A 107,137-nucleotide genomic window follows, 5' to 3' on the forward strand; every position below is an offset into this window, starting at 1 on the left:
TCCAACAAGGTCAATCGGGTACGTTTGTGTATGTTCATCTACAGTATTCTCCTGAATACTGTAAACAACGCTAGAAATTCTTACAACTAATGGAATAACCCTGAATCAGGAACCTGTTTCTTGAATTTATTTCATTTCTCTTTACGAGCTCAGTTCTCAAGGCACTTTTTTTTAAAGGCTGGAGCTTGCTTGTGTTTTGCTCTAACTGTGTGCCTCTGGAGTGCGGCAGCGGAAGTAAGAGCTAATGAGCATTATGAAATTGTCACCAATCCGGGCGTGAACGAAAAAACCCTCTCGGTCAATTCGTTACGCTCAATTTTCAGTATGCGTTTAAAAACCTGGTCTGATGGAACCAAGATCAGGGTTTTTGTGCTATCCGATGAAGATCAACTGCATCAAATCGTTTCCAAGGAGAAATTAAACGTATTTCCTTATCAATTAAGATCCACCTGGGATCGATTAGTATTCTCGGGCACAGGCCAAGCGCCGATTAAAGTCAACTCAAGTGAAGAAATGCTTGCCAAGATTGCCACTACACCTGGCGCAATAGGTTATTTATGGAGAGCCAATATTAATGAAAATGTTAACGTGCTCGAGATTAAGTAGCTATTTCAGCAGCTCCGTCTGGTGGTTAGGCAAGGGCATTGCCGTGCTGTGGGTGACCGGCGCTGTTTCCGTTCAGGCGCAACAGCTTGATCAACCAAAAAACCAATCTGAATCCGCTAAAGCGCCGGTCAAATGGGTGCAGGCGAAAGATTTACCCGCCGAAGCGACAGAAGCGGGCAATACCAAAGAAAAACCCGGTGTGGTCAGCACTGTGCTCAAGTGGTGGAATTCAACCGACCGCCCCGGAGATTTGCAGATACATGGTTTTGTCAGCCAGGCTTACATAGCGACCTCGGATAATGATGTTTTTGGCAATAGTGATAAAGGCGGCAGCTTTGGTTTGACCGAAGCCGGACTCAACGCTTCCTTACGGCCATTGCCGAGATTGCAACTCTCGGCGCAAGTGTTGTCGCGCCGTGCCGGTGAAGGAAACTCCGGCATGCCGCGCCTTGATTATGCAATCTTCGATTACCGCTTGTATTCCCAGGAGGTAAACCAATTCGGTATCCGCGTGGGCCGGTTGAAGAATCCTTTCGGCTTCTATAATGAAACCCGGGATGTGGCGTTTACGCGCCCCAGTATTATGCTGCCGCAATCGATTTATTTCGACCGCACCCGTAATTTGGGACTTTCCAGCGATTCCGTGCAGCTCTATGGCGATACGGCAGTATCCGATTGGGGTACGTTTTCCACTCAGTTTGGCGTGACACTACCGGTTGTAAATAACAGGGATACTGAGAGTTCATTGCTTGGGCTAGTACGGCCAGGAGAATTGAATCGCGAAGTTTCCTATATTGGCCGCGGAATATTTGAAACCAATGACAAACGCCTGCGCTTGGGTATCAGCGGAATATGGCTGAATACATCATATGATCCAACAAAATTGCGTTCCCCGTTAGAGTTGGGTCCCGGCGCCTTAGAATTCACGCCGGTAATTTTTTCGGCTCAATATAACTCGGAACGTTGGACGCTGACTTCGGAATATGCCATACGGCCTTTTCACTATGATAGAAATTTTAAAAATACAAGGTTAGATGGTCAGCATTTCGTTGGCGAAAGCTATTACTTTCAAGGTGAATATCGCTTTACTCCGAAATGGGAAGGTTTTTTGCGGTATGATGCTCTCTTTATTGATCGATCAGATCGCGATGGAAGCGATTGGATTGCAAAAAATCCTGCTGGACGAAGTGGTTTGGGACATACTCGTTTTGCCAAGGATATTGCCGTGGGCATACGTTGGAATGTAACACCGGCGTTCATGTTGCGTGCCGAATATCATCATGTCAATGGAACAGGCTGGTTATCCGGATTGGATAATCCAATCGATCTAAGAACGGGGCGACCCATAGATACACATCAACATTGGGATCTTTTCGCGATTCAGGCTTCTTATCGTTTCTAAGCAGAAACTCTGATGGAAAATAGTTCCGGAATTAAATTGGAAAAAGCGCCTATTGCTTCAAACCCCAAGGGGCGCCGATTCCGTAGTTTGAGATGGAAAATCTCGCTGAGCAGCAGCATGATTCTGCTGGCGGTGGTGATGCTATTTTGTTTCGTCAGCTATCTGGGCTTAATGGCCAATTTCGACAATCAACGGGAAGTCGAATACCACCGCTATTCCAGGGAAGTCAATAGTTTAATCAAGAACACCTCGCAGAATTTATACCAGCTGGCTGAAATGATCCCGTTTCTGGACGGTATGAAAAAAGCTTTGCTGACCAACGATGGCGAAAGCATCAGCAAAGTTTTTGATCTGCACTGGGCGCTGTTGCAGTTCCATAATGGCGTTGAATTCGTTCACTTTTATAATCCGCAGAATCAATTAAACGCCAGCTGGGATAGCCTGGACACCCACATGGATGGCAATATTCTATTGTCGACCTGGGTCAGCCATGTCAATCAATCGGAAAGACCCATCAATCCGCTACTTTGCCGGGAAAGCTGCATCCAATACATTGTTGCGCCGTTGCTCGTGGAAGGTAAGAAGGTCGGTGTCGTGGTGATGGGAATATCGCTGGCAGATGTATTTCTGGCGTTTAAACGCATAGCGGGCGCCGATATCGGCCTGCTGATCAAGGAACAGAATAGCCTGCTGCAGCAGAATGATTTCGATTTTTTGCGTTGGGATATTCATATCTCGGCGCTGACCAACAAAGAAAAGAATCTTGAGGTTCTGAAAAAGATCGCCCGGATATACCCGGAAATGACGGCGTTACAGAATGGCGCTCAGATCCGCTGGAACGATCAGTATCTGCAAATAAAATTATTTCCGCTCGACTCGTATGAGCCCGATAAAGCGCATCTGATCGTAATGACCGATGTGACTGCCGCGGTGAAGAATATTCATGATTCCATCTGGAAGATTGCACTGATCGGTTTGCTGGGGCTGATTTTCGCGGAAATATTGCTGTTTCTGATTTTTACCCGGTTGCTGGCGAAGCTGAAAGATGTCGTGTTTGTCCTGCCGCTTCTGGCCAACGGGCAGTTTGAAAGATTCCGCTTATCGGTGGCCTCGACGGACCGGGCGCAGCGGTTCAGGGATGAAGTCGACACTCTTTCGGAAGCTGCCGTTTCTTTGTCGTTGCAACTGGAGAAACTGGAACAGGAAGTATCCACCCGGACAAAAATGCTTATCGAGCAGAAAAATGAACTCGGCAGAGAGAGGGATTTTGTCGAGAACTTGCTGGACACGGCACAAGCTATCGTGCTGACGCAGAATTCCGAAGGCCAGGTTATGTCGCTCAATGCGTATGGCGAAATGCTGATGCGTTATACCGAAAGTGAACTGCAGGGCAAATCTTTCCTGAACATTCTGATTCCGGAGTATGAGTCGCAAGATTTGCTGACGCGCTTTAAAGAAATTCACAGCGGGAAAAGAATGCAATTGCGGCACGAAGCGATAACCCATTGCAAGGATGGAACGACACGGCATGTGGCCTGGCTGCATTCGCATCTCGGCCGGCAATCCGAGAATGATCCGTCTATTTTGTCGGTCGGACTCGATGTCACCGAATATAAACGGGTTGAAGGCCACTTAGCTTGGCTGGCGGATCACGATCCGTTGACCAATTTGTTCAACCGGCGGCGTTTCAGCGAGGAATTGGAACAAGTACTGAGCCGGGCGGAGCGTTACCGCCACCCGGGCGCGTTGTTGTTTTTCGATCTGGATCGTTTCAAATATATCAACGATACCAGCGGTCATCAGGCGGGCGATACGCTGCTGAAAATGGTCGCCAGCATGCTGGCTCAGACCATCCGCACTGACGATATTACCGGCCGCTTGGGTGGCGATGAGTTTGCGATTATTTTGCCGGAAATCAATGCCAATGGTGCGATCGAAGTGGCGAAAAAGGTCTTGGAGCAACTGGGCCATGCGCAATTGACCATCAACAACCGCACGCACAAGATTTCAGCCAGTATCGGCATTGCGTTGTTTCCGGAGCATGGCGCCAATATTCATGACTTGCTCGCCGCTGCGGATCTGGCGATGTATCAGGCCAAAGCGATGGGGCGGAACGCCTGGTATCTGTTCTCCGATAAGGATCGCAGCCGCGAGCGCATTCATACGCTGGTGTACTGGAAAGAAAAAATCGAGTACTCGCATTTGCATGATAATTTCATGCTGTATTTGCAGCCGATCATGCAGGTGAAAACCAAAGAGATCTCGCACTATGAGGTGTTGCTGCGGATGCAGGATAAAGACGGTTCGGTGCTGTCGCCCGGCGAATTTATTCCGGCGGCGGAACATACCGGGTTAATTCACGCCATCGATCACATGGTGCTGCGCAAAGCCATCGCGCAAGTGGCCAAAATTTATCAAGCCGGATTCAAAGTCAGCTTCTCAATCAACCTGTCCGCGCATGCTTTCAATGATCCGGAATTATTACCCATCCTCAAGGAAGAATTGACTTCGCAGGACATGGATCCGGCCTGTGTCATGTTTGAAATCACCGAGACGGCTGCGCTGGAAGATTTGCCCGGCGCGCGCGGGTTGATGATAGAAATCAAGGAACTGGGTTGTGGTTTTGTGTTAGATGACTTCGGGGTAGGTTTTTCTTCCTTCTACTATTTACGCGAATTGCCGGTCGATGTCGTCAAGATTGACGGCTCGTTTATCCGCAATTTATCCGAGAGCAGCGACGATTTGATCCTGGTTAATGCACTGTGCAGTGTGGCCCGCGGTTTCGGTAAGAAAATCACGGCGGAATTTGTCGAAAGCGCCGAGATCCTGTCGCTCATCGAAAAAATGGATATTGATTACGCGCAAGGGTATTACATAGGAAAACCTGCGCCGGCCACGGAATTCTTTGCAGATCATCAAAGCGATTAGTTTTAATGCGGTTTGTTTCCTTGATACGACTGGCTGATGGTGCTGAGCTCCGTCAATCGCGCCGCAACCCGGTTATTGATACTGCCTTCCGGGTATGCGCCATGGGCATCCGCCGCTCCCGCCGGTAAACCGGTCAGCAGCGTAATCGCTTGATCGATATTTTCCACCGCATACACATGAAATTGGCCTGCGGCTGCGGCATCGACGACATTCCGGTGCAGCATCAGGTGCTGGACATTGGCCGCGGGAATCAATACGCCTTGTGTGCCGGTCAGTCCGCGCGCGTTGCAAATATCAAAAAAACCTTCGATTTTTTCATTCACCGCGCCAATGGCTTGAACTTGCCCCAGCTGATTGATTGAGCCGGTCACGGCCAGCGACTGGTTGATTGGCACATCGGCCAGATTGGAAAGCAGCGCGCATAATTCCGCCAGCGATGCGCTATCGCCATCGATCATGCCGTACGACTGTTCAAACACCAGGCTGGCGGACAGCGCCAACGGTTGATTCCTGGCGTAACGTGCGGCCAGAAACGAAGAAAGAATGAACACGCCTTTGGAGTGAGTGGCGCCGGAAAGCTTGACCTCACGTTCAATGTTGATCAAATCCCCTTTGCCCAAGCGGCTGGTGGCGGTAATCCGGGCGGGTTGCGCAAAGGCGAAGCCGCCGAGCTCGATAACCGCGAGACCGTTGACTTGCCCGGTTACCGCGCCTTGCGTGCCGATCATCAGGATATCGCGCTGAATCGCTTCGTATAGCCGGTCTCTGACACGATCCTGACGGCGGATCTGCGCGTGTCGACCGCCTGCTGCACATCGCTCGCCAGCACGGTGTCATGATTGGCTGCGCGCGCCCAATAGTCGGATTCGCGCAGTAAATCCGCGATGCTGCGCATGTGCATGGACAGCTTCTCCGCATCGCCCGCATGGCGCGCGCTGTATTCGATCACCCGGGCAACTGCGCAGCGGTCGTACGGCAGCAATCCTTCCTTGCGCGCCACAGTGGCGATCAATTGCGCGTACAGAAAATGGCTCTCGGCGGTCCGCCCGATGGTTTCCTCGAAATCCGCGGCGACTTTGAATAGCTCGCTGAACTCCGGGTCGTATTGTTGCAACAGGTAATAAAACAACCGTTCGCCGAACAAGATCACTTTGACATCCAGCGGAACCGGCTCCGGTTCGAGCGAGACAGTGCTGACCAGACTGTAAATCTGTCCGAGCGATTCGATATGAATCTTGTGGGCTTGCAGTGCGCGTTTCAAACCTTCCCAAGCAAACGGCTGCATCAGCACTTTGCGGATATCCAGCAGCAAGTAACCGCCGTTGGCCTGATGCAGCGCGCCGGGTTTGATCAGGGTGAAATGAGTGACCAGCGCGCCAAACTGGGAGATATGTTCCACCCGTCCTACCAGATTGCTGTAGGTTGGATTATCTTCATACACGATGGGTGCTCCCGGTTTCTGATGATTCGAACTCAGCACATTCACCTGATAGTTGTTGAATGTTTGGTGGGTGATGACGGTCATGCCGGAAATGTTGACGGATTCATCCGGTTTGCGGAAATCATCGACATGCAGCACCATGTCTTGCTGCACGGCATCGAAAAAATCCAGCACGGCGGGTAAACCGGCATAGATTTCGCGCAATTCGTTGAGCATATGCATAACGGCAGATAGCATGATGTCGTGATTCAACTGTTTGATACGTTCACTGCGTTCGCGGCGGCGTTGCGGCAAGCGGGCCAGAATTTTCTCCAGATGCGCTTGCAATCCGGCAACATCGGTTTCGATCTGATCTTTTCTTTCCTGAGGCAGCTTATCGTATTCGTCCGGCGGAATGGCCTCGCGATTGCGGCTCGGCGCCAGCGCAAATCCTTCCGGCGTGCGCAGCAGGATAATCTCTTTTTTCTCCGCTTCCGCTTCTAATTCCGCGATCTCGCGTTCCTGCCGTTCGCTGTATTCTTGCTGTATCGCGCTGATCCGGTTGCGGTACTCCTCACTTTCAAACTGCACGGGGATGGCGCTGCGCAAATAATCCACCAGCCGCGCCATGTGCGCACGCAATGCTTCCCCTTGGCCGTGTGGTAATTTAAGCGCTTTCGGTTTGTGCGGCTGGGTGAAGTTATTGAGATAGCACCAATCTGGCGGTTCCGCTTCCTTGCTGGCTTTGCTTTCAAGAAACTGCCGCACTAAGCTGTGTCGGCTCATCCCGGGCGAACCCAAGACAAAAAGATTGTAGCCTTCCCGGCGAATGTCCGCGCCGAAACGCACCGCATCCATGGCGCGCGCTTGACCGATGATATTCGTTAAGTCCGGTAAATCCGCCGTGGTCTGAAACGTGAATTGACCGGGATCGCAAGCATGGCATAACCATTGCAGTTGCAGAGGAGTAATAGCGGTCATTATTTTTCTTCAGCCGGTTAGTGAATAATGGGTTGCCTGATTGACGCTTTTATGAGTAAAGTAGCAGCAGGATCTTCCGTACGCTAACCGTATTGTAATGGATGAAAGCGTTTCGCCAATACGGATCGTTAATTATTCACTTTTTCATGAGATATCCAATTTGTCATTGTCTTGCGTGCACGGTGCGGACGCTGGAATTGAGCCGGAGAATGGACAAACTTCATCAGGTTACCCCGAATACTGAGCCAGTACTATTCCTGTTGTTTAATTTTTTGCTTGCAAAGAGAGGAGAGAAAGAATGATAACGCTAAGAAAAAGTATGGTATTTCAAGTTTTTCTAATTGTGCTGGCCATCGGTCATGTCCATCCCGTATGGGCGGATAAAGTATCCGGTGTTTTTACCGCGCAGCAGGCTTGTCCGGCGTATGTGTCAAAAAATAAAGCGACCAATCCGGATAATAAGCAAATTCTTGCGGGCAGCCAGTACGACATTATCGAAGTGATTAAATCTGGCCAGCCCAGCTGGTACCGGGTGGTTCTGCCCAATGCAGACCCCAAGGAACGCTGGGTAAGCGCTGAATGCGGTCAAGCTCAGATCACCGGCGGCGGAACGGGAGATGGCGGAAATTCCGGCGGTAGCTGCAACACAGCCGGTCAGGCGGATAGTTATGTGCTGGCGCTGTCGTGGCAGCCTGCTTTTTGTGAAACCAAGCCGGACAAAGCGGAATGTAAGATTACCGATCCCAAGGTGTACCAAGCCCGGCATTTTGCATTGCACGGCTTATGGCCGAACAAAAAAAGCTGTGGCATACAGTACGGCTTCTGCGGCGATGTCAAAGGACAGAAAAGCAATTTCTGCGATTACCCGGCAGTTCAACTGGATGCCGATTCCACCGCGTCATTAGCCGAAGTGATGCCCAGTGTGACATCAGGTTCCTGTCTTGAACGGCATGAATGGTTCAAGCATGGCACTTGCCAGGCGAGCTGGTCAATGGGAGGTTATTTTGATTTGGCGGCGGATTTGACGCGTCAATTCAACGATGCCGGGGCGGCTTATTTCATGAATCGCCGGATCGGCCAGCAGGTTCGTACGGAAGATTTTCTCGGCCGCGTGGTTGCGGTGCTTGGTCCCGCAGTTAAAGACCGCATCAAATTGACTTGCAATCAAGGCATGCTGGTCGAAGTACAACTGAATTTGTCGGCTGACCTGAAGCCGGGCGCCGATCTGGAAAAACTGCTGGAGAATGCGCCGTTGCAGGGTAAATCCAATTGCGGCGATACTTTCCTGGTTGATGCGATCGGGCAGTAATTAACGCATTTGAAAATTTTCGAACCCGTTGATTACGTTCCCGGGCCGGTAGCTGCCGCGAACGTAATCAACGATACTTCTTCGTGTTACGCTGAATTACAACGCCTGAAACACCACATCGCTGACTGAAAGCGCCGTCGGCTGCTGTAGCACCCCGACAAACGTGATGCTGGCAATGTCGCTGACAAAATGTACCACGATATCATCGCCCTGCGCATCGATGCTGGTGATATACGGTGATAGTTGCGCATAGTCTGCAACCCCCAGTCCGGTATCGAACGCCACTTTATCCACGCCCGGAACGAAATCCTGAAACGTATAGAAACCGACACTGGATAGTCCGAAGATATCGGAACCTTCACCACCGGCCATGCTGTCATTGCCTAATCGTCCGATCAGCGTGTCGTTGCCGTTATTCCCGATCAACGTATTATTGGCGCTATTTCCGACCAGCTTATCGTTACCGGAGCCGCCGATGGCATTTTCGATCACCGAATTTAATCCGAGTGACAAATTATCAACCGCAGCAATACCTGCCGGGATAAGGCCGACCGAGCTGAGCGTGCCAGGCGCGGCGGGATTGAGGTTGAGCGTGACCGTTGTCGTCAAACCGGATGCATCGAGCGTGTCGGTGCCGCCGTCATCGTAGATGGTTTGCACGATATGGCCGCTGTCCGTCGTGAACGTGTAGGTGTCATCGCCGGTATGGACCGGTTTGGCATTATAAAGATAGGCCAACGCCGCATAATCATACGGTGCGAGATTGATCCGCTCAAGACCTTGGCTTTGCTGCGTGTACGACATGATGCTGAACAGTTCGGAATCCTCCACGCCGGTCAAAAACGGTCCGTCATTGGGATTGGATGATCCCGGATCCGCCGCGTTGTAATCGCCGGGATGCTTCAATCCAAGCGTATGCCCGATCTCATGAATCAAGGTCGAATAAGCATTCGTGCCCTGTACCACATGGGTTGTTTGCGAAACTGAGGCTACATTGTTAATGTACAGATCGCCCGCTGTGTCGCCGGTAAATTTTTCCGGATAATAGGCATAACCGGCTGTCGCTGCCTGCGAATTATTGCCGAAACGAAGCTGGCCATACGATGACGCGGAATCAGACACCTCGGTGAATGTGATGTTGAATTGCGACGACAGCGAGGCCAGGATTTCCCGCACGGCGGTTTTCTGATCGCCGGTCATTACGCTGAAGCCGTTGCCATCCTGAGCCGGATTCGCATATACCGGTAACGCCGACATGAAGCTGTACGTCAACGCCACGGTTCCGCCCGGCCCAGCATCCCAGCGGATGTCACTGCCCGCCAGTACAGCATCAATACGATAATCGTCCGTAATACTCGGCATACTTTTCTCCTCGCAAAATGTACAGATAGGCAATTAATTCTTGGTTTGCGGATTATAAAGCGATGAAAAACAGAGCAATCGCATTAACATCATCACTTTCTTGTTCTAATTTGAGGTTTGAATACAGAATTCACTAGCTATGTATCTGATCAGTTTCTTAAACACGTACACTATTGATCAAAAAAGTTTTATACCCATGGACCTACTCCCATGTCGATTCCTCGATCAAACAATTTTTTATCTAGCTTCTCGATCCGTTTATTCATTGCACGCTTAAGTCTTGCACGATTAAGATTGAAATGACTTAATTTAAGTTTAAAAAAATCACTGGAATCATTTGCCGCTTTGATGTCTTGCTCCATCCATATCCAAGCACGAGGATCTGCCGATTTGAGGAAAAGTATCCAAGCAGCATAGGCCTCTTCAGGCTTGTTTGCCTTCAAATAAGTTTTCCACCAGTGATGTGCGCAAGCTTCAATCCAACGAAAACGAGCAGATTTCTTTTCTAAAGATTCATGACTGGTCTTAATTTCACCCTCGGGCCAAGCATCTGGAATAGGAAGAATGTTGTTTGCTGTGAATCCTGAGAGAACAACACCGCGTTTTCGTTTCCAAGCAAACGGAGATTTTTGGTCTGATTCAATCATCTCATTTAACCAGGCTGCTTTACCATTGTACGAAGCGGCAATCGCCAGATTTAGCAAATCTTGATCGGTATTACAGTAATCGAGTTCGAGCAACTCCGTACGCAATGCGATGACTTGGGGAGAGTCGGGGACACGAAAGATCATGTGTAAAGAATCCTCGATACCGGCTTTGCCAAGATAACGTGTGGATATCGTTGAGCGGAGAGAGCGCCACAAATTCACGCCTTGTGGGGGATCGTAAGAAAGAAGCGCCTCACACAGTGCAAGATAGGTGCCTTCTGCCAAGTGAACGCGGCGTCTGAAATCCGGCGTAAGTTCATGAGAGCCCTCAAGCCAACGATCAACCATATCTAGCGCATACTGTAAAACTGGTACGAAATCAACAGCATCTGGATTCGTAAGGTATAAATAAGCACCAGACGTTCTTGTTTCCCTTATTCGAGAAACAGCTGTTTTTTTGGCAAGCTGATATGCTCTTATCCATGCATCATCATCCATGGTTGCACTAAATGTAGTAGACGGATCATTGGTATCAATTGGACTTTGACGTGGTGTGACAGAAAATAAAAAGGGAGAAATCTTCGCGGCATTCCGATCGAACAATAGGGTTGATCCTGGATCAGGTTCGCCGAGTTTCTCCGCTAAAAGTATATGTCCTATGATTTCAGCCGCAAGCCGTGTTTCTTTGGCATCAGCACCACGTAAGCGTACGGCTTCCAATAATCGCCATGGCGCCAATCGTGGCGCTATTTGATCAAAAGGAAGTGCTCGTGTAGCTTCAATAAGGGCAACGGTGCCGTAGTGATTGATCCAGAAATGTTTGTCCGCACTCCAGTGCCAATTACCGGTTATTAGCATTTTCCCAAAACGAATTGCATTGGAAAGAACAAGGGTTTGGAAGGCTACATGACAAAGTTCATGATCGGTTTGGTGCGCAAAATCAATTAGCCATGACCAGGCGTTATCACTGAACTCGGTTGGATGAATCGATAATAGAAGGAGAAGATCGTTTTTCTGTTTAGATGATCCATTAGCATAGCCAGTAATCAATGTGTCGAAATCTTCTGAGCTGGGCGGTTGTAATACTTGACCGATGTCATCAATAATGAATTCTAAGTTCGCACTGATTAGCGCATCAAATTGAGCTTTTACATCAAGTTTCAGTATTTCCACCATTAAAAGCCGATTGACAACGCGATATTCTTGTTTTTCATCGGAATCGGTGCTACTTAATCGCGTAGTTTTCGCTGCGGAAGCTTCACTTTCGCCCGCTAGAAGCAGGTGATCAGTTATATCAATTGCACTCCAGTAAAGGGATTCTCTCGAGTGTAGATAGAAGCTCCGAATTTTTCGGCGTATCATGTCGGCCAGAAAGTAAGGTTCGCATCTAGCAAATGAGGGTTCTAATTGTTCGAAGAAGTGATCGGAAGGTCTCGTAGAGCTATACTTGCCGAGTTCATCGGGTTTAATATAATCTTTTGCGAATTTGCGAATTTGCGAATTTGCGAATTTCTGGGATAAAGGTATCTGGCGGTTGGAAGGACGGATCGAGCCAAAACTCTTTAGTTCTTTGCACACGCCAAAATAAAGAAGATTCAGTATCGTTGAGCGCAAGATCGGCATGCCGTCTTTCAAGCGCGAAAAAAAAGCTATGACCCGGGTTTGGTAGGTAATCTCTCTCATAGGTATCCCAGCGATCAATACGAGGATCGATTATTACGGCATTTGTTTCATCTAATTCCTGGCCAGTTAGCACAAGTAGAAGTGTGGCGATACGATCAGGGATGCCTGGATTTATACCCGGTTCTGGTTGCCGCTGCCGGACTCTTTCTGCGAGTTCGCGTAAAGCGAAAGATGTTTCATCCGGATCGACTTCATTCAATAAACAGAGCCATTCTAGAGCATCCCAGCCCTCGCAACGATTTCGAATTGCGAATGTAATCGCTGCTGCTTCAAAAATTGGCAGCGCACCAGCAAGTGGAAATCCTTCTATAATCGAAGGTGCAGTTAGCTGTAATGTGCCGTCGTATTGATCAACGAGTTCGAGTTGAAGACCCGCAACCGTAATTGCTTGCGATTGATCCATACCAATCCGGCGTATGAAACCTTCAGAACGGTTCTTTTCGTAACCTGCACCCTGATGGGGATAAATATCTCGTGAAATAACCTTGAACCACTGTGAAATCCTATCGAATATCATCGCAGCAGCATGATGATTTTCTCTTGGTATGACCTTCAATGCATTAACTGCCCAATGACGCGCAGATGCCTGCGCATCATTGTCAGAGTGCTCTATTGCAGCAAGTAACGCATCAATGAGATTGGGCGCAAGTGCAGCCAGCTCTAAGCGATGATCGTCGGTTATATTTTGAGTCTGCAACCAAGCAGTGACAAGCACTTCGGCTTGAATAAGAGGCTTAGAATCTTGCTCTATCAGAATAGAAACTGCTGCTCGCAGGATTCGCGCGCGTTCGTCCAATCCTGCAATGGGGTCAAGCCATTGCGTGAGCGCGGTATAACGTGACGTAAAACTTGCATCTGCAACAGAGTCAAGGTGGGTTAATAGTGCAACACCAAGGGCATGTTCGATAACAGTCGAAGTAAAATGTAAATTACCTGATGGGTCAGGTTCCGCAAACCGGCCATCGATGATGTCACTGAGGCGTGCATAATTCTCCGATTCATTCAAATAAGGGAGACTTACTGATTCACTGAGAGATTGGGCCGTGTACTTCTTGACACCATCGCGGTATTTCTGCGCGATTTCTTTTAACCAAGCTTGCCATTCTTCTTCGCTAAATGACTTTCCAGCGCGTACACCCAAGGTATCGCGGCCATACTCCCAAAGTAATCTGTGAACAGTAATTTGGCCTGCTTCGATCAATCTATCGCGGAATTGGACTACAAGTGCGAATAAGCGAGGCGTGCGGGCTAGCTCAATTAGATCTGGGTGCAAATCGGCTTGAGTTAAATCCTCGAATGCAAGCATCTGGTCAAGTTCACCCCCTGGTGTTGTATCGTAATTATCGACTTTAATAGATTCTGCAACAGAAATCAGACCGCGAAGACTTCCCAATTTGTTTTCAAAGTGATGTTTCCGTGTACTGATGATCACTCGTATTTTTGATGAAAAGAATTCACTTTGCAGAATCTTGAGTAGCTGTAGCCATTGAATAGAAGGCTCTTGATTCAAGCCGTCAAAGAAAATAGTGAAAACAGGGCCTTCATCCGCCGGTCGCATAAACAAGTAATCTAGCCGCCGCAACCAATGAGCAGTATCTCTAACACCGCTAAGCTCATACAGCCGATTAGCTAGGAACTGCTTTACTGTTGTTTCGGAAATGCTGGAAAGATTAGCAGCAGAGGAAGATGGGACAACCAGGATGATTGGTTGCTTGTCGACTGTCTCGATTAGCCAGTCAAGTGTTATCCAAGTCTTTCCGACGCCATCCCAGCCAATAACTGCCGCAGGAGAGTCTATCTTTGCCGGTGTAAGCCACCAATCATTGAGAGCTTGATGGATTGAATTGCGCCTAATTCGCTTTGTGTGAGCACCGCCGGCTGCATCTTGCCCAAGGTAGGCGTTTGATTCTTTAGGTGAGCTCCAGATTTTTCTCAGTTTGTCGTGCGAACTGTTTCGCAGTATGTTGAAACCTAAGTGCCAAGACTGCAGATTGCGTCGCAACATTTCAATCGTATCAGTTGAAACTGGTTGAAGTGCATATGCCAATTTTCCAGCCTGTTCTGAGAATTCAGCTTTTACCAAATCAGGTGCAAAAGCACATAGTGCTGCAAGGGGGGCTAGTTCGCGATCTTCCCAATCAATGATTTCTACCGGTACCCCTTCTCTCTCACCTTTTTGCGTAAGTTCTTGCCGGAGTTGCTCAGGAACATTGCGAGTTGCAATAAGAAACCATGCTTCTAATGCAGTGTCTCGAGCTAGCGCTTGGTCTATTTCACCCAATAATTCTCGGTCACTCAGGCGAGTGGTATCGCTGTATTTTTTGCATTCCAACCGGAAACGCCGCCCTTGGCGGCCTGCTGGTCCGGCATCTCCACCAAATTGGAAGCCAGATTTTGCGACCGTGATCGGTACACCGAGAAGCCGACCTATCAGAGCTGCTGCCAATTTCTCCAGTTTGGAGTGCTGCGGATCATTCTGCAGTTTGCTCTTTAAATCATTTTGATTTTTCTTATCTATTGCGCTTAATGTCATCAATTCTAGTCAATACACAGATGTATCCAGCTTGGGGTCTTATCGATCAGGAAATCACTAAGCACTTTTTCTTAATTCTCATGTGCTGTTACTCGGGATTAGATTACCAAGGCACAATCTGCCCATCGAATGCATAAAACTTCCCGGAATCTTGCAGTGTAAGGTTGCCGATCACGCGGCGCATGCCGGTGACGCTTTGTTCGGCGGTGATCAATGCGCCGGGGCCGCCCATGTCGGTTTTGACCCAGCCGGGGTGGAGCAAGATGGTGATGATTCTCTTGGGATTCAAGTCGATCGACAAGCTTTTCATGACGATGTTGACACCCGCTTTGCTGGAGCGGTAGATATAGCTCCCGCCGCCGCGGTTGTCGGCGATGCTGCCCATTTTGCTGGTGATGGTGACGATGGTTTTGAGTTCGCTGCGCGCGATCTGCCGGATAAAGGCTTCGGTTATTTTCAGCGGCGCCATGGTGTTGACTGCGAAGGCATGCTGCCAGGCGGTGTAGTCGGTTTCGCCCAAAGCATCGCCGCGCGCGGGGGGATAGACGCCGGCATTGTTGATGAGCAGGTCAACCGGTTGCTCGGATAATGTTTGCGCCAGTTGATCAATCTGCGCGTGGTCGGTGACATCCAGCGCATGCACGGTGGTTTGATCCGGATATTGCGCGGTGAGGCGATTGAGCGCTTCGGCGGCTGCCGGTTTGCGGCAGCAGGCAACGACCCGCCAGCCATCTGCGGCATATTGCCGCACAAACTCCAGTCCGATACCCCGGTTCGCACCGGTAATCAACATTGTTCTCATTTTTCTCTCGCGTATTTATTGAAGGAAGCCGATTGCTGAAATGTGCCGGTTGAATGTGGCAGAGTTAATGTTAATCATGACCTTATCGATTTCCGGGCAGTGTTAATCGGGTTCCAATCCATGATAGCACTTTCCCGTACGGTTGATTAAAAGTGATCAATAACATGAATAACACTGTGCTATATAGGTGATTATTAAGACTACATATTCACTTGACGAAGGTAATATGTCTGACTACTATAAAGAAAGCAGCACGGATTATTGCTGTTTTTTTGTCTTTCTTTAACTATTTTAAGGGCTTATTATGTTACAGTTTAAAAAGACGTTATTAGGTGGTATCGCACCATTACTGTTATCCATTGCACTGGCAAGTCCGGTAATTGCTGCCGATGGGCATCATGCACACGGAAAAGACCATAATTTTGGTGCTTTTAATAAAGATAATGTATTGTTGACGCCTAGAGGTTACCGTGAGTGGGTGTTTGTCGGCGCACCGGTTACACCGAACGAGCTGAACGATGGTAAAGCCGCATTCCCTGAATTTCATAACGTATACATCGATCCAACCAGCTGGAACCATTGGAAAAAAACCGGTGAATTCCGTGATGGAACGGTTATTGTTAAAGAATTGGTGAGTGTAGGATCTAAATCGGCGCCGAGCGGAAATGGTTACTTCGCAGGAGAATTCAATGGCATCGCTGCGATGGTGAAAGATTCCAAACGTTTCCCGAACAGACCGGGTAACTGGGCATTCTTCGGTTTCGAATCGTATGAAGCTAAAGAAGGTGCAATACAAGCTGATGAAGCTTGCGCAGCTTGCCATAAAGATAACGCCGCGCAAGACATGGTATTTACGCAATACTACCCCGTATTACGCGCTGCTAAGCCTAAAAAATAATTAGGCCGATGGCGAAACGATAGCCATCATTGGTTTTAATCGAGGCAATTTGATTCGTGATGAACATGGATCAAATTGCTTTTTTATTGGAGTACCGATAGCGGGTGTATTGTCAGAAGTTATTTTTCCATTCCCGCAGTACCGAGAAAACGCTGAGCGGATCGGGAAGCGGTATTGCAGCATGTTGCTGTGCGCTCTCAATGAGTGCTTGCTGATCGCAGCGCAGGAAAGGATTCACGGCTTTTTCAAGCAATAATGGGGTGGGAAGCGTCGGGATATTTTGCAGACGCAATTGCTGCGCGGAGATTTCCAGTTCGATGAGTTTCCGGTTTTCCGGATCGACCGCTCTGGCAAAGCGGATATTGCTCAGTGTATATTCATGGGTGCAATAAATATTGGTATCTTCGGGTAACCGGGCGAGCTTCTGCAAGGATTGATACATTTGCTGCGCGCTTCCCTCGAATATCCGCCCGCAGCCGCAAGAAAAGAGCGTGTCGCCACAAAATACCAGAGCAAATGGATCGGTTCCATAATAAGCAATGTGGCCGCGGGTATGCCCGGGAATATCTATGACGGTAAGACGCAGCGGCAGTTGCGGCACATCGATTTGATCGTTTTCCCGGACCGGATGGGTAACTTCCGCGATGGTTTCATTGCCCGGTCCGTATACTGGCACAGCGGATAATTGCCGCAGCCCGGCAATACCTCCGGTATGATCGCTATGATGATGGGTGATAAGGATCGCGCCTAATTGCAATTTTTCCGTTTGCAAATAATCTATAACGGGAGACGCTATACCCGGATCGATTACCACGGCATAATCCCGATTGTGAATGACCCAGATATAATTGTCTCTAAATGCGGGTACCGGATGAATGTTCAGCATAAAATTTCCCTGTCTTACGAATGGTGAAGCTGATGCTTTTGATCGGATGCGTTCAATCGTATAAATTTAAGCAGAATTATTGATCATGACTGCACAAAATGTTCAACAGTGGTTCGAAACCTCGCTGGGTCAATATCTGATTGAGCATGAGCAGTGCTACTTTGATCAGGTTGTGGCGAATATTTTTGGCTACAATGCCGTGCAAATCGGTTGGCCGCAATTTAATTTTCTGCGTTTGAATAGAATGCCTTTTCATTTTTCCGTGGGGCTCGAGACTGGAGCATCCTTACGCGCTGCGCCGGGTTTTCTGCCGATTCAGAGCAACAGCGTGGATCTTGTCATTCTGCCACATGCGCTTGAGTTTAACGCCAATCCGCATCAGATTTTACGCGAAGTGCATCGAGTTTTGATACCGGAAGGTCATGTCGTGATATCCGGTTTTAATCCGTTCAGTTTATGGGGGATGTGCCATTACTTGCGGTCGACCCGGCGGGAATTTCCCTGGAATGGTCAGTTTATCGCGTTATCACGGCTGAAAGATTGGTTGAAATTATTGGATTTTGAAATGGCTGGCGGCCGGTTATGCTGCTATACACCGCCTTTTAAGCAAGAAAAATGGCGCCAGCGGCTCAGTTTTATGGAAGCGGCAGGGGATCGCTGGTGGCCGATTTCCGGGGGCGCGTATTTTTTACACGCAATTAAGCACATGCACGGTATGCGGATTATCAAACCGGATTGGAAGAATTGTCTCGATGCCCGGAAAAAAATGGTGCCGGTCGCGCAAAGAGTCAACGAAGCTTCGCTTGAGGAGAAGTCAGCGGAAAAGCTGAATCAGACTGACGAGCCCCGCAGATAATGGGTACAGCGGATGCTAAAGTGGTTGAGATCTATACGGATGGTGCTTGCAAAGGAAACCCCGGCGTTGGGGGATGGGGCGCTTTGCTGCGCTATGCCGGTCATGAGCGTGAGATTTTCGGCGGAGAGCAATTAACCACCAACAATCGCATGGAATTACTCGCGGCCATACGCGCTTTGGAATCGCTCAAGCGTCCTTGCAAAGTGCATCTGCATACCGATTCGCAATACGTTCAGAAAGGCATCAGCGAATGGCTCGATGCTTGGAAAGCACGCAATTGGCGAACCGCGAACAAAAAGCCCGTAAAGAATGAAGATTTATGGAGACTGCTGGACGAGTTGGCGCAACAGCATGAGATTGAATGGTGTTGGGTGCGGGGGCATTCGGGACATACGGATAATGAGCGCGCTGATCAATTGGCGAATCGTGGTGTGGAAATGATAACTTCCGGAGAAGTGCAATAAATTCAAGGATATGATATGCGCCAAATTGTACTCGATACTGAAACGACCGGACTGGAGCATAAGCTCGGTCATCGTCTTGTTGAAATAGCGGCGGTGGAGTTATGGAACCGGCAACTCACGGGTAACCACTTTCACTATTATCTAAATCCGGATCGTGAAAGTGATGAGGGAGCGTTGCAAGTGCATGGATTAACAACGGAGTTCCTTCAGGATAAGCCGAGATTCCATGATATTTCCAAGGAGTTCCTGAATTTTATCAACGACGCCGAACTGATTATCCATAACGCACCGTTCGATGTCGGATTTCTCAATCATGAATTGAGTTTGATCAATTTAAAAACACTGGACAAGTATTGTGCTGCGATAACGGATACTTTGAAGCTCGCGAAGGAGTTCCATCCGGGTAAACGTAATAACCTCGATGCGCTATGCGAGCGCTATAGCATTGATAATTCAAAGCGCACGCTGCACGGGGCATTATTGGATGCGGAACTATTGGCCGAAGTTTATCTGGCCATGACGCGCGGCCAGGAAAGTTTACTGATCGATTTGGAATATACCGAGACCGTTCAGCTCGCTGTTGAGAATCTGGATAGTTTGAATTTGAAAATTATCGAAGCAACGGCTGATGAATTGGCACAACATGCGATGGTGCTGGAAAAAATCGCACACGAGAGCAACAATAAATGCCTGTGGAGAAAGCTCGAGAGTGTGAGTGCCAGTGGTACGGAATCAAGCGGAACAAGGCACTGAATTTGATAGTTACCTGCGGGTTTTTGTCAAAACGTGCTATCGGAAAACAGTAGAGTTTTGCCGGTGATGCCGGGCAAAACTCTAGTGAAATGGGTGGCGTTAAAGAGGGTGAGAATTGCAGTGAATGATGAGGCGAGCCGCAACTAGAATCCAAGACTGGCGAGTAAATCATCAACCTGATCTTGATTGCACACCACATCATTGCGTTTTTCCGGATTTGTGACGGGACCGTTCAGGAGCCCTTCATCAGCAACAATATTTTTCTTGGCTGGAACGTTTGCAAGTAGCAGATCGATCAGATCCTTCTCCAAACTTTGCACCATGTTCGTGACTTTCTTGATCACTTGACCGGTAAGATCCTGGAAATCTTGCGCCATCATGATTTCCATCAGTTGCGTATTGGTGGCGCTGGTTTGTTCCGGAATTTTATCAAGGTATTGCAGCGTATCAATGAGCAACAGTTTAAATTTTTCCGTATCTGGGTTGGTTTGGTGAGTTTCGAACGCTTGTTTCCATTGTTCAGATAAATGCATAGCATCGGCGGAAATCTTCTCTTGAATGGGCATGGCAATTTCAGTTGCATTCAGTGTCCGTTCCGCCGCTTGCTCGGTTTTGGTCGCTATGTAGGATAATTTGTCTTGTGCTTCTGGCACTTCGGATGCAATGGCTTGAAGGCGTTTGTCGTATCCCAGCTCACGCAAACTATCATGTAAATTTCTGGTTAATTGTCCAATCTGATCAATAACTTTCTTATTAGTAGTCACTGATTCACTGGCTTCCGTATGTTGAGCCGCTTCAACCGGTGGCGTATCAGCTAATTTGATGGATTTCTTGGGTTTGGCGCTGATTGTTTCTTGAGAAGCATCTTCCGTTTTAGCTTTCATAAGACTTTTTGTATTCATTTTGAACTCATCGGTTTGTTATGAAAAGAAATTCTATGCTTTTACAGCTATTTTTGCTTCCATGTTCTGGAATATCTTATTCAGTTTTTCTTCCAGTACGGCAGCAGTGAAAGGTTTCACAATATAACCGCTCGCTCCCGCTTGGGCTGCAGCAACAATATTTTCTTTTTTGGCTTCAGCAGTGACCATGAGTACAGGGATATTTTTTAGTGCTTCATTGGCGCGTACATTCTGAAGCATGGTTAACCCATCCATATTGGGCATGTTCCAATCGGATACAATAAAGTCAAAATTGCCATCTTGTAGCTTGCGTAAAGCTACCGCGCCATCTTCAGCCTCATCGACATTGACAAATCCTAGTTCTTTTAAAAGATTGCGAACGATTCTACGCATGGTAGAAAAATCATCCACTACTAAGAATTTTAAATTTTTGTCAGGCATTCTTTTCTCCGTAAATAACAGTATTATTTTATGTACTACCAGAATTGCTTTGATTTTTAACCAGCTATCAGCTCTTGCTGCATGATTTTCACTTCGCCGTTGTTTTTACGACAGTCAAGCATGAAAGTTTAGAATAAATCTGAAAAATTCCTATGAGTGATGCGGAATGTAACGCTAAGCTTGTTTTGAGGCTGCTGAGACGTGCAGGGTTGATTGTATTACGGGAGATTGATGAGGATATTGAGTGAGAAGAAGTAAGTTGCGCTTGGGTGAGCGGATCGGACGTAATCTAGCGGCAGTAATCGTTTTCTTTGAACCATTTGACCGCATCCCTGAGTGCTTCAACAGCGGGACGGTGTTGATAGCCCAATTCCCGCTTAGCTTTCGCGCTGGAGAAAAACATCAATTTCTTGGCCATGTGAATGCTGTCGAGTGTTGCGCGCGGTTCCGAGCGTGTGAAGAGCGCTATTTTTTCCATACACCACGCCATGGGGAGCATGACATTGATGGGAATGTTGACGCGCTTTCTGCGTGTTCCGTTAATTTCGTCTATGAGTTGCAGAATTTGCAGCAGCAACATGTTGTCACCGCCCAGAATATAGCGTTCCCCCGGTTTGCCATGCTGAAATGCCAGTAAATGGCCCTGCGCGATGTCGTCGACATGCGCAACATTCAGACCGGTGTTGACGTATGCCGGCATGCGTCCCATCAAGGTATCCAGCACGATGCGTCCGGTCGGAGTGGGGCGCACGTCTCTGGGGCCGATCGGCGTGGAAGGATTGACGATGATTAATGGTAAACGGTATTCATCAACGAGTTGTTGTACCAATTTTTCAGCTTGGTATTTGGAACGCTTATAGTGACCTTTGATACCCGCAAAATCCGCGGGCGTTTCCTCAGTGGCGGGTGAACCATCCGCGTTTAACCCGAGTGTTGCCACGCTGCTGGTATAAACCATGCGCTGAATGCCTCCCTCATGGGCAGCTAAAATCAGCGCACGCGTACCGGTCACATTAATTTCATGCATGGTCTTGGGATCCGGAACCCACAGCCGGTAGTCGGCGGCGACATGAAACAGATTGTCGCAGCCCCGGATGGCGCGTTTGAGCGATTCATGATCGCGCAAATCGCCTTCGGCAATTTCAACGGCGAAATTTTTCAGATTTCTCCGGTCGCTATCGGGCCTTGCTAAAACACGGACCTCATGCCCGGCCGCAAGCAGGCACCGCATCACCGCGGAGCCAAGAAATCCTGTTGCGCCTGTTACCAATGATCTCATGGTTCTTTAAAGGCGAATCTGTATTCCGGCCCGGCTGGCAGTGAAAAATATCCGGAACTGGGAATGGTCGCGATCATTTACCGTATTTCCGGCAGCGCTTCATTGTGCAAACCGGCCAGCGGCAGGTTCCGGGATGTCAGCTTGAACAGTAATTCCAGGATCCAGTCATGACTGGCAAATAAACTGGTCGTTACAATGGTGGCTTTGACACTGCGGCGGCTGATTTTAACTTCGGCTCCTTCCGAAAAATCCCGGTGTTGATTGATCTTGTTTAAGGTCAGGATGGCCATGCCGATCGCCCATAAACAGAACTTGCGGATTCCTGTTTCTTTTGGCGGGATCAAGCTGGTATAGGTCAGCGCATTTTGTAAGTGACCTTTGGCGACTGCTAATAGCTCCGCCAGCCCGGCTTGAAATCTTTCGTCGGATATTCCAGGCTGCAAGTTGCGCAGATCGAATCCGTTTTTAACAAAAATATCCTGCGGCAACCAGCATGCGCCTCGCTTACGGTCATCCCAAATATCCTTGAGAATGTTCGTCATTTGCAATCCCTGGCCGAACGATACGGAAAGCTTCATCAAAGCGGGTTTATGGTGATTGATTTCTTCCGAATAATCGCAGAATAATTCGGTTAGCATTTCACCGACCACACCGGCTACGTAGTAACAATATTCATTCATTGCCGGCAGATCTTTCAACCCTTCCAGCGATTCCGTCTCCTGATAATCCGCCATTCCCTTGGCCATGATCCGCACGCAACGCTCCAACGCGCTGCGTTGTACCGGGTTAAAGCTGTGGGTAACACGAATGACCGCCGGGGTATTTTTGATTAAATCATGCTCCGCTGGAATAGTATGATTGGAAAGCAGCGGGTAGAGCTTGTGCGCGAATTCTTCCGCTGAAGCGTTTCCACATACGACCTCGGCAAACATGTCGGATAACTCTCGGGTCTGCTCGTTGGTCAATGCACTATCGTCTTCAATCGTATCGGTAATACGGCAAAGCAGATACGCATTGCCGATCACGCGGCGCAACGATTCGGGTAATTGCGGGATAGTCAGCGCAAAAGTGCGGGAAACACCTTGCAGGATATGGTCTTGATACTGCGCATCGTCGATACTGGGTTGGCTTGTCATTACGGATTTATCATAAAGCGATACGGCATGTTACTACAATTGAGCGTATCTCCAAATGTCCTGTTATTTATTGCGGCAGTACCCGCTCAGCAGCCATTAATTGATCGACCGTCTCACGTTGCCGGATGATATGGATTTGATCCTGATCGACCATGATTTCGGCGGCGCGCGGCCGGGTGTTGTAATTTGAGCTCATGCTCATGCCATAGGCGCCGGCGGACATGACAGCCAGTAAATCGCCATCATTCAGGCTGAGTTTACGGTCATGACCGAGAAAATCGCCGGTTTCGCACACAGGGCCGACCACCTGATAGTTTCTAGCTTCACCCGCATTTTGATGCACAGGCAGAATCGCATGATAAGCGTCGTACAATGCCGGTCGCATCAGATCGTTCATGGCGGCATCGACAATGGCGAAATCGCGCGCCGAGGTGTGTTTGAGGTACTCCACTCGCGTTAGTAAAATGCCGGAATTACCCACCAGTGAACGGCCCGGTTCGATTAGCAGGCGTTGTTTGACGGTCCGGGTACCGGCGCACAGCGTGGAAACATAATCCTTGATGCTGGGGGGTGTTTCATCGGTGTAGCGGATGCCCAAGCCACCGCCCAAATCCAGGTGCTCAATGGAAAGACCTTGCGATTGCAAGGTTTCGAGTAAATTGAGCATCTTATGGCTGGCTTGCTGGAATGGTTCGAGCTCGGTGAGCTGGGAACCGATGTGGCAATCCAAGCCGGTAAACCGGATATGCGGATACTGTTGTGCCGATTGATAAATCCGCCCGGCCTCGCTGGCGGGAACACCAAACTTATTTTCCTTAAGGCCGGTTGAGATATAAGGATGCGTCTTGGCATCCACGTCCGGGTTGACACGCAGACTGACGCGCGCGATCTTGCCCATGTCTTTGGCGATCTGATTCAGCACGATTAACTCGGCTTCGGATTCCACATTGAAGCAGAGAATGTTGGCATCCAATGCAATACGCATTTCATCGACGTGTTTTCCGACGCCGGAAAACACCGTTTTGCCCGGATCGCCGCCTGCTTTAATGACGCGCTGCAATTCTCCGCCCGATACGATATCGAAGCCACTGCCGAGTCGCGCGAAGAGATTGAGGATGGCGATGTTCGAGTTGGCTTTCACCGCGTAACAAATCAGATGTTCCCGGTTCGCAAACGCCGCATCGAATGCTTGATAGGCTTTGGTCAAGGCGGCGCGCGAGTAGACATAACAGGGCGTGCCGAATTCCCGGGCAATCTGCTTGAGCGGAACCGATTCTACGAAAAGCTCGTTGTTACGGTAATCGAATTCAGGAAAACCGCTCATTTTTTCTCTGCTTGATGAGGTTGAGCGGCGCTGGCTTCCTCAACCTTCGGAAGATAGAGCGGTCCCTTCAGGCCACAAGCGCTGAGCAAGTAAGCGGAGCACAACAGGACTAGAATTAAACGCATGTGAAATCTCTGGAACAATAATGACGGGATACTAACATAAGAGAATGATAAATTAATCCAACTTGAGATTAATTTTGGCGGTTGCGTTGGGATTAATCGTGCGGTAATGCGGTAGCCAGCCAATTAACCAGTTCGTTCAGCAGCTGATTACTTGCCGCGCTTAAAGCGGACACAGCTCCCGCCGCATCGGCCGATGGCGCTTTTGCCGTGACGCGGAAATCTTTTTGCGCCAGCAGCTTGCGTGTATTGCGTTCGATCAAACTGGCGCGCAAACCGGCCACAATGCGGCTATCCGTAGCCGTATCAAACACTTGTGAGAACTCTTCCAGCTCGGTATGCAGTACATAATCGGCGCTTGCGATACTGTTGTCTTTAATCACTTGCTCCTGCGTACCGGCGGCGATACGGTTGCGTAGCTGCTGTGTAAGCAGGGCGGCAGGCGTGGCAATCCAGCGGTTCTTGGCGTAGGTGTGTGATTGTGAAGGGTTGTGATAGAGCAGGCGGTAATGAATCGCCTTGTTATCCAGCCATACCGGCGCTGTCGTGTCCGCAACCAGCAGGCTTTTCTTCCGTAGCTGAGCGGGCTGAGCCGATGGTTCGGATGACGGCGGCGTCTGTATGCCAAAATCGTACACAGCCGCGGGTTGCGATTTATGCACAGCAGCACAACCCGGGAGCAGGCAGATGATCGTGAGCAACAAGAATATTCTGGTCATTGGCTTACTCCTTGGGGGGTACAAAACCGGCTTCTCCAGGACCCGGCAAGGGGGAAGGGCGGCCAAATAATAAACTTTGCGGGTTTTCTTCCAATTGATGCAAAACCTTATCGAAATGATGCGAACTGCGGGCAATGCTGTTACTGGTATTGCGCAATTCGGGAATCGTCATTGCCAGTTCTTGCGTGCTTTGTGACAAGCTGTCAAAAATGCCATCTTTCTGATTGATTTTGGCAACGGTGATATTGACTTCACCCAGGAGCTGATCCAAACGCTTAACCAGCATCGCCGATTCGGTTGTCAGTTCAGTGAACGACGTGAGCACAGGCTGTAAATGACCTGCAATGCCATCAAAATTGCGCGTGGCTTTTTGAATATTTTGCAGAATCTGGGAAACATGATCTTGATTTTCATCGTTCAGCAAATGGTGCATTTTAAGCACTAGCTGATTGACATTGGTGAGCAAGTCCTGCCCGGAGCCGGTCACTTCGTCGAGCAATGAGCGGCGCATCGGGATGCGCGTGTCATGGGCGAGTTGATCGGTACCGATACCATCATCGTTCAGTTGAATGTATGCCAGCCCGGTAACGCCTTGATAACCCAGTTGCGCGTAAGTGCTGCTTTTGAGTATGACATTCTCGTTCACTGAAATATGCACGAGAATTTGTTGCGGATTCTCCGGATCAAATTCGATGTTCTCAACTCTGCCGATGTTAACGCCGCGATAATGCACCGCCGATTGCGGGTTAAGCCCGCTCACCGATTCTTTGGTGACGACGAGATATTCGATGCGCTGAATGTTGCTGCCGCTAAACCACACCGTCACTAACGCGATGGCGATGCTCAGGAAAATGACAAAGATACCTGCTACGAGGGCATGGGCACGGTTTTCCATGGTTGCTCCGGGTTGTTTTGTTGCTCAATTTTATGTCGTATGCTTTTGAAGAAGCTGTTGATAAAAGGATGCGGAAAGCGATATACCTCGTCCAGGGCGCCGATGACAACGACTTGCTGATCGGCCAGAACGGCAACCCGGTCGGATAGCGCGACCAACGTATCCAGGTCATGCGTTACCATGACAATCGTCAGATCCATTTCGCTGCGCAATGACAGCACCAATTCTACGAAACTTTCACTCAGTTCGGGATCCAATCCGGCGGTGGGTTCGTCCAGAAACAGTATTTCCGGGTCCAATGCCAGCGCTCTTGCCAGCGCCACGCGTTTGATCATGCCGCCGGACAAGGCGGCGGGCATTTTGTTCGCGTGCTCCGGTCCGATCGCCACCATATTCAGTTTGACCATCACCAGATCACGGATTATATCTTCGCTCAAGGTGTGCAATTCACGCAAAGGCAGCGCAATATTATCGAATACGGTCAACGCGCTGAATAATGCGCCTTGCTGAAACAGCACGCCCGAGCGGCTGCGGATATTTTTTCTGTGCGGATGGGCGTCAGTATTTGAACGAGCACTGCCAAAAACTTTGACGCTGCCTTGCGACGGTTCTTCTAATCCCAGCATCTGGCGTAACAACGTGGTTTTTCCGCTGCCCGATCCACCGATCAGGGTCAGTACTTCACCGCGGTAAACGCATAAATTGATATCGCGATGCACGATATGATTCCCGAAACGGGTATAGAGCGATTCAATCTCGATGATGCATTCCGGTTTTGCCGTCATCTAGGTAAGCCCCACGTCCGAGAACAACACGGCAAAAATGGCATCGATAATGATCACCATGGTAATTGCGGTTACCACCGAAGAAGTGGTGCCTTCGCCCAGGCTTTCGGTGTTGGGTTTGATCCTTAAACCAAAATGACACGCGATGAGTGCGATGACCATGCCGCATACGACCCCTTTGCCGAGTCCGAGCCATAAGTTGGCAATCGGCACAGCATCCGGCAGCGCTGACAAAAAGTATTGCGAATTCAAACCTAGCTGCCATTCCGCGGCGACTATACCGCCAAGTAAAGCGATTGCGCTGGTCCACACCACCAGCAAGGGCATCGCGATACCGAGTCCCAGCACTTTGGGTAATATCAGACGCTGGCTATGCGAGATGCCCATCACTGTCAGGGCATCCAATTCCTGGGTTACGCGCATGACACCGAGTTGCGCCGTCATGGACGACCCGGAACGGCCGGCAACCAGAATCGCCGCCAGCATGGGGCCCAGTTCACGGATGATGCTGATTCCCAATATGTTGATGATAAAGATATCCGCGCCGAATAACTGCAATTGTTTGGAAGAAAGATAGCTCAAGACAATACCGATCAGAAATCCGACCAGCGCGGTAATGCCGAGCGCCTGCGCCCCGGTGCGGTATAAATTGGCGGAGATTTCGCGCCAGGGGATATAAACCGGATTGCGGAACAAATAAATCACATCGAGCAGCAATTGGCCAATCAAACTGACCAGACCGATGGCATGTTGCCATAACAGCAAGGCCAATCCGCCCAAAGCGGTTAAAGGCCAGAGCAAATCCCGGTATGGGGTTTCCGCCTTGATCGCTGGCAGCTGTTCCAGACGCGCAAACATTTTTTCGTGTTCCGGGCGCAGCTGGAGATGATCCGGCCGTTGTGCTTTCCACCCCCGCCACAGCAGGGTCGTGCCAGCGATATCCATTTGCTGGATGCCGGTCAGATCCCAGTACAGATCGCGATTCTTGGCTTGCTTGCTCAGCTCATCCATTAACGACTTGAGGATCGGCTCTAGCGCCGTCAATGTATAGTTGCCGGTTAAAACGATATGCGCGAGACCTGCTTTGGTGCAAAGCTGAAACCATTGTTGCATCGTATGAGTAGGCGGATCGCTGGTGTGCATTAATTCTGGCTTGGGTTCATTCATAGGAATGCCAAGTATAGTCATAAACAATCGGGATAATTTTTACTCTTTAAAAATCCGGATATCCTTTTTAAGGATACGCTGATCTGACCGGCTGACAGCAGTTATTGTAACGCGTTAAAGCAAAACAGTTGGATCGGATTGCGGGTCGGCAGGAAAAACGGAAACGCAATAGCGCTATTTGGTTTGCGCAACGGCGGCGCGCGCCAGCGCCGGGTTATCCGAAAAGTATTTCTTGATGCCCAGGAACATCGCGTCCGCCATTCTATCCTGATAACCCTTGCTGCGTAGTTTTTCTTCTTCTTTGGGATTGCTGAGAAAAGCGGTTTCCACCAGGATGGAAGGAATGTCGGGCGATTTCAGCACGGCGAAACCGGCTTGTTCGACATTTCTTTTGTGCAAGTGATTAATGCCGCCCAGCTGTTTCAAAACGTATTCGGCGAGTTTGACGCTGTCATTGATAGTCGCATTCAGCGACAGATCCAGCAGCAACTCCTTGATGTCTTTTGATTTCGAGGCGATGTCGATGCCGCCCATCAAATCGCTGTCGACGCTATTTTCCTTATTGGCAAGCCAGCTTGCCGTGGTCGAGGTGGCGCCATGTTCGGACAGCGTGAAAACCGAGGAACCGTGCGCATGCGCTTTGGGATTGGCATCGGCATGGATCGACACAAACAAATCGGCATTGGCGCGCCGGGCGTTAATGCGGCGCTGCGGCAGTGAAATGTAATAATCGCCGTCGCGGGTCAGAACGGCGCGCATATTCGGCTCTTTGTCGATCCGTTCTTTCAGTTTTCGCGCGATGGCCAAGGTTACATCTTTCTCGTGGGTGCCCTGATAGCCGACCGCACCGGGATCCTTGCCGCCATGGCCTGGATCGATGGCCACGATAATGATGCGCGGAGCCTTGCTGGGTTTGCGGTTTTGCGCGGCGGGAGACGAAGCGGGGGAATTATTGCTCTGCTTGGCTTGATTTAGCTGCGGCTTGGGCGCGTGTGGCCAGACAAGCCGGGCGGGTGGGCTGGTTTGGGGCTGTTTGGCGCCGCCTTGCACCAGCGTGGCAACCAATTCATCCAAAACATCCGCTTCAAAATCCTTGCTTGGCGCAGTGCTGCCGCGCGCGTTCAGTTCCGCCTTGCCGGTTTTGTCCGGATGATGGATATCCAGAATCAAGCGATGCGCAAAATTTTCCTTCGGTTCGATAACAAAGGTGCGCGGCACGACATTGGCTTTCAGATCGAACACCAGCCGGATGACGTGCGGTTTATACTGCCCGACGCGGATTTTCTGCACAAAAGGATCAATCGCATCGACCTTTTGCGGGAGCGCCGAAAGCGCTTGTGAAAGTTTGGTATTGCTTAAATCGATAACCACGCGGTGAGGGTTTTCCAGCATGCTTAATTCATATTCAAGCGGTTGGTTGGATTCCAGGGTGATGCGCGTGTAATCCGGCGTTAATCCGACACGAACCGATTGAACGTTGGTATCCGCAGCCAGCACTGTTTGACTGGAGCCTATCCAGCAACAGAAAAAGACCAATATAAAAAATATCAGGAAGTTATTTTTGACGGCAGCATAGGTGTTGCTATTGGAATACGCAATCACTCGCTTTTTGGGTTGTGCCAATGTATCAAACATTGTTTTCCTGCCTCTGTGCCAGCCCGGATTTCAATCCTGCGGCCGTTGTCAAGAATGCTGAAGATGAGCTGCAAATCGGCTTCAGGCAATAAATCGCCCGCTTTTTCAGGCCATTCCACCAAACAAATTGCGTCTGAATTAAAGTAATCGCGGAAGCCTGCTTCTTCCCATTCGAGGTAATCATTGAATCGATAAAAATCAAAGTGATACAAGTATAACGCAGAGATTTTGTAGATTTCAACTAAATTATAGGTAGGACTTTTGACTACATGCTGATATCCGAGGCCGTGTAGAATACCGCGCGTCAAGGTTGTTTTGCCTGCACCCAGATTACCGCTCAGATAAATGGCCAGTCCGGAATGCAAGCAGGCAGCCAGTTTTTTACCGAATGCCAGCGTTGCCGCTTCATCCGCAAGAAAGCAGGTAACACCTTGTGCTGATTCAGTATCTGTCGAACGAGCGTTATGCAAGAAAATACCTCAACCAATAAATTGCCGGATTACACCGCCTTGGCGGCTGCCATCAAAACCTGGGGCAAGGAACTCGGATTTCACGATGTCCGCATCGCCGATGCGCAGGCGGATATGACGGCGGTGGAATCCGGTCTGTTCCAATGGCTGGCGCAAGGATACCACGGTGACATGGATTATATGGCGAAACATGGCACCAAACGTACCCGGCCCGCTGAGCTTGAGCCCGGCACGCTCCGTGTCGTTTCGGTGTGCATGAACTATGCGCCGCCCGCGGTCAAAAATAGCTGGGATGTAATCCATGACGGTGACCGGGCATTCATTTCGCGCTATGCGCTGGGGCGCGATTACCATAAAGTGATCCGTGCCCGGCTGCAAAAATTGGCCGACCGGATAACCAGCGAAGTCGGCGCTTTCCAGTATCGGGTATTTTCCGACAGCGCGCCGGTGATGGAGGTGGCATGGGCGCAGAAATCCGGTCTGGGGTGGCGCGGTAAGCACACATTATTGTTGAACCGGCAAGCCGGTTCGATGTTTTTCCTCGGCGAGATGTATCTCGATTTGCCATTGCCTGCCGACGAACCAACCGGCGATTATTGCGGCAGTTGCACCCGCTGTATCGATGTCTGCCCGACGCAAGCGATAGTCGCGCCGTATCAGGTCGACGCGCGGCGCTGTATTTCCTATCTCACCATCGAACTCAAAGACAGTATCCCGGAAGCGCTACGCCCGCTGATTGGGAATCGCATTTACGGCTGCGACGATTGCCAATTGGTATGTCCGTGGAATAAATTTGCCAAAATCACCAACGAAAACGACTTTCATGTGCGCAATGGCATGGACGATGTGTCGCTCATTGAATTATTCGGCTGGGATCAAGCAACCTTCGAGGCTAAACTGGCCGGCAGCGCAATCCGCCGCATCGGCTATGCGCAATGGTTGCGCAATATCGCCGTCGGATTGGGGAACGCGCCGTATTCCGCTGCGATTGTCGAAGCGCTGCAAGCGCGGTTGGATAATGCTTCGGATGTAGTGCGCGAGCATGTGCAATGGGCGTTGCAGCAACAGAACGAAAAGAGAACAACCACGAAGGAAACTAACCATGAATAAACGATCGATCATCGGCACGCCGCTGAGTCCCTCGGCGACCAAAGTCATGCTGCTGGGCAGCGGCGAACTTGGCAAGGAAGTCATTATCGCGTTGCAGCGCCTGGGGGTGGAAACCATTGCGGTGGATCGTTACGCCGATGCGCCGGGGCATCAGGTGGCGCACCGGGCGCATGTGATCAATATGGCCGATGGGCGGGCATTGCGGGCGCTGATCGAACAGGAGCGGCCCGACATTATCGTGCCGGAAATCGAAGCGATTGCGACCGATATGCTGGTCGAAATCGAGCAAGCCGGTATCGCGACGGTAATTCCGACGGCCCGCGCCGCGAAACTGACGATGAATCGCGAAGGCATCCGCTGCCTGGCGGCGGAAACGCTCGGCTTGCCAACATCGCCGTATGCTTTTGCCAATAGTTTGGATGAATTGCGCGCCGCGATCGACGGCAAAATCGGTTATCCCTGCATCGTCAAACCGGTCATGTCATCATCCGGAAAAGGGCAATCGCGTATCGATCATGCCGGAGAGGTGGACGCGGCGTGGCATTATGCCGCCAGCGGCAGCCGGGTCGATCAGGGGCGGGTGATCGTCGAAGGCGTGATCCACTTTGATTATGAAATCACGCAGCTGACGGTGCGCGCATTGGATACTCATGGTGAAGTGCAAACGCATTTCTGCGAACCGATCGGACATGTGCAAGTGCATGGCGATTACGTCGAAAGCTGGCAACCGCAAGCGATGTCACCGGTGGCATTGCAACGTGCGCGTGAAATCGCCAAAATCATCACCGATGACTTAGGTGGGCTGGGTATTTTCGGCGTGGAATTGTTCGTCAAAGGCGACGACGTGTGGTTCAGTGAAGTCAGCCCGCGCCCGCACGACACCGGCATGGTGACGATGTGCAGTCAGAAACAAAGCGAATTCGATTTGCACGCGCGTGCGATTCTGGGATTGCCGGTGGATACGGCGCTGCTGGCGCCGGGCGCCAGCGCGGTGATTTACGGCCAACTCGAAGCCAAAGGCATTGCATTTTCCGGGATTGCCGAAGCGCTCAGCGTGCCGCAAAGCGATCTGCGCTTGTTCGGCAAACCCGAATCGTTCAAACGCCGCCGCATGGGGGTGGCACTGGCGAATGGCGCCGATACCGGCGAAGCCCGCAGCCGTGCTAAACTTGCCGCCAGCCGGGTGACACCGATCAAAGATTAATTTTTAATCAACATGTGGGCGTCTCTAAAAATTCAGAGTTTTAGACAAGACGAGGCGAGAGCAAAAAATATTTTCGCGGCATATGATTGATATGTAAGGAAATATTTTTTGTGATCAACGAAGTATTGTAACAAAATATGAATTTTTAGAGATGCCCACATAACAAAGGAAAATATCATGACAATCGAACAACTCAATTCGCAATTCGGCATCGCAGGCCAAGTGGAATTTATCGCCGGTAACGGCGGACTACCGATGATTCAGGTGAAAACCGCCAAAGCCAAAGCGCTGATCTCGGTTCATGCCGGTCAGGTGCTGTCGTATCAGCCCGCCGGTGAGCCGGAAGATGTGATGTTTTTGAGCGCGAAAGCGTATTACCAGGACGGCAAAGCGATCAAAGGCGGCGCACCGGTTTGCTGGCCGTGGTTCGGTGCCGATCCGGAAGGAAAAGGCCGCCCCGGACACGGTTTCGTGCGCAATCGCGGCTGGAATGTGATCGCCACCGAAGCGCTGGCCAATGGCGACATCAAAGTCACCGTTGGTTTGGACGACACGCCGGAAACCCAAGCCATCTGGCCGCATGCGTTCAGCCTGCGGCAGGAAATCGTCATCGGCGACTCGTTAAACCTGTCGCTGATCACGCGCAACACCGGCAAGGAAAAATTCACCATTACGCAAGCGTTCCATACGTATTTCAAAGTCGGCGACATCAACCGTGCGAAAGTATCGGGATTGGCTGGGTGCGATTATCTCGACAAAGCTGGCGGCGGCAACACGCCAAAACATCAAACGGGTGACGTGACCATCGACGCCGAAGTCGATCGCATTTATCTCAACGTCGGCAATACCCTGACCATCGACGACGCAGCCCTCAATCGCTGCATCCAAATCACCTCACAAGGCAGTAAAACCGCCGTGGTATGGAATCCGTGGAAGAAAATCGCTAAGGATATGGCCGATTTGGAAGACCACGACTATCAACGCTTATTGTGTGTGGAAACGACCAATGCGGCGGATGATGTCCGGGAAGTGGTGCCAGGTGGGGAATGCCGGTTGGTTGCGAATTATCGGGTGATGCGAGGTTAATTAATCAATCATTAATATCGGTGATTCATTGGTTTTGCGTGTAGGTGTAATTATTCTCGATGATCGTAACGACCGGAAATATTAGAATAAATATTAAATGAAGAAATCTGAAAACAAAGAGAATATACCAAAATATCTCAATACAATTCGTTGGTCTGCCGGTATTTTTACGGCCATGGTGTTCTTGTCATATTTTTTTCCTTTTTATCTTAATATTTTATTCAATGAAAAACTTTCAGGAGATCCCGCACACTGGTCAGCATTTGGAGAATATATTGGGGGAATTCTCAGTCCTATCTTAGCTTTTCTTGCATTAATAGCGCTACTTCACAGCATTCGCTTACAAACTGCGGAGTTAAATCATTCAACGGAGCAACTTAAAAAATCAGCTGAAGCACTCGACAATCAAAATAAATTAATTCAAAAGCAAAACTTTGAAGCAACTTTCTTTCACTTAGTAGGATTATACAATCAAATAATTCAAGGACTTTCTGTAACAACAAGTAATAATAATTTTCAAAAAGAAAAATTTAGCAATAGAGAATGTTTCTTCCCCTTACTCCTTCAATTTAACAAAATAAAATATGAAGAAGCTCAACAATCAGGGGGAATAATAAATGGAAAGATTATCTATTTTAAATTCAAAGAAAAATATGAGAACTCAATCGAACATTATTTTAAAATAATATTTAATATCATAGAGTTTATAGATGGCGCAGAGTTATCGGAAGATGAAAAATATTTTTATGCAAATATCTTTCAAGCACAATTATCATTTTATGAACTTGCGTTAATACACATCAATTTGCTTCATTCAAATGAATTAAAACTTCCTATAATCAGGAAATATAAAATCATTCCTGAAAATTCTGCATATTTTAAAGATGCTATTGAGCAATATCCTTCTGTTTAGCGCGGTAGGCTGGGTTGCCGAAGAAAGCCCAACATCAAACCTGCGGTGTTGAGAATAGGCCCAAATGCTTGTTATCTATAAACTACTTCTTTTTGCTTCCTAGAAAATGTTTTTCATTCGTTTGCCAGCCGCTGCCGGTAGCGCGGAAGGCATCAACCACTTTGTGCAATAAGCGGATGGTGTTCATTCTTTAATAAAAAATTCTACTGTATTGCTCCTGTTACTCAGGAAGGCTCCGTGAGTAATTGCCATTGTTAACTGTACAAGTGGAAATATAAGGAGTTACAAAGAAACTATGATCCGGTATTGGTCACTTATTCTCGGTCCTTGCTTCGCCATAGTTCTGGCTATGAGCATGAATGCCTCCGGCTGGGACACCAAAGCCTGCTGGGCCGGAGCAATCGTAACCTTGTGCGTCGTCTGGTGGATTTTCGAGCCGATTCCGATACCGGTGACGTCGATCATTCCGTTGGCGGTGTTTCCGCTGACGGGGGTGTTGACCAAGGAGGACATCGCGAGAGCGTACGGCGATGATTTGGTGTTGCTGATGCTGGGCGGTTTTATGCTGTCAGCCGCGCTGGCGCACTCAGGCGCGCATCACCGGCTGGCGCTGGGGTTGATCAAGATAGTCGGCGGGCACAGTAGCCGGCGTATCGTGTTCGGGTTTTTGTGCGCCTGCGCATTCATCAGTATGTGGATTTCCAATACGGCCACCACGTTGATGATGTTGCCGCTGGCACTGGCTGTGATCGCGCAGAGCAGCGATAAAAAGCTGGCGCTGCCGCTGTTATTGTCGATTGCGTATGGCAGCAGCATCGGTGGTCTTGGTTCGCCGATCGGCACGCCGCCGAATCTGGTTTTTATGCGCGAGTATGAAAGTTTTACCGGGATCACGGTGAGTTTTACGCAGTGGATGAGCTGGGGTGTGCCGGTGGTGGTGTTGATGGTGCCGCTGGCCGGTTTGTGGCTGACCCGGCAGTTACGGCATACAGGTGAATTGACGATGCCGCTCGCGGGACCTTGGCGTGCGGAAGAATGGCGCATGCTGCTGATCTTCGGTTTGACCGTACTGGCGTGGGTTACGCGCAATGAGCCGTTCGGCGGCTGGAGTGTCTGGCTGGGTTTGAAAGGCGCGACCGATGCCACCGTGGCATTGCTTGCCGTCGTGGTGATGTTTCTGATTCCGAACGGCCGTGGCGGCAAGTTGCTGGATTGGGATACGGCGGTCAAAGTGCCGTGGGGCATTCTGATTCTGTTTGCGGGCGGGATTGCGATTGCACAAGCTTTTGTCGAGACCGGATTGTCGAAAGCGATCGGCGAGCAACTGGCGATTCTTTCCGGTTTGCATCCGCTGATCATCATTGCATTCGTTGCGCTATCGGTGACTTTCCTCACCGAAATAACGAGTAATACGGCCATCACCGTTTTGTTGATGCCGATCCTTGCACCCGCGGCGGCTGCGGCGGGTATCGATCCGGCGATGCTGATGCTACCAGCTGCGATGGCCGCCAGCTACGGTTTCATGATGCCGGTGGGCACGCCGCCGAATGCCATCGTGTTCGGCACCGGTCTGGTGCCGATGACCAGCATGGCGCGGGAAGGCTTGGTACTTAACTTTATTGGGGCCGCAGTAATTACGGTGGTGTGTTATTGGCTGGTCGGTTGATCAAGTCCCGACGCAGATCGCAACCGTATCTTTCCCAATCAAAATAAGGCCCCGGATCGGTTTTGCGGCCGGGGGCGATTTAACTGATCTATCTGGATTCGCTAGACCAGGTCAATGTAGCAGTTGAATGCCAAAAGATACAGTCAATGATGCCCGCTGAAGTTAAGGCAGACTTCAAAAGCGCCAGCATCTTGAAAGACGGCAGGGTCATATTCAATCTTGCCGGGAATAAATACCGGCTGGTGGTTTGGATTAACTATGCCTATGGCATCGTGTATATCCGTTTTATCGGTACGCATGCGCAGTACGATCAAATCGATGCACAAACAATTTAACGCAGGAAATAATCGCATGGACATCAAACAGATCAAAACTGATAACGACTATCGCGCAGCGCTCAAAGAAGCCGAAGCATTGATGACAGCCGGATCCGACACACTCGAAGGTGAAAAACTGGATGTACTGGTAACGCTGATCGAAGCGTATGAACACAAACACTTCCCGCTTGATCTGCCCGATCCTATCGAAGCCATTAAATTTGAAATGGAACAAAAAGGGCTAACGGTCAAAAACCTGGAACCGATGATCGGGAAGAGCAATCGTGTCTACGAGGTACTCAATCGCAAGCGTTCCCTGACGCTAAAAATGATCTGGAAGCTGCACCAAGAACTAGGCATTCCTGCCGAATCGCTGATTAAACCGCGCACTCAGACCAATATCTAGCCGGGGAAGCTGGGGGCGTGTCTTGACAACGGTTTTTCGTTTCGCCTGGCTGTCATGAACGATGCTCTCGTACCCACTCCATGAGCGCTTCATCCATGCGCGTTTGCCAACCGCTGCCGGTAGCACGGAACGCATCGACTACTTCGCGCGATAAGCGGATGGTGATTCGCTCTTTGGTTACAGCCGCGCGCGGTCGGCCTACTCGTTTCAATTTCGCAAACTCGGCATCGGTTAGCGGCAAAGCATCCGGATCGGACATCGCAGTTGCGGTGATGGCAGCATCTTCTTCCGGGGTCGGTAGATACACTTTTTTGCCTGATTTAGTCTTGAGATACATAGCGTTTAACCTCTCTAGCATTTGCCTTGCGCAGGCTAATAATGCGGCGATAGTCGCCGCGGTCGGTGAATACCACATAAAATAAGCGTGTTTCGATGAGTGCGAGGGCGATGATGCGTACTTCACCGTATTCCATGCGCGTATCCTGCCACAATTGAGCGGATTCCCAATCAAGTTCAGAAGCCAGTGCCATTGATACGCCATGTTTGGCGATATTGACAGCATCTTTGGCGGAATCGAATGTGATTTTCACGCATATATTGTGCATACAGAAATAATCTTGATCAAGTTATTTTTGTATGCACGGGCAGGGACTGCGTTCTGATATTACTTATTCATGAAGATGAGCGCGGTTGGAGTGGCAACAGAAGCTCCAACATAACAACGCAAGGGATCTCTTCTTGATAGGATAGTCACCCAATGACCGAAACATCAAACTGGAATCTTAGTCAACTTTCCCAGAATTTCTTTTGTATGGTGAACTATGTGGCTGTTGATCCAAGCTTGGCAGTGCTACGGTCTTTCATGTCCGATTGAGGCATGCCCGGCTGCATGGAATAAATCGCCGCGATTTACATCGGCGGCGTAGCGCCGCCAATCGAAACAAGGTCCCGGATCGGTTTTGCGGCTGGGGGCGATGCCGGAGTGTCCGGCGATATCTTTGATCGGGTAGCGATCGCACAAGCACTGTGTCAGAGCAGCCAAAACGGTATACTGCGCGTCGGTAAACGGTGTGGTGTCGCTGCCTTCCAGCTCGATACCGATGGAGAAATCGTTGCACCGTTCCCGGTCCTGCCATTGTGAAACACCGGCATGCCAGGCGCGTTTCATACAAGGTACGAACTGAATGATCGCGCCATCGCGGCGGATGAAGAAATGCGCCGAGACTTTCAATTCCTGTAACGTCTGATAATAAGGATGCGCTTGCGGGTCGACGTGGTTGGTGAATAATTCGATCACACCATTGCCGCCGAACTCATCCGGCGGCAGGCTGATATTGTGGATCACCAATAAGCTGATTTCTGTGCCTGCCGGGCGTTCGTCGCAATTGGGCGAGGCGATAAATTGGGCGGAATCCAGAAGACCTGCGGCATCGATTGGCATGCGTTAAAATGAGCGGATAATTAACTGATCGCGCATGGTAGCGTACCTTCATAAAACTTGAAAACCGGAATCGTATGACACAAGGCAAATTCATTACCCTGGAAGGTATCGACGGCGCGGGCAAATCGACGCAGCTGACCTGGATTGTCGAACTGTTGCAGCGTGCGGGATTGCATACCGTGCTGACGCGCGAACCGGGTGGAACCGCTTTGGGTGAGCAGCTGCGCGCGTTGTTGCTGGATAAATCCATGACGATGCACCCGGAAACCGAAGCGCTGTTGATGTTTGCCGCGCGGCGCGAGCACTTGGATAAAGTGATTCTGCCCGCGTTAGCGCAAGGCCAGTGGGTCATATCGGATCGCTTTACCGATGCCAGTTTTGCCTATCAAGGCGGAGGGCGGGGACTGGATACCGCTAAACTGGAAGTTCTCGAACACTGGGTGCAGGGTGTTTTGCAACCGGATTTGACGTTGTATTTCGATGTGCCGGTGGAAGTCGGGCAGCAGCGTGTCAGTCAAATCAAGGATGTCGACCGGTTTGAAAAAGAACAGGCCGGTTTTTTTCAGAAGGTGCGGGCAGCTTATCTCGACCGGGCGCGGCAGTTTCCCGGCCGCATTAAAATCATCGACAGCAGCCAATCCTTAGCGGAAGTCAAAGCGGCAGTTGAACAGACATTGCAACCTTTGTTGAATCATGGCTGATATTTTTATCTGGCAACACGATATCTGGCAGAAATTGATGCACAGCCGTCAATTCCAGGGGCACGCGCTGCTGCTCAAGGGTAAAAAGGGCACCGGTAAATACGAATTTGCGCGCCAACTGGCGAAGTCATTGCTCTGTGCGGCACCTGCCGCAGAACAAAAAGCGTGTGGAACATGCTTGAGTTGCGGCTGGTTTGAGCAGGCTAGCCATCCCAATTTTTATCAGGTCATGCCGGAAGCGTTGCTCGCCAATTCCGATAGCAGTGCTGAGAAAGAGGACGGTGAAGAAAAATCCGGCGGCGCTACACCGAAAAAAAGCGCCAGCCAGCAAATCGGCGTCGAGCAAATCCGCAAACTGACCGACTTTGTTTACATGAGTGGGCATCAAAATGGTCTCAAAATCATCTTGATTTATCCTGCGGAAACCATGAATAGCGCGGCAGCCAACGCACTATTGAAAAAACTCGAAGAACCGCCGGAGCAGGTATTGTTTCTGCTGGTGACACATCAAGCGCAGCGCTTGCTGCCGACCATCCGCAGCCGCTGCCAGCAAATCGCGATGCCACTACCGGATGCGGCGGCAGCGCTGGCGTGGTTAAAGCAGCAGGAAGTCAGCGATCCTGAGGCCAGTCTGGCCGCCGCCGGTTTTTCTCCGTTGACTGCGCTGCTGCTGGCTAAGGGAGAGAATGCCGCACAATACGGACAATTCATCGAGCAAATCGGTCACCCCAGCCGGTTGGATCCGCTGTCACTGGCGGAAGCTTTGCAACAAACCCAGCTATCCGTCGTCGTCAATTGGCTGCAAAAATGGTGTTATGACTTGGTCAGTTATCGCACTAGCGGAAAAATCCGCTACTACGTGAAACAGTTACCTGCGATCCAATCGCTCAGCCAATACATGGATTTACCCGGGTGTGTGACTTTCACCCGGGGGCTTAATGCCAAGCAACAGCTATCACATCATCCGCTGAATCCGCGCTTGTTTCTGGAAGAGATGTTCATCGCTTATGCCGCCCTGATGACGCGGAAATAATCACAGCTTATTTCTTTTCATACGTTTCATCGGCTTTCAGCACTTTCAGCGCCGCACTGGCGCAGACTTCATCGAACTCAATGCCCGGCGCGCCGCCGACGCCGATGCCGCCAACCACTTCACCGCCGATCTTGATCGGGAAGCCGCCGCCCAGTAACAGAATGTTCTCGTTCAAGCGCGTCAAACTTTGCAATTCCGGTTTTTGCGCGACCAGCACGGCGTATTTGTGCGTCGAATCGCGCAGACTGTTGGCGGTGTAGGCCTTGCGGCGGCTGCTATCCAACGTGTGCGGCCCAGCGCCGTCGGCTTTCAGTTGCACCTTGAGCAAGCCGGATTGATCGACAATCGCCACGCTGACTTTGAAGCCATCGTCGTGACATTTTTTGATTGCCGCCATTGCCGCCTGGGTTGATAATTCCAGCGGTAAAACCTTTTGCGTGGGGAAATCCTGCGCGAAAGACAGGGTGGATAATAAGCACAGCGATAGCGCTGAAACACTGACTGCAACTTGTTTAAGTGTGTTGGTCATGATCAAGTCCTTTGGGTCAATTATTAGGGATATATTGAGACACGCAGAGAGATTATCACTGCTTTCAAGTAAAGGAGACAACATGATTACAAAAACGATCGATTATCAGGATGGCGGCACACCCCTCGAGGGCTATCTGGCGTATCACGACACCGGCGCGCCGAAACCCGCCGTACTGGTGGCGCACGACTGGAGCGGGCGGCGCGAACTGGCGTGCAAAGGCGCGGAACGCATCGCCGATATGGGGTACGTGGGTTTTGCCTTGGATATGTACGGCAAAGGCATTTTCGGCGCGGATGGCGATGCGGACAGAAACGGCGCGCTGATGGCGCCGTTTGCGCAAGACCGGGCATTATTGCGGCGAAGAATCAACGCCGCGCTGCACGCCGTGCGGCAACTGCCGCAAGTCGACCCAACCCAGGTGGCGGCGATGGGCTACTGCTTCGGCGGTCTATGCGTGCTGGAACTGGCGCGCTCCGGCGCGGATGTCAAAGGCGTGATCAGCATTCACGGTATCTTCGCGCCGGGCAATGTTCCCAACGAAACCATCACCGCCAAAGTGCTCTGCCTGCACGGCCACGATGACCCGATGGTGCCACCCGAACAAGTGCTTGCGTTCGAGACCGAAATGACCCGCGCCAACGTCGATTGGCAAGTGCACGTCTACGGTGGCACGATGCACGCCTTCACCAACCCGAAAGCTAACAATCCAAGCTTTGGCACGGTGTACAAGGAAGTGGCGGCGAACCGGGCGTACCGGTCGGTTGCGGATTTCTTGGGCGAAGTGTTTTAATAAGAAATTGCTGTGCCTAAATTAAGGCATTTGCTTATTTTGTTTCCCTAAAAAGCGGCCTAACATGATGTAAGTTTCAAGATGGCTTCCCCGTGAGCGAGTGCGACGCGTTGATGTCGCCTATTTTCTTTATATGGAGGCAGCATCATGCATAAGCAGCCACTTGTATTAATTTTTGCAGTAAGTTTTGTTTCCGCTGGTTTTGTCAACCAAGCCGTTCATGCGGATACCAAAACCTGGAGCAGCAGTGATGGTTTCTGGCATGACGATAGTAGCTGGTCTCCATCTGGTGTTCCGGGTAGTGGTGACGACGTAATCGTCAGCCCGTACGGCGGAGTGGACACGATATTGAATTTCACCAGCGCTACCGGCAATCGCTCGGCCAATTCGCTGTTGATTAACTCAGACACGGCTAGCACCATTAGCTTCCTGCAGAGTGGTGGCAGTTTAACTATCTCCAGACAAATAATCGGTTCTGGTTCCGATTCGGGTTCATCCGGCAGCGGGAATTATGTGCTCAGTGGCGGTAGTCTGTCAGCAGAAGATGAGATCATTGGTGACCGCTACGATATTATCCCGCTTATATACGGTGTCTTTACCCAGACCGGCGGCACAAATACAGTGACTAACCTGATTATTAGCCGGGTCGGCAGCCGTGGCGAATATAACCTGAGTGGCGGTAGCTTGTTGGCAGATAACGAGGTCATCGGGGCTGGCGAAGCTGACTTCGGTCCCAACAGCAATGGCATTTTCATCCAATCCGGTGGCACGCATATAGTGAATCATGAGCTTTCCATTGGCGCACATGGACTTGGCACCTATACCTTACACGCAGGCAGTTTGTCGGTGAACAGTGAATCCATTGGTACTTCTTTTTATCCTATTGAAAGAAGCAACGGTATCTTTACCCAGAACGACGGCACACACACAGTGAGTGATATCCTCTCCATTGGAGTTGGCGCAAATGCACTCGGTACGTATAACTTAAACGCAGGCAATCTTTCGACGAAAAGTGAGTCCATAGGTTCTGCTATTTATTCTTATCCTTTTGAAAGAGGTACTGGTATCTTTACCCAGAGCGGTGGCACACACACGGTGAGTGACATTCTTTCCATTGGATTAGGTGGGCTTGGTACCTATAACTTAAACGCAGGCAGTCTATCGACGAATAGTGAATCCATAGGTTCTTCTATTTATCTTTATCCTGTTGAAACCGGCGGTACCGGCATCTTTACTCAGAGCGGCGGCACACACACGGTGAGTGGTATTCTTTCTATTGGCAATGAGGGAGAGAGTACCGGAAAATATGATTTGAGCGGCGGGAGCCTGTCCGCAGGTAGTGAGAATATAGGTTATTCCGGTACTCTGAACCAAACCGGCGGTATTAATACAGCGCAGATGATGATAAACAACGGTGCCTACAACCTTACGGGCGGTACCTTTGTAGTTAACGGCAGCCTAGACAACAGCGGTACGATGAATTTGGCTGGCGGTACGACGACGGTGAACGGTAATGTCACCAATGCCGCGAGCGGCAAAATCGAGGTCGCTCATAGTCCGGCCATATTCACCGGCGACGTCGTCAATAATGGTCAATTCAAAAGCACACACGCTACCGTTACCTTTACTGGTAGCTACACGGAAAATGGCGCGTACATCAGCGACCCGTCGATTAATAATTTTACTAACCTCATCATCGGTAGCAGCGGTTATCTTGCCGGTGGGCAAGGGAATGAGTGGCACATCGCGGGCAGTTTTGAAAATCATAGCTTGCAAAATACGTTGTGGAATACTGTCGACGCCGATCTGTTCTTCGATGGCAGTGGCATGAAAGATTTTTATCTGGCAGGCGCAAATTTAGGCGCATCAAAGCTTGGTTTTAGCAACAACTTTGCTTTTGGATCGCTGCATCTTGCATCTGGAGTTGAGCTCACGGTGTTGGATGGCAATGTGATACCGGGTGCTGCGATGTATGTCGATCTGGTGAGTCTGGGCGGAGGCATCGGCCAGCTCAGTCACATTCATAGTGATTTCAACATCTACTACGATCCGGCAGCAGCCGGAAATGAGTATTTACTGGGAAAAACCTATGCACTGGATGGCAGTGGCGTTCTCGCACCCGCAGTTCCGGAACCGGAAACCTATGCCATGTTGTTGTTCGGATTGAGCGTGCTAGGTTTTGCCGTTCGGCGTAGAGAACAAATCGTACAGCGCTCAGGCTGGTAACTGAATTTTGATGTCAATCTTTTTTCTACAAACGTTCAACTAAAACCTGCCTGATTTCCTCGTCACTCAACACAATCGGATTAGTTTTCATGCTGCTACCGCGGCAATTAGCGATGACTTGGTCGAGCCCGGTTTCTTGTAGGCCGTAATGCGACAAGCGCGGCAGGGCGAGTTCGTCGGTCCATTGTGCCAGCAGGCCGGTCAATGCGGTAAATGCGGTGTCCGGGTCGATAAAGCGTTTCTCACAGAGAATTTCCGCAACGTGTAAGTATCTCGCCAGCGCTTGGTTGTTGGGTTCTCGCGTTAACATGCTGTGAATGTTGACCCGGGTAGCGGCAGCGACCAAGGTGCCGCACACTACGCCGTGCGGGATCGGGTAGAAAGCGCCGAGCGGGGAGGCCAGGCCGTGCACTGAACCCAAACCCACTTGCGCCAGTGTGATGCCGGAGAGCAGGGCGGCGTATGCCATTTTTTCGCGATGACGTGTGAGGTCGCCGTGTTGGCGGAATAACGGAATCAGCGCATCGCGCGCGGCTTGCAGGCCGCTGATGGCGAGCGCGTCGGTGAATGCGTTGGATTTCGCCGATACATACGATTCCAGCAGTTGCGTCAACGCGTCCATGCCGTTGGCGGCGATCACGCTGGCCGGGCAACTGGCCAGCAAGTCCGGGTCGACGATGGCGTATTCGGCGACCAGTTTGTCGTGGCGGAAAGATTTCTTGAAACCGTTTTCGCCTTGTACGCTGAGCACAGCGTTTTTGGTCGCTTCGCTGCCGGTACCGGCAGTGGTGGGTACGGCGATGAACGGAATGGCAGGGCCTTCATACGGTAATTCCGGGCCGACGCCTTCCAGGTAGTCCATCACCGAGCGTTGCACTGGCAATAGTCCGGCTACGGCTTTGGCGGCGTCCAACGCGCTGCCGCCACCGATGCCAACCACGGCAGCAAAACGATCATTGGCGTAAGTTCTGACGAGATCATCGATCAAAGCGGGGGAAGGTTCTTCCGCTACCGTACAGTGCTGCCAGCCGATTGCGCGTTGCGCAAGCTGATCGATCAAATAGGGCCAATGCGGGGTATCGGTAAAGGAACGCGCGCCGGTAACCAGCAAGATGCGCGCGCCATAGCCCGCGATAATATCCGGCAGTTTCTTCAAGACGCCTGCGCCAAATTCGATGCGCGGCAATCGGGCGATGGAGAATAACGTCATTGGCCGCTCACGACCGGATACAAACCGTCATAAACGATGCCCTTGCGCGGTTCGGCCATCCAATCCGCGACAGTATCGCGCCAAGCCAGATAATGCGCGGTTTCTTTATGCGCAGCCGCGTTCCGCTGAGTTTTGTAGGCTTCGTAAAATACGAATTTTGCCGGATCGTCGGCGGATTGCAGAATGTCAAAGCGCACGTTGCCCGGTTCGCGAATGGAATTTTCGTGGTTTAACCGGCAAGCTGCCTTGAATGCGTCGACTTTTTCCGGTTTGACTGAAACATAGACGATGGTGACATACATGATCTGAGTCCTCAGTGTTGGATGGGTTGTGTATCAATAGCTCGATGATTGATCGAGGCATAAGACGGCGGGTATTTTACTACCAAACTCGCAGGTTGCTGCACCCGATCAAGGCATGGGAGAACAGCGCTTAAGCAATTCAGCGCTGGCTTGATTGATCGTCGCGGGCGCGCGCTTCGATACGTTCGATGTGGATCAGCGGAACGAACAGCCAGATGGCGGCGGTCGTGCATGTCGAGATGGTGACCAGCCAGGTGTACGCGAACGATCCCTCGCCGAGCGAAGTGTACAGCTGCGCGCCGATGTTCTGCGAAGCCAGTGTGCCAAAATTGAAAATCGACATGAGCAATGCGAAGAAGGTCGCTTCCGCCCGTTTCGGGCAGGCCCGGGCGGCAAGATCCAGGAATGCCAGGGTGGTGATCATGTTGGTGACGCCCCAGATCATGTGAATGAACAACGCGGACGTTTCTCCGCGATAAGCCAAGTACGCCAGCAAGGTGATTACCGACAGGCCGATCGCGATGTTGATCATGCGCCGCAGCGGCACGGTGCGCGACAGCGATGCGTAGATCATCGCGCCGATGATGCTGAAGGTGGAATCGACGGAGCTCAGAATACCGATGTACTGCTGGCTGAAGCCCAGCGTATCGGTTTTGTAGTAGAAAAACGCCGGACCGAATGACGGGCTGAAATTAAAGAGAAAAATGAAGGCCGCGACCAGCCATATCGAGCGTTCGCCGAATCCTTCCCGCAGTGCCTTCCAGGTTTCCTGGAACGCTTCGGGTCCTGAATGCACGTGCTTTTTCTCACGCACGAAGAAGATCGCCATCAGCAGTACAGTAAACGGGAATATCGCTGAGACGGCAAAAGCCGTGTGCAGGTCGCGATGTTCGGCAAAATACCCGCCAAGCAAGCCGACAAAGATCGATGCCGTGGTGATCGCGATCCATTGTACTGATTGGAAAGCACCGGTCAGTCCATGCAATTTACCGTTTTCCACCATCAATGCATCGCTGAGCACATCGTTATACGCCAGACCGAATCCCATGATCGTATAGAGGATGGCAAGCTCCCAGTAACTATACTGCGTGGTCAATGCAGCGACCAAGCCCGCTCCGCACGCCAGCGATGAAGTTAGCAGCATATAGCTCTTGCGTCGTTGGCCGAGTAGCGGCAGGAAGTCCGAGATCAACCCATACAGCGGTTTGATGAACCAGGGAATTGATGCCAACAGAAAAAACGCGGCTACATCGTCGGCTTCAAAACCTTGATCCTTGAAGGTGATCGAGATGGTTTGATCGGTCAATGCCGACATGCCCTGCGCGAAGTAAATGATGGCGAACAGAGCGGCAAAACGCTTTGCCTCGGCGGTTTTGAACAGAAGCAGGTATTTTGTCCAGACATTCATGTTCGCTGAGTTTGGTTTTTATGGTATAGGAATGAAAGGGTTCACGCTTTTTCAGTTAACTGTAAAAAGGCAGAAAAATGCGCCAAGGATGGTTTGCTGGGTATTATAGCTTGGCTGTTCCGCTCTCCGGCTGAAATTTAGCAGATAAAGACCGCTTAATCTTGAATGGCAAGATGGTATTCTTGATTGATATCATTGTTGAAACATTCAACGCGCAAAAAAATGACAGCCTATCCACTTCTATTGAAACAGCTTTGGCATACACCGCTGGCGAACGCACCTGGGCAGGAAATCGTGTATCGCGATCAGTTGCGTTTGACTTACCGTCAAGTGTACGCACGCATCAACCGGCTCGCGGCGGCACTGGCAGCCGATGGCTTCGAGCGAAGCGATGTCATCGCTGTCATGGATCACGATAGCCATCGCTATCTGGAATGCTATTTTGCCATCCCGATGTACGGTGCGACCTTGATGACAGTCAATACCAAGCTGACTCCGGCGCAGATTGCGTATACCGTGAATCATTCAGGCGCTACGCTGCTATTGCTGCACGCCGATTTCATCCCGGTGATCGAAGCCATACGCGCGGAATTATCCGGCATACGCAAGATTGTCGTCATCGCCGATGGTGCAGCGCTGCCGCACACGACCATACAGTTTGACGATGAGTATGAATCCTGGTTAGCGGATAAAACGGACACTTTTGATTTTGCCGATTTCGATGAGAATACCCTGGCGACAGTTTTCTATACCACCGGCACAACCGGCGCGCCCAAAGGGGTTTACTACTCGCATCGGCAATTGGTGTTGCACACGCTCGCTGCCGGTATGGCGCTGGCGGCGCCGGCAGTGCATCAGCGCTTGCATGCCGAGGATGTGTACATGCCGCTGACGCCGATGTTTCATGTGCATGCCTGGGGCATGCCGTATATTGCCACGCTGCTCGGCATAAAGCAGGTTTATCCCGGACGTTACGCACCCGATCTGTTGTTGAAATTGATTCGCGAAGAGAAAGTGACTTGTTCGCATTGCGTGCCGACTTTATTAAAAATGATACTCACAGCGGCGCAAGCATCCGCGACCGATCTGCGCGGCTGGAAAGTCGTGATCGGCGGATCGGCGTTGCCGCACGCGCTGGCCCGGCAAGCGCTGGCGCTGGGAGTCGATTGTTTTGCCGGTTACGGTTTATCGGAAACGGCGCCCATATTGACGTTGGCGCAATTGACCGGCGACCGCCTGCAAGCTGCCGCACCGGATGATGCGCTGGCTGCGCTATGTTCCGCCGGGCGTGCAATACCGCTGGTAGAGCTGCACATCGTTGATGCAGCGATGCGGCCGCAACCGCATGACGGACACAGCAGCGGTGAAATCGTGGCGCGCGCGCCTTGGCTGACGCAAGGCTATCTCGCTAACCCGGAAGCCAGCACAGCGCTGTGGCAGGGCGGTTATTTGCATACCCAGGATATCGGAGTGATCGATCCGGATGGCTATTTGCACATTACCGATCGTTTAAAAGATATCATCAAAGTCGCCGGTGAATGGGTGTCGTCACTGGAAGTCGAGAACGCCTTATCGCTGGTGGCCGGTGTCAAAGAGGTGGCCGTCATCGGTGTGCCGGATAAACGCTGGGGAGAGCGTCCGCTGGCATTGCTGGTCGTCGATCAATCGATTTTCAATGAACCGGCTGCGCATGAGCAAATACGGTTATCCATCGAGCGCGGATTGATTTCAAAACATGCATTGCTGACGAAATTCAAGCAAGTCGATACCATCGCCAAAACCAGTGTGGGTAAGATCGATAAAAAAGCTTTGCGGGTTGAGCACGTCAGTGCTGACTGAATAGTGTTGAGGCGGCGAGGCGGGTGTGAAGCGGATTGAACCCGGAAGCGGCAGCGCTGATTTTGCTTTATCATCTGCCACGCCGATTGAATTCCGCGCTGAGGTATCAGTCTAAAAAGCATCTTGCAGCATAACTCGTTAGTGGAGCTTCTATGCGAACTGTTAAACCGATGTATCTGATCATTGCACTCATAGCAATTCTGGCAAGCAATTCCGTTTGGGCGCGAGGCGGCGGTCATAGTCATGGCCACAGTCACTTAAGTATCGGACTGGGCTATTACGGGCCGGGGTTTTATGGCGGTTACGGCTACGGCGGATATGGTTTTGGCGGTTACGGGTTTGGTTATCCGTATTACTACCCGCCGATGTACACGTATCCGCAGACGGTGATTGTACCCACAACGCCGCCGGTTTATGTTCAGCAGCAACAGGCTCAGCCAGCGCAACCGGCGCAGCCGCAAACCAATTATTGGTACTATTGCCAAGAAGCCGATGGTTACTATCCTTATGTCAAAACTTGCCCGGGCGGCTGGATGCAGGTAGCGCCGCAACCGCCTGGACAATAACGCGGGGAGCTCAAACATGTTCACACCCAAAAGATTATCCGTTTTATTAATGACCGGCATGCTGGTTGCCTGCACCAATATGCCGACCGGTCCGAGTGTATTGACGTTACCCGGCACCGGCAAAAGCTTTGATCAGTTCCGGGCCGATGACTATGAATGCAGAGCCTACGCGTACCAGCAAATCGGCGGCGCCACGCCGCAGCAATCGGCTCGTTCCAGCGGCGTGGAAAGCGCGGCGATTGGCACCGGACTCGGCGCTGCTGCGGGAGCTGCTTTAGGCGGTGGACAAGGTGCTGCGATTGGCGCGGGTACGGGGCTTTTGCTCGGTAGCGCGGTGGGAGCAGGGACTGCTTCATCTTCCTGGTATGTCAACCAGGACCGCTATGACATTAGCTACATCCAGTGCATGTATGCAAAAGGCCATCGTGTTCCTGTCTCGGGCAATATCACTAACGATCAACCGGTGAGTGCCGGTAGCGGCCCCAGAATGGCAACACCACCGGCAAATTTCACGCCGCCACCGCCCCCCCCGGGTAATCCGCCACCCCCGCCACCGCGCTGACCGGATACGCCTGTGTGTGAGAGGCGATAGTAGGAATGCAGCAAAACCGGTTTGAATGATTGGGAGACGCTGATGATTGAACAGAAAAAGATAATTGAGCCGGAGAAAGTGGCTTGTGAAGTGTGCTTTAAAGAAATACCGTTATCCGAAGCCACCAGTGTGAAAGCAACCGATTACATCGTGTATTACTGCGGACTGGAGTGCTACGATCAATGGAGAAAACAGAAAGACCCAAAAGAACCGCCCGTGCCCGCAGATAAAGATTGAACGTACGTGCTGGCCGTCAGGTTTTGGTCAACACCTTCAAGTTCAGCGGAAGCTCATCCCCGAGCCATCTGGCATCCACGGTATGCGCTTCCAGCTCATTGTCCTGCACCGGATGAATCAATACGGAAAGACCTTGCCGCATTTCGTCCAGGACCGGCATAATTTTTTCGATCTCGGATGCCGGAATATGGATTTCAAACATCGGTCTGGGATGCGGCCCGATCGGCTTTGCGATCAACCGGCCGACGTAGGTTAATTGCGGAAGCGCTTTGGCAATGTTTTCCCGGACAATGGCTGCACGATCGATTTCATTTCCCAAAAAATAAATATGGCCATGGAATGTTTGCATGATCACCGCCTGTTGATTTTTTCACTTAGCATTATTTTGTCATCCGCTCATCTATTCTGTTTTTACCAGTGCTGTCGAGGCGCGGAAGGTTTTTAATTCGGCATTTAACCAGGGCGCTATGCCTTCAGTGACTAAGCAATCCTACTGAGGCGGAATGACATAATCCTTGGTCAGTATTTCCAATAAGTGCCCGTTCGGATCGCGAAAATAAACGCCCCGTCCGTCGTAGTTATGATTGATAGTCATATCGTCTGCTGTGCCGGGGCCGCTGCCGTATGGGATATGTCCGGTTTGCAGTCTTGCGAATATAGCGTCGAATTCCTGTTCCGAGACTTTGAATGCATAGTGCAGGGTGTCAAATTGCTCTTTGTTGTCAAAATCCAGACACAGCGTGTCATTGACGCGCACGACGATGAAATGTGAGAACACGCCGATATATTCAAAGCCAAACACCCGGCTATAAAATTTTGCCGATGCGGTTTTATCGAAGCAGGGCACAATGGTGTGATTCAGGGTAATTGCCATACTCTTCTCCTTTTAAGTAACCGCATTGAGCCTGCTTACGTTCCGCAAAAAGTTTGATAGACACGTTCCGATGGCGCGGGCGGGGTGCGGTAATGGTAGTATTCCGGCAGATCGGCGAATGGCTGGGCCAGCGCGGCGAGCAGCTGCTGCAGCACGGTGTAATCGCCGTGTTCCGAAGCGGCGGACAATGCTTCTTCAACGCGATGGTTGCGCGCGATGATTGCGGGATTATGCGCCTGCATCAAACGCAGCGACATTTCCCGGGAATCGGGCTGGCGCGCCAGCCGCGCTTGCCAGCGGGTGTGCCATGCCACAAATCCGGCATCATGAAACACCGCGTCCTCGGGCAAGGATTCCGCCGCCAGCGCGCGAAACGTGTTGGTGTAATCGGTTTGATGTTCATGCATCCACGCGAGCAGGGCGGCGATCAGCTCGGCATCCTCGCTTTCTTCGGTGAATAACCCCAGCTTCTTGCGCATTCCATCCAACCATTGCGCTTGGTATATGCGCGGAAAAGCATGAATCGCCTCCTCCGCCAGCGCCACGGCTTTTTCCTGCACCGGATCGATGAGTGGCAGCAGGGTTTCGGCCAAGCGCGCGAGATTCCATTGCGCCATCACGGGCTGATTGCTGTAGCGATAACGGCCGGACCGGTCGATCGAACTGAACACCGTGTGCGGATCGTACGCGTCCATAAAGGCGCAGGGACCGTAATCGATCGTCTCGCCGCTGATACTCATGTTATCGGTATTCATCACGCCATGAATGAACCCTACTAATAACCATTTCGCGACCAGCGCAGCCTGGCGCTCAATAACCTGATGCAACAATGCCAAATAAGGATTTCCGGCATCGGCAAGAGCGCGGTAGTGGCGTTGAATGACATAATCAGCCAGTGTTCTGATGGCTTTCACATCGCCTTGCCCCGCTGCATATTCAAATGTGCCGACACGGATATGACTTGAAGCGACACGCGTCAGGATCGCGCCGGGTAACACGGTTTCGCGTATCACGGGTTCGCCGGTGGTAACCACGGCGAGGCTGCGCGTGGTAGGAATATTCAACGCATGCATCGCTTCGCTGATAATGTATTCGCGCAGCATCGGCGCTAACGCCGCGCGGCCGTCGCCGCGCCGTGAAAATGGTGTCTGGCCGGAGCCTTTGAGCTGGATATCGAACCGCTCGCCTGCCGGGGTGAGATGTTCTCCGAGCAGTATCGCGCGTCCGTCGCCCAGCATGGTGAAATGACCAAACTGATGACCGGCATAGGCTTGCGCGACCGGTTGCGCCGTATCCGGCAGGGCATTTCCGGCAAACAGTAAAGCCGCCTGCTCTGCCGTTAATGCATGAAGATTCAGTCCGAGCGATTCGGCCAGCGCATGATTCAACAGCACCGTGCGTGGTGCGCGCACCGGCATTGGATGAACCGGCGCGTAAAAATAATCGGGTAAACGGGCATAACTGTTGTCAAAACGCCAGCCAACGCTATCGTTTGCCGGTTGTACATTGAATTGCATAGGTTTATTTCGCGTATGTTGGGTTGGAATTCTTATCAAGTGACACTATTGTAAAGGACACCGGCTGTCTTGGTATGTTCCTGGTGCAAGGTGTTCATTCAACCGATTCCTTACCGGAGGCAGCGATAATTTATCGCACGGATTTTCCTTGCAGCATGCGGAGGAGCTGGCGGCGATAGGGGTGGTATTGCACTTCAATCGAATGCCGCGGGCGCGCAATGAAGTGCCGCGCCCAGAATGCGCCTTCAGCTTCGGCTTGTTCACGCCAATCGGATGGCAGCTGGGTTTTGCCGCTGAGGAATTGGCCGATCAGCCGCGATTGCATCTCGGCCAGAGTCCAAATGCAACCTTGCGGTTGTATCAAGCCGATGAAGAACAAACTGGGATGACCGGGATGAAAAATGCGCAAATAAAGCGGCACATGGCTAGCGTTTTCCCAGTTGATAAAGTCCGTATCAAAGAAGGGAAAGCTGATGGTATAGCCGGTTGCGGCGATGATCACATCGTACTGCGCCGACGCGCCATCGGTAAACCGCACCGTGTGATCCGAAACATCCTGGATAGCGGGGCGAGGGTGTATTTTGCCGTGCCGTATCCTATCGAAGATTACCGAGTTGATGGTCGGGTGCGCTTGCGTGGGTGAAAAATCCGGCTCGGGCAATTGATAATCGCGATAACGCCCGATCTGGATCCGCAGGGAAATTTTTTGCAGGCGGTTTTTTATGCTCTGCGGCAGCCATTGCATAGCGGCCGCGAAAGTATCGGTCGGTTTTCCCATGACCAGTTTGGGAATAATGTATTGCGGCGTGCGCAGGCTCATATCGACCCGCGCGGCTTCGCGGCTCGCTTCCACCGCACAATCGCAACCTGAATTACCGGCGCCGACCACGAGCACCCGCTTGTTTTCCAATCCTTGACTGGCTTTAAATTCGTGCGCATGCAGATATGTTCCGGCAAAACGGTCTTTCCATCCGGGATGGCGCGGCTTGGTGTGGTGCCCGTTGGCAACGAGCAGATAATCGAATTCCTCGTGCGTGCCATCGCTGAGCAACAACCGCCATCGTTCTTGTGCAATTTTTTCCACGCGCAGCACGGCAACATTGAAGCGAATATATTGCTCCAGTTGAAAATGGCGGGCGTAGGCCTGGAAATAAGCGAGTATTTGCTGATGGCTGGGGTAATCGGGGTAGTCGTCCGGCATCGGAAAGTCACTGAATTGCGACATCGGTTTGCTGGAAATGATGTGCGTCGCCTTACTGATGCTGCTGCGCCCCGGGGTGTCGCTGTATACCCAGTTTCCGCCGATCTGATCGTTCTTTTCATAGCACACGATATCGTGCAATCCCGCTTCCACTAAGTGCTTGATCGCGGTGAGGCCGGAACAGCCGGCGCCGATTATGGCAATGCGCATCTTGTGTATGTCGATTCCGGTAAATTCATCTGATTTGTTTTGATGATAGCAGGTTATGGCTGCATCGTTATTATCCGCGCAGTAATGCCGCCGGTGGCGAAGTGTGGAGATGCGTATTGCAAAAAGCGCGATTTGCATTCAGCTGATATTCAGCCCGATGCTCACACAATGGCAACTGAGATACCGCAATTGATTAGGGTATCGGGTTTCAGAGCAGAGAACGGGTTTAAATCAAAAATTACGTTACAAAAATAGCCCGTCTGTGTGAATTTTCAGGAGAAATATCATGAGCACTCAACGAATACTTATTCCGCTTGCTTTCGTCGCAATTATTTTTCTGGGCGGCTGCGTGGCTACGCCGTATTACGGAGGAACGGGTTATTACCGGGGCGCGGCGTACGGTTACAGCTATCAGCCATCCTATTATGCCGGTCAAGGCTATATGGGCGGCGGGTTCGGATACTCCAATCGCGGACATAGACATAACCATGGCCATATGCATCAAGGCGGCGGATATCGTCCTTTCGCGGGAGATCACCGGCATATCGGCGGCGGACATCAACACCCTGGCCGGGGACACTGGGGTGGAAGCCACCGGGGCGGTCATCACCGGAGATGAGAAAGATAATGATGGATTTAACCGTAAATTCGCAGGGATTGCGTTATCCGGTGCAAATTGAATTGACGCAAAACCGCTATTGCGCACCGTGCATCATTTTTTGCAATATTTGGGTGAGTGCGAACAAAATGAGGGACGCAATTCCGGACAAGATCACGAAGATCATGAAAAACTCGTACAAACCTGCGATTTCGAAGCCTGCAAATACCGGTGCTGCGGGCAACGACGGATCGGGGTACAAAGCGCTCAGTATGCCTGCGAATTTACTGGCGGCCGCCATGGATGAGAACCATACGCCCATCAATAACGAAGCAAACTTCGCTGGCGCCAGTTTGACTACCATGGCTAAACCAATCGGCGATAAACACAGCTCGCCGATGGTATGCAGCAAGTACAAACTGAATAACCACATCATGCTGACTTTGATGGCCGGGTCGATGCCTTTGACACCGAAGGCGATGACGCAGTAGCCCAGCGACAAGAATAACAATCCTAATGCCTGCTTGGCGGGCGATGAAGGCTCCCAATCGCGTTGCCCCAGGAAGGTCCAGATCACTGCGAATACTGGAGCCAGTATGATAATCAGCACGGCATTGATGGACTGAAAGAAGCTGGCGGGAATTTCGGTTCCGAGCAAATTTCTGTCAGTTTGCTCCTCAGCAAAGAAGGTCAACGACGCACCCGCTTGTTCAAATGCCGCCCAGAAGAAAATCACGAAGAAAGCCAGAATATAGATGACGCCGATCCGTTTCTTTTCAATTGAGCTCAGGGCTTTATCGGCAATGATCGCTGCGGGGCCGATGATTGTGATGGAGAAGATGCTCGATCCGATGAGACCCAGATCCATAAGGTAATAAAACATAGCGAATAAAACCAACGTGGCGACCGCCCAAGCCAGTCTTTGAGAAAGCGGCATCGCGGGTGCTTTGGCGTCATGGCCGGTTAGGATTTTCTTCTCCGGAACCAGCCCGATTCCTGCGCCTTCGGGCGTGACGATGAGTTTGTTTTTGAGCAACTCGAAGGTGAAGATGCTGACGATCATGCCAACGCAGGCAGCCAGAAAACCCCATTGGAAATCCGCGGGGTTTCCCGTATCGCCCAAACTGCCGCATACCAGCGGCGCGAGGAATGCGCCAAGGTTGATGCCCATATAGAAAATGGTGAATGCGGCGTCGATACGTTGATCGCCTGCCGGGTACAGCTGGCCGACCATCGTGGAAATATTCGGCTTAAAAAAACCGTTGCCAAGAATGAGGAATCCCAGACCGAGAAAGAGCATCGGTTGCGCGAAAGCAATATCGTTGTAATTCGCTGCGGACAAAAACATGCAGAAATGCCCGATTGCCATCAGGATGCCGCCAACAAGTATGGCCCGTCTGTTGCCCCAGTAACGGTCCGCCATATAACCGCCAATGAGCGGTGTCAGATAAACCAAACCGGTGTAGTTGCCATAAATTTCGGATGCCAGCGCTTTGTCGAGCAGCAAGGCTTTGATCATGAACAATGTGAAGATGGCGCGCATGCCGTAGTAGCTGAAACGCTCCCACATTTCGGTAAAAAACAGAAGGTATAGACCTTTGGGGTGTCCTGATGAATTCATACGTTTCACAATGGATTAACGTTGTCCGGATGCTGCTGACGGCGCTGTAAGTTTGAGCGGCGGGGCATTATAACCAGCGGAGGAAATAAATGCGCATTTTGACTTCGGTACGAAGTGTTGTGATTTTGTGATGAATGGCTGAGTGATAACTACGTTCGGGAGGATCATTCAGTCAGGCTGAATTGCTGGAACGTGCAGCGAATATCAAGCTCATCGTTTCCCGGCAATCCAGCGCCGCTTTTATCTAGTGATGGTATGGGGCAGGGTACGGTCTCGATCCTGCACTCCTGGGCCTGACTTGCTGATTAACCGCTCGTGAATCCAGATATGCACTTTCGCCTATCAGTAATCCGCCGCATAGTGTTGAGAGAGAAAATTCATGATGATCAGAATGCAGGCGAGGAATACCATGTAGTATGAAAATTTCTTAGCATCCCTCAAATGATCATCCTTGGAAGGGAATTTGATGCCGCTTACCTTGCTGGCGTATCTTTTACTAATGTATTCATAGGTTTTTTCATAATTAGAGTGCATATATTGATGGTAAATCATCAATGCAAAAGAAATCACCAGACCGATCCACCCCAACAGCTCAATCATTGCGTACCCCCGATGTTTTTAATGACGTGTATAGATAATAGAGTCATCGTATCAATAAAAATTCGACGAGAAAAATTTTTGACGGAAAGTGGTGAGCAGAACTGGGTCGGCACTATGCACATCTTGAGGGGCACAGGACTCGTTGCACAGTTCCGCTCATAAGGATCCCAGCGCGCCCAAGGAGTTGGGTCAGGAGTAAGAAAAGGCGCACTGGGTTTAAACTCTTCCAGCCATCCGGCTACGCACAACAAACTGCGCTGACTGGTGCGGTACTGTTCTGAAATGGTGAGTCATCATCCTAATGCAATATTTCTAATTTATCTGTACGTGCGAACACGTAAGGTTAAGCCCTGATTGATGGGCTGTAGAAATTGTGGATATACCTTGGTTTGTAGGTGATTTCGCTATTCTCAGTAATGAATGCGAAGACATTTTGGCAGTTAACTCAAATCCACCGCAACGTGGTGAACCTGCCGGTCATCTACAAGCGGAATCATGCCTTGTGGCCGCCCTGATTTACCGGTATCCATGCTAGTGATCACGTTACCATCCACCGTTATATGCATCTCATGACTTAATTTCGCATCGTTGCATTTAACGGTGATGTGATAGAAAGTCTCACGAAAGCGGTAGTGGATGATGTACGACTTCCAATGCGCCGGGATGCATGGGGTTATGCGTAAATGATCCACTTCCAATTGCAGACCGAGCAGTGTTTCCACGGTCAGCCGGTACATCCAGCCCGCCGCTCCGGTATACCAAGTCCAACCGCCTCGTCCGATATGGGGTGCTACACCATAAATATCCGCGCACATGACGTATGGCTCGACTTTATAACGCTCGATCTCCGCCGGTGTCCGGCCGTGGTTAAGGGGATTGAGCATGGCAAACAATTCCCAGGTGCGTTCCCGGTCACCTAGCATAGCAAATGCCATCGCGGACCAAATCGCAGCATGGGTATACTGCCCGCCATTTTCACGGATGCCGGGAACGTAACCCTTGATATACCCAGGTTCAAGTTCTGAGTGATCAAAGGGGGGATCGAACAGCTGGACCAGCTGTTTATCGCGCCGTATCAGGCGCTTGTCGACTGCTGTCATTGCTTGCCGGGCACGCGCGGTGTTTCCGCCGCCTGAAATCACTGCCCAGCTCTGACTGATTGAATCGATTTGACATTCATCGTTACTGGACGAGCCGAGCGGTGTGCCGTCATCGAAATAGGCCCGCCGGTACCATTCGCCATCCCAGGCATTGGCCTCGATATGGGTACTCAGCAATTTAGCCTGTTCGTCACAAAAGTTGGCAAAAGCTTGGTCTCCCTGGCGCTGTGCCAGGCCGGAAAACAGCTGAAGGTTTGCGTACAAGAACCATGCCAGCCAGACACTTTCGCCCTTGCCATCGCGACCGACATGATTCATGCCATCATTCCAGTCTCCGCATCCTATCAAGGGTAACTGATGTTCTCCAAAGCGCAGACCATGTTTAATGGCGCGTATGCAATGCTCATAAAGGCTTGCTGCTTCTGCGGAACGCTGTGGCTGGTCGTAGTACGCTTCTTCTTCCGGATATAACTCGCGGCCTTCCAGAAAGTGGATCGATTCATCCAGTACACCGGTATCGCCGGTCGCCAGCACATAATGGCAGGTCACATACGGCAGCCACAGATAATCATCGGAAAAATGCGTGCGCACGCCTTGCCCGTTGGGGGGATGCCACCAGTGCTGCACATCGCCTTGAAGAAATTGCCGTCCGGCGCAACGTATGAGTTGTTCACGGGCGAGCCATGGTGTGGCGTGGATCAGTGCCATGCTGTCCTGCAATTGATCGCGGAAACCGTACGCGCCGCCGGATTGATAATATCCGCTGCGGCCCCAGAGCCGGCAGGATAGTGTTTGGTAGATGAGCCAGCCATTGGTCAAAACATCCAAAGCGGGATCCGGTGTTTCTACACGTACCGCGCTCAGCGTGTGGTTCCAGTAGTTCCACACCTCTTCCAATGCTTGCCGGGCGCCTGAGACTCCACTGTATTGCTCGATAAATTGCTGTACTTCTTCGGTGCTTTGCGCTGCACCGAAGAGAAACACGATTTCGCGTTCTTGTCCCGCAGCCAGTTCGATTTGTGTCTGAATCGCCGCGCATGGATCGAGACCTGCGCCTGTCTTGCCGGATAAGCGCTTGCGCCGCATTGCCGCTGGATTGGACAACAAGCCATTGCGGCCAATGAACTCGGTGCGATTTCCGGTCACTGAGCATTCTCGTTCGCTCACTTTCACAAAGACCACTCGTTTGGCGTATTCGCGGCCGTAAGCGTTGCGAGCCAACAGCGCGCCACTATGCGGTTCCACTTCAGTCACAATGTGCATTAAATTGGTGTGCCGCCATTCACCGAGTACCAGTTCCCAGTATCCGGTTAGCGATAATCGCCGAGTGCGCTTGGAATGGTTGCGTAGCTTGATCACCACGAATTTCACCGGCGCATTCATAGCGACATAGGTATGCAGTTCCGAAGAAATTCCGGCCTGGTAATGTTCGAACACGCTGTACCCAAACCCATGGCGGCATACATATCCGGATTGACCGCCGCTTGGCAAGGGCGCCGGTGACCAGAAAACCCCGCTATCGTCGTCGCGGATATAGAACATTTCACCGCTGCTGTCGCTCAGTGGATCGTTGTGCCAAGTGGTCAAGCGGAATTCGTGCGCGTTTTCCACCCAGGTATACGCACTGCCGCTCTCACTTACAACCGTGCCGATGTGCGGGCTGGCAATAACATTGACCCACGGTGCGGGCGTACTTTGACCGGGTTCCAGCGTAATGACATACTCGCGCCCGTCGGGCGTAAATCCCCCCAAGCCGTTGTAAAATATCCGTTCGCGGGCTGCTAACGGGGTGACTGGTTCAGACACCGTTAGTAATCGTGGCTCCAGGAGATCCGAAATCCGCTCGGATGATATACGGCGTTCCAATGGTTCGATCAATGTTTCGGACGTGTCGCTAAAGACGATACGAGCGGCCGTCTGGAGCAAGACCCTTTCATCTTCGGTCAGTTCTTCGGTGCGCCGCACGAAAACACCACCGGGCTTGTCAATGATTTGCCCGTCCGATCCCGCATTAATCAAACCGATGACCTGGTCGTGCAAAGCTGCACGGTAGCCGGAAAAATCTTCGTTCACGATCACCAGGTCGACGGCCAAGCCTTTCATGCGCCAGTAGGCATGCGCTTGCAGTGCTTGTTTTACCAGATCGATACGATTCAAGTTACCGATTCTAATCAGCACGATCGGTAAATCACCCGAAATGGCAAAGCGCCAAAGTCCGGATTGACCCAACTGGTTACGGGCGATGATGCTGGGAGCAGCGCGCCGCAATGCATTGCTGTATATGATGGAGCTCGCAAGGCGGCCGTAGATCTGGGCATCGGTTTCGGTGGCGTTGATCAGGCGCAGCACTTCCTGACTCTGGAACCATGCCATTTCAAAAGCGCGTTCCACGAAGTGCCGGTCGCAATAATTCTCCAGCAACGCCAAGGCGCCTTCACGCGTACTCGCCACACCTGATATGATCTGCACCGTGGCCGATTCATCCGGTAGCAAAGTGACAGTGCGGCGGATGGATACGATCGGATCAAGCACCGAGCCATCGGTATTCGACAAAGCTGACGAACGATTATTCTTATCCAATACCACTGGATTAAACGTTGTCCGCCCGCGCCCGATGAATTTCGTACGGTCCGTTTCATAAGACGGTTCGTCAATTATCGCACCGGGCGCCGCCATGAGATGAAACATCCAGGGAATCTGTTCTTCCGGCGTGCGCCGCCGCCGTGTGCAAAGAATCGCCTGTTTATCCCGGACTATTTCCGTTTGCACGAACAAATTACTGAACGTGCGATGAGCCAGGTCTGAATTCAGCGCTGCCAGCACCACTTCCGCATAACTCGTCATCTCAATGTGACGGATACGGAGTGACTGGTTAGTGAGCGTGACACGGCGAATCTCGACATTGTCCTCGGGTGAAACGCTGATTTCAGTGTGCGTTTCGATTGCTTGATCGCGGCGGCGGTATTCCGCGCGCGCTTGTACGAAGATCGCCTCATAGTGATCGGCTTTGCGTAGCGTGGGCTGATACGCAGTGGACCAATACTGCCCGGAATCACGATCGCGCAAATAAATGAAGGTGCCCCAGCCATCCGAAGTGGCATCCTCACGCCAGCGGGTAACCGCGAGATCCCGCCAGCGGCTGTAACCGCCACCGGCATGAGTCGCCATCACGTGGTACTGTCCGTTGGACAATAGGTGTACTTCCGGTATCAGCGTGTTCGGGTTGGTGAAAACCCGCATGATAGCACCGGCTTCTGCGGCCGCTGGGCGCGCTGTGGCGCTGACTTCCGCCGCATGGGGGTGTAATGTTGCGCCCTTCTTCGGTACACGCTCTTGCAGCAACAATTTTGTCGCCTGGGCGAGCGGATCGGACATAAAACGGCGCTCCATCGGACGATCGAGCAATACATGCTCAAAGGCCAGTAGGCTCATACCTTGATGATGCGCCATGAAGGTGCGCACAATAGAACGTGTTTTGCCACGCGGTACACGCGATGGCGTGTAATCGACGGCCTCGTAAAATCCATACGCGCCGAGTAAGCCATTGGCAGCGAGCATTTGCAGGTTAAGGCACGCCTCGCGCGGCATCACTGTCAACGCCAGCGCGCTGGCGTAAGGCGCAATGACCAGATCATCTCCCAGGCCTCGCTTGAAACCCAGCCCTGGCACACCGAATGCCCGATATTGATAGACTTGGTGCAGGTCGGTGGTGTTATAGCAGGATTCGGAAATTCCCCATGGCACATCGCGTTGCCTGCCGTATTCGATCTGGCGCAACACGGCGGCTTTGCAGGTCTGATCCAATAGTGTGTTCTCATAACTGGGCATGATCAGACGCGGCATCAGGTACTCGAACATTGAGCCGCTCCAGGAAATCAGGCTCACGTTACTGCCATGACTGGTCAGCAGACGGCCAAGTGAAAACCAATGCCGTTGCGGTACCTGTCCTTGCGCGATGAGTAAGAAACTGGCTAAGCGCGCTTCGGATGCCAGCAGATCGTAACAGGATTGATCGCGGCGCCGTTCGCCTACATCGTAACCGATGGCCAGCAAATCGCGCGATTTGTCATAGAGAAACTCAAAATCCATGTTCGCGAGCTTGCGGCAACGATCCGCCAGATCATTGATAAGGTTGATTCGTTCTCGTGCACTCCTGATGGTTCCGGCTGGAAGCTGCGTTTCAGTATCTGCCGCATTTCCTTGGGTCAATTCCAGCAATGCCGGAATATTGTCAAAATGCTGCGGTTCAGGCGCCAAGTATCGAAGATCGTCTTGAAGTGCGTTAATTTGCTGATTGAATGCCTGTGCCCAGTAATACAGTTCGCCATCGATATCGATATTTGCGGGCAGGTAAGTCACCATTGCTTCGCCAAGAAGGCGCATTTTCTCCAGCGAGCTATCCGTGGCTGCCATTGTGTGCGGCGGCCCATTCACTATCAGTGTGTGCAGATTGTCCTCGAGCACTTTGACATGCTGTGCAAGATTCGAGGCAGGCGATGCGGGTACATGCTCGGCAAGTACGGACAAGGTATCCCGCAATCCTTGAAACGCATTGACTGAAAGAACCGGTTGTTCTTTCAATTCGATCAATCCAGCTTGCAAAGTGAGCAAACTACCGGCCAGATTGCCGCTATCCACGGAAGAAATATATTGCGGGTGCAATGGCTTGAGTGTGCGCGTGTCGTACCAGTTGTAAAAGTGGCCGGAGTAACGTTCCAGCTTTTCCATCGTTTCCAGGGTGTTTTGAGTCCGGCGCAGGAATTCGCCAGCGGAGATATAACCAAAATCATGCGCGGCCAGACCGGCCAGCAATGACATGCCGATATTCGTTGGAGAAGTGCGTGTGGCGATGGTTTTGGCCGGATGCTCCTGAAAATTGTCGGGCGGCAGCCAATTGTCTTGCGGGCCCGTAAACTGCGCGAAGTAGCGCCACGTCCGCCGCGCGGATGTACGCAGAAACACGAGCTGATCGGCCGTCAGTTGGGGTGTCGGGGATGAAAGCGGTTTGCTGATCCACCAGCCGGCAACCGGTGACAATAACCAGGCTAACAAAACCGGTGCGCAGGACAACAATCCGGCGGATTGATTGTGTGCCAATAACAGGAACAACACTACTGCCGAAGCCGGTCCGATCCACATCTCTTTAATAAAACCGGCCAAGCTGCGGCGCGCATTGCGATGCGTATAGGATGGCAAGTGCCACAGCATCAAGCCGTGACGCGTAAACAACATGCGCAATCCCGAGCGCACGATCGCACTCAGACTGATCAACGTATCGTAAGGCAACAGAATCAAAGTCAGCACAGCGAGTGCGATGGGGCGGCCTGCTAAGATGCCGGTCAAATTAATATGCACCAGCCAATCCCGCTCTGCCGGTTTACGGATAAATTCGATCAGCGTTCCCAGCAAGATCGGTAAAAACACCACGCTTGCGGTCAGCAGAGTCCAGAACCATGCGGGCCCCGGACCGAATAACCAGCCACCGGCCAGTAAAGCCAATAGCGACGGCGATACGAGGCTGCGCCGGAGGTTGTCGAATATTTTCCATATCAATAATGCAGTGAGCGGATTGGGTTGCCGCTTTGTTTTCGCTTTATCGGCGCCGGGTGGCCCCGGCACGCGCGGCAGCAGCCAGCCCGCAAGCTGCCAATCGCCGCGTATCCAACGGTGCCGCCGGCTGGCTTCTATGGCGTAACTGGCCGGATGTTCTTCGATGAGGTCGACATCGGTTACCAGCGCGCAACGGGCATACCCGCTTTCCAGCAAGTCGTGGCTCAGAATGAGGTTCTCGGGAAAACAGCCATCAACCGCCTGACGAAAGGCATCGACATCGTAAATCCCTTTACCGATGAATGATCCTTCGCCAAAAATATCTTGATAGACATCGGATACTTCGCGTGAATAGGGATCGATGCCCGATTCACCGGCAAACAATTTTGTAAACCGCGATTGACCCGCACTGGTCAAGCTGATGGAAACACGGGGCTGCAGAATCGCATAACCTTCGACGATGCGTCTCTTTGCAGGATCGTATAGCGGCCGGTTGAGCGGATGGGCGATGTTACCGATCAGCGTGCGCGCCGCATCGCGGGGAAGCTGCGTATCGGTATCCAACGTGATGACGTATTGGATCGATTCCAGGATGGAAACTTCTCCGGCGATCTCCGAAAAAGCCGTTTGAGCTGCGCCGCGCAGTAAGGCATTGAACTGCTCCAGTTTGCCGCGCTTGCGCTCGTAGCCCATCCAAACCTGTTCGTAAGGATTCCATACTCGCGGGCGGTGAAACCAGTAGAAAATGCACGGCCGGTCGTCTTGGTAAGCGGCATTCAGTCTCTGCACGGCCGTATGCGCATACGCCAGTAATGCGGCATCTTCCGGTTGCGTGCATTGCGGCGCATCGCGGAAATCCGTCAACAAGGCAAAGAACAGATTGGAGTCACGATTGCCGAGGTAACGGATCTCCAGGGCTTCGAGCAGATCATCGATTTCCTGCGGTTTGCTCAGTAAAGTAGGAACGACCACCATGGTGCGGTGAGCCGCTGGGATACTGCTGGAAAAATCCAGCCGCGGTAACGTGCGTGGAGGAAAAATAAGCGTAACGAATAAATTGACCAGTGGCACCGCCAGTGCCGATGCAGCAATGATGCCGGTCATCGCAAAAAACCAATAGCGCCAGTCTTGCAGCCCGAGATCGTCGAGTGTCAACAGTGCGGCCGATGCCGCCAATACGCTGAGCAGCAGAATCGGACCTAGATAAAGCAATAGACTGAAAGACTTGCTCGCACGGCTAATCCGTAATTTCCATGGGGGACGGAAACCGGTTGCGCGTTCCAGTATCAGCCGGCCGTGACTGATCAGGTAATATCCAACGTGGGCGGTACGATCACTGGCGCCAAGCCGTTCCGCTGCTGCCCGGGCGAGATCAATAACCTCCCGCGCCACTGCCAGTTCAGTGCGTGAACTGCCTCTCGCCACATCCTCAATGACATGCCGGTAGCGGTCGCGGGTGGCGAAATCCTGGCGGAAGTGCATTCCCGCCGGATCTTCGCGCAATGTCTCTTCGACAACACTGAGTGACTCGACGTAATCCCGCCAGTTCATGGTATCGATAACGCGCAGACTGCCGATACTATTGGCGATGGAGATCTGATTGGCCGCTGCGGTCCGGCCAGCCGATTCTGATAGTTGTGTGGCCGTTACGCCTTGTTCTAACAGCTTTTGCTCAACCCAGGTTTGAACGAATGCCATGGCAGGCCCTTGAGCCTGGAGCCGGGCATAAAATTCCTCTACAAATGGTGCGGTCAAGGGGACATCGGCATTGGCGAATTCGGCCAGCAATTGGATCAGCTGCTTCGGTTCATTTTCAGCGGTTGCCAGCATGCGATCCGCCCAGCTGATGGCCGCATTGAGATCTTCGCGCCGGCGGGCGATCCGCAGAGCGACACGGCGGAGGTTTTCTATCAGCGCCAACTGCAGCATGATCGGAAATGCCCATAATTCACCCAGTTTTAACGGTTCTACTGTCTGGTAGGCGGCGATAAATTGGGTGACGTTTTCTTTATCGATACGGCCATCCATGTGGGAAATCAACTGCAATGCCAAATCATAAATGCGAGGAAAACCGGCTGACGGGCCATTAGCCAATCGCGGCAATTGGCGGCTGTATCCGCGTGGCAAATGACGGCGCACTTGGCCAATTTGCTGCTCGATGAGATAAAAATTATCCAGCAGCCAAGCTTCTGCCGGAATTATCCGTTGTCCCGGCGCGGCCGCGGTCACAACATCATAGGCGGCTAGCAGGATGGCTGCGTTATCTGCTAAGCGCGGCAATAAACGGTCCGGTCCGGGGTGCGGATCGATCTCGTACTGCCCGGCCAGCGTTGCGCTATGACGCTTCAGTTGCTCGATGCTGAACAGCTCGGAGCGTAATAACTCCGTATCCTGGGCATTGTGAAGTATGTTTCGTGTACGTGCTGAAAATTCGAACTCTTTGATGTTAATAACATTCTCCTTGCTCGAACTTGTGGTGGCCAGCTTAGCGCCGGTTTATGGGCTGTATGCGCCGGAAACCATTACGCTGTGTTTATTGCTTCGATCAAATGATGATTAAAGTCTTACTGCATCCGCATTGCCCTGGCGGTGAATAGGCCTCTGCTGCTGTGTTTGAAGGAAATTATACTGATCGGAATATGGGATCGTATGTGCGATAACGTACATAGAATCTCTTCAGAGCGGCAAATTCGACCTCCTCAATGCCGCGAGGATTGCGATGCCTCATGAATCCGGGGTTGTGCAGGCCGCTGCCGGTCCGGTCATGGCGCTATCCGCAATCGATCTTATCGCTTGCTGGCTGCGATGCTTGTTTTTGCTGCATAAATCTCAACAAACCGGAGCGATCCGGTATTTATATTTCAGGATAAGTTCGCTGTCGCACAGACTGAATGTAGCGATGTATATAGGCTTACAAACAAGTGATGCGAGATGTGATTCCATGTTTTGATCATCGCTTGAAGTTAATTGTCAGGAGACAATCATGAACAAAGATCAAGTGAAAGGCCGTATCGAAGAAACCAAAGGCAAAGCTAAAGAAGTTGTCGGCAAGATATTGGACAATAAAGAGATGGAAGTCAAAGGCAATATCCAGAAAAATGTCGGCAAAATTCAGGCGGGCGTTGGTGATGCCAAAGAAGATATTAAAGAAGCTAATAAAACTAGCTAACAAAGCGCAGGTGACCGGCCCGGATCTGCCCATGCAGCATTTCCGGGTTGTTACAGAGCAGCAACGTAGTATTTTAATACTCATTAAACTGGAACTATAAAATGAACATAAAAACCAATATTCTATTTGCCATCGTCTTAATCATATCGCTTTGCTCGTTTGGTGTTATTGCCGCCGAAAGTCATCTGGATCAAGCGATCCAGCATGCAGAAGCTGCGATCAAAGCCGCTGATGGAAAAACTGTCGCACAACATGCCGAAGAAGCAAAAACCCATGCAAGCGCCTCAAAAACAGAAAAAACTTCCGCAAAAAATGCCGCTGTACATATCGATGCCGGTATTAAGAGCCTGGACGAAGCGATTAAGCAAGGTAAATCAGGAGCTACGGATTTAGCAAAGAAAGCTGCTGAAGAAGCAGTGACTCATTTGAAGCAAGCCGCATAGTGGTTTAATTCGTTTCAGTAGCAATAAAAAAGCAGCGGATTAATCCCCGCTGCTTTTTTTTGAGCTTTTGGAAGGGTGTACGGTTCGGCTATCGAGGTAGTCTTGTCAATTCCCGGGAAAGATTCTCAAAACTAAGAAATGAATACACCGCGAGTACTGACAGTTATATTTTTTCTAATAGAATTAAAACCAGCAGAATGACCAGAATCAATCCCAGCCCGCTACTCGGTGCATATCCCCACCCACGGCTGTGCGGCCAGATGGGAATGACGCCAACAAGCATCAAAATAATGATTAAGAGTAAAATTGCGCTAAGTGACATGGAAATGCTCCTCGGAAAGTGTTGAATTGAAAAGCCGTATCTGATAACGATACCGCGCTGACAGCCTAGCGATAATGCCCGGAAGAATCTGTGCGCTAGCGCACTCTGTATTAATCAGGAATATGTTATAAAGGCGTAGATATAAAGTTTTTATTCTATATAGATGACACCGATTGAAGGGTTTACATGATTGATAAGCATTGCAGCCCTAGAAAAAGCCACCTCCTCACTGCGTTACCGGATGCGGAATACCAACGCATTTTCCCTCATCTTGAACTGATCGAGATGCCTTTGGGTGAAGTGCTTTACGAATCCGGAGAAAAACTCCTGTACGTTTATTTCCCCATGGACTGCATCATATCTCTGCTTTATGTGATGGAAAATGGCGCTTCAGCGGAAATTGCCGTGGTTGGTTTTGAGGGAGTTGTCGGTATCGCTCTCTTCATGGGCGGACAAACCATGCCGAATCGTGCCGTAGTGCAGAGCGCAGGATATTGTTACCGGATACGGCAGCAAATATTTATGCAAGAATTTAACCGCCACGGCGCGCTACTGCATAAGTTGCTGAACTACACACAAGCGCTCATTACCCAAATGTCCCAAACAGCAGTTTGCAACCGGCATCATTCTGTCGATCAGCAGCTCTGCCGCTGGTTGCTGCTCAGTCTCGACCGGCTTCCTTCAAATGAATTGGCCATGACCCAGGAATTAATTGCCAATATGCTAGGCGTACGGCGTGAAGGGGTCACTGAAGCAGCTGGAAAATTACAACAAGCAGGCCTGATTCAATACAGCCGCGGCCATATCATCGTACTGGACCGGAAAGGGCTGGAGGAACGAGTCTGTGAATGCTATCAGGTGGTTAAAAAGGAATTCGATCGTATACTTAATTCCTGATCATCAATTTTTTCCACTCAAGAAATCAATCACAAGCATACTCACCAGCGGAAAGAATCGGCCAGTACGGCTTGATTCGATACAGACAATCTTTGGAAAAACCGCGACATTCAACGATCAATCACCGGGTGTGTGAATTTTCACTGCAAACAATGGCTTTGTAGATTAACCGGCTGTGCTTCGTGCTGTGCCGCTTAGGCGAAATGCAGTTACGTACACTACCGTACAGACAGCCAAAATTTTCTTATGTAACTTGTTACTTCTAACGTGTGGATTCACACACCTTTTCTTTATTAATCATAGATTCAGATATTTATGTCTTACTGATCAACCGGTTTATTTTTATACTTCGAGAATGCTGATGTCACTTGCTCCAGTCGTTACCGGCACTAATCATCTGTTAGCTGCCTTACCTAGCGATGATTCTGAACAGTTACTTGCGCGTTGTGTAGAAACTGAACTTGTCTTTGCAGACATTTTGTATCGCTCCGGCGACCCCATATCGCATGTTTATTTTCCAACCACGAGCATTATTTCCTTGGTCACACCGATTGATAGCAATCACAATCTGGAAGTAGGATTGGTCGGTTATGAAGGCATGTTCGGCCTTCCGCTTATTTTGTCGGTGAATGTCGCTTCCTATAATGCGGTGGTTCAGGGAGCAGGTCAGGCCATGTGCTTATCGACCTCCGTGTTTCTAAACGAACTTGAGAAAAGTGCGGCGTTTAAGCAGGAATTAAAACGCTATCTTTATGTTGTGATGAGCCAGATTGCTCAAACGGCCGGATGTAACCGTTTCCATGTGGTGGAAGCTCGCCTGGCGCGCTGGCTATTGATGACACAGGATCGGGCGCAATCCGACCAATTTCATGTCACGCACGTATTTCTCGCTTATATGCTGGGGGTGCGGCGTGTCGGCATCACTAAAGCAGCGAATTCTCTGCAAAATAAAGCCTTGATCAGTTACAAACGAGGGGATATTAAGATTCTCGATCGTGCCGGATTGGAAACGGCTTCCTGTGAATGCTACCGCACGGAGAAAGCGCTGTACGAACAAATTCTAGGCTGAGAATAGACCCGGGTTACGATGATATGTGCGGGAACGTACAGATTTATATCGGGAATAGGAGAAAGATAATGCCATGCTGGGACTGATAAGAAGCATGCAATCGCTATCCGGTTGTTCTAACGATTGCAGCTTTTTATAGTACCTGCGCCTTGATATTACAGGAGGATTGATGAAACAGGTCATATTCTGCCGTGCACGGTTCTGGAGGACTTTGCCAGTCGCATTGTTTTGCTGCTCCGCTATGATTTCAGGTTGTAGCTCGGAGTATGGGAATGAAAAAAACAAACTGACCCAGCAAGAGAAAAGGGGAGGCGCCGATCGTTCAGTACGCACTGAGATTGGCGAGGCATCCTGGTATGGGCCAGGATTTCAAGGCAAGGAAACCGCTAATGGCGATATCTTCGATCAAACCAAGATGACGGCGGCCCATCCGAGTTTGCCGATGGGTACCAAAGCCCAAGTGACCAACCTCGATAACGATAAAACAGTGGAAGTCAGAATTAACGACCGTGGCCCCTACGTCAAGGATCGCGTCATTGATGTTTCCAAGGCAGCGGCTAAGAAACTCGATATGCGGAAGGATGGCACGGCTCACGTCAGGATTGAGACCAAACGCGCGGACAAAGGAACTCCATAGTCCAATTTACCGGTGTGACAAAATGGGCATGTGCCGGGTTTTGCATGCTTTGTCCTATCGTGGATTTGACCGGATAGATAAACCAAACAACCAAAGCGGCAGGAAACCATACAATGGAAAAAATGCATTCATTAAACGCGGAAGACATTGATGCCTCGCTTTTGCATACTTCCGATCAAGTCAGTGCCGAGAAATTACAATCCTCTCTCGTGGAGCTGGCGATACTCAAGCAAATGCTTGCCGCAGCGCAACAGCAAATTGAGATATTGAATAAAATCAATATTTGCCAAAGAAAAAAATTGATACGATTTGCGAAAAAATTGGCACAAGCCCACCATTTTGGGTACTACGACGAACTCACCCGGTTGCCTAATCGCAGATTATTGCTGAACCGGCTGCAACAGGCGATTACCCAATCCGACCGGCAACATAAGCAAATTGCATTGCTATTCATCGATCTGGACAAATTCAAGAGTATTAATGACAGCTTTGGCCATGCGACAGGAGACAAGCTTCTGCAAATGTTTGCGGAACGTTTAGTTGCGTGTATCCGTTACGGTGATACAGCCTGCCGGTATGGCGGCGATGAATTTTTAATCATGCTGCCGGAAATGGATAGTCCGGAAAATGTAGCCGTGGTAACGGAGAAGATTCGCACTCAGTTGTCCGTACCGTATGTGATAGACGGACAAGTTATTGTACTGTCGGCAAGTATCGGCACTACTATTTATCCAATCAATGGCAAAAACTGCAGTGAGTTGATCAATCAAGCCGATATTGCCATGTACTGCGCCAAGGTGAACGTTAATCGTCCAGCCGATCTGCCAACGATTGGAAACGGTTAAAAGCCTATCGGTTCATGGCGTTCGATACCGTTCAGTTCATGACGGATACGTGAGGATGTTTCATAAACGACCTTGCGCACGCGATTGATACCTCCCAAGGGTTGATGATCCGGTATAGCGTGCCACGGTGTGAAGGAAAGATCCTCGCAGAATTTCAGTTGCTCGGATGCTGTGAATGTTTGCGCTGGAATGGTTATTTTCGCTACAGGCACAAAAGGGGAATCTTTTTCACTCCATGCGATGGTGGGATCTTCGATCGGCATCGCTACAGGCTGTGTACGGAGCTGAACCATAAAATCGAAACACGCATCATCGCTGGCGAGATGTTTTTGCATATTTTCACGCAGGAAATCGGGCGCTGTGGTTTCGGCAGATAAAGACCGGTTGGGTTTACCACAAGGGCGAACGGAAAACTTCATGGCGGTATTATCGCCAAAACGATAAGGCGTCGCGCTCCAATATTGAATATCCAGCGGATTGTCAACCTTCTTGCTGCGAATGGCGATTGCAGTGGCAAGTTCATGCAAACGGAAATTCAGCGGATTGAAACCCGGGAAAAAGAATTTACTCAGTGCATCCTGCGCAATAGCTTTCTGAAATTCCACATAATCCGCCGCATTTCTGACAAAAAATACCGGATGATTAACCATCACAAAATCTTGCGTGCCGGATTGGCCAGACTCCACACCCATAAGCTTGATGGCCATTCCACGGCCATCGCCAACGGAGTCATTTTGCACTTTTCCGGAGCCATTGGAGTAACGAATCCAGGCAGGATAATTGCGCGCTTCCGCGAAGATTCCGGTTTGCATGGAGGCAGGTAGCGGGAGCACACGAAATTCAGCTTTTACGCAACCGTGCGACTTGAAGTGCACATCGCGATGAGCTGGGCCCTGCTTGGTTCCGGCTCGAATGTTTTCTTCCACCATCCGCGAAATTTGCTGAATTGCCGATGCTTCATCCGCAGGGATTAACTCATTACTAAAAGCGTTCGATGGCAAGAAAGTGACCAGCGCCAACAACAAAATTCCATTTTTCAACATTCCAATGTACCTCCGGGGTGCGCACAGAAGCCATTCTTGCACATGAGTTTTTCATTCAAGAATGGCTTGCTCTGTTGTCATGATACTTGTGCAATAACAGCGCTTCATTAAGCGCTGATGAAAACTTTCTGTTTTATTTGAGTTGCAGACTATTCTTGACCGATTTAACGCCACCGACACTGCGTGTTACTTCGATGGCTTTATTAATACTGGCAGAGGATCTGACAAAGCCGCTCAACTGGACAATGCCTTTGAAAGTTTCGACGTTGATCTCAGCGGAGCTTAATGTGGGTTCGTTCAGTATGGCTGCTTTTACCTTAGTGGTAATCACGCTGTCATCGAGGTATTCACCCGTTCCCTCATGACTTTTGGTTGATGCGCACCCTGTCACTGTCAGCAGGGTCAAGGCCAAAAAAGAGGCGGATAATAATTTGATAAAGTGTTTCATGATTCAATCTCCTAGTACTTGTTAAGGTTTTATAACCGATGTCTCAATCACATAATGCGATGGAGAAAAACTGCGGCACTGACTAACAGGTTAACTGCAAAACTCATTATGGTCTGTGCGTTAACGTACATAGTTTTGCAGCGAATCGATTCCGTGCTTGAGGGACGGGTCAAGAAGGTAGCGGACAGGAAAAGCCTGTTGGCAAAAAATTATAAAAGCATTACGTACGATACCGCACAGACCATCCGCAATCTTCCGCTTAATCTTTAAATCAGACAGTAGTTTCATTGCAGGTAGCGCTCCATGTAAATGGAGAAATGCTTATGCCGATGATGCTTTTCTGAATATGAATGTTTCATGCTGCTGATTCAAATAAAAATTTAAGGAAAAACGATGAGAACGGAAATCGAATATGAGCAAAATATTGCAACAAAAGCAAAAAGGATTCTTGTTCTTGTGATCACTGGTTTGTTCATTGTGACTGGTTTGGCAGGTTGCCAACAAGAAGGGCCTGCTGAGACAGCAGGGAAAAAACTGGATCGTTCGATTGAGGATGCTGAAAAAAAGATTGAGCAAACAACAGAGCAAGCAGAAAGAAAATTTGATGATGCAAAAAAGTCGATCAGTGATAAATCTGAAACAACCGATCAATACATCGATGATGCAATCATTACGATGCATGTTAAAAAAGCCATTCTTAGTGATGCTTTGCTCAAGCTATTTCAAATTAAAGTGACGACCGTGAATGGCGTCGTTCACTTGAGCGGTACACTTGATTCCCAGCAAAGTATCGACAGGGCGATCGAAGTGGCAACAAACCAGGAACATGTGAGATCGGTACAGAATGATCTGATTCTGGATGTGAATGCATCGAGTAAACAATAATGTTTTACCAGAGATCGGCCGCAGTATTGGCAGTTATGCTTTTTGCGGCACAAGCTGTGCATGCCGCAGTGCCGGATGATACTTATATTGCCGGTTATGCGGCCGGTGTGTTAAAGCATACATTGTTGCTGGATATTCCATCATTGACCGTGCAGGATGGCGTCATAATCTTGCCAGCAGGTAGTTTAGGCGATGTTGATCGAGAAAAAGTGGTGCGGGTGTTGTCGGAAATTCCAGGCGTGAATATGGTCAGGATAGCGGAAGCGGCACACCAGCCACCGATGGTTAATGCATCTTCGCAGCCGGTCAGGCAATTCTCCGAAAAACCTGTGGGGGCGGCAGCTAATGCTGCGCTGTTGCCTACCGGATTGTTACCTGCTGGCCATCTATTCAAGCCGTTATTAGCAGATCCCCGCTGGGCGCATTTCTCGGCCGCTTACCGCAATTTCCAGAACGATAATTTTGATGGCAGAAATATCGCTTCCGTGAGTTTCGGTGAAACGATACCGATTTACCGCAGGAATTTAGGGGAGTCTGTCGCACAGTGGGAAGTCGGACTGCAAGGTGGCGTCTTCAGTGACTTCAATCTGGGTGCGCCATCTTCGGATCTGGTGAACTCCGATTTTATTGCATCGGTATACTCAAGTTTCCGGGCAAAACAATTCTCAGCCTTTGGCCGCATTTATCATCAAAGTTCACATCTGGGTGACGAATTTCTGCTGCGCAAAGAAGGCTCTGCATTTGAGCGCGTTAATCTCAGCTATGAAGGCGTGGATCTGAGGTTGTCTTATGAGTTTCCTTATGGTGTGCGCTTGTATGGTGGCGGGGGAGGGTTGTTTCATAAAGAGCCTTCGGCACTCAAAGTATGGATGGTGCAGTATGGCGCTGAGTTTCGCAGCCCATGGCGCATCGGATCCGCGCCCGTGCGTCCAATACTGGCGGCTGACTTCAAGAATTTTCAAGAAAATAACTGGGGCACGGATATTTCGGCCAGAGCCGGGATTGAGTTTGAGAATTTGCAAGTGCTTGGCAGGAAACTTCAGTTACTGGTCGAGTACTTTGACGGACACTCTTCGAGCGGGCAGTTTTTTAAAAACAAAGTGGAATATATCGGCGTCGGAGCCCACTATCACTTCTAGCGCAGCAATGTGCCGGGACGGTAGCGCATTATCCGCAGGATTCGTCGTAAAAATATCATCAAATGGTGACCTATTAAGGAGAAGTATAAATGCTTGAATCAATTGCACTCATCTTGATCATCTTGTGGTTACTGGGTTTGGTTTCCTCGTACACCCTCGGAGGGCTTATTCACATTCTGTTAGTGATTGCGCTGATAGTCATCCTGCTTCGCGTCATTCAGGGCCGGTAACCGTTTCCGGGTCAACATAGCAAGACTTTGCTGTGCAGCCTTGATATTCCGCTCTGCAATTTTGCATCAATCGCCAGTTCAAGAGATTGAATCCGGCTTGTCTGCCCGGACTTTCTTCGTGTTGTGAAAAAATCTCTGATCGAATCTCAAACGCTGAAATCAGGTTTCTTTCTCATTATGTGCGACACCGTACAGATGATATCCAATAGTGTCATTACACTGTAGAAGTCTTAGAAAGTTAAGAGCGTGCAGCAGAAAATGCCAAGTCAGTATAGAACTTAGCAAAACTTAAAATGGAGTAATACAAATGAAACCATGCTATCCCCTCATCATTGCCGCACTCATAACGCTATCCGCTTGTGATCAAAATAATGCGAATTCCTCAGCAGTCAAGGATAACGTCGATGATGCTCTTGATCGGCGCCCCGGCGAGAAGGTGCGCGATGCTGCTGAAGATGCCGGTGATAAGCTCAAAGGCGCAGGCAAAGAAATAAAAGAAACAATCAAAGATGCTACGAACTAACTTCTGTTCTATTTGGTTATTTTTGACCGGACTCACCGGAAAGTCTGAACACAATTCCGGATCTACTCACATTGGAGAAATATTATGAGCACAAAAGAAGCATACAAACAAAAAATAGAAGCCGATGTAGAGTTGGCGCAGGTTAAATTGGCACAACTGAAGGCTGAGGCGAAGAATTCCGCAGCCGATGTCCGTATCGAATATGAAAATCAAATCGAAGAACTCGAACAGAAGATTGGCGCCACCAAGACCAAGCTGAAAGAACTGAGCGAAGCCGGCGAGGAAGCCTGGGAACATATGAAGAGCGGTGCGGAAAGCGCCTGGAACACACTCAGTGCCGCTGTCAAAGGTAACAAATAAGATTTATGCGTATAGGAATTCCCTATATCTCGATATTCGACGATAAGGTGCTGCAATGAAAATGATGCGAACAATTACAGCCAGTGCTGTGACCCTAGCAGTGATAGCCGGTTTAATGGGCTGCGCAGGAATGTCGGCGCAGGATAGAAACACGGCGATCGGTGCGGGTGCCGGTGCTGTCGGCGGTGCCATCCTTACGGGGGGCAGTGCTCTCGGGACGGTCGGCGGTGCAGCGGTCGGTGGTGTCGTAGGCCATGAGGTCGGTGATAAACGGAATAAAAAGTAGTATCCGTTTAAGTATTAAAATGATTCTACGAACGATGTAAATCCGGACTCAATGCTGGAATACCTGGGCAACAGTTAGAAATTCACTGTTGTTCCGGATCTGGAGTGAGTCCAAATACGCGCTGGAATATTCTTCACGATTCTTCAGTAAGTCAGCTAGATTCCGCCTGTTTCCCTTCACAGTTAAATTAACCAGCTCGTGGCGCCCATATTTTTCATTCCGGATAGATACGAATGGAAAATATGGGTTTATTTTAATCTTAAGTGCTATACCGCACTGAGTAAGCCATTAAGAAGGGCTAGTATGAAAATGTAATTAATTGTGTTTGATGAAAAGGTATGTAAGTGAAGTAACCATTTTTAGTTAACGTAGTTAACCAAAATTAATATCTTCTAATCCGTACTGTAATTGCCATTTTTTAAAAATTCTTTAAGAAATGAATTGACTTTAAAGGTAATTATTATGAAAAAAAATTTACAAACACTGACTGCCGTCATAGCACTATCATTCGGATTGGGTATCGGAACAGCCAGTGCTGCGCTGACACCACCGGTATTTTCGCCTTCATGGAATGCGATTTTCGGTAACGATGATGTAGTAACCTCAACTTTCAGCGATGTTTATCCAGTGACGTTACCGTTCGATGCATTAAGCGGTGGAGCCAGTGTAACCAGCGGTTTTAATCTGTTAGGTTTCAATGTCTTTATCGATAGCTTTGCATTAGTTGATGCTTCTACGGCTACACTGGTAGCTTCGGGCATAGCCGGGTCTACTTCGGTTTTTTCTTTCGGCCCGTTGAGTGCTGTTGATAATTATCAGTTGTTGGTCGAGGGTCATATTATCGGGCCGAATAACAGCGGTTCTTATTCCGGAAATTTTGAGATTTCTCCAGTTCCTGAGCCTGAAACCTACGCCATGTTGTTTGTCGGTCTGGGATTGGTCGGTTTTTCGTTATTTCGCAGAGAAACTAAGTTCACGCCTGTCTATGCCGCATAAATGAAGGATTTCTCCAGCGTTAGAGAATAATTCCAGATTGAGTGTTGCATCGGAACCCTGCTCCATGAGCGGGGTTTTGTATTTGCAATGACGCCCACGGGTTACTGATTTCGTTCCTCCATTCGTCGCTGTTGCAGTTATGTGCGCTAGCGAACTGTCTTCCATGCAGAAAGAGCATCTAATGGCTTCTGATGATCTTGGAGCCGGTGGTTTCCAAGCTAGGTTCATCTGGATTCGCTTATCAATCAACAGTCAATTGTTACAAGGGCAATTAATATTCATTGCAACAATTGTGTTCGAAATTTAATTCAATGGATAAAGGATGATGAAGAATTTTTATTACACAAAATCGCATCGAATGATGCTCACAGCGGGTGTCGCAGTAACCTCCGCGATCTTTTTGGCAAGTTGCGCAAGCATTCCGGCGCCGACTGAACAAATGGCGGTTTCAAAAGCCGCGGTGACTAATGCGCTCAGCGCTGGCAGCAACGAATTTGCACCGGTACAGCTCAAGTCTGCGATGGAAAAAATGGATGCGGCCGAGCGTGCGATGACGGAGAGAAATTATGAACTGGCACGGCAGCTGGCCGAGCAAGCTCAAATTGACGCCAAGCTGGCTGGAACGATGGCGCGTTCATCCAAGGCCCAGAAAGCAGCCGATGCTTTGCAGGAAGGTAGCCGTGTGCTACGCCAAGAAATAGATCGTCAAACCCAATAATCCTGAAAGGAATTGATCATGAAAAGAAACTGGTATTTCTCTATGATTCTGATAACTGCTGCTGTTTTCGGTTGCAGCTCGGTACCGCAGAATGCATCGCTTACTGAAGCGCATCGCAATTACAACAACGTACAAACCAACCCTCAAGTCACCAATATGGCGGCACTTGAATTGAAAGAAGCCAGTAATTTTCTGGAAAAAGCGGATGTTGCCTTAAACAATAGGGAAAACGATACCGCAATCAATCATCTGGCCTATATGGCCAATCAGCAAGTCGCTATCGCGCAGGAAACCGCCCGGGGGAAAGTTGCTGAATTAGCTGTTACTAACGCCGGTGGAAAGCGTGACAAAATCCTCCTGGACGCGAGAACAGCCGAAGCGGATGAATCCAAACGGCAGGTGGCATTCGATCAGGCGCTTATTGCCGAACAGGAAATGCAGCTCAAAGAGCTGAATGCCATCAAAACGGAACGCGGTCTGGTCATCACATTAGGCGATGTATTGTTTCGTAGCAATCAGGCTCAACTGGAATCGGGGGGAATGCGCACCGTGCAGAAGCTGGCCAATTTTCTCAGGCAATATTCCCAGCGCAAGGTACTGATCGAAGGCTATACCGACAGCATTGGCAGCGACAGTTACAATCAGGAGCTCTCCGAACGGCGCGCTAATGCCGTGCGGGTGGCTTTGATCGATAGCGGGATCAGCAGCGACCGTATCGCTTTGCATGGTTACGGCGAAGCTTATCCGGTTGCCAGTAACGATTCCGCAGATAGCCGCCAATTGAACCGGCGTGTGGAAATCGTTCTTTCCGATGACAATGGCAACATCACTGCACGCTGAAAGCAATATCCACAGGAATGCAAAAAGATATTGCGCAGGTTTTTTTGCCGGTTTCAAACGAATTAGCAATTAAGAATCCGGCTTGACGAGCTTTACTGCCGGTTCTGTCAGAGCATTTAATTGTTTCGGATTAACTTCTTCCCCGTTGGGTGGAAGTTAAGGAAACGCTGATTAATTGACTATACGAGCGAATCACTTCGTTGCGCGGAACTCGCTCCCTCGCCTATCTTATTGATATGCCTTGGTTGCTGTGTTCCGTGCGCCTCGTGCTTCATCTCGTCCGTCGAATTAATCAGTGTTTCCTTAATTGAGAACCGGCACTTCAATGCTCCTCTGATTTGGGTGGGGCGCCTTATTTTCGCTGTATTTGACGTTTAATGTAACGTAAGTTCGCTAGCGAACCGACCGTATGTGGCTTAGCCAGTATTGTTCACAACGAGGTGTGGTAATTATCTTGCACCTTTAATCATCGGATGTCGATGGTCACCGATGGGATTGGAAGATCCTATATCCATAATGTTTTAGACAGGAGTTTTATATGAATGACACAGATCGCAATACACATGGCACTGATAATAAAGCATCCGAAACCCGTCTGATGGGTTCGGAAAGACTCGTTGGCAATGTCGTTTGCAACGAGGGCGGTGAGAAACTGGGTAACATTAAAGAAATCATGCTGGATACAGCTTCCGGTAATGCGTGTTATGCGGTGTTGTCTTTTGGTGGTGTCTTGGGAATAGGAAGCAAGCTGTTTGCGGTACCTTGGTACCGATTGAAGTTTGATTCAGGCAAAAAACACTTTGTGCTGGACGTGGATAAGGATCGCCTCAAAAATGCGCCGGGGTTTGATAAGAACCACTGGCCGGATACGGCAGACAAATCCTGGGATAATCAAATGCACTCTTACTATGCCGCAGCGAAGTAATACTATCAGAAACATGACTATTTATGCGAAGGCGGGAGTCACATAATTCTCTGAAAGCCTTTATCCATGATGCTTTAAATTTTCACATTTTGAAATTTACCCGCTTTTTTACCCGTTTTTAGAAAAGTACCCCTTTTTTTACACTTCCTCACACTTTGTGGAAAAAACTTTATTTTTGCTGTTTTTGGCCTGTTTTTTCTCTGCTTTTTTGCACATTCGCAATAAAAAAGCCTAGGTATTAAGACCCCTAGGCTCTCAAAAATAACCACTCTAGTGCAATCCTACGCCGCCGATTTCTGACCGGCTTCAAGACACAGTTTAGACGGTTTAACTAAACAGTTGAGTAGTTGAGCTAATATATGCAATGAAAAAAGTTTAGGACTTTTATTTTTCGCCACACTAGAATTTTCACGAGGGCAGAATTACCCCCGCCGCCAATATCTCTGGAAGTACCTTTTTTGCATTCTTCATTGAACCTCGCTTTTCCTGTTTTCATTTCTGATCTCAGATCATTTTTCCCGGCTTTTCTTCAGTAAATTTCACTAGTTTAGTGTATTTCTTTCGGCACTTTTCAGCACTTTGCCGTGTTTCTTTTCGCACTTTCACACACTTTGTGAATCATTGTTTGTTCTGCTTCACTGAATCCCGCTCTTTTGGATTATCTCCAACACTGCGAACGGATCATATTTATACTTCGGTATCAGCAATTCACAGGTTCCAGCGTTGCGTATTGCTAACGTTAAAATAACGTCGTGTCTGTTGCTCTCGGTATCGGTCACGAATGCCCGCTGAGTCTCTGGCCGTTCTTCCAGCATCTTCAAAACCTTTTCCCGCCGCTGTTCGCGTTTCAGTTCTGCAATGATCGCCGGTTTGTGTTTGCGTAACCGTTCAATCAGTTCGTTGGTTATTTTTTCAGGCGGTTCAAGCTCTAAAAAATTACCATCAGTTTTGATGGTCACTCCGTTTGCCTGCAAGTCTTTTATAATCTCTAATATTTCCATGATTTTTTCTCACAAAAAAAGTGGCGAAAAAAGCAGCACTTTCGACACATCCAACACGGGCGCGGGTTCCAGTCCGGTATTTGCTACACCCACCCAGCACTTGAACCCAGCACCCAACACTAAACTATGACCGATTCGTGTCTTTTGTGGAATTTCTGTTCGTCTTCCAATCTAAGCCTAAGGCCATTAATCCCACTGCCAGAATTGCGCCGTGACTCGTTGACGCTAAAACCAAGCGTTACGCACGTCTGAATCAACAGCTCCTTAAACCGGCGGCTGGATAGCGCTGTTTTGTGCGCTCGCTGACACCACTGACGAAAATTCGCATACAGCCACCTATCGCTATTTTCAAAGGTCGTTTCACGGCCAGATTCTTGAATCTTGCGCTCATCGCCTATCTGCGTCCATGCTGCGTTATCCGGTATGCAGCATTCAGTTACCCAGTCCGCTATCGGGTTGCTGGCCGTCATAGCGTCAAGGTCTGCGCTGCGAATGCGTTCCGGTGGGTTTCGGATGGTTTGGGATATTTCAGCCTGAGATAATTTAAGCAACCAATTCACAAGGCCGGGTAGCTCCGCATGTAAAACCGTTTCTTCGCCACCTTGCCATTGCCATATCTGCTTTTCCTCGTTGGTGGCTCTGCGGTCAAAAATGACTGTAATGCGCCGCCGATCTAGTCCGCTGGTGTGGTCGGTAACCTGTAGCGATTCGTTGGATGCCATAACCACCAAACCTTGAAATACAAAACTGCCTGCTTGCTGCTGGTGTTTGCGCTCTAGCCGTATGTCATCTTGGCCGGTTATTGCCTTTAACACGTTAATAGAACCGCCGTATTTATCAGAGTCAGAAATAACGGCTAGGCGTTTGTTATAAAGCATTGCGGCTTCAAACCTGTTTTGTTCCAATTGATCCAGGCTTGTAATTGCGGTATTCGTTTTGCCGATTAATGCCGTGAGCAATCGCATAAACGTACCCTTGCCGGTTCCGCCGCTGCCTTTCAGATGCAGAAACTTTTGCAGATCATTCCGGCCATGCAACACCGCCGCCATCCATGCGCGAAGATACTCGACAGTTTCGCTGTCGTTATCCACAGCCAGCTTTAACCATGCTTTGATGTTCGGACAATCCGCGCCCGGTTTATATTCGTGGGGTAAGCACCAAGTTTGCGCGTTATCTGGCGTTATCGGTTCAAGCCGTTCTGTCTTCAGGCAAAGCAGGCCGTTAAGAAAAGGCAATTTTGCGGCATCGTTCCTTGGCAGTGGCAGCATACTGCCGTCCGTCAGAAGCGACTTAATTCCATTTTTAAAAGCTGGTTTAAATCCAAGATCGCCTGCGCCAGCATAAAGCATTTCAACCAACACGTTATCAATTGATGAGTTCTCTGGCATCCAATGGCTACCGGTAAATTGGTGCCACATTTGTGAACTGGCATCATGCGCTATGTATCCTTGCAATGCTTCCTGAAAAATCAATGCGGCTTTTGAATCAATCAATAAACGCCGCTTAGTTTCGCCCTTGGTTTCGGTTTCCTCGATAAGTGCATTTCTCTCAAGTTTTGGTGCTGGTTGGTGTTGGGTCAGTGCTGGGTCAATGCCGCTGAAACCCTTATCAGTGCTGGAAGTGTTGGAAGTGCTGCTTTTTTTAACTTTGTCTGAATAATTTCTAACTGAATGTTCATTCATAGCCTTAACTGCTGCGCTCTCTAACGATTCCATTATTGAAACCTCCGTGAATAGCTGGCCGCTTCGTTAATCCGCAAAACCGCTTGCGATAAAAACGTAACATCCGATTCCGGCAACGCTCTACCGGTCAACATCGCGCGCGCAGCCAATAGCACAACAAGAGCATCATGCTGAAGGGCGGCAAGTATCTGCCATTCGTTAAAGTAAGAACGACTTTGCAGTTCGTACCGGCTTTCACGTGAAAACAAATCAGCCGGGTTAAGATCGATTGCCGCCGTGATTTCGTGAATGGAACAGCCTGCGAAGCACTTCAAAAGTATCTGTCCTTGCCGCCCTGTACCTATCGCTAGGCTTCTGCCTTTCCGGTCATCGTGGCTTGGACAAAATGCCAGCATGCCGCCGTTGTGACGATTGATAACGCCCTTCAAACGGCTTGTGACTTCGTTCAATGCGTCATGGGTGCTATAATTCGAGTGTGAGTTTATTCCAGCCGCTACCCCCGCCGGGTGCGGCTTTTTTGTGGGTTCCTGCATGGCTCATTCCTCCGCCCGGTAATTGATCGGGTCTGCAAGCCAGCGGTGAAGCTCCGCGTTATCGTAGAACGTACAACGGATTCCCATCCGTTCGGGCTGCGGGGCTTTGCCTTCTTTGGATAACTTTCTGAATGTTTCCCTTGATACGGGTGAGTATTTGGCGATTTTTGGCCAGCGTGATTTGCCGGTTAATGGAAGTACTGCGGGTGTTGTTTGTTTTTCTTTTTGATGCATTAATAACCTCATTGATTAATGAAAAAGATTCACCAATCAGGCGGATATTTGCGTCCTAACTGCTTGCCATTTTTTGCCGTTGCTAACCAATTGTGAGCAATTGCTATTGCAATACGTACACGTATTGTTTACTATCAGCGGTAATTATAGTTACATTTTCAAATAGCAACAAACAGCATATTCAGTATTAATGATGCAAATAACCACCTCAGCGCGTCATTAAGGTAAGCAAGAACATAAGAGCATCTGTTAGTCCAGCCGTGACTTAATTCGGCACCAACCAGCTAGTGCTTAGACTCATTAGCTGGTTTCTCATTTGGTGAGCTGAGAATGACAAGTGTATACTGCTTGGGTAGTTTGTGGATAAAAATGGCGAATTTTTTATAACAGTAGTTATACGCAAGTTTGGTGTAACGCACCGTCTTGAAAAAAAAGCAATTTTTCTGAACTGTATACTTCAGATTGAGAAACTACCGGAATTTCACTAGTTTGCTTTCACGCAATTTTGAACGGTATTACTTCCGCACCAGCTCTCAGCTTATCCAAATAATCCGCCCATTCCTGCATCATGCGTGCCCGTGGCTCCAAGTAAAGCGCATGGTTGTATGCCGCGCTCACTGCATCGCGTTGAGTGTGTGCAAGCTGCAATTCGATATGATCATGATTGAATCCTTGTTCGTGAAGGATCGTTGACGCTATCCCCCTGAAGCCGTGCCCGGTCATACGGCTGTGATACCCCATGCGGTATAGTGCGTAAATAATGGTGTTGTTGCTCATGGTCTTGCCGTCTCTGCGTTCGCTCGGAAACAGCAAAACATCATCAGCCGCCAGTTTGCGGATTTCTTCCAGTACTGCTATTGCCTGTTGACTCAGTGGCACGATGTGCGGTGTTTTCATCTTCATGCGCTCCGCCGGTATACGCCATTCTCTTTTGGTCAGGTCGATTTCGTCCCATTGCGCACCAATCAATTCACCTGTTCTAACGAACGTTAAGGCTATCAATTGCATTGCTAGGCGGGTGAGGGGTTGCCCGTCGTAACCATCGATTTTGCGCAATAATTCGGGCAATTCTTTTTCACTCAGGCGGGCGTGATTGGTTTTCTTGGTAGGTTTCAATACATCGGAAGGTTTTATATCTGCCGCTGGGTTTCGTTCCGCCATGCCATGCGCCACGGCATAGCGCATAACCTGTCCGCATTGGGTCAATACTCGCTTGGCTATATCTAGCGCACCGCGTGATTCAACCTTGCGGATCATCGTTATTAATTGCGCGGCTGTGATGTCATTAACCGGTTTTGCGCCGATAGCCGGGAATATATCCGCTTCCATGCGCCGGATCGTGTAGCCTGCATGGCGCTCTGTCTTGTCATGCTTCCAATGATTCCACCATTGACGTGCTACGGATTCAAAGCTGTTTTCCGCTGCAATGGCTGCCTGTCGTTTCTGTTCTTTGCGGCTTTCTGAAGGGTCGATACCTTGTGCCAGCAATTGCTTGAAGCGGGTGTGTTCCAGTCTTGCGGCTGCTAGCGACACAGTGGGATAGAAGCCAAGGGAAAGCATATTTTCTTTATCGTGAAAGTAATAACGCATTCGCCATTCTTTCTGGCCGTTAGGTTGCACAAACAAAACAAGCCCTTTGCCATCGGTTAAGTTAAAGCGTTTGTCCTTTGGCTTTGCTGCCTTGATGATTGAATCGGTGAGTTTCACGTAACCCCCTGAATACCGAAAAACAAAACAAAAAACGGGTAACAAAAATACGGGTAAATTCTTACTCGCTTTTTTACCCGCTTTTCGATAATGTTACCCGCTTTACTCAGGGTTGCCAAGGATTGGCTATATTATCTTGAGATTGTTTATTTATAAGGGTTTTGTTGGTGTTGCTGGGCAACGTTTGGAACATCTTTGGCGGAGAAGGCGGGATTCGAACCCGCGGTACGGTTTGAGCCGTACACACGCTTTCCAGGCGTGCACCTTCAGCCGCTCGGTCACTTCTCCAGGTAATTCCGGCAAGGGGGCAAAGAATAAACCAGTTCCCCGTTTCGGGCAAATTTGTTTTGCGGATTGACGTTAATTTTAGCTCAAAAATTTCCATGACGAGAAGGTGGCGGCTTGTCCGGCAAGCGTGCCATCCGGTTTATGGATATTCCAGATGAGAATCCGCTCGGCCAGAAAACGTTTGCCGGTGCTGGATATCCTGATACCGCTGTAATCAGCATGATAGCCCTGGGTTTTTACCTGTTCCAGCATGCGCGCGCGTTCTTCCCGTTTGGCCGGTTCCGCCGTCAGGCGGGAAGGGGTGCGCGTAAATTGCTGCCAGTCCATCATCCATAAATTGAGCGCTGTGCGATTGCCGTAATTTAATACCGGATCATCTTCCGTGCCGTGCGATGCCACCACAAATGCGCTGTCGAATAGCCGTCCCGCTTGTTCCAGCGGTGTGCCAGTCCGTTCAATCAATTCCTGTTTGACCCAGTGCGCGTAGCTGTCGAGTAAATACTGACACCATTGCACCATGTCCGGATGTGTCCAGTCGGTTTGCATCGTCTGTTATGAAATAATGCGTGTCATGCGATAGAGCCTGAGAGTGTAGCGAGGCTTATAGCGATTAACAACTGCCATTCCCGGTTATTTTGGCAAGATTGGCGGATCGGTATCAAAGACCTGAATATCCTTGTGCAATTCTGTAATAGACGAAGCGCAGCGGTTTACCTTCGCGCATGACAACCAGGCTATGGACGGGGCCGGGTTGGTCGAGATGCTTGGAAATATCATTGCCGGCACGGCCGTGCTCCAGATGATGCCGCGCCATGCTGACCAGGATAATCGGCCGGGTGACGGGTGGTTCCGATGGGTGCCAGACTTCATACATGGCACCGCTATCGCCAAACATATTGCGCGCGCGGATATCCATCCGCTCACCGTGCTGATTGTAAAATGCCAGCGCACTGGCAACGGACCATTTGCTCATGCCGACGACCAAGGGTTTCTGTCCAGTTTGTTGCTGCACATCTTCCGCAATTTTCTCGATCTCAATGGTCGCTTCGCGCCAATAGTAGCGATTCATCAACTCAGGATATGGAATCCCCGGAATCCCCACTACCACATAGTGCATTATCAATGCGTACACCGCTATGGAAAGAGCGATGGTCGGCTTCCATGCGGCCTGGATACGGCTTTCGAAGCTGCGCGGACTGAAATTCTGTCCCATCATCCAGGCCATGGTTGGGATGATGGCAAGCCATAACGGCGCGGTCCAATGAAAACGCAACGAGTCGAGGCTGCTGAGTACCAGGAATATCGCCAGCGGTACTCCTGTGAATAGACAAACAAACAGCATGCGTCTGTGCGCAAAATCCCCTGTGCCGTGCTTGTGCCCGGGCAGCAACGCCAATAGCGCGGCGATCAAACCCGTCGGGGTGAGCAATACCAGCAAGTTGACGAGCAGTAAATGAACCGAAAATTGATCGCCCCCGTCACCGACACCGCGGATGCGCGATGACTGAAACATGATCGAAGACCAGTGGTGCTCCAAGTTCCAGATAATAACCGGAGAAAACAACAGCAGCGCCAGCAATGCGGCAAGGTACGGATGGGGACGGAACAACCAGCGGCGCGCAACCGGGTCGATGAGCACAAATAATAATGCGGCAGCGCCGAGCAGCCCAAGCGTATATTTGGATAAAATGCCGAGACCGAAAGCGATTCCCATGCCGAGCCAGGCTGAACTGCGGTTTGCGATCAAGGCGCGTTCCATGTAATACAGTGTGGCTGCCCAGGCGGCAATTACCGGAGCGTCCGTAGTCATGAGGAAGCCGGTAGCGAAGGTAAATGGAAGGACCGCCAACAGCAGTACCGTGCGTATACCGGTGGATTTGTCGTACAGGTTTTTGGCTAAAGCATAAAGAAAACCCATCGTGATCAAGCCACAGATGAATGCTCCGATCCTGACACCGAATTCATTATCGCCGGCAATTGCGGTGCCCAGCCAGATCAGCCACGCCACCATGGGCGGATGATCGTAAAAACTTAAATCCATATGCTGGGTATAGTTCCAGTAATAGGCTTCGTCGGGAATCAGTTGCGTTTCGCCAAGATAAATCAAACGGAATAATATAATGAACGGTACGATGCCGAGCGCGGCCACGCGCCAGCGCGTATCGGCAGTAGGGCGGTTGTCTTGTGCCGGAAATATGTAGAAGACCGATCCCAGATAGCAGATGATTGCGCTAGTGACCGTGGCGGTGAGAATGGCCCATAGCGGTGCTACCTGCCAGGTATTGACAAGTAAGGACAGCAAACCGCCGCGCGACAGCAATGCAATGCTGCCGACCGCAGCGATACGGCCGATGCGGGACCACTGCAGTGAGTTGGTCTGCTGGGAGCGGAACAATCCGCCGGAATTAAAAGCGAGAAATACCGCCGCTGCGGCAAGAAAACTCCCGATATGAGCCGCTGCCAGCGCCGCACCATTGCTTTTCAGGATCTGGAACAACCCGATATCGATCAGCGCGCAGAGCAGTCCAGTCAAAATAACACGCCCGGCGTTGTGAATCGTGGCGCCGCCGGAAAGCGCAAGCAAGCGTTGCAGATAGGCCCATTGGTGGTGAAAGGACAACTTTGAAGTGCCGCGTGTCCGGTCACGAAAACAGATGGGCACTTCCACCACTTTCAGCGTGCCTTGTCCGGCCATCAACAATTCGAGCAGGATTTTATAGCCGTGCGCCTTCCCGGAAATGGTCGACGTCAGCTCGCGGCGGAATGCAAAAAAGCCCGAAGTGGCATCGTTGACATCGCACAGCGGGCGCGCTAGCGAGCCGCCGATGCGCGATAGCCACTGCCGGTGCAACGGCCAGCCTTCGGTGCGGCCGCCCGGAACATAGCGGCTGCCGATGGAGACATCGTGACTGCCATTCAGCACGGGTGCCACGACGGCGGAAAGCTGTTCGGGCGGATGGCTCAGATCGGCATCCATGACCACAATGACATCGCTCTGTGCCTGCGCGGCGCCAGCCAGAATCGATGCCGTCAAGTCCGGTTTCTCAGTGCGCTCAATGAGCCGCACCGGCGCTTTTTGCTCCCACGCCCGTACTTTTTCCGGGGTGCCGTCCTTTGAACCATCGTCGACAAAAATAACTTCGAAGCTGTCCGGCGGGAGATTTAGTGCAAACAAGCTGGTTAATAAGGGATCGATATTATCGGCTTCGTTGAGTGTCGGTATTACTACGGAAAATTGTGTCAAGGGGATCTCGGCTCTGAAAGTGGAATGGTTAATTTTAAAAATAAGGGGTTTGCTTATGGAAAATTAAGACGCTTCATGCGTTTCATTCACAATTAATTCGTTATTGTTATTATATTATTGTGCATTATGTCTTGCCGTTATTTAAATTAACGAATTGAAAAAGCTCGGTTGTTTTGAGATTGGTGAATGAGGCACGATCTGAATCGGATGGTCCGGTGCGATGAAATTGCCGCCAGTATAAATAGGAATATAGTGAATGGCTATTGATTTGGGCTTTGACGGAACCGCCTGGGATTGTAGCGGCGCAAGATGGATTTTTACCCCATTGTCAGTTTTCACAGCTTGCAATGGGCGCGCAATCGAGAGGGGCGCAGATCAGGGAGTAGTCCGCCAAGTTTGCGGACGGGCCGCTAAGGCGCAACCGGTAAATCAGCTTCTGAGCGCCGGTAGCGGGTCGTCTTTCGGCACGAAATTGAGTGCAATGCCGTTGTTGCACCAGCGTTCGCCGCGCGGCGGCGGGCCGTCTTTGAACACATGGCCTTGGTGCCCGCCGCAGCGTGCGCAGTGGTATTCGGTACGCGGTTTGATCAGTTTGAAATCGAGCCGGGTGGCGATGTGTCCGGCAATCGGCTGGGTGAAACTGGGCCAGCCGGTCCAGCTTTCATATTTATGCGCGCTGTCAAACAGCGGCAGATAGCAGGCGGCGCAAATGAATGTGCCCGCGCGATCCTCGTACACCAGATTGCTCGATTCCGGGCGCTCGGTGGCTTCTTCAAACAAGATTTGATAGGCTCTGGGTGAAAGCAGCTTGCGCCATTCTTCATGCGGTTTATTAAGCGGCGTTACCTGGCTGGCCGCTTCACCAACCGCCGCCGTGCGCAAACAGGCGGGAACCAGCGGAATCACGGCGGCTGCGGCCAGCGCTTGTAACACAGTGCGTCGTTTCATAAAATCTTCTCCAAAGCAGCAAAAGCGCGTGTGAATTGATTTTCTGGGATTTTTTCAGTGCCGCCGATTCGATTGCGCTAATTAACCGCGAGATCCATCCAATAACACCGCCGGGTCATGCGCGGATTGCTGAATCACGATCACTTTATGGCGCGATTTATCGCCCTGTTTCAAGATCACGCGGGAAAGCGGCACATCAAAACGTTCGGCGAGAAATTTCAGCAAGGCGGTATTCGCTTTGCCTTCCACCGGCGGCGCGGCAAGTTTTATTTTTAGCGCATCGCCATGCAAACCGGCCGCTGCGGTATTTTTTGCACCCGGCTGAATGTGCAGCGTCAGCACCAGATTATCCGCATCATCGTACCGGTACCATCCCATGACGGTCGGTTAAAAGAGCATCGCGACGATTTCCTTATTCACGCCGGCCACGACCATCAATAACACTTGAATCAGGATCAGCACGAACAAGGGAGACAAGTCGACATTGGCGACCGGTGGTATGCGTTTGCGGAAAACGGCCAGGAACGGACGGGTAAAACTGTCCAGCAGCGGTGCCAGCGGACTGTGCGGGTTAACCCACGACAAAACGGCTTGCATGATAATCATCATCAACACGATATAGAGCGTGGTTTTAATGATCTCAACAATGCCCAGCAATCCCATCACGCCCAATGAGGTGACGATATTGATCTCGAAATCATACCCTTGCACCATGTACATGCTGGCTATGATGATGCATTCCAGCAACCACGCCAGCACCAGTGTCGATAGATCGATCCCCGCCCAGCCGGGAATGAACCGGCGTGCCGGGCGGACAATAAAATCGGTGACCGCGATCAGAAACTGCGAGACCGAATTGTAGAAAGGAACGCGCAATAATTGAAAATAGAAACGCAATAACAACGCTAAGGAAAACAACCCCAGAATAGTATCAACAAGAAAAATCAGGATTTGATTGGACATAACAATTTTCCAGAAAAACTATAATCGATAATTAAGAAATCGCTAATGAGTTATCGCGAACATTATATTTTGCCGAACTCGTCACTTAATTCCCGTGAGCGTTTATTCGCAGCATGAATGGCAGTGATGATCTTACACTTAATATCATTTTTTTCCATAGTTTGTATCGCCTGCTCGGTGGTGCCGCCTTTGGAGGTCACCCGGGCGCGCAATACGGCCGCATCTTCCTCGCTCGAGCCGGCCAGTTTGCTGGCGCCTGCGAATGTCTGCAAGCTGAGTTGTCTTGCTTGAGCCGCAGACAGACCTAGTTCCATCGCTGCTTGTTGCATCGCTTCAATGAAGTAGAACACATAAGCGGGACCGCTGCCGGAAATCGCCGTGACGGCGTGCAGCATCTCTTCGTCATCCACCCACAGGGTCGAGCCCACCGCCGCGAGGATCGATTCAGCGCTCGTTCTATCGCGCGCGTCCACGCTGGGCGGGGCATATAGACCGGTGACACCGGAACGCACCAGCGAAGGCGTATTGGGCATGGCGCGCACAACGCGCTGATACCCGCCCAGCCAGCGCATGATGTCGGTGGCGCGAATTCCGGCGGCAATCGATATCGCCAGTTGATTCTTTAATAACGGTGCGAGTTTCTGCGTCAATTCAAACAATTGCTGCGGTTTTACCGACAACAGAATGACATCGCTGGCTGCAATGCCCTCGGCGAGATCGGCTACCGCCGTGATGCCGAATGTTTGCTGCAATTTATCGCGGCTATCGGCATTAATTTCCACCACACTGAGTTGCCGGGCCGCATACCCTTGCTGCAACAATCCGCTGATTAAGGCGGAAGCCATATTACCGCCGCCGATGAACGAAATATTCATAGTCATTTTCTCGCTACGTTGATTGAACTGAGATCAGTGCTGGCAAGCCGGACAATAAAAACTGGCGCGTTGACCTTGTCTGATGTATTGAATAATACCCTCACATTGTTTGCAGCGCTGGCCTTCACGCCCATAAACCCAATAGTGCTGCTGGAAGTAGCCGGGAGTTCCGTCGCTGTTCACAAAATCGCGCAAACTGCTGCCACCCGCTTCGATAGCCTGCTGCAAAGTTTGTTTAACCGCCTGTACCAATCGCTCATACCGGGTCATGCCAATTCTGCCAGCGGCAATTTTGGGATTGATTCCGGCCAGAAACAAGGCTTCGTTCGCATAAATATTGCCGACGCCAACCACCATGTGATGATTCATCAGTGTTTGCTTGATGCTGACACGGCTGCCTCTGGTTTTCGCGAATAACCGCGCGGCATCGAAATCCGCCGTTAACGGTTCCGGGCCGAGATTCTGTAAAAGTGGGTGCTGTAAAACATCCCCGATTTGCCATAGCACCGCACCAAAACGGCGCGGATCGCGCAACCTTAAGACCGTGCGATCCCGCAGAATCAAGTCAAAATGATCATGCTTGCCCGGCGGAAGCTCAGTGTTTTGCGTTGGTGGCAGAATACGCAAGCTTCCCGACATTCCCAAATGCATGATCAGCGTTCCCGCACCGCAATCCAGCAACAGATATTTGGCGCGCCGGGTTACGGTTCGAATCGTCAGGCCTGCCAGTAATGACGGTAACTCATCCGGTACCGGCCAGCGTAACCGGGGATTGCGGACAATGACTTGCGCAATGGTTTGTCCCACGATATGCGGTGCAATGCCGCGCCGCGTTGTTTCGACTTCCGGTAATTCCGGCATCAGCGCTCAGTCTCAGCCTGCAAAAGAGTGGCCGGATCGAGTAAATGCCGGCCGGTATCCAGCGGAAACCGGTAACCGGTTTCCTCACCGGATCGCACTAAAATAATCGAAACGGCATTGTGCAATATTTTCAGATCGATTTGCCGTCCATCCTGCAAACCGATTTTCACCATGCCGCTTTCAACAAAATCAGATCCCAACTGCGCCACCACTATCAATTCCGCGGCGCTGGCCGTTTGCCACAATTGAATCCAATCTTTTAATGCAGCGTCGGTGACGGCTTGGTCCGGTCGTTGCAATGTCACGCGCCAATGGGGATGGTGAAATTCCGCTGCGAAATGCGGCGATTCAAATTTGACCGGAATTTCGCCGGACGCCAATAGCTTGGAATCGATCAAATCGTTCACGCTACCCGGCAAGGCCAGTGCATAACGCGGCGCAATCAGATACACATGATCACCGGCCGCGACATATTGCTGATTGGTGGTAGGTGCAAATCCGCCAAAGCCAAACTGTGAATCGTCAACGGTTAACAGCACATTCGGCCGCTCCAGGCCAAACCGTCCTAAATCAGTCAACGGAAAGCGTTGCTGACTCTTGGCCTGGAGAATTTCCAGAATTTTCCTGATCTTTTCTTCGTTAGCCCGGGCGTGCAGGGGCGTTGTCAGATACCAATGATCGTTCAGCCGCTTGAGTGTGATTTCCAGCTGCGGCCTGACGATACGCATACTCTGCACGGTTTCGGTGGAATTGCTGGCGATTGGATATTCCGGATTACCCTGGGATTGCGGTTTGAAATAAAGAAACAACAGCAAGCTGCCAATCGTGGCAACCATAATGAGATTCAGCCGTGCATGATGCGTCATGGTCATATTTTTCTCCGGCGCCACCAAATGACGCCCCCGCACGTCAGGAACAGCAGGGGCAATACCACTAAAAAAACCAACGCGATCAGTGTCAGTTCAAATTCACTCAAGACCAGACTGCTATCCAGCGTTGCGCGCGGTTGAATCACGATCAGTTCTTCATCGCCGGTCAACCAGTTGATCAGGTTAATGCCGAAATCCAGATTACTGCCGTTGCCCAGATAAGTATTGGCAAGAAAATGCCCGCTGCCGACTACGGCAATGCGTTGCTCGCGGTCCTGGATAGTGCGCGTCAAGGCCACGGCAATACTGACCGGTCCCGGTATATCGGCATCCTGGTCAAACCGGATTTCTCCATTCGGATCGCCGGTTTCCACCCAACCTTGCGGCGCCGCTTCAACCAACGCAACACCGCTCCAATCGTCGTTCTCATCCATCTCGATCTGACGCGCGAAAGGAAAGACGGTGATGTAATTAAAATCATTGGTAATGACATGCGGCCCGTAAATCGCGCCCAAGGCGAAGGTGATCGGCGCTTTGAGTTCCACCGCCTGGGGATCGGCGACGACACCCGGGGTCAGCGACAAGCGCAATTTTTCCGTCAGCGGCAATAATCCGCGCAACGATTCCTGATCGACCAGCCAGAGCAAATTGCCGCCACGGTCGATATAATCCAGCAGTTTTTGTACTTCTCCCGGCAACAAGTCGGTTTGAGGTGACGCAATGAGCAGCATGCTCGCAGTGGCCGGGATATCGCGTTCAATGGTCAGATTGAGTGGTTGGCTGTTAAAACCGTTGGTGCGCAAGTGCTTGCCGAATTCGCCGAGATCGTAATTGGCATTACCGTCCAGCTTGCGCTCACCATGCCCGCTGAGCGCCACAATCAGCTTATCCTCCGCGCGCGCCAGCCGCATCAATGCATTGGAAAATGTTTGCTCGTTGACGGTGAGCAAGTGTTCAGCGCGCTGATTGAATCGAACGATCATTTCACCATTGACCTGCACATCGGCTTCCTGCGCTAACAATGGCTGTTCCACCGGGTCGATGAACAGCAGCGATAGATCCGGCTTAATGCGCTGATACATCGCGATAAAATCGGTAATGATGCGGCGGATGTCGCCCAGTTGCGCATCTTGCTCAGTGGCATACGCGGTTACCTCGACCGGTCCGTGCAATTTTTGCAGGATCTCCACGCTGGCTTCACTCAGACTATTACGCCCGTTCTGGCTGATATCCCATTGCTGCCGGGTCTGCTGGGCCAGATATCCAAGCAAGAAAACCAATAGCAACAGCAGAATGACAAACAGGCCATGGTGTATCCGGTTTCGCCGCTGCAATTTTTTATCCAGATCAACCATGCAGCCGCTCTCCATCCAGACGGCGGATCGTCAACACCAGAAAGGTAACGGTGAACAAAATGAAATAGGCGGTGCTCAAGGTGTCGATCAGTCCTTGATTAAAATGGCCGAAATGTTTCAGCAACGAGAAATAGTGCAGCCAGCTTTGTGTTGCGCTCGCCGCCAGATCGACCAGCCACAATCCTAGCAACACACCCAGAGTACCTGCCGCGGCAATCGCCGGTTGTGCGGTCAGGCTGGAAATATACAGCCCAAGCGCGGAAGAGCAGGCAACAGTCAGCAGCAATCCTATCGTGTTACTGAGCAACAATCCGAAGTCCATCACGCCGCCGGTGCGCAATGAAACGCATAAGGCGATAATCAGACCGGTGATCGCGGAAAAAAACACCATTAAGCCGAAAAACTTACCCAACACGATATCCGTCATCGAAACCGGCGCGGAAATCAAGAGTGTCAAGGTGCGGTTGCGGCGTTCCTCGGCGATGAGACGCATCGATAGTAATGGCGTAATCATCAGTAAAACAATCGCGGCCACCGCAAAGACGGGCGTCACGATAATCTCGGTAACGCCGGGAGGATTGGCGATTTGCATCAACTGCGGCTGAATTTCCAGAAACGCATCCAGCCGTACCAGAAAAACCCACGCCAGCACGAGCTGAACCAACGCCAGCAATAGCCAAGCCAGCGGCGAAATGAATAGCATGTGCAGTTCTTTACGGATAATGGTCGCAATCATCTTCAAATTTGGCTCGTGCAATTATTGCGTAAGTTGTGTGAATACTGCTTCCAGACTGGTATTTTGCTGGCGCAAATCGATCATCGGCTGATCGAATACAATGCCGCCTTGGTGCATGATTTGCACCCGGTCACAGACATTTTCAACTTCCGGCAAAATATGAGTCGATAAAATAACACTGCTGGCTGTTCCCAATTCGCGGATCAATTGGCGGATTTCGCGCATCTGATTGGGATCAAGACCCACAGTCGGTTCATCCAGGATGATGACATCGGGGTTGTGAATGATCGCTTGCGCGATGCCGACACGTTGCTGATAACCCTTCGATAAGGTGCCGATCAAATGCTTGCTCCGCTGTTCCAAACCGCAGCGTTGCTTCACATTTTCCAGCGCCGCCGTGAGCGCTTCCTTCGGGACTCGATGCAGCCGGGCGGCCAGCAGCAAATATTCATCCACCGTCATATCGAAATAAAGCGGTGGAATCTCCGGTAAAAAACCCACATGGGCTTTGGCTTCCTGCGGTTTATCCAGTAGATCGATGCCGCAAATTTCGACACCGCCGCTACTGGGTGCAAGATTACCCGTCAACATGCGCAATGTTGTCGATTTACCCGCACCATTGGGTCCAAGCAATCCCAGCACCTCGCCACGCCGCAATTGCAGGTTGAATTGATGAACTGCAACAACTTCACCATAGCGGCGCGTTAAATTTTGCGCTGACAAAGTTAGAGCTGCTGTTTCATCGGGCATATGGCGCTGTTTTTAGAATTGATTGAAAGGGTTCATGAAAATCTTCCCCGCATATCATACCGATGTGAAATTTCACCATCCTGGCGGCCGGACAGTATACGTGTGATAGATCAATAATTCACCGGCTTTAACGTGATGCCATCAGCGGCGCCTTATGGACGGGGATAGTTTGTGATTTGTTATATCGTTAATTTTTTATCAAAAAATGCCCTGTTATTGATCGCTTATCAAAGTTAAGCCATTAATTTCATTGCAACTTGGTTGGTGATATCAATTTGTTGCAATTTTACAACATATTGATTTGATAAAACAAACAAACAAACTGATAATTGCGCAATCAAAAGCATGAAGTAGTAGAATGCTAGAAAGTTTTCAAGTGCAGAATAGTTTTTTGCATATCAATATTAAAACCCGTAGTTTTCATTAAAAAGGACAACAGCATGAAGAAAATATCAGCTAAAAATACTCTCATGGGAATGATTCTTATACCAGTAATGTTTTCTGGTGCTGTTTTGGCACAAGAAACAGTTATTGATAAAGATAAAACTGTAAAAAAACCGGAAGCTTACGGTGTTGATGATCGTGGTGTAGTGGCAAGAAATACAACCGGTCTGTGCTGGCAAACCGGTTACTGGACACCGGCAATGGCGATTCCAGAATGTGATCCGGATCTGGCTAAAAAATCCGAAGCTGCTACGCCTGTAGCCGCAGCGCCTGCAGCCGCCGCAGCTGCTAAAACCGCACCGGAAAAAATTACATTCTCTGCCGATGCATTATTTGATTTTGATAGCGCCAAGCTGAAACCGAACGGTATTCAGTCTTTGAATGAATTTGTGACCGGCATAAAAGGTGTCAAGTACGATCTTATTATCGCTGTAGGTTATGCTGACCGCATCGGTTCCGATGAATACAACAAAAACCTGTCGGTACGCCGTGCTGAATCGGTCAAAGCTCATCTGGTTTCAAGAGGCATTGAACCAAGCCGTGTTTTTGTTGATGGCAAAGGTGAAGCTAATCCTGTGACAGGCAATAGCTGCGTAGGCGACAAAAAAACCAAAGCGTTGATCGAATGCTTGGCACCTGATCGCCGCGTTGAAATCGAAGTAGCCGGTACCCGATAAGCGAAACCGGTTCACTATTTTTATGCATAAAGCCCTGCCCTTAAGAGCAGGGCTTTTTTCTTTCTACATACTCGAAACGCATGAATGGTTTGCAGCAAATCGATACGCTGATTGAGGCGAAATGGATTATTCCCATTGAGCCTGCTGAAGTTGTACTGAATCAACATGCCATCGCCATCGATAAAGAAATCATCCGGGATATTCTGCCGGTATCCGAAGCCAATCTGCGTTACCAAGCCAAACAAACAATCACCCTAAGCAATCATGCGCTGATTCCGGGATTGATCAATCTGCACACCCATGCGGCCATGACACTGATGCGTGGACTTGCGGATGACATACCTTTGATGGCATGGCTCAATCGGCACATTTGGCCGACAGAAAATCAGCACGTTAATGCTCAGTTCGTATTGGATGGCACACAACTCGCGTGCGCCGAGATGATCAGGGGCGGTGTTACCTGTTTCAACGACATGTACTTTTTTCCGAAATCCTGCGCGGAAGCCGCTATCGGCTCCGGCATGCGCGCTGCCATCGGCATGGTCGTGATCGACTTTCCCACTGCCTACGCCAGCGACGCCGATGATTACTTGGCTAAGGGCCTGGATTTGCGCGACCAATATCAGCATCCGCTGCTGTCCTTCTGTTTTGCGCCGCACGCTCCTTATACCGTCAGCGACAAAACCTTCCGCAACATTCTGACTTATGCGGAACAGCTCGATACCCCGATACACACGCATTTGCACGAAACGCAGGATGAAATCCGCATCAGTATGGAATCCACCGGCATGCGGCCGATTGAACGCTTGCAGCAATTGGGGCTGCTCGGTCCGAATTTAATTGCAGTGCACATGACGCATCTGACCGATCATGAAATAAAACTCGTGCATCAATACGGTTGCAGCATCGCACATTGCCCTTCGTCCAACATGAAGCTCGCCAGCGGACTCGCGCCGATTGCGCCTGTATTGAATCAAGGTATCAATGTCGGTCTCGGCACCGATGGCGCAGCCAGTAATAATCGTCTCGATATGTTCGAGGAAATGCGCCTGGCAGCGCTGCTGGCAAAAGCGACCAGCGGACGGGCCGATGCCTTGCCCGCGCATCACGCTTTGAAAATGGCGACCTTGAATGGCGCCAATGCCTTGGGATTGGGGGAAATAACCGGCTCATTAACCCGTGGAAAAGCGGCTGATATTACCGCGGTCGACTTCTCTGGCCTCAATCTCGCGCCTTGTTACGACCCGGCTTCCCATTTAGTCTACACGGCAAGCCGTGAACAAGTGAGTCATGTGTGGGTAAATGGTAGAATGCTGCTCCACGATAAAGAACTGATGACGCTCAACCCGGTTGAGCTGCAATACCGCACCGCATACTGGCAAGAGCGTATCGCGGCCACATCAAAAAATTAGCTACAAAGGAACGCATATGGAAAATGACGGCATCAATGCTGATCCGCTGGAACTGGAAAAATTCAGCCAACTCGCGCACCGCTGGTGGGATCCCAACAGCGAATTCAAGCCGTTGCATGAAATCAATCCGCTACGCCTTAACTACATCAATGATCTGGTTGGCGGGTTAACCGGAAAAACCGTGCTGGATGTCGGTTGCGGCGGCGGCATTTTATCGGAAGGCATGGCATCGATGGGCGCGCACGTAACCGGCATCGATCTCAGCGACAAAGCGCTCAAAGTCGCCAAACTGCACCTGCTGGAAAGCGGGCATCACGTCGACTACCGCAAGATCACCGTGGAATCGCTGGCAAAAGAACAACCGCAGCACTTTGACGTGGTGACCTGCATGGAAATGCTCGAACACGTACCCGATCCCATGAGCGTTATCCGCTCCTGCACGCAATTAGCCAAACCCGGCGGCTGGGTTTTCTTCTCGACCATCAACCGTAATCCGAAAGCCTATCTGTTCGCCATCATTGGCGCGGAATATATCCTGAAGCTATTGCCGCGCGGCACGCACGAATACTCAAAATTCATCAAACCATCCGAACTCGCGCGCATGGCGCGCAACGCCGGTTTGACGGATGAGCAGCTGATCGGCATGACATACAACCCGGTCACCAAAGTCTACGCACTGGAAGATGACACCGATGTGAACTACATCATGGCGTATCGCACCTAAACAGATTGCGTTGTCTCACTATCACCTCCAGCATTTGAACTGAATCTATGATTAAAGCCGTACTCTTCGACTTCGACGGCACCCTGGCCGATACCGCGCCGGATCTCGGCCACGCCTTGAACCGGCAACTCACCCTGCGCGGACTGCCCGGGCTGCCCATCGAAAAAATCCGCACGCAGGCCTCCGCCGGTTCGCGCGGGCTGCTGGGACTCGGCTTCAACATCAAACCGGGCGACGCAGGCTATGAATCGATGCGCGACGAATTTTTGGATTTCTATACACAACGTTTGTGTCACGATACCTGTCTATTCCCCGGTGTTGATGCGTTGCTCGACCAGCTGGAACAACGCAACTTGCCCTGGGGCATCGTCACCAACAAACCGGCGCGTTTCGCGCATCCGCTGATTGAAATGCTGGGTCTGGCGCAACGCGTCGCCTGCGTCGTCTGCGGCGATGAATTGGCGAATACCAAACCACATCCCGAACCGCTCTTGACCGCCAGCAATAAAATAAACATTTCTCCCGCGCATTGCATTTATCTCGGAGACGACATCCGCGATGTTCAAGCCAGCCTCGCAGCCGGCATGCAACCCATCGTCGCCCGCTACGGCTATCTGGGCGACGATCAGCCGCCCGAAACCTGGGGCGCCCGGCACCTGATCGATCACCCCGCCGAGCTGCTGAGCTATCTGTAAAGAAACACCCGCTATTTCTGTTAGAATACCCGGCACATAGGACTTGAACTTTTAGATTTCAGCACCATCCTATGCACTACCAAAACGAATACCGGGGACGATCTGGTTTCGACGTGGGTTGCAAAGCAGCGCAGGGCATACCGAGGATCAGATTACCTCGTAAATCCATCTGAAAACAATAGTCGCAAACGACGAAAACTACGCTTTAGCCGCTTAATCGGCTAGCCTCTGCACCGGTGGGCCTCAACGCCGGGTCTGGCAACAGACAGCAGAGTCACTAACGAGGATCGCGTTTTATAGGGTCACTTTATAAAACGTTAAACGCAAGGTGACTCGTCTGTCATCAGCCTGCCAGTTGGCGGTTGCCAGGCTAAATTAAATAATATGGCTAAGTATGTAGAACTGTCTGTAGAGGGCTTGCGGACGCGGGTTCGATTCCCGCCGTCTCCACCATTTTACCATCCAACAAGATTCAATCGCATCCTAAAAACCCGTGTAATAGCGGGTTTTTCATTGAATAATTGTCCAAAATAGTCTAACCAAGTGTATTGACATCCAGGGGCAAGTGGGGGCAACATTGGGGATAACTGAGTTGTCTCAATAAGGAGTTGCCCCAGATGCCTCTAACCGATACAGCAATTCGAAATATAAAGCCTGGCGTCAAATCCATAAAGTTATTTGACGAGCGGGGATTATATTTAGAAGTCTCTCCCAGCGGTGGAAAATGGTGGCGTCTAAAATATCGCTTCGATAATAAGGAAAAAAGAATTTCACTGGGTGTTTATCCAGATATAAGTTTGAAGGATGCTCGAGATCGTCGAGACGAAGCTCGCAAGCTACTTGCCAATGGTGTTGATCCAAGTGAAAATCGTAAAGCGATAAAATCCACAAGAATGGATCGAGCAGCAAATAGCTTTGAAGTAGTAGGACGAGAATGGTTTGCCAAATATTCGCCTACTTGGGCATCAAATCATGGCGATCGGATTATTCGTCGTTTTGAACGAGATATTTTTCCCTGGATTGGCGGCAGACCTATTGCAGAAATAACTGCTCCCGAGCTGCTTAGCGTGATTCGTCGCATTGAAAGCCGCGGTGCGCTGGAAACTGCACACAGAGCATTGAGTAATTGTGGGCAAGTTTTTCGCTATGCAGTTGCAACTGGACGCGCCGAACGTGATCCCTCTGGAGATCTGCGTGGCGCATTACCGCCAGTCAAAGGCACACACTTTGCTGCAACCACCGAACCTAAAAGAGTGGCAGAAATTTTGCGTGCGATGGATGGTTATGAAGGCACTCTTACGGTTCGCTGCGCTTTACGCCTTGCTCCACTGGTTTTCGTCCGACCTGGTGAATTGCGTAATGCTGAGTGGGCTAATATCGATTTTGAAGCCGCAGAATGGCGTTACCTTGTTACTAAGACCAATACACCTCATATTGTTCCACTTTCGCGTCAAGCTATAGAAATATTACGTGAACTGCAACCACTTACTGGGAGTAATCGCTTTGTTTTTCCAAGTGCGCGCAGTCATAATCGCCCCATGAGTGATAACGCAATTCTTGCAGCTATGCGTCGCCTTGGTATTGATAAAGAAGAAATGAGTGGGCACGGCTTTCGAGCAGTTGCACGAACTATTCTTGATGAGGTTTTGGGTGTGCGGCCTGATTTTATTGAACACCAACTAGCTCATGCGGTACGTGACCCTAATGGACGCGCTTATAATCGTACAGCTCATTTACCAGAGCGACGAAAAATGATGCAGCAATGGGCAGATTATCTTGACAAGCTAAAAGTTGGAGCAGAAATAATTCCTATACATAAAAATGCCTAATGCGCTATACAACAGATTATTACAACCAGACCAACCAGAAACCAAACAACAAATATATACCTCCAGTCAAATTAGAATATTAGTCTAGCATTGTATCCAGAATTAGTTGATCACCACAAATCGCATTGGTTAAATCTTCGAGAATTCCCCGGCAGAACCGGGGAATTACCTGTCTTAATTCTTCACTAAGTAATCTTTAGGACTTACATTTAAAGTTACAACAGAAAAAAATCACGATATAAAATCAAATTGAATTATTAAATCGTTGCGAAATTGGTATTTTGCTCTATATTTCGTGGCCTTCCTCGCTTAGGAGAAGTCAATATGGGCATCTCACCTCTACGAAGCAGCTTTGTTTTCGGATTAGCTGCGGGCTTAATGAACTGCTCGACTTTGCACATATAGCTTACAATGTTGTTGCATAAATAATTGATCGCCTCTTCGTCATGCGCGTGTATTTCACCTATTCCTAATATGCCTTTGTCCTCATATTGTTTTTTATAGGCGTTAACGTTCCAATAGTGACCCTTTCCATCTGTAATCTTATCAACCCAATATCGACCGATCTGTTCCGCCAAATAAACATCGGCATTGGCTCTGCGCTCGGATGAGAAGAAAAATAATACATGGACGTGAAGACCTTTGCTCAATCCATTTTCAATTTTCTCCACATGGCCAAGTAGACCTTTGAACAGCTTTGGCTTATGGCGCATATTCGTATGAAGATGTTTAATATCTCTAATTAGATTTTTAATGCCAATCTGAGTGTCTTTTTTATAAGATAAATCAATTCTTATTACATTTATTGGAGTTCTTGCAGCAAAAAGATTTCTGACATACTTGCAGTACTCTTTTTTATTATTTTCCCCTGCTTTCCTTGCATCAAGAACTTTCTTTCTGGTTTTGGGTTCCCGCAGCCGCAACCATAAATCTTTAAAAAAATCATTTATGAAAACTCGAGCTTGCTCACCGTTTTCTTCACCATATATCGAATAATAAAATTTAGGGTTCTGGCAGAAGTCTCTTAAAAAAGAATCACCAAGGCTAAAATTACGATCCCGACAAAGCGCTCTAAAAGTTTCGATGTGTATACTGAATACATACTCACTCGAAAGTCTGCTGACGAGATAAGCAAAACTTGGCAGAATTTTTACAAAGCCTCCCTGCCAAGAGTTTACATACTTCTGATATTCAGTATATGTTTTTCTATTTATTATCTTATCATTGCATTTTGCTACAATGGATTTTTTTATAAATTCCTGACCATTCCCTTTGGTGGCCAATGTATCCAATAAACCTTCCAATAAATAAAATAGATTAACATCCTCTCCAGTAAAATCGGATGTCCATGTGCCTGTCTCTTCATCTGGAGCTGTAAATTTCAAGAGCCCTTTAAACAGTATTGCTTTATCTTCATTACTTAGTTTTTTCATACAAACCTCTATAAGATTTAAACTTTAATAGGGCTTGGAGATTTCAATGATATTCACAATAAGAATCAATAGAAAGTATTCGTAGATTTTCTATTCTATTCTCATAATTTGATGAATAATTCATTGGATTTTCATTAAGTTTTGTCATTAAGTATGAGCTTAACAACCTGTAACCAATCGATTGGTAGTTCTTGTTCCAATAGTATGGAGCAGTAGCTTATCTTAAGTTATAACACTCTAATTAATAACATATAATGCATAATCCTCAGTTTAAGAAATCCCCAAGCGTTCCTGTGTTTCGTGTAATCAATCTCCCTTAAGATCATGATCAAAAAAATTGATGCAACGTACAGAGTTATCCACCAGCTCGATAAAGCTGGTGGAATTTTCAGCTCTAGTTTTGTCTATTTTCGCGTGCGTTTATGCGCGATGATATCCACTGCTCAATTTCAAGGAGCGGCCACGCCACTCCACCGCGAATTCCTGAAGAAAGAGGAACAGGCTTTGGAAAAGACGCATCAAAATATTTTGATTTGCTATTTATTTTTGAATAAATGCTGCTTCTGCGTAATCCCGTGATACGGACGACTTCAGGCAGTCGAATAAGAATATTATTTGTATTTTTTTCAAGCATTAGAACTTTTTTCCTTTCAGAGAAGGCCAAGAGCTTAATGGATGTACTAGACACGACAGCTCAAGAGCCAAATTATTAAATAAATTTGTTTTGAAACTACGGTATAGGGTAGTGAGATGAGAAATTTGCTAAATACAGACGCAAATTAACTACCAATTATGATTGCGCAGCTAATAGAAGCTTAATATTGCTAGTTCTTTATTAGATGGCACTTTATATGAAATCGCTAGTGATTTTTATTATCACATCGCATTTCTGTTATGAAACGTTCTTTTTGAATAATGAACGTTAAGAGAATTATTGGGGTGAGGTAAAACGTATTTTGTATTAGCGATATAAAAACCTATACGAATTATTTGAACACATTTTATTAAAGAAAAAATTTTCTGTCAATAATAATGAGGCCATTGGCATGATCAATCTGCAATCTGCTATTACTACTAAATTTAAGCCTGATTTTTAAGTCAATGCAAATCGTAGAAAACGGATTTTATTGTTTGGTTTTGAGCTGAAAATAAGAAAATTCTTTGAAAAATAAAATTTATTTTAATCAATAGATAACATTCAATTCTGTACATCAATAATACCTTAATAACACTTAACTCTGTACATCCTATTTTTTACAACATCAGATTAAATCAGCATGATTTTTCTTTTAACTGATAACAAAAATGAGATATCAATTAAATTGGATTCCAAGCAAATCACTGATAGAAAATCAGTCACATTTTTTTAAATATTTTGGGAGATCAGAGTGGAGAATTTATACAAGTCAGGAGTTATATATAAATTACTTTTTACACTATTCCAACATCGGATTTTGTAATCCGATGTTGTTTTAAAACATCGCGCCGCTCTATTGCTTTACCCTTGTATAGACACCTCAGCTAAATTAAGCTGTTCCACTTTTTTGCCTAATTTGGTTGCCAAATTGCTCTTGTTCTCCGATTTATCCCGATTATCGGTGGGAATTTCATCAGAATAAAATTCCTCAACCACGGCAACGCCTTCTTCCTCGGAATCCTCGAACGCTCCATTCTCAAAACCCAATTTAGCCGCTTCATCCAAAGCAACTTGATCGAAACCTGATGCTTTTCGTTCATCGGCAAGTGTTTTGGCTTTTGCGATGGATTCAGCCATCCTCATTCCTGTCCTGATCGTTAAATCAACGTAATAAATCGGTGCGCGATGCGATCGAGTAGTCGATTTGCCGCGCAAGCGAAGCTCCAGTGGCAATGTCGACAGTAATTCTCCCGATACCGCCGCAAAGTACCGTAATCTAGTCGATAGCGTGCGGATACTGTTAAATCCAGTGGTGCGAAATACAAAACTGCCCAATTCATCCTCATCGTCGATACGAACATTCAACCGGCCATAAGGCTTGCAGTTGCCGCCCTTAGCCAGCTCGCACGATTCCGGCGCTGGACAAGGAAATGATTGGATACCGGTTTTAGTTGCCCGTCGGCATGTTTCACCATTACCAACACACACTGGTCTGCCAGTTTGCCGGTCGAACAGCGTGTAATTGGCGCGTAAGTTGAGATCAGGATCGTTAAACAGCAGTCTTACTGGAATATTGCGCAATTTGTTACCGTGTTCTTTATGCAAGGTTTCGTTCAGCGGATGATTGATCCAGCCGTCCTTGTTTTGTATCTGACTGGTAATCGTGAATTCGTCGTCTTTCTCAGGCAATCGTTTACCGTTTTTCTCCACGACTTTACCGATGGTTATCCGGCCAATCACCGGCGGTGTTAATGCAAGTCCTTTGAGCATGATGGTTCCTTTAGATAGCAATTAGGTTGAGGGGAATTTAGGTTGACGCATGAATCAGAAAGCGCCGTGAGCCGGGTTTGGTCAAGCAATAGCGTTGCAGCAAATCAGGTCGATCTTTAAGCAACCGATCAGTATCCAGTTCTGTTTTGTCTTTGCTGCGTTTCCAGGTGACTTCGCCGTTTTCAAACAGCGCTTTGGTTGCTTCACCCAGACGTTGCTGGATTTTCTGCTTCAATTGCGATTCGAGCTGGTTTTGGCTGGCCAATGTTTGCCTGACTGCCAGCAAATCGGATAATGTTTGTGACATTTCCGAATCACGGCTTAAATCGAGCGTTTTGCCGTTATCGTGCGGATACAGGCATCGTAAAGCCAACTCCGCAGAATCCGAGCCATCGGCAAGCGGTGCTTGATCCAGTTCCACGAAACGCCAGAATTGCCGTTCAAGTTCGATCAATTGCTTGATCATCGTCTCGTCCCGTTCAATACGGTGTACTTCCAGTTCTTGGCCGCAAATCAGCACTGCTACATCAGCCGCTTGTTTGCCGGTGACCGCCAGTTGGTACATGACTTGAAGCTGAACATATTCCGGCACGCCTTCTTTCCACAGCTTTACGCCGTTGATACCGGTAGTTTTGCATTCCAATATTTGCACATCCGGCGCACCGGTCACTTCCCGGTCTATATTGGCCAGCATCCAAGGCTCAATGGGATGTTGTAATACCGCATTGACGCGCCTGACCTTGTTGCCGGTACGCTTGGTATATTGGGCTGCAACGAAGGGTTCCAATAAAATCCCCCAGTACATCGGACTGGATTCGTCGTTCGGGTCGGTTTTCGGTAAATTGCCATCGCGGCCTGTCTTTTCCAGCCACAATTCCAGTTGCGATTTATAAGGATTAAGACCGACAGCCGCAGCCGCATCGGAGCTTCCGATACCGTTCTTGCGCACGTTTAACCACTGATCCCGGTTGAGATCGCGGGTTTTGATGAGTTTTAATGCCGGTTGGATTTTTATCTTTCTTTCGGGTTTGACAGAGTTGCTCATGGTTTTCTCCTGTCCGGGGTTAATGTTTTTGCTTCAAAAATGAAAAACCCCAGCCAATGCACTATTGACTGGGGTGGATAAGTTGAAGGTTGCGTTGGATAATTGAATGCTATGGGTTCGTATTACGGGATAAATGAACCGATAGCGGTTTACTCCACCAGTTGCAGCGCGTAATCGAGAGCGCGTTGTTTCAGGTTTGCACCTTGGCCGAACCATGCGTTATCGAGTCTGTGTCCCTGACTTCTGGCTCTTCTTTCGTGATCGACAAACTCGGTGACTGCGCAGAGCAGTCCCCAAGCCGTGCCGTTGGCGGACGCCAGTTGCGCGCCTCTGCCGTGACCGTCATACAGCGATTGCACGGTTTTTAACGCCCGTTCATTTTTGAGACCGGAGGGTTGATTGTCGTGATCATCGGTTTGGCAGAGCACTTTGAGGAAGTAATTCAGCGATTCGTGGCTTTTGACTTTGCGCTCCGACAGGGTTTTCATGCGGTACATGAAGCTATCCCACTGCGATACGGCGATACCGAGTTGCTTTTTGACGGCTTGCGCATCGAAGCTGGTGCTGTGCGGCACTTTGATGGCGCTGCTGGCGCCTTTGAGCGCGATGGATAATGTGTTGTTGCACACCACGCGAATGGTGGTAGGTGTTGCGGTGGTGGCCAGTGTGCCATCGCAGGAGGTGGCAAGCAGAATGTAACCGTTGACGGCATCATCGCCTTTGAGTTTTGTTTCTTTGCCAGTTCTAGCCAAAGCCCAGAATTTCTTACCTTCCTTGAGAACCCCGGCAGTTTCGAGCTCAAAGCCGGATACTTCGGTGAGATCGCGATAAAACTCCAAAATGGTCTTGGGCTGAACGACCTGATAGCGTTCACTGACTACCGATAATGGTGCTTTGGTATCGCTGCGGTACAGCACCTTTTGTTCGTCAAACGACCGCAATGAACCCAATGATCCGATTTGTTCGGTCATGTAGCGCACTGGCGCTTCGCAGATACTCCAATCCATCCCGGCTTTCTCCGCCCAGACTTCAATCGGTTGTTTGGCGGGTAAGCGGTTGCCCAGCTGGTGCCAGGGTGTTTCACCGGAATAAGCCATATTTTGAACGAGATGTGACATTGTGTGTTTTTCCTTATGGGTAAGTATAAAAATGCACGTAACGAGGTTATCGCTTCTAAAAAACGATAGACCGGTACTTGCGTGGATGAAAAAGGGAATAAAAGAAAGAAATAGAAAAGCGGAAAAGCGGAAAAGCGGAAAAGCGGCTAAAACCGGGGTGTGCCGGATGGATGCGTGTCAATCGATCCTGAAAACGTACTCGCATTGCAGGCATTCGTAGTTATCGAGAACGCGCTCGTCAATTATTTCCCCGACTTGTGCGCCCGCCATACCCCCG

The 107,137-nt window shown here is 49.9% G+C and carries 102 protein-coding genes, 1 tRNA gene and 1 other RNA gene; 46 read left to right on the forward strand and 58 right to left on the reverse strand.

Annotation, left to right across the window (positions count from 1 at the left end; genetic code table 11):
* Positions 1 to 120 precede the first annotated feature (120 nt).
* The 3 genes from ABD07_RS02920 to ABD07_RS02930 are packed head-to-tail and all read left to right on the forward strand — an operon-like array spanning position 121 to position 4,936.
* Positions 121 to 606 (forward strand): substrate-binding domain-containing protein, encoded by a 486-nt coding sequence (locus ABD07_RS02920; protein WP_240142388.1) that lies wholly within the window; start codon positions 121 to 123, stop codon positions 604 to 606.
* Entirely contained in the window at positions 575 to 2,008 is a 1,434-nt protein-coding gene (locus ABD07_RS02925) for a porin family protein (RefSeq protein WP_160817038.1), read from the forward strand. The genes ABD07_RS02920 and ABD07_RS02925 overlap by 32 nt, the downstream gene beginning before the upstream one ends.
* A gap of 12 nt (positions 2,009 to 2,020) precedes the next feature.
* The gene (locus ABD07_RS02930; RefSeq protein ID WP_160817039.1) at positions 2,021 to 4,936 is read left to right on the forward strand and encodes a bifunctional diguanylate cyclase/phosphodiesterase; all 2,916 of its coding nucleotides are present in this window, start codon (positions 2,021 to 2,023) and stop codon (positions 4,934 to 4,936) included.
* A 2-nt stretch (positions 4,937 to 4,938) separates the two neighbouring features.
* Here the strand turns inward: ABD07_RS02930 and ABD07_RS14915 are convergent, their stop codons facing one another.
* Together ABD07_RS14915 and ABD07_RS02935 are read right to left on the reverse strand one after the other, a co-directional pair.
* Complete coding sequence (locus ABD07_RS14915) at positions 4,939 to 5,664, reverse strand: S16 family serine protease (RefSeq protein WP_240142389.1); 726 nt, start codon at positions 5,662 to 5,664, stop codon at positions 4,939 to 4,941.
* Positions 5,664 to 7,337, reverse strand: coding sequence for an AAA family ATPase (locus ABD07_RS02935; RefSeq protein ID WP_240142390.1), 1,674 nt, complete (start codon positions 7,335 to 7,337; stop codon positions 5,664 to 5,666). The genes ABD07_RS14915 and ABD07_RS02935 overlap by 1 nt, the downstream gene beginning before the upstream one ends.
* A gap of 298 nt (positions 7,338 to 7,635) precedes the next feature.
* Here ABD07_RS02935 and ABD07_RS02940 point away from each other — a divergent pair, with 298 nt between their 5' ends.
* Positions 7,636 to 8,646: a ribonuclease T2 family protein gene (locus ABD07_RS02940; protein ID WP_160817040.1), complete on the forward strand. Its 1,011-nt coding sequence runs from the start codon at positions 7,636 to 7,638 to the stop codon at positions 8,644 to 8,646.
* 96 nt (positions 8,647 to 8,742) lie between these two features.
* On the opposite strand, the gene ABD07_RS02945 is transcribed toward ABD07_RS02940, so the two are convergent.
* From ABD07_RS02945 to ABD07_RS02955, 3 genes are all read right to left on the reverse strand, one after another.
* Positions 8,743 to 10,008: a M10 family metallopeptidase C-terminal domain-containing protein gene (locus ABD07_RS02945; protein ID WP_160817041.1), complete on the reverse strand. Its 1,266-nt coding sequence runs from the start codon at positions 10,006 to 10,008 to the stop codon at positions 8,743 to 8,745.
* A 2,112-nt stretch (positions 10,009 to 12,120) separates the two neighbouring features.
* The gene (locus tag ABD07_RS02950; protein ID WP_160817042.1) at positions 12,121 to 14,871 is read right to left on the reverse strand and encodes a hypothetical protein; all 2,751 of its coding nucleotides are present in this window, start codon (positions 14,869 to 14,871) and stop codon (positions 12,121 to 12,123) included.
* Positions 14,872 to 14,974: 103 nt separating this feature from the next.
* The gene (locus ABD07_RS02955; protein ID WP_160817043.1) at positions 14,975 to 15,673 is read right to left on the reverse strand and encodes an SDR family oxidoreductase; all 699 of its coding nucleotides are present in this window, start codon (positions 15,671 to 15,673) and stop codon (positions 14,975 to 14,977) included.
* Positions 15,674 to 15,977: 304 nt separating this feature from the next.
* On the opposite strand from ABD07_RS02955, the gene ABD07_RS02960 reads away from it, so the two are divergent.
* Positions 15,978 to 16,571, forward strand: coding sequence for a cytochrome P460 family protein (locus ABD07_RS02960; RefSeq protein WP_160817044.1), 594 nt, complete (start codon positions 15,978 to 15,980; stop codon positions 16,569 to 16,571).
* 112 nt (positions 16,572 to 16,683) lie between these two features.
* On the opposite strand, the gene gloB is transcribed toward ABD07_RS02960, so the two are convergent.
* The gene (gene gloB, locus ABD07_RS02965; RefSeq protein ID WP_160817045.1) at positions 16,684 to 17,457 is read right to left on the reverse strand and encodes a hydroxyacylglutathione hydrolase; all 774 of its coding nucleotides are present in this window, start codon (positions 17,455 to 17,457) and stop codon (positions 16,684 to 16,686) included.
* Positions 17,458 to 17,542: 85 nt separating this feature from the next.
* On the opposite strand from gloB, the gene ABD07_RS02970 reads away from it, so the two are divergent.
* From ABD07_RS02970 to dnaQ, 3 genes are read left to right on the forward strand one after another with little or no spacing between them, the layout of a single operon-like run.
* Positions 17,543 to 18,313, forward strand: a complete 771-nt coding sequence (locus tag ABD07_RS02970) for a class I SAM-dependent methyltransferase (protein ID WP_164502740.1) — start codon at positions 17,543 to 17,545, stop codon at positions 18,311 to 18,313.
* Positions 18,313 to 18,777: a ribonuclease HI gene (gene rnhA / locus ABD07_RS02975; RefSeq protein WP_160817046.1), complete on the forward strand. Its 465-nt coding sequence runs from the start codon at positions 18,313 to 18,315 to the stop codon at positions 18,775 to 18,777. Before ABD07_RS02970 ends, rnhA begins: the two co-directional genes overlap by 1 nt.
* Before the next feature lie 15 nt (positions 18,778 to 18,792).
* Positions 18,793 to 19,530 carry a DNA polymerase III subunit epsilon gene (dnaQ, locus tag ABD07_RS02980; RefSeq protein ID WP_160817047.1) on the forward strand — a complete coding sequence of 246 codons (738 nt, stop codon included), beginning with the start codon at positions 18,793 to 18,795 and terminating at the stop codon, positions 19,528 to 19,530.
* A 143-nt stretch (positions 19,531 to 19,673) separates the two neighbouring features.
* On the opposite strand, the gene cheZ is transcribed toward dnaQ, so the two are convergent.
* The 12 genes from cheZ to tsaE all read right to left on the reverse strand — a co-directional run bounded on the left by cheZ (position 19,674) and on the right by tsaE (position 30,405).
* Positions 19,674 to 20,432, reverse strand: coding sequence for a protein phosphatase CheZ (gene cheZ / locus ABD07_RS02985; protein ID WP_160817048.1), 759 nt, complete (start codon positions 20,430 to 20,432; stop codon positions 19,674 to 19,676).
* A 33-nt stretch (positions 20,433 to 20,465) separates the two neighbouring features.
* Complete coding sequence (gene cheY / locus ABD07_RS02990) at positions 20,466 to 20,873, reverse strand: chemotaxis response regulator CheY (protein ID WP_090318938.1); 408 nt, start codon at positions 20,871 to 20,873, stop codon at positions 20,466 to 20,468.
* A gap of 289 nt (positions 20,874 to 21,162) precedes the next feature.
* On the reverse strand, positions 21,163 to 22,152 hold the full coding sequence (hpnA, locus tag ABD07_RS02995) for a hopanoid-associated sugar epimerase (protein ID WP_160817049.1): 990 nt from the start codon (positions 22,150 to 22,152) through the stop codon (positions 21,163 to 21,165).
* A 77-nt stretch (positions 22,153 to 22,229) separates the two neighbouring features.
* Complete coding sequence (locus ABD07_RS03000; RefSeq protein WP_160817050.1) at positions 22,230 to 23,288, reverse strand: phytoene/squalene synthase family protein; 1,059 nt, start codon at positions 23,286 to 23,288, stop codon at positions 22,230 to 22,232.
* Positions 23,289 to 23,355: 67 nt separating this feature from the next.
* The gene (gene lysA / locus ABD07_RS03005; protein WP_160817051.1) at positions 23,356 to 24,612 is read right to left on the reverse strand and encodes a diaminopimelate decarboxylase; all 1,257 of its coding nucleotides are present in this window, start codon (positions 24,610 to 24,612) and stop codon (positions 23,356 to 23,358) included.
* A complete protein-coding gene (gene lptM / locus ABD07_RS03010) occupies positions 24,609 to 24,737 on the reverse strand; it encodes an LPS translocon maturation chaperone LptM (protein WP_108698578.1) in 129 nt (42 codons plus the stop codon). The genes lysA and lptM overlap by 4 nt, the downstream gene beginning before the upstream one ends.
* Before the next feature lie 92 nt (positions 24,738 to 24,829).
* The gene (locus ABD07_RS03015) at positions 24,830 to 25,453 is read right to left on the reverse strand and encodes an ABC-type transport auxiliary lipoprotein family protein (protein WP_160817052.1); all 624 of its coding nucleotides are present in this window, start codon (positions 25,451 to 25,453) and stop codon (positions 24,830 to 24,832) included.
* Positions 25,454 to 25,457: 4 nt separating this feature from the next.
* Entirely contained in the window at positions 25,458 to 26,348 is an 891-nt protein-coding gene (locus ABD07_RS03020) for an MlaD family protein (RefSeq protein ID WP_160817053.1), read from the reverse strand.
* A complete protein-coding gene (locus ABD07_RS03025) occupies positions 26,321 to 27,133 on the reverse strand; it encodes an ABC transporter ATP-binding protein (protein WP_160817054.1) in 813 nt (270 codons plus the stop codon). The genes ABD07_RS03020 and ABD07_RS03025 overlap by 28 nt, the downstream gene beginning before the upstream one ends.
* Positions 27,134 to 28,246 carry an MlaE family ABC transporter permease gene (locus ABD07_RS03030; protein ID WP_160817121.1) on the reverse strand — a complete coding sequence of 371 codons (1,113 nt, stop codon included), beginning with the start codon at positions 28,244 to 28,246 and terminating at the stop codon, positions 27,134 to 27,136.
* A gap of 228 nt (positions 28,247 to 28,474) precedes the next feature.
* Positions 28,475 to 29,935, reverse strand: coding sequence for an N-acetylmuramoyl-L-alanine amidase (locus tag ABD07_RS03035; protein ID WP_160817055.1), 1,461 nt, complete (start codon positions 29,933 to 29,935; stop codon positions 28,475 to 28,477).
* On the reverse strand, positions 29,899 to 30,405 hold the full coding sequence (gene tsaE, locus ABD07_RS03040) for a tRNA (adenosine(37)-N6)-threonylcarbamoyltransferase complex ATPase subunit type 1 TsaE (RefSeq protein ID WP_160817056.1): 507 nt from the start codon (positions 30,403 to 30,405) through the stop codon (positions 29,899 to 29,901). The genes ABD07_RS03035 and tsaE overlap by 37 nt, the downstream gene beginning before the upstream one ends.
* Between tsaE and queG the strand changes: the two genes are divergently transcribed.
* The 4 genes from queG to ABD07_RS03060 all read left to right on the forward strand — a co-directional run bounded on the left by queG (position 30,400) and on the right by ABD07_RS03060 (position 34,718).
* Positions 30,400 to 31,515 (forward strand): tRNA epoxyqueuosine(34) reductase QueG, encoded by a 1,116-nt coding sequence (gene queG, locus ABD07_RS03045; RefSeq protein ID WP_160817057.1) that lies wholly within the window; start codon positions 30,400 to 30,402, stop codon positions 31,513 to 31,515. The two genes, tsaE and queG, sit on opposite strands and share 6 nt — an antisense overlap.
* Positions 31,508 to 32,719 carry a formate-dependent phosphoribosylglycinamide formyltransferase gene (gene purT / locus ABD07_RS03050; RefSeq protein WP_160817058.1) on the forward strand — a complete coding sequence of 404 codons (1,212 nt, stop codon included), beginning with the start codon at positions 31,508 to 31,510 and terminating at the stop codon, positions 32,717 to 32,719. The genes queG and purT overlap by 8 nt, the downstream gene beginning before the upstream one ends.
* Positions 32,720 to 32,896: 177 nt before the next feature.
* Positions 32,897 to 33,805 (forward strand): D-hexose-6-phosphate mutarotase, encoded by a 909-nt coding sequence (locus ABD07_RS03055; protein ID WP_160817059.1) that lies wholly within the window; start codon positions 32,897 to 32,899, stop codon positions 33,803 to 33,805.
* A 97-nt stretch (positions 33,806 to 33,902) separates the two neighbouring features.
* The gene (locus tag ABD07_RS03060; protein WP_160817060.1) at positions 33,903 to 34,718 is read left to right on the forward strand and encodes a putative phage abortive infection protein; all 816 of its coding nucleotides are present in this window, start codon (positions 33,903 to 33,905) and stop codon (positions 34,716 to 34,718) included.
* An 82-nt stretch (positions 34,719 to 34,800) separates the two neighbouring features.
* Here the strand turns inward: ABD07_RS03060 and ABD07_RS15315 are convergent, their stop codons facing one another.
* Positions 34,801 to 34,905, reverse strand: a complete 105-nt coding sequence (locus ABD07_RS15315; protein WP_160817061.1) for a BrnA antitoxin family protein — start codon at positions 34,903 to 34,905, stop codon at positions 34,801 to 34,803.
* A 108-nt stretch (positions 34,906 to 35,013) separates the two neighbouring features.
* Here ABD07_RS15315 and ABD07_RS03070 point away from each other — a divergent pair, with 108 nt between their 5' ends.
* The 3 genes from ABD07_RS03070 (at position 35,014) to ABD07_RS03080 (ending at position 37,107) form a co-directional block, all read left to right on the forward strand.
* Positions 35,014 to 36,384, forward strand: coding sequence for an SLC13 family permease (locus ABD07_RS03070; RefSeq protein ID WP_160817062.1), 1,371 nt, complete (start codon positions 35,014 to 35,016; stop codon positions 36,382 to 36,384).
* Between the two features lie 146 nt (positions 36,385 to 36,530).
* Positions 36,531 to 36,719: a type II toxin-antitoxin system HigB family toxin gene (locus ABD07_RS03075; RefSeq protein ID WP_240142391.1), complete on the forward strand. Its 189-nt coding sequence runs from the start codon at positions 36,531 to 36,533 to the stop codon at positions 36,717 to 36,719.
* A 16-nt stretch (positions 36,720 to 36,735) separates the two neighbouring features.
* Positions 36,736 to 37,107: a helix-turn-helix domain-containing protein gene (locus ABD07_RS03080; RefSeq protein ID WP_160817063.1), complete on the forward strand. Its 372-nt coding sequence runs from the start codon at positions 36,736 to 36,738 to the stop codon at positions 37,105 to 37,107.
* Positions 37,108 to 37,159: 52 nt separating this feature from the next.
* Here ABD07_RS03080 and ABD07_RS03085 read toward each other — a convergent pair whose 3' ends face one another.
* From ABD07_RS03085 to ampD, 3 genes are all read right to left on the reverse strand, one after another.
* Positions 37,160 to 37,444, reverse strand: coding sequence for a BrnA antitoxin family protein (locus ABD07_RS03085; RefSeq protein ID WP_160817064.1), 285 nt, complete (start codon positions 37,442 to 37,444; stop codon positions 37,160 to 37,162).
* The gene (locus ABD07_RS03090; RefSeq protein WP_160817065.1) at positions 37,428 to 37,697 is read right to left on the reverse strand and encodes a BrnT family toxin; all 270 of its coding nucleotides are present in this window, start codon (positions 37,695 to 37,697) and stop codon (positions 37,428 to 37,430) included. The genes ABD07_RS03085 and ABD07_RS03090 overlap by 17 nt, the downstream gene beginning before the upstream one ends.
* Positions 37,698 to 37,957: 260 nt before the next feature.
* Positions 37,958 to 38,548 (reverse strand): 1,6-anhydro-N-acetylmuramyl-L-alanine amidase AmpD, encoded by a 591-nt coding sequence (ampD, locus tag ABD07_RS03095; RefSeq protein WP_160817066.1) that lies wholly within the window; start codon positions 38,546 to 38,548, stop codon positions 37,958 to 37,960.
* A 74-nt stretch (positions 38,549 to 38,622) separates the two neighbouring features.
* Here ampD and tmk point away from each other — a divergent pair, with 74 nt between their 5' ends.
* Positions 38,623 to 39,249: a dTMP kinase gene (gene tmk / locus ABD07_RS03100; protein WP_160817067.1), complete on the forward strand. Its 627-nt coding sequence runs from the start codon at positions 38,623 to 38,625 to the stop codon at positions 39,247 to 39,249.
* The gene (holB, locus tag ABD07_RS03105; protein ID WP_160817068.1) at positions 39,242 to 40,282 is read left to right on the forward strand and encodes a DNA polymerase III subunit delta'; all 1,041 of its coding nucleotides are present in this window, start codon (positions 39,242 to 39,244) and stop codon (positions 40,280 to 40,282) included. The genes tmk and holB overlap by 8 nt, the downstream gene beginning before the upstream one ends.
* A gap of 7 nt (positions 40,283 to 40,289) precedes the next feature.
* On the opposite strand, the gene ABD07_RS03110 is transcribed toward holB, so the two are convergent.
* Positions 40,290 to 40,811, reverse strand: a complete 522-nt coding sequence (locus ABD07_RS03110; protein WP_160817069.1) for a GlcG/HbpS family heme-binding protein — start codon at positions 40,809 to 40,811, stop codon at positions 40,290 to 40,292.
* Positions 40,812 to 40,893: 82 nt separating this feature from the next.
* Between ABD07_RS03110 and ABD07_RS03115 the strand changes: the two genes are divergently transcribed.
* The gene (locus ABD07_RS03115; RefSeq protein WP_160817070.1) at positions 40,894 to 41,604 is read left to right on the forward strand and encodes a dienelactone hydrolase family protein; all 711 of its coding nucleotides are present in this window, start codon (positions 40,894 to 40,896) and stop codon (positions 41,602 to 41,604) included.
* 147 nt (positions 41,605 to 41,751) lie between these two features.
* The gene (locus ABD07_RS03120) at positions 41,752 to 43,830 is read left to right on the forward strand and encodes a PEP-CTERM sorting domain-containing protein (RefSeq protein ID WP_160817071.1); all 2,079 of its coding nucleotides are present in this window, start codon (positions 41,752 to 41,754) and stop codon (positions 43,828 to 43,830) included.
* A 25-nt stretch (positions 43,831 to 43,855) separates the two neighbouring features.
* On the opposite strand, the gene ABD07_RS03125 is transcribed toward ABD07_RS03120, so the two are convergent.
* From ABD07_RS03125 to ABD07_RS03135, 3 genes are all read right to left on the reverse strand, one after another.
* Positions 43,856 to 45,040, reverse strand: a complete 1,185-nt coding sequence (locus ABD07_RS03125) for an iron-containing alcohol dehydrogenase (RefSeq protein ID WP_160817072.1) — start codon at positions 45,038 to 45,040, stop codon at positions 43,856 to 43,858.
* The gene (locus ABD07_RS03130) at positions 45,037 to 45,342 is read right to left on the reverse strand and encodes an antibiotic biosynthesis monooxygenase (RefSeq protein WP_160817073.1); all 306 of its coding nucleotides are present in this window, start codon (positions 45,340 to 45,342) and stop codon (positions 45,037 to 45,039) included. Before ABD07_RS03130 ends, ABD07_RS03125 begins: the two co-directional genes overlap by 4 nt.
* 139 nt (positions 45,343 to 45,481) lie before the next feature.
* Positions 45,482 to 46,750 carry a folate/biopterin family MFS transporter gene (locus ABD07_RS03135; RefSeq protein WP_160817074.1) on the reverse strand — a complete coding sequence of 423 codons (1,269 nt, stop codon included), beginning with the start codon at positions 46,748 to 46,750 and terminating at the stop codon, positions 45,482 to 45,484.
* Between the two features lie 222 nt (positions 46,751 to 46,972).
* On the opposite strand from ABD07_RS03135, the gene ABD07_RS03140 reads away from it, so the two are divergent.
* The 4 genes from ABD07_RS03140 (at position 46,973) to ABD07_RS03155 (ending at position 49,984) form a co-directional block, all read left to right on the forward strand.
* Complete coding sequence (locus ABD07_RS03140) at positions 46,973 to 48,589, forward strand: fatty acid--CoA ligase (RefSeq protein ID WP_160817075.1); 1,617 nt, start codon at positions 46,973 to 46,975, stop codon at positions 48,587 to 48,589.
* A gap of 152 nt (positions 48,590 to 48,741) precedes the next feature.
* On the forward strand, positions 48,742 to 49,155 hold the full coding sequence (locus ABD07_RS03145; protein WP_108698598.1) for a hypothetical protein: 414 nt from the start codon (positions 48,742 to 48,744) through the stop codon (positions 49,153 to 49,155).
* A gap of 16 nt (positions 49,156 to 49,171) precedes the next feature.
* Positions 49,172 to 49,717, forward strand: coding sequence for a YMGG-like glycine zipper-containing protein (locus ABD07_RS03150; protein ID WP_160817076.1), 546 nt, complete (start codon positions 49,172 to 49,174; stop codon positions 49,715 to 49,717).
* A gap of 72 nt (positions 49,718 to 49,789) precedes the next feature.
* Positions 49,790 to 49,984: a DUF3330 domain-containing protein gene (locus ABD07_RS03155; RefSeq protein ID WP_160817077.1), complete on the forward strand. Its 195-nt coding sequence runs from the start codon at positions 49,790 to 49,792 to the stop codon at positions 49,982 to 49,984.
* 16 nt (positions 49,985 to 50,000) lie between these two features.
* Here ABD07_RS03155 and ABD07_RS03160 read toward each other — a convergent pair whose 3' ends face one another.
* The 4 genes from ABD07_RS03160 to ABD07_RS03175 all read right to left on the reverse strand — a co-directional run bounded on the left by ABD07_RS03160 (position 50,001) and on the right by ABD07_RS03175 (position 53,924).
* Positions 50,001 to 50,333, reverse strand: coding sequence for a DOPA 4,5-dioxygenase family protein (locus ABD07_RS03160; protein WP_160817078.1), 333 nt, complete (start codon positions 50,331 to 50,333; stop codon positions 50,001 to 50,003).
* 141 nt (positions 50,334 to 50,474) lie between these two features.
* Positions 50,475 to 50,858 (reverse strand): VOC family protein, encoded by a 384-nt coding sequence (locus ABD07_RS03165; protein WP_160817079.1) that lies wholly within the window; start codon positions 50,856 to 50,858, stop codon positions 50,475 to 50,477.
* A gap of 35 nt (positions 50,859 to 50,893) precedes the next feature.
* A complete protein-coding gene (locus ABD07_RS03170) occupies positions 50,894 to 52,375 on the reverse strand; it encodes a protein adenylyltransferase SelO (RefSeq protein WP_160817080.1) in 1,482 nt (493 codons plus the stop codon).
* Positions 52,376 to 52,505: 130 nt separating this feature from the next.
* Positions 52,506 to 53,924 (reverse strand): flavin-containing monooxygenase, encoded by a 1,419-nt coding sequence (locus ABD07_RS03175; RefSeq protein ID WP_240142392.1) that lies wholly within the window; start codon positions 53,922 to 53,924, stop codon positions 52,506 to 52,508.
* A gap of 148 nt (positions 53,925 to 54,072) precedes the next feature.
* Between ABD07_RS03175 and ABD07_RS03180 the strand changes: the two genes are divergently transcribed.
* Positions 54,073 to 54,405: a hypothetical protein gene (locus tag ABD07_RS03180; protein ID WP_160817081.1), complete on the forward strand. Its 333-nt coding sequence runs from the start codon at positions 54,073 to 54,075 to the stop codon at positions 54,403 to 54,405.
* A gap of 76 nt (positions 54,406 to 54,481) precedes the next feature.
* On the opposite strand, the gene ABD07_RS03185 is transcribed toward ABD07_RS03180, so the two are convergent.
* The 3 genes from ABD07_RS03185 to ABD07_RS03195 all read right to left on the reverse strand — a co-directional run bounded on the left by ABD07_RS03185 (position 54,482) and on the right by ABD07_RS03195 (position 65,535).
* Positions 54,482 to 56,005, reverse strand: coding sequence for a peptide MFS transporter (locus ABD07_RS03185; protein ID WP_160817082.1), 1,524 nt, complete (start codon positions 56,003 to 56,005; stop codon positions 54,482 to 54,484).
* A gap of 342 nt (positions 56,006 to 56,347) precedes the next feature.
* Positions 56,348 to 56,605, reverse strand: a complete 258-nt coding sequence (locus ABD07_RS03190; protein ID WP_160817083.1) for a hypothetical protein — start codon at positions 56,603 to 56,605, stop codon at positions 56,348 to 56,350.
* Positions 56,606 to 57,045: 440 nt separating this feature from the next.
* Positions 57,046 to 65,535: a glycoside hydrolase family 94 protein gene (locus tag ABD07_RS03195; RefSeq protein WP_338040484.1), complete on the reverse strand. Its 8,490-nt coding sequence runs from the start codon at positions 65,533 to 65,535 to the stop codon at positions 57,046 to 57,048.
* 703 nt (positions 65,536 to 66,238) lie between these two features.
* Here ABD07_RS03195 and ABD07_RS03200 point away from each other — a divergent pair.
* Positions 66,239 to 66,424 carry a CsbD family protein gene (locus ABD07_RS03200; protein ID WP_160817084.1) on the forward strand — a complete coding sequence of 62 codons (186 nt, stop codon included), beginning with the start codon at positions 66,239 to 66,241 and terminating at the stop codon, positions 66,422 to 66,424.
* Positions 66,425 to 66,525: 101 nt separating this feature from the next.
* Entirely contained in the window at positions 66,526 to 66,867 is a 342-nt protein-coding gene (smbP, locus tag ABD07_RS03205; RefSeq protein WP_160817085.1) for a small metal-binding protein SmbP, read from the forward strand.
* A 163-nt stretch (positions 66,868 to 67,030) separates the two neighbouring features.
* Here smbP and ABD07_RS03210 read toward each other — a convergent pair whose 3' ends face one another.
* Positions 67,031 to 67,189, reverse strand: coding sequence for a DUF3309 family protein (locus tag ABD07_RS03210; protein ID WP_108698626.1), 159 nt, complete (start codon positions 67,187 to 67,189; stop codon positions 67,031 to 67,033).
* 186 nt (positions 67,190 to 67,375) lie between these two features.
* Between ABD07_RS03210 and ABD07_RS03215 the strand changes: the two genes are divergently transcribed.
* From ABD07_RS03215 to ABD07_RS03230, 4 genes are all read left to right on the forward strand, one after another.
* On the forward strand, positions 67,376 to 68,086 hold the full coding sequence (locus ABD07_RS03215) for a Crp/Fnr family transcriptional regulator (protein ID WP_160817086.1): 711 nt from the start codon (positions 67,376 to 67,378) through the stop codon (positions 68,084 to 68,086).
* A 361-nt stretch (positions 68,087 to 68,447) separates the two neighbouring features.
* Positions 68,448 to 69,155, forward strand: coding sequence for a Crp/Fnr family transcriptional regulator (locus ABD07_RS03220; RefSeq protein ID WP_160817087.1), 708 nt, complete (start codon positions 68,448 to 68,450; stop codon positions 69,153 to 69,155).
* A gap of 241 nt (positions 69,156 to 69,396) precedes the next feature.
* On the forward strand, positions 69,397 to 69,792 hold the full coding sequence (locus tag ABD07_RS03225; protein WP_160817088.1) for a septal ring lytic transglycosylase RlpA family protein: 396 nt from the start codon (positions 69,397 to 69,399) through the stop codon (positions 69,790 to 69,792).
* Positions 69,793 to 69,905: 113 nt separating this feature from the next.
* Entirely contained in the window at positions 69,906 to 70,637 is a 732-nt protein-coding gene (locus ABD07_RS03230) for a GGDEF domain-containing protein (protein ID WP_160817089.1), read from the forward strand.
* Here the strand turns inward: ABD07_RS03230 and ABD07_RS03235 are convergent.
* Positions 70,634 to 71,680, reverse strand: a complete 1,047-nt coding sequence (locus ABD07_RS03235; RefSeq protein WP_160817090.1) for a catalase family protein — start codon at positions 71,678 to 71,680, stop codon at positions 70,634 to 70,636. The two genes, ABD07_RS03230 and ABD07_RS03235, sit on opposite strands and share 4 nt — an antisense overlap.
* Positions 71,681 to 71,813: 133 nt before the next feature.
* Complete coding sequence (locus tag ABD07_RS03240) at positions 71,814 to 72,128, reverse strand: BON domain-containing protein (RefSeq protein WP_108698631.1); 315 nt, start codon at positions 72,126 to 72,128, stop codon at positions 71,814 to 71,816.
* A gap of 393 nt (positions 72,129 to 72,521) precedes the next feature.
* On the opposite strand from ABD07_RS03240, the gene ABD07_RS03245 reads away from it, so the two are divergent.
* From ABD07_RS03245 to ABD07_RS03290, 10 genes are all read left to right on the forward strand, one after another.
* A complete protein-coding gene (locus ABD07_RS03245) occupies positions 72,522 to 73,013 on the forward strand; it encodes a BON domain-containing protein (RefSeq protein WP_160817091.1) in 492 nt (163 codons plus the stop codon).
* On the forward strand, positions 73,013 to 74,152 hold the full coding sequence (locus ABD07_RS03250; protein ID WP_160817092.1) for a DUF1207 domain-containing protein: 1,140 nt from the start codon (positions 73,013 to 73,015) through the stop codon (positions 74,150 to 74,152). The genes ABD07_RS03245 and ABD07_RS03250 overlap by 1 nt, the downstream gene beginning before the upstream one ends.
* An 89-nt stretch (positions 74,153 to 74,241) precedes the next feature.
* Entirely contained in the window at positions 74,242 to 74,382 is a 141-nt protein-coding gene (locus tag ABD07_RS03255; RefSeq protein WP_108698634.1) for a lmo0937 family membrane protein, read from the forward strand.
* Positions 74,383 to 74,689: 307 nt separating this feature from the next.
* A complete protein-coding gene (locus tag ABD07_RS03260; protein ID WP_164502739.1) occupies positions 74,690 to 74,905 on the forward strand; it encodes a hypothetical protein in 216 nt (71 codons plus the stop codon).
* Positions 74,906 to 74,989: 84 nt separating this feature from the next.
* Positions 74,990 to 75,265 (forward strand): sll1863 family stress response protein, encoded by a 276-nt coding sequence (locus tag ABD07_RS03265; RefSeq protein WP_160817093.1) that lies wholly within the window; start codon positions 74,990 to 74,992, stop codon positions 75,263 to 75,265.
* 61 nt (positions 75,266 to 75,326) lie between these two features.
* Positions 75,327 to 75,551: a glycine zipper 2TM domain-containing protein gene (locus tag ABD07_RS03270; RefSeq protein WP_420813489.1), complete on the forward strand. Its 225-nt coding sequence runs from the start codon at positions 75,327 to 75,329 to the stop codon at positions 75,549 to 75,551.
* A gap of 462 nt (positions 75,552 to 76,013) precedes the next feature.
* Positions 76,014 to 76,547 carry an FxDxF family PEP-CTERM protein gene (locus ABD07_RS03275; protein WP_160817095.1) on the forward strand — a complete coding sequence of 178 codons (534 nt, stop codon included), beginning with the start codon at positions 76,014 to 76,016 and terminating at the stop codon, positions 76,545 to 76,547.
* 322 nt (positions 76,548 to 76,869) lie between these two features.
* Entirely contained in the window at positions 76,870 to 77,265 is a 396-nt protein-coding gene (locus tag ABD07_RS03280) for a DUF4398 domain-containing protein (protein WP_205010652.1), read from the forward strand.
* An 18-nt stretch (positions 77,266 to 77,283) separates the two neighbouring features.
* Positions 77,284 to 78,105 carry an OmpA family protein gene (locus tag ABD07_RS03285; RefSeq protein WP_160817096.1) on the forward strand — a complete coding sequence of 274 codons (822 nt, stop codon included), beginning with the start codon at positions 77,284 to 77,286 and terminating at the stop codon, positions 78,103 to 78,105.
* 538 nt (positions 78,106 to 78,643) lie between these two features.
* The gene (locus ABD07_RS03290) at positions 78,644 to 79,030 is read left to right on the forward strand and encodes a PRC-barrel domain-containing protein (protein ID WP_160817097.1); all 387 of its coding nucleotides are present in this window, start codon (positions 78,644 to 78,646) and stop codon (positions 79,028 to 79,030) included.
* A 635-nt stretch (positions 79,031 to 79,665) separates the two neighbouring features.
* Here the strand turns inward: ABD07_RS03290 and ABD07_RS03295 are convergent.
* The 17 genes from ABD07_RS03295 to ABD07_RS03375 form a co-directional block, all read right to left on the reverse strand.
* Positions 79,666 to 80,031: a TubC N-terminal docking domain-related protein gene (locus ABD07_RS03295; RefSeq protein ID WP_160817098.1), complete on the reverse strand. Its 366-nt coding sequence runs from the start codon at positions 80,029 to 80,031 to the stop codon at positions 79,666 to 79,668.
* Positions 80,032 to 80,150: 119 nt separating this feature from the next.
* Complete coding sequence (locus tag ABD07_RS03300) at positions 80,151 to 81,713, reverse strand: DNA primase family protein (protein ID WP_160817099.1); 1,563 nt, start codon at positions 81,711 to 81,713, stop codon at positions 80,151 to 80,153.
* A 32-nt stretch (positions 81,714 to 81,745) separates the two neighbouring features.
* The gene (locus ABD07_RS03305) at positions 81,746 to 82,246 is read right to left on the reverse strand and encodes a hypothetical protein (RefSeq protein WP_160817100.1); all 501 of its coding nucleotides are present in this window, start codon (positions 82,244 to 82,246) and stop codon (positions 81,746 to 81,748) included.
* A 3-nt stretch (positions 82,247 to 82,249) separates the two neighbouring features.
* On the reverse strand, positions 82,250 to 82,480 hold the full coding sequence (locus ABD07_RS03310) for a helix-turn-helix transcriptional regulator (RefSeq protein ID WP_160817101.1): 231 nt from the start codon (positions 82,478 to 82,480) through the stop codon (positions 82,250 to 82,252).
* A gap of 495 nt (positions 82,481 to 82,975) precedes the next feature.
* The gene (locus ABD07_RS03315; RefSeq protein ID WP_160817102.1) at positions 82,976 to 84,187 is read right to left on the reverse strand and encodes a phage integrase central domain-containing protein; all 1,212 of its coding nucleotides are present in this window, start codon (positions 84,185 to 84,187) and stop codon (positions 82,976 to 82,978) included.
* A 196-nt stretch (positions 84,188 to 84,383) separates the two neighbouring features.
* Positions 84,384 to 84,475: transfer RNA gene (locus ABD07_RS03320), tRNA-Ser, on the reverse strand.
* Between the two features lie 78 nt (positions 84,476 to 84,553).
* Positions 84,554 to 85,021 carry an MEKHLA domain-containing protein gene (locus tag ABD07_RS03325; RefSeq protein ID WP_160817103.1) on the reverse strand — a complete coding sequence of 156 codons (468 nt, stop codon included), beginning with the start codon at positions 85,019 to 85,021 and terminating at the stop codon, positions 84,554 to 84,556.
* A gap of 112 nt (positions 85,022 to 85,133) precedes the next feature.
* The gene (locus ABD07_RS03330; RefSeq protein ID WP_160817104.1) at positions 85,134 to 87,719 is read right to left on the reverse strand and encodes a glycosyltransferase family 39 protein; all 2,586 of its coding nucleotides are present in this window, start codon (positions 87,717 to 87,719) and stop codon (positions 85,134 to 85,136) included.
* A 429-nt stretch (positions 87,720 to 88,148) separates the two neighbouring features.
* On the reverse strand, positions 88,149 to 88,667 hold the full coding sequence (msrB, locus tag ABD07_RS03335) for a peptide-methionine (R)-S-oxide reductase MsrB (protein WP_160817105.1): 519 nt from the start codon (positions 88,665 to 88,667) through the stop codon (positions 88,149 to 88,151).
* Positions 88,668 to 88,748: 81 nt separating this feature from the next.
* Positions 88,749 to 89,045 carry a DUF167 domain-containing protein gene (locus ABD07_RS03340; RefSeq protein ID WP_108699158.1) on the reverse strand — a complete coding sequence of 99 codons (297 nt, stop codon included), beginning with the start codon at positions 89,043 to 89,045 and terminating at the stop codon, positions 88,749 to 88,751.
* A gap of 9 nt (positions 89,046 to 89,054) precedes the next feature.
* Complete coding sequence (locus tag ABD07_RS03345; RefSeq protein WP_160817106.1) at positions 89,055 to 89,630, reverse strand: YggT family protein; 576 nt, start codon at positions 89,628 to 89,630, stop codon at positions 89,055 to 89,057.
* 62 nt (positions 89,631 to 89,692) lie between these two features.
* Entirely contained in the window at positions 89,693 to 90,505 is an 813-nt protein-coding gene (gene proC, locus ABD07_RS03350; protein ID WP_160817107.1) for a pyrroline-5-carboxylate reductase, read from the reverse strand.
* A 33-nt stretch (positions 90,506 to 90,538) separates the two neighbouring features.
* On the reverse strand, positions 90,539 to 91,366 hold the full coding sequence (gene mutM, locus ABD07_RS03355; RefSeq protein ID WP_160817108.1) for a bifunctional DNA-formamidopyrimidine glycosylase/DNA-(apurinic or apyrimidinic site) lyase: 828 nt from the start codon (positions 91,364 to 91,366) through the stop codon (positions 90,539 to 90,541).
* Positions 91,366 to 92,238 carry a DUF4340 domain-containing protein gene (locus ABD07_RS03360; protein WP_240142393.1) on the reverse strand — a complete coding sequence of 291 codons (873 nt, stop codon included), beginning with the start codon at positions 92,236 to 92,238 and terminating at the stop codon, positions 91,366 to 91,368. Before ABD07_RS03360 ends, mutM begins: the two co-directional genes overlap by 1 nt.
* Positions 92,235 to 93,590, reverse strand: coding sequence for a GldG family protein (locus ABD07_RS03365; RefSeq protein ID WP_160817109.1), 1,356 nt, complete (start codon positions 93,588 to 93,590; stop codon positions 92,235 to 92,237). The genes ABD07_RS03360 and ABD07_RS03365 overlap by 4 nt, the downstream gene beginning before the upstream one ends.
* A complete protein-coding gene (locus ABD07_RS03370) occupies positions 93,583 to 94,326 on the reverse strand; it encodes an ABC transporter permease (protein ID WP_160817110.1) in 744 nt (247 codons plus the stop codon). Before ABD07_RS03370 ends, ABD07_RS03365 begins: the two co-directional genes overlap by 8 nt.
* A gap of 21 nt (positions 94,327 to 94,347) precedes the next feature.
* Complete coding sequence (locus ABD07_RS03375) at positions 94,348 to 95,076, reverse strand: ABC transporter ATP-binding protein (protein ID WP_160817111.1); 729 nt, start codon at positions 95,074 to 95,076, stop codon at positions 94,348 to 94,350.
* A gap of 440 nt (positions 95,077 to 95,516) precedes the next feature.
* On the opposite strand from ABD07_RS03375, the gene ABD07_RS03380 reads away from it, so the two are divergent.
* From ABD07_RS03380 to ABD07_RS03405, 6 genes are all read left to right on the forward strand, one after another.
* Positions 95,517 to 96,197 carry an OmpA family protein gene (locus ABD07_RS03380; RefSeq protein WP_132426762.1) on the forward strand — a complete coding sequence of 227 codons (681 nt, stop codon included), beginning with the start codon at positions 95,517 to 95,519 and terminating at the stop codon, positions 96,195 to 96,197.
* Positions 96,198 to 96,277: 80 nt separating this feature from the next.
* Complete coding sequence (locus ABD07_RS03385; RefSeq protein WP_160817112.1) at positions 96,278 to 97,609, forward strand: TRZ/ATZ family hydrolase; 1,332 nt, start codon at positions 96,278 to 96,280, stop codon at positions 97,607 to 97,609.
* A gap of 16 nt (positions 97,610 to 97,625) precedes the next feature.
* Positions 97,626 to 98,333 (forward strand): bifunctional 2-polyprenyl-6-hydroxyphenol methylase/3-demethylubiquinol 3-O-methyltransferase UbiG, encoded by a 708-nt coding sequence (gene ubiG / locus ABD07_RS03390; protein ID WP_160817113.1) that lies wholly within the window; start codon positions 97,626 to 97,628, stop codon positions 98,331 to 98,333.
* 47 nt (positions 98,334 to 98,380) lie between these two features.
* Positions 98,381 to 99,028, forward strand: coding sequence for an HAD family hydrolase (locus tag ABD07_RS03395; RefSeq protein WP_108699168.1), 648 nt, complete (start codon positions 98,381 to 98,383; stop codon positions 99,026 to 99,028).
* A gap of 93 nt (positions 99,029 to 99,121) precedes the next feature.
* Positions 99,122 to 99,481: a transfer-messenger RNA gene (ssrA, locus tag ABD07_RS03400) on the forward strand.
* Between the two features lie 164 nt (positions 99,482 to 99,645).
* Positions 99,646 to 100,857, forward strand: a complete 1,212-nt coding sequence (locus ABD07_RS03405; protein WP_160817114.1) for a tyrosine-type recombinase/integrase — start codon at positions 99,646 to 99,648, stop codon at positions 100,855 to 100,857.
* 257 nt (positions 100,858 to 101,114) lie between these two features.
* Here ABD07_RS03405 and ABD07_RS03410 read toward each other — a convergent pair whose 3' ends face one another.
* From ABD07_RS03410 to ABD07_RS03430, 5 genes are all read right to left on the reverse strand, one after another.
* Positions 101,115 to 102,290 carry a YagK/YfjJ domain-containing protein gene (locus ABD07_RS03410; protein ID WP_160817115.1) on the reverse strand — a complete coding sequence of 392 codons (1,176 nt, stop codon included), beginning with the start codon at positions 102,288 to 102,290 and terminating at the stop codon, positions 101,115 to 101,117.
* A 394-nt stretch (positions 102,291 to 102,684) separates the two neighbouring features.
* Positions 102,685 to 102,924, reverse strand: a complete 240-nt coding sequence (locus tag ABD07_RS03415) for a helix-turn-helix transcriptional regulator (RefSeq protein WP_160817116.1) — start codon at positions 102,922 to 102,924, stop codon at positions 102,685 to 102,687.
* Between the two features lie 864 nt (positions 102,925 to 103,788).
* Entirely contained in the window at positions 103,789 to 104,697 is a 909-nt protein-coding gene (locus tag ABD07_RS03420) for a recombination directionality factor (RefSeq protein ID WP_160817117.1), read from the reverse strand.
* A 37-nt stretch (positions 104,698 to 104,734) separates the two neighbouring features.
* Positions 104,735 to 105,742, reverse strand: coding sequence for a YqaJ viral recombinase family nuclease (locus ABD07_RS03425; protein ID WP_160817118.1), 1,008 nt, complete (start codon positions 105,740 to 105,742; stop codon positions 104,735 to 104,737).
* A 149-nt stretch (positions 105,743 to 105,891) separates the two neighbouring features.
* Positions 105,892 to 106,860 (reverse strand): DUF932 domain-containing protein, encoded by a 969-nt coding sequence (locus ABD07_RS03430; RefSeq protein ID WP_160817119.1) that lies wholly within the window; start codon positions 106,858 to 106,860, stop codon positions 105,892 to 105,894.
* Positions 106,861 to 107,137 lie beyond the last annotated feature (277 nt).

Source organism: Nitrosomonas oligotropha (assembly GCF_009833085.1).
GTDB classification, from domain to species: domain Bacteria; phylum Pseudomonadota; class Gammaproteobacteria; order Burkholderiales; family Nitrosomonadaceae; genus Nitrosomonas; species Nitrosomonas oligotropha.

Bases quoted from the DNA above. Each gene is read 5' to 3' on its own strand.
- ABD07_RS02925 (WP_160817038.1), top strand. From the start codon at position 575: ATGAAAATGTTAACGTGCTCGAGATTAAGTAGCTATTTCAGCAGCTCC.
- ABD07_RS02930 (WP_160817039.1), top strand. From the start codon at position 2,021: ATGGAAAATAGTTCCGGAATTAAATTGGAAAAAGCGCCTATTGCTTCA.
- ABD07_RS14915 (WP_240142389.1), bottom strand. From the start codon at position 5,664: ATGATCGGCACGCAAGGCGCGGTAACCGGGCAAGTCAACGGTCTCGCG.
- ABD07_RS02935 (WP_240142390.1), bottom strand. From the start codon at position 7,337: ATGACCGCTATTACTCCTCTGCAACTGCAATGGTTATGCCATGCTTGC.
- ABD07_RS02940 (WP_160817040.1), top strand. From the start codon at position 7,636: ATGATAACGCTAAGAAAAAGTATGGTATTTCAAGTTTTTCTAATTGTG.
- ABD07_RS02945 (WP_160817041.1), bottom strand. From the start codon at position 10,008: ATGCCGAGTATTACGGACGATTATCGTATTGATGCTGTACTGGCGGGC.
- ABD07_RS02950 (WP_160817042.1), bottom strand. From the start codon at position 14,871: ATGACATTAAGCGCAATAGATAAGAAAAATCAAAATGATTTAAAGAGC.
- ABD07_RS02955 (WP_160817043.1), bottom strand. From the start codon at position 15,673: ATGAGAACAATGTTGATTACCGGTGCGAACCGGGGTATCGGACTGGAG.
- ABD07_RS02960 (WP_160817044.1), top strand. From the start codon at position 15,978: ATGTTACAGTTTAAAAAGACGTTATTAGGTGGTATCGCACCATTACTG.
- gloB (WP_160817045.1), bottom strand. From the start codon at position 17,457: ATGCTGAACATTCATCCGGTACCCGCATTTAGAGACAATTATATCTGG.
- ABD07_RS02970 (WP_164502740.1), top strand. From the start codon at position 17,543: ATGACTGCACAAAATGTTCAACAGTGGTTCGAAACCTCGCTGGGTCAA.
- rnhA (WP_160817046.1), top strand. From the start codon at position 18,313: ATGGGTACAGCGGATGCTAAAGTGGTTGAGATCTATACGGATGGTGCT.
- dnaQ (WP_160817047.1), top strand. From the start codon at position 18,793: ATGCGCCAAATTGTACTCGATACTGAAACGACCGGACTGGAGCATAAG.
- cheZ (WP_160817048.1), bottom strand. From the start codon at position 20,432: ATGAATACAAAAAGTCTTATGAAAGCTAAAACGGAAGATGCTTCTCAA.
- cheY (WP_090318938.1), bottom strand. From the start codon at position 20,873: ATGCCTGACAAAAATTTAAAATTCTTAGTAGTGGATGATTTTTCTACC.
- hpnA (WP_160817049.1), bottom strand. From the start codon at position 22,152: ATGAGATCATTGGTAACAGGCGCAACAGGATTTCTTGGCTCCGCGGTG.
- ABD07_RS03000 (WP_160817050.1), bottom strand. From the start codon at position 23,288: ATGACAAGCCAACCCAGTATCGACGATGCGCAGTATCAAGACCATATC.
- lysA (WP_160817051.1), bottom strand. From the start codon at position 24,612: ATGAGCGGTTTTCCTGAATTCGATTACCGTAACAACGAGCTTTTCGTA.
- lptM (WP_108698578.1), bottom strand. From the start codon at position 24,737: ATGCGTTTAATTCTAGTCCTGTTGTGCTCCGCTTACTTGCTCAGCGCT.
- ABD07_RS03015 (WP_160817052.1), bottom strand. From the start codon at position 25,453: ATGACCAGAATATTCTTGTTGCTCACGATCATCTGCCTGCTCCCGGGT.
- ABD07_RS03020 (WP_160817053.1), bottom strand. From the start codon at position 26,348: ATGGAAAACCGTGCCCATGCCCTCGTAGCAGGTATCTTTGTCATTTTC.
- ABD07_RS03025 (WP_160817054.1), bottom strand. From the start codon at position 27,133: ATGACGGCAAAACCGGAATGCATCATCGAGATTGAATCGCTCTATACC.
- ABD07_RS03030 (WP_160817121.1), bottom strand. From the start codon at position 28,246: ATGCAACAATGGTTTCAGCTTTGCACCAAAGCAGGTCTCGCGCATATC.
- ABD07_RS03035 (WP_160817055.1), bottom strand. From the start codon at position 29,935: ATGTTTGATACATTGGCACAACCCAAAAAGCGAGTGATTGCGTATTCC.
- queG (WP_160817057.1), top strand. From the start codon at position 30,400: ATGCAAGAAAATACCTCAACCAATAAATTGCCGGATTACACCGCCTTG.
- purT (WP_160817058.1), top strand. From the start codon at position 31,508: ATGAATAAACGATCGATCATCGGCACGCCGCTGAGTCCCTCGGCGACC.
- ABD07_RS03055 (WP_160817059.1), top strand. From the start codon at position 32,897: ATGACAATCGAACAACTCAATTCGCAATTCGGCATCGCAGGCCAAGTG.
- ABD07_RS03060 (WP_160817060.1), top strand. From the start codon at position 33,903: ATGAAGAAATCTGAAAACAAAGAGAATATACCAAAATATCTCAATACA.
- ABD07_RS15315 (WP_160817061.1), bottom strand. From the start codon at position 34,905: ATGAACACCATCCGCTTATTGCACAAAGTGGTTGATGCCTTCCGCGCT.
- ABD07_RS03070 (WP_160817062.1), top strand. From the start codon at position 35,014: ATGATCCGGTATTGGTCACTTATTCTCGGTCCTTGCTTCGCCATAGTT.
- ABD07_RS03075 (WP_240142391.1), top strand. From the start codon at position 36,531: ATGATGCCCGCTGAAGTTAAGGCAGACTTCAAAAGCGCCAGCATCTTG.
- ABD07_RS03080 (WP_160817063.1), top strand. From the start codon at position 36,736: ATGGACATCAAACAGATCAAAACTGATAACGACTATCGCGCAGCGCTC.
- ABD07_RS03085 (WP_160817064.1), bottom strand. From the start codon at position 37,444: ATGTATCTCAAGACTAAATCAGGCAAAAAAGTGTATCTACCGACCCCG.
- ampD (WP_160817066.1), bottom strand. From the start codon at position 38,548: ATGCCAATCGATGCCGCAGGTCTTCTGGATTCCGCCCAATTTATCGCC.
- tmk (WP_160817067.1), top strand. From the start codon at position 38,623: ATGACACAAGGCAAATTCATTACCCTGGAAGGTATCGACGGCGCGGGC.
- holB (WP_160817068.1), top strand. From the start codon at position 39,242: ATGGCTGATATTTTTATCTGGCAACACGATATCTGGCAGAAATTGATG.
- ABD07_RS03110 (WP_160817069.1), bottom strand. From the start codon at position 40,811: ATGACCAACACACTTAAACAAGTTGCAGTCAGTGTTTCAGCGCTATCG.
- ABD07_RS03115 (WP_160817070.1), top strand. From the start codon at position 40,894: ATGATTACAAAAACGATCGATTATCAGGATGGCGGCACACCCCTCGAG.
- ABD07_RS03120 (WP_160817071.1), top strand. From the start codon at position 41,752: ATGCATAAGCAGCCACTTGTATTAATTTTTGCAGTAAGTTTTGTTTCC.
- ABD07_RS03125 (WP_160817072.1), bottom strand. From the start codon at position 45,040: ATGACGTTATTCTCCATCGCCCGATTGCCGCGCATCGAATTTGGCGCA.
- ABD07_RS03130 (WP_160817073.1), bottom strand. From the start codon at position 45,342: ATGTATGTCACCATCGTCTATGTTTCAGTCAAACCGGAAAAAGTCGAC.
- ABD07_RS03135 (WP_160817074.1), bottom strand. From the start codon at position 46,750: ATGAATGTCTGGACAAAATACCTGCTTCTGTTCAAAACCGCCGAGGCA.
- ABD07_RS03140 (WP_160817075.1), top strand. From the start codon at position 46,973: ATGACAGCCTATCCACTTCTATTGAAACAGCTTTGGCATACACCGCTG.
- ABD07_RS03145 (WP_108698598.1), top strand. From the start codon at position 48,742: ATGCGAACTGTTAAACCGATGTATCTGATCATTGCACTCATAGCAATT.
- ABD07_RS03150 (WP_160817076.1), top strand. From the start codon at position 49,172: ATGTTCACACCCAAAAGATTATCCGTTTTATTAATGACCGGCATGCTG.
- ABD07_RS03155 (WP_160817077.1), top strand. From the start codon at position 49,790: ATGATTGAACAGAAAAAGATAATTGAGCCGGAGAAAGTGGCTTGTGAA.
- ABD07_RS03160 (WP_160817078.1), bottom strand. From the start codon at position 50,333: ATGCAAACATTCCATGGCCATATTTATTTTTTGGGAAATGAAATCGAT.
- ABD07_RS03165 (WP_160817079.1), bottom strand. From the start codon at position 50,858: ATGGCAATTACCCTGAATCACACCATTGTGCCCTGCTTCGATAAAACC.
- ABD07_RS03170 (WP_160817080.1), bottom strand. From the start codon at position 52,375: ATGCAATTCAATGTACAACCGGCAAACGATAGCGTTGGCTGGCGTTTT.
- ABD07_RS03175 (WP_240142392.1), bottom strand. From the start codon at position 53,924: ATGCAAATCGCGCTTTTTGCAATACGCATCTCCACACTTCGCCACCGG.
- ABD07_RS03180 (WP_160817081.1), top strand. From the start codon at position 54,073: ATGAGCACTCAACGAATACTTATTCCGCTTGCTTTCGTCGCAATTATT.
- ABD07_RS03185 (WP_160817082.1), bottom strand. From the start codon at position 56,005: ATGAATTCATCAGGACACCCCAAAGGTCTATACCTTCTGTTTTTTACC.
- ABD07_RS03190 (WP_160817083.1), bottom strand. From the start codon at position 56,605: ATGATTGAGCTGTTGGGGTGGATCGGTCTGGTGATTTCTTTTGCATTG.
- ABD07_RS03200 (WP_160817084.1), top strand. From the start codon at position 66,239: ATGAACAAAGATCAAGTGAAAGGCCGTATCGAAGAAACCAAAGGCAAA.
- smbP (WP_160817085.1), top strand. From the start codon at position 66,526: ATGAACATAAAAACCAATATTCTATTTGCCATCGTCTTAATCATATCG.
- ABD07_RS03210 (WP_108698626.1), bottom strand. From the start codon at position 67,189: ATGTCACTTAGCGCAATTTTACTCTTAATCATTATTTTGATGCTTGTT.
- ABD07_RS03215 (WP_160817086.1), top strand. From the start codon at position 67,376: ATGATTGATAAGCATTGCAGCCCTAGAAAAAGCCACCTCCTCACTGCG.
- ABD07_RS03220 (WP_160817087.1), top strand. From the start codon at position 68,448: ATGTCACTTGCTCCAGTCGTTACCGGCACTAATCATCTGTTAGCTGCC.
- ABD07_RS03225 (WP_160817088.1), top strand. From the start codon at position 69,397: ATGATTTCAGGTTGTAGCTCGGAGTATGGGAATGAAAAAAACAAACTG.
- ABD07_RS03230 (WP_160817089.1), top strand. From the start codon at position 69,906: ATGGAAAAAATGCATTCATTAAACGCGGAAGACATTGATGCCTCGCTT.
- ABD07_RS03235 (WP_160817090.1), bottom strand. From the start codon at position 71,680: ATGTTGAAAAATGGAATTTTGTTGTTGGCGCTGGTCACTTTCTTGCCA.
- ABD07_RS03240 (WP_108698631.1), bottom strand. From the start codon at position 72,128: ATGAAACACTTTATCAAATTATTATCCGCCTCTTTTTTGGCCTTGACC.
- ABD07_RS03245 (WP_160817091.1), top strand. From the start codon at position 72,522: ATGAGAACGGAAATCGAATATGAGCAAAATATTGCAACAAAAGCAAAA.
- ABD07_RS03250 (WP_160817092.1), top strand. From the start codon at position 73,013: ATGTTTTACCAGAGATCGGCCGCAGTATTGGCAGTTATGCTTTTTGCG.
- ABD07_RS03255 (WP_108698634.1), top strand. From the start codon at position 74,242: ATGCTTGAATCAATTGCACTCATCTTGATCATCTTGTGGTTACTGGGT.
- ABD07_RS03260 (WP_164502739.1), top strand. From the start codon at position 74,690: ATGAAACCATGCTATCCCCTCATCATTGCCGCACTCATAACGCTATCC.
- ABD07_RS03265 (WP_160817093.1), top strand. From the start codon at position 74,990: ATGAGCACAAAAGAAGCATACAAACAAAAAATAGAAGCCGATGTAGAG.
- ABD07_RS03270 (WP_420813489.1), top strand. From the start codon at position 75,327: ATGATGCGAACAATTACAGCCAGTGCTGTGACCCTAGCAGTGATAGCC.
- ABD07_RS03275 (WP_160817095.1), top strand. From the start codon at position 76,014: ATGAAAAAAAATTTACAAACACTGACTGCCGTCATAGCACTATCATTC.
- ABD07_RS03280 (WP_205010652.1), top strand. From the start codon at position 76,870: ATGATGAAGAATTTTTATTACACAAAATCGCATCGAATGATGCTCACA.
- ABD07_RS03285 (WP_160817096.1), top strand. From the start codon at position 77,284: ATGAAAAGAAACTGGTATTTCTCTATGATTCTGATAACTGCTGCTGTT.
- ABD07_RS03290 (WP_160817097.1), top strand. From the start codon at position 78,644: ATGAATGACACAGATCGCAATACACATGGCACTGATAATAAAGCATCC.
- ABD07_RS03295 (WP_160817098.1), bottom strand. From the start codon at position 80,031: ATGGAAATATTAGAGATTATAAAAGACTTGCAGGCAAACGGAGTGACC.
- ABD07_RS03300 (WP_160817099.1), bottom strand. From the start codon at position 81,713: ATGAATGAACATTCAGTTAGAAATTATTCAGACAAAGTTAAAAAAAGC.
- ABD07_RS03305 (WP_160817100.1), bottom strand. From the start codon at position 82,246: ATGCAGGAACCCACAAAAAAGCCGCACCCGGCGGGGGTAGCGGCTGGA.
- ABD07_RS03310 (WP_160817101.1), bottom strand. From the start codon at position 82,480: ATGCATCAAAAAGAAAAACAAACAACACCCGCAGTACTTCCATTAACC.
- ABD07_RS03325 (WP_160817103.1), bottom strand. From the start codon at position 85,021: ATGCAAACCGACTGGACACATCCGGACATGGTGCAATGGTGTCAGTAT.
- msrB (WP_160817105.1), bottom strand. From the start codon at position 88,667: ATGAAACGACGCACTGTGTTACAAGCGCTGGCCGCAGCCGCCGTGATT.
- ABD07_RS03340 (WP_108699158.1), bottom strand. From the start codon at position 89,045: ATGGGATGGTACCGGTACGATGATGCGGATAATCTGGTGCTGACGCTG.
- ABD07_RS03345 (WP_160817106.1), bottom strand. From the start codon at position 89,630: ATGTCCAATCAAATCCTGATTTTTCTTGTTGATACTATTCTGGGGTTG.
- proC (WP_160817107.1), bottom strand. From the start codon at position 90,505: ATGAATATTTCGTTCATCGGCGGCGGTAATATGGCTTCCGCCTTAATC.
- mutM (WP_160817108.1), bottom strand. From the start codon at position 91,366: ATGCCGGAATTACCGGAAGTCGAAACAACGCGGCGCGGCATTGCACCG.
- ABD07_RS03360 (WP_240142393.1), bottom strand. From the start codon at position 92,238: ATGACCATGACGCATCATGCACGGCTGAATCTCATTATGGTTGCCACG.
- ABD07_RS03365 (WP_160817109.1), bottom strand. From the start codon at position 93,590: ATGGTTGATCTGGATAAAAAATTGCAGCGGCGAAACCGGATACACCAT.
- ABD07_RS03370 (WP_160817110.1), bottom strand. From the start codon at position 94,326: ATGATTGCGACCATTATCCGTAAAGAACTGCACATGCTATTCATTTCG.
- ABD07_RS03375 (WP_160817111.1), bottom strand. From the start codon at position 95,076: ATGCCCGATGAAACAGCAGCTCTAACTTTGTCAGCGCAAAATTTAACG.
- ABD07_RS03380 (WP_132426762.1), top strand. From the start codon at position 95,517: ATGAAGAAAATATCAGCTAAAAATACTCTCATGGGAATGATTCTTATA.
- ABD07_RS03385 (WP_160817112.1), top strand. From the start codon at position 96,278: ATGAATGGTTTGCAGCAAATCGATACGCTGATTGAGGCGAAATGGATT.
- ubiG (WP_160817113.1), top strand. From the start codon at position 97,626: ATGGAAAATGACGGCATCAATGCTGATCCGCTGGAACTGGAAAAATTC.
- ABD07_RS03395 (WP_108699168.1), top strand. From the start codon at position 98,381: ATGATTAAAGCCGTACTCTTCGACTTCGACGGCACCCTGGCCGATACC.
- ABD07_RS03405 (WP_160817114.1), top strand. From the start codon at position 99,646: ATGCCTCTAACCGATACAGCAATTCGAAATATAAAGCCTGGCGTCAAA.
- ABD07_RS03410 (WP_160817115.1), bottom strand. From the start codon at position 102,290: ATGAAAAAACTAAGTAATGAAGATAAAGCAATACTGTTTAAAGGGCTC.
- ABD07_RS03415 (WP_160817116.1), bottom strand. From the start codon at position 102,924: ATGCTTGAAAAAAATACAAATAATATTCTTATTCGACTGCCTGAAGTC.
- ABD07_RS03420 (WP_160817117.1), bottom strand. From the start codon at position 104,697: ATGCTCAAAGGACTTGCATTAACACCGCCGGTGATTGGCCGGATAACC.
- ABD07_RS03425 (WP_160817118.1), bottom strand. From the start codon at position 105,742: ATGAGCAACTCTGTCAAACCCGAAAGAAAGATAAAAATCCAACCGGCA.
- ABD07_RS03430 (WP_160817119.1), bottom strand. From the start codon at position 106,860: ATGTCACATCTCGTTCAAAATATGGCTTATTCCGGTGAAACACCCTGG.